Origin of the sequence: Brevundimonas naejangsanensis DSM 23858, from assembly GCF_000421705.1 — a bacterium.
Lineage (GTDB): Bacteria > Pseudomonadota > Alphaproteobacteria > Caulobacterales > Caulobacteraceae > Brevundimonas > Brevundimonas naejangsanensis.
Map to the genome: position 1 here is coordinate 229,591 of NZ_ATXN01000004.1, position 89,895 is coordinate 319,485.

The window sequence follows — 89,895 nt, forward strand, 5'->3', positions numbered from 1 at the left end:
AACCGCATTCCGGCCAAGGATCAGGTGCGCTCCAACCTGCGCGTCGGCGGCACGGCGGCGCCGGTCGAACTGACGCCGCGCGACCTGGAGATCTGCGCCGCCATCGGCCCCTATCTGAAGGAGCGGGGTCTGATCTTCGTCGGCATCGACGTGATCGGCGACTATCTGACCGAGATCAACGTGACCTCGCCCACCGGCGCCCAGCAACTGCTCAACTTCGCCGGGATCGACGCCACCGAGCGGATGTGGGCGGTTATCGAGCAGAGGAAGGCGGCGGCCGCCTGACGCTGCTGAGCCTTAGGGGAGGAGAGCCTATGACCGCACTCATCAAGACTGTCGGCTTCGCCGCCTTGGCGCTGGTGATCGCCGGCCCGGCGACGGCGCAGGAAATCGCCGCGCCGAAACGTCCGTCGCTGGAGGTGCTGGAGCGGATCATCGAGACCCGCACGCCGCAGACGCGGGTCGAAACGCCCGATCACGACCGCATCACCGCACGGCGCATCGACATCGTCGACGCCGACGGGACCATCCGCATGACCCTGTCGGGGGCGACCCCGCCGCCGATCATCGACGGCGTCCAGTACAAGCGCGCCTTCAACGTCGCTGGTCTGATCCTTTACGACGACAAGGGCAGCGAGCGCGGCGGCTTCGGCACCGCCGACATCGAGGGGGGCATGGCCGTTCTGGCGCTGGATCATCCGGCGATGGATGCGGTCGGCTGGCGGGTGTCGCCGGACGGCTCGATCAGCTTCGTCTTCAACCAGGCGCCGCCGCTGGTGCGCGAGCCAGGACTGGGCGGGGCGCTGGTTCCCGGCGTTGAGACGCCTACGCGGATGCGTCTGTCGCTGGCCGCCGACGGCGCGCCGGCGGTGGAGCTGTCGGACCGGAACGATCAGCCGCGCCTGCGCCTGACGGTGACCGAAGAAGGCTTCGGCGCCATCCAGTTCCTGAACGCCCAGGGCCAGGTCATCCATACACTGGCGCCCGAGGCCGACCTGCAATCCTGATCGAACGACGCTCTTGCAGTCTGCATGAGTTCGTGATTTGTTCTCTTTGCTGAGGGAGAGAACACGATGGTCGCGCGGGTGGTGACGGTGGCGTTCGACGGCGTCGAGGCGCGCCGGGTCGATGTCGAGGTGCAGCAGGTCGGCTCGCCCGCCGGGGCTTTCGCCATCGTCGGCCTGCCGGATAAGGCGGTGGCCGAAAGCCGCGAACGGGTGCGCGGCGCCTTCGCCGGCATCGGCCTGGCTCTGCCCGCCAAGAAGGTGATCGCCAATCTGGCTCCTGCCGACCTGCCCAAGGAGGGCAGCCATTTCGACCTGCCCATCGCCCTAGCCGTGCTGGCTTCGATGGGGGTGATCGGGCCGGACGCGCTGGACGGCTGGGCGGCAGTCGGAGAATTAGGTCTGGACGGTCGGATCGCAGGCGTCGGCGGAACCCTGCCCGCCGCGATGGCGGTGAACGGCATGGGGCTGGGTCTGATCTGTCCCGAGGCGAACGGGCCGGAGGCGGCCTGGGCGGGGGATGTGCGGCTGCTGGCGCCGCGGTCCCTCATCGGCCTGATCAATCATTTTCGCGGGACTCAGGTGCTGCGCCCGCCCCAGCCGGGGCCTGTGGTGGAGGGGGGCGTCGTGCCCGACCTGCGCGAGGTCAAGGGACAGGAGGGCGCCAAGCGGGCGCTGGAGATCGCCGCCGCCGGGGGGCACAATCTGCTGTTCGTGGGTCCGCCGGGTTCGGGCAAGTCGATGATGGCGGCGCGCCTGCCGGGCCTGTTGCCGCCGCTGACGCCGCTGGAGCGGCTGGAGACCTCGATGGTCTGGTCGGTGGCGGGGCTGATAGAGCGCGGCGCCCTGACGCGCGAGCGGCCGTTCCGAGCGCCGCATCATTCGGCGTCGATGGCCGCCCTGACGGGGGGCGGCCATAAGGCCAAGCCGGGCGAGGCGTCGCTGGCGCACAATGGCGTCCTGTTCCTTGACGAACTGCCGGAATATTCGGCCCAGGCGCTCGACAGCCTGCGTCAACCGCTGGAGACCGGCGAGATCGTGGTGGCGCGGGCCAACGCCCATGTGCGCTATCCGGCGCGCTTCCAGCTGGTGGCGGCGATGAACCCTTGCCGCTGCGGCGTGGGCGGACCGGGCAGAGGCGCCTGCGGCAAGGCTCCGCGCTGTCAAAGGGACTATCAGAACCGCATCTCCGGACCGATGTTCGACCGCATCGACCTGACGGTCGAGACGCCGCCGGTCACGGCCGCCGATATGATCCTGCCGCCTCCGGCCGAGGGTACGGCCGAAGCCGCCGCCCGGGTCTTCGCCGCCATGCAGATGCAGGAGGCCCGCCAGGCCGAGGTCGGGCTGACGGGGATGCAAGCGCTCAACGCCCGGGCGTCGGGCGAGGCTCTGGAGCGTTTCGCTGCGCCGGATCAGGCCGGTCGCGCCCTGCTGATGAAGGCGGGGGAGGCTGGCGGGTTGACGGCGCGAGGCTGGACCCGCACCCTGCGTCTGGCCCGCACCATCGCCGATCTGGACGGCGTGGACGGGGTGCTGCGCCGCCATGTGGCCGAGGCCCTGATGTACCGACGCAGCACCGTCGGCGCTCATGAGGATTTCGACCGTCAGGTCAGCCGACGCGGCTTGTTTCCCGTGAAGGAAGGCGCAGACGGGCCGAGGCCGTTCGTGTTGAATTAACCCCAGGAGGCCTAGCGTGGCCTTATGGGACAGACCCGCCGCAAACCGTCGCAGAACGCGCTTCTTCCCGCCATGTCCGGCGGACCCGAACCGTCATCCGGGGCGCCTGCCGACGGCGCTTCGCCCGAGCAGCAGTTCCTGCGGCTGATGAGCCATGAGATGCGCACGCCCCTGAACGGGGTGATCGGCATGCTGGGTCTGTTGTCGCGCACGCGTCTGGATGGGGCGCAGCGCGCCTATGCCGAGGCGGCGCAGAAGTCGGCCGAACATCTGTTGGGCCTTGTCAACGACCTGTTGGATTACGCCCGGCTTGAGGCCGAAGCGCTGGAGTTCGATCCGGCGCCCGTCGATCTGGAAGGCCTGGTTCGGGGCGTGGCCGAACTGCTCAGCCCGCGCGCACACGACAAGGGGCTGGAGATCGTCTGGTCGGTGGCCGCCGATGCTGCCGACATCGTCGCCGACGAGGGGCGCCTGCGCCAGATCCTGTTCAACCTGGCTGGAAACGCCGTGAAGTTCACCGACCGGGGCGGGGTGCGCCTGGCGGTCGAGGCGGTAGGGGAACAGCGGGACGGCGCGCCTGTGCGTCTGGCCTTCATCGTCGACGACACCGGGCCGGGCGTGCCCGAAGCGGCGCGCAGCCGCATCTTCGATGAGTTCGGCCACGCCGACGCCTCCGACGCCGCGCGCTTCGACGGCGCCGGTCTGGGCCTGGCGGTGGTGCGGCGCCTGGCCCGCGCCATGGAAGGAACCGTCGTCGTCGAAGATCGGCCTGAAGGGTCCGGCGCCCGTTTTCGCTTTGAGGCCGCCTTCCCCATCGCGCCCGACGCCCCGGCGCGCGCTCGTCCGCTGGATCGGCTGGCGGTGGCCATCCGCACGCCGGATCCCTTCGTGCGCCGCGCCGCAGCCGATCAGATCGAGGCGTCCGGCGGTCGGGTGGCGCGTCAGGCCGCGGTGACTCTGGTCGATCATGCGGGCGCCGACGACGGCGCGCTGGCGACCAGATCTGCTCAGGGCCAGTCCATCATCCTGCTGCGTCCGAGCGAGCGCGATCTGATCAGCCGTTATCGCACGGCGGGTTTCTGCGGCTATCTGATCAAGCCGTTGCGCCGGACTTCTCTCGCCGAGCAGGTGCTGGGAGCGCTTGCGCCGCGTCGGGGCGTCACGGCTCCGCCCGTTCGATCCGGCGATGACGACCGCGTGGCCCATGTCGCTTTCAAGGGGGTGCGGGTCCTGCTGGTCGAGGACAATCCGGTGGGCGCCCTGTTGGCCAAGATCCTGTTGCGCCGCGAGGGTTGCGTGGTCCAGACGGCCGCCGACGGCCAGGAAGCGCTGGAGGCGATGAAGGCGGCGCGCTTCGACCTGGTCTTCATGGACATGCGGATGCCGCGTCTGGATGGGCCTGGCGCTGCGCGCGTTCTACGCGCGCGAGGGGATCAGACGCCGATCATCGCCCTGACCGCCAACGCCTTCGCCGAAGATCGCGTCGCCTGCCTGGCGGCGGGCATGGACGACCACCTGTCCAAGCCGCTGGAGGCGGACGCCCTGCGTGTCGCTCTGGCCCGCTGGACGAACGCCGCCAACCGCGCCAAGGTCGCGGCTTTCCGATCTGCCAGTAGTCCGTCGTCCGTATCGCCCGGCGGCGCCCGCCGGAGCCACGCATGACCGATACCAAGACGCCCGCTGCTCCTTCCCGACGTTTCGGGGGGCTGGCTGTCTATGGCGAGCGGCGGCCGATGGCGATGCTGCTGCTGGGGTTCGCGGCGGGACTGCCGAACCTGCTGATCTATGACACCCTGTCGGCCTGGCTGCGCGACGCGGGCGTGACGCTGGAGATGATCGGCTTCTTCGCCCTTGCCACCCTGACCTATGCCTTGAAATTCGTCTGGGCGCCGCTGCTGGATCGCACCAATATTCCCGGCCTGACGCGCTGGCTGGGGCATCGGCGGTCCTGGATGCTGGCGACGCAGGTGGTGATCATCGCCGGTCTGTGGCTGATCTCCGGCTCCAATCCGCAGACGTCCTTGGGCGCCGTAGCGGCCTTTGCTGTCATGGTGGGCTTCTTTGGCGCGACCCAGGACATCGCCATCGACGCCTGGCGTATCGAGGCGGTGGATGACAGCCGTCAGGGCGCAATGGCGGCCGCCTATCAGCTGGGCTATCGCGTGGCCCAGATCGTCGCCGGCTTCGTGCCCCTGGCCCTGGCGCAGTTCTACAACTGGAACCTGTCCTACGCGATCATGGCCGCCCTGATGGGGGTGGGGGTGATGGGCGTCCTGCTGGCCCCGCGCGAGAAGCAACACGTCGTGCGCGCCATTCCCGTGTCCGATATCCCCTCGCGCCCTGTGGCGGAGAAGATTGAATGGGTGCTGCGTATCGGCCTGATCTTCGTCGCCGCGGTGCTGATCGGCACGGGCCTGACCGACAAGATCGACGCCTTCGCCTGGGCCTTCGGCGCGGTCCTGCCCGAAGCCGCGCTTGGCGCCTTGAGCGCAGGTTTGGCCGAAAGCGGGGGAGGCGGCGTATTGATCCAGTTCGCATGGATCGTGCTGGGCTTCGGCCTGCTGTTCTTCGCCTGCGCCCCGGTGCCGGGATGGCGTAGTCGTCCAGGCGCCTATCTGGCGGGGTCGTTCGGCGCGCCGCTGAAGGATTTCTTCGTCCGGTTCGGCAAGCTGGCCGGGCCGATCCTGGCGCTGATCTGCCTCTATCGCCTGGCGGACTTCGTGCTGAATATCATGAACCCCTTCTACATCGACCTGGGGTTCAGCCTGATCGAGATCGGCGAAGTGCGGAAACTGTTCGGCGTCGTCGCAATGTCGCTGGGTGTCTTCATCGGCGGCTGGTCCGTCGCTCGTTTCGGCTTGATCCGGACCATGGTGGTCGGCGCCTTCATGAGCCCGGTGTCGAATCTGGTCTTTGCCTGGCTGGCGACCCAGGGGCATGACCTGACCGCCCTGTTCGTCTCTATCGGCGTGGACAATCTAGCCACCGGCTACGCCGGGACGGCGCTGATCGCCTACATGTCCAGCCTCACGTCGATCGGCTTCACCGCGACCCAGTACGCCCTGTTCAGCTCGCTGTACGCACTGCCGGGCAAGCTGATCGCGTCCCAATCCGGCAAGATCGTCGAGGCCTCGGCGCGGGCGGCTGACGCCGGGGGGCCGCTGGGGGCGCTGAAGGGTCTGTTTCACGCCCTGCCGCCGGAATCCCTCGTCGCAGGCGCGGCCAAGAGCGGAGTGTCCCCGGCTGGCCTGGGGGCAGGCTATGTCACCTTCTTCCTGTATTCGACGGTCATCGGCGTGTTCGCCATCGTGCTGGCCTTCTACGTCGCGCCCCGCCATGCGCGCCTGATCGCTGAGCAGAAGAAGGCGGCGTCGCAAGACGAGCCTTCAGGCGCCTAACGCAAAGAGGCGGCCCGAAGGCCGCCTCTGAATGACGTCGCGATGGCGAGGGGTCAGTCCTCGATTTCCACCCCTTCGGCGTAGGCGGCGAAGGTGGCGGCGGTCATGATCTCGCCGACCGAGGCGCCCAGGGGCACGATCTGCACCGACTTCTCCAGACCGACCAGCAGCGGGCCGATCACCGTGGCGCCCCCCAGCGCCTGAACCAGGCGGGTCGAGATGGCGGCCGAGTGGATGGCCGGCATGACCAGGACGTTGGCGTCGCCGGTCAGGCGCATGAAGGGATAGTTGGCCCGCGCCTCGGAGTTCAGCGCCAGGGCCGGCGGCATTTCGCCTTCATATTCGAAATCGACATCCATGCCGTCCAGGATGCGGATGGCCTCGCGCACCTTCTCGCCGCGGTTGCCCGGCGGATCGCCGAAGGTGGAGTAGCTGAGGAAGGCGACGCGCGGCTTGCGGCCGAGGGTCTTGACCGTGGCGGCGGCCTTGACCGCGATCTCGGCCAGTTCGGCCGCGTCAGGCAGTTCGTGGATCGAGGTGTCGGCCACGAACAGGGTGCGCCCCTTGGCCAAAAGGATCGACAGGCCGATCATCCGGTCCTTGACGTCCAGGACGCGGCGGACCTCCTTCAGGGCCATGTTGAAGTTGCGGGTCACGCCGGTGACCATGCAGTCCGCCTCGCCGCGCGCGACCATGGCGGCGGCGAAGTAGTTGCGGTCCTGATTGATCATGCGCTGAACGTCGCGACGCAGATAGCCGCGACGTTGCAGGCGCGCGTAGAGCCAGTCGACGTAGTCGGTGTTCCGCTCGGAAATCCGGGCGTTCATGATCTGAATGCCCAGCTCATCGAAGCTCAGACCGGCCTCGGCGGCGTTCTGACGGATCAGCTCTTCGCGGCCGACCAGGATGGGCGTGCCCAGTTCGGCCTGTTTGAAGGCCCAGGCGGCGCGGATGACCGACTGCTCCTCGCCCTCGGCGAAGACGACGCGCTGCTTCGGACCCGAGCGCACGCTGGCCTGGATCTTCTGCATCAGGGCGGCGGACGGATCGACGCGCTGGCGCAGGCTGATGCGATAGGCGTCCATGTCCTTGATCGGCTTGCGCGCCACGCCGGAGTCCATCGCCGTCTGGGCGATGAAGGGCGGGATGTACCAGATCAGGCGCGGATCGAACGGCGTCGGGATGATGTATTCCGGGCCGAACTTCAGCTTGCGGCCGCGATAGGCGGCGGCGACCTCGTCCGGCACGTCCTCGCGCGCCAGCGCCGCCAGGGCGTGAGCGCAGGCGATCTTCATCTCGTGGTTGATCTGGCGCGCACGCACGTCCAGCGCGCCCCGGAACAGATAGGGGAAGGCCAGGACGTTGTTGATCTGGTTGACGTAGTCCGAACGGCCCGTCGCCATGATGGCGTCCGAACGCACGGATTTGACGTCTTCGGGCGTGATTTCAGGGTCCGGATTGGCCATGGCGAAGATGATCGGATTGGGCGCCATGGAGGCGACCATCTCCTTGGTGATCGCGCCCTTGGCCGACAGGCCCAGCACGACGTCGGCGCCGACCATGGCGTCGGCCAGGGTGCGGTGCGGGGTGTCGGTGGCGTGCGCCGCCTGCCATTGGGAGACGTTGTCGCGGCCCTTGTAGATGACGCCCTGACGGTCGCAGATGGTGGTGTTCTCGGCCTTTACGCCGGCGGCCTTCATCAGGGCGATCGACGACAGGCCCGCGGCCCCGGCGCCGGACAGGACGACCTTGATGTCCTCCAGCTTCTTGCCGACGATGTGGCAGGCGTTGATCAGGCCGGCGGTCGAGATGATGGCGGTGCCGTGCTGGTCGTCGTGGAAGACGGGAATGTCCAGCAGGTCCTGCAGCTGGGCTTCGATCTCGAAGCATTCGGGGGACTTGATGTCCTCCAGATTGATGCCGCCCCAGGTGTCGCCGATGTTCTTGACCACGGTGACGAACTCGTCCGGGTCGGTGGTCTTCACCTCGACGTCGAAGCTGTCGACATCAGCGAAGCGTTTGAACAGGACCGACTTGCCTTCCATCACCGGCTTGGAGGCCATATGGCCCAGATTGCCCAGGCCCAGGATGGCGGTGCCGTTCGAGATGACGGCGACCAGATTGCCCTTGGCGGTGTAGTCGTAAGCCTTGTCCGCATCCTCGGCGATGGCCAGGACCGGCACGGCGACGCCCGGCGAATAGGCCAGCGACAGGTCGCGCTGGGTCGCCATCGGCTTGGTCGGGGCCATGGAGATCTTGCCCGGGATCGGATCGCTGTGGAACTCCAGAGCGTCGTCGTCAGAGAAGGTCTGTTTGTCGGTCAATTCGGGCATTTCTATCTCGGGAAGGGCAGGCGCATTTCGTTCCTAGAACCTGGAACCTTCGCCGACAACCGTTGACGCTGGGTCAGGCGGCCCTGGTCAGGCCGCCGGGAAGGTTCCCGTGCCTTCGATCTGCACCGGGCCGGTCATGAAGACGTGGTTCGTCGCCTCGTCCCAGGCGATGGTCAGTTCGCCGCCATCGACCGTCACAGCGGCCTTTCGCCCGGTCAGGCCGCGACGCGCGGCCGCCACCAGGGCGGCGCAGGCGCCGGTGCCGCATGCCAGGGTCAGGCCCGCCCCGCGCTCCCAGACCCGCAACCGAATGTGATCGGGCGACAGGACATGGGCGAAGCCGACATTGACCCCTTCGGGGAACAGCGGGTGGTGCTCGACCAGCGAGCCGGAGCCGCGCACGAAGGCGTCGTCCTGGCGATCGGTGAAGAAGACGACGTGGGGATTGCCCATCGAAACGGCGCCGGGCGTGTGCAGCACGGGTGCGTCGATCGGTCCGACCTGAAGCTCGATCCCGCGCGTGTCCATCTCTTCGGACAGGGGCACCTGATCCCAATCCAGACGGGGGGCGCCCATATCCACCGCGACTTCGTGAATGGCCGCGCTCGTCGACCCTGCGGGATCTCCCGATCCGACGCGGCCTGATAGGGGAGAAGCGCGGCGCGCGGTGGTCGGCCCGCTGAGGGTGTCGATCAACACCTCTTCCTTGTCGGTCGCCTCCAGCATCAGCCAGCCGACGCAGCGCAGGGCGTTGCCGCAGGTTTCGACCATCGAGCCGTCGGCGTTCCACACCCGCATGAAGGCGTCGGCCGTCTCGGACGGTTCGATGCCGATCAGCTGGTCGAAGCCGCCCAGGCCCGCCGCGGGGTCGGCCAGGGCGCGCACCTGATCCGCTGTCGGGTGGAAGGGTTGCTCGAAGGCCTGAACGACAATGAAGGCGTTTCCGGCGCCGTTCATGCGGATGTAGGGGCGGGCGGGTTCACTCATGATGCCCTTCATATAGGATTTTGCGCCGGTTCATGTATCGCTGACGGCGATGACTTCCGATCAGAGCCAAACCGCCAGACCCGACGGCCTGAGGCTGAGGGCGCGCCTGCGTTACCTCTATCACGGCGCCCAGCCGGCGGCGGTGAAGTTCCGCCTGATGGTCATTCTGGTCGATCTGATCATCATCGGCTTCTTTCTGGCCGCGCCGATCCTGAAGGAGGCGGGCTGGGTCTTCTATGTCGCCGACTATTTCATCGCCGCCATCCTGGGACTGGACCTGGCGGCGCGCGCCTATGCCTATTCCGATATCCGCGACTGGCTGAAGAAGCCGATCGTCTGGGTCGATCTGTTCGTGCTGGCGACCCTGCTGTTTCCGGCCTGGCTCGCCAACTTCGGCTTCCTGCGCCTGCTGCGGTTCTGGAGTCTGCTGAACAGCGACCTGTTCTGGCGCACCATCGGCCGCCGGTTCGACGACACCCGCGTCGAGGAAATCACCCGCGCCCTGGCCGCCCTGATCACCTTCGTCTTTGTCGTGACCGGCTTCGTCTACGCCTATTTCCGGGGCAAGGCCGAGCACATCAACGGCTATCTGGACGCGCTTTATTTCACCGTCGCCACCCTGACGACGACGGGGTTCGGCGACATCACCCTGCCGGGCAACTGGGGCCGGGTGATCTCCATCGTCGTCATGCTGGTAGGCATCACCCTGTTCATCCGCCTGGCCCAGACCCTGCTGCGGCCGCACAAGGTGAAGTTTCCCTGTCCGACCTGCGGCCTGCAGAAGCATGATCCGGACGCCGTCCACTGCAAGGCCTGCGGTCAGATCCTGTGCATCCCGGACGACGGCGACTGAGTTCGGCCCTGCGGCCAAAGATTACGGGTCGATAGGACGACTGACGCTTGCTCCCCGTCGCCGCCGTCGCCAAGGTGCCGGTCGAAACATTCGTCCGTTGGGGGACACCCATGATCATCCGCACCCTGGCGTCCGTCGCCGTCCTTTCCCTTGCTGCCGGAGCCGCACCCGTCGCCATGGCCCAAGCTTCCGTTTCCACCAGCGTCGCCTCTGCCGCGCCGGGCTTCGCGACCAGCGACGCGACCGATCCCTATCTGTGGCTGGAGGAGGTCGAGGGCGAGCGCGCCATGGACTGGGTCAAGGCGCATAATGAAACCTCGCTGGGCGTGCTGCAGGGCGACCCGCGCTATGAAGCGCTGCATCAGCAGGCGCTGGAGCTGGTGCAGTCGCGCGACCGCATCCCTTCGCCCGGCTTCACCCACGATGGCCACATCGACAACTTCTGGCAGGACGCCGAGCATGTGCGCGGCGTCTGGCGCCGCACGACGCTGGACAGCTATCGCTCCGATACGCCGCAGTGGGAGACCATCCTGGACTTCGACGCCCTGTCGGCGGCCGAGGGCGCCAACTGGGTCTATAAGGGCGCGACCTGCTTGGCCCCCGAGGAACGCTACTGCCTGATAAACCTGTCCAACGGCGGCAAGGATGCGGTGACCCTGCGCGAGTTCGACAGCGTGACCCGCACCTTCGTCGCTCCAGGCGAGGGGGGCGGCTTCAGCCTGCCGGAATCCAAGGGCGGCGCCAGCTGGATCGACAAGGACACCCTGCTGATCGCGCGCGACTTCGGCGAAGGCTCGCTGACGGACTCGGGCTATCCGCGCACCGTGCGGCTGCTGAAGCGCGGCCAGACGATCGACCAGGCGGTCGAGGTCTTCGCCGGTCAGAAGACCGACGTCTCGGTGTCCGGCTACACCCTGCGCGACGCCGACGGCGTGGTGCAGGCGGTGCTGCTGAACCGGGGGATCAACTTCTATGAGAGCGAGACCTGGCGCCTGAACGCCGACGGCTCGACCACCAAGCTGGAGCTGCCGCTCAAGTCCAACATCAACGCCCTGGTCGCAGGCCAGTTGGTGGTGACGACGGACCAGGACTGGACCGCGCCGTCGGGCCAGCAGTTCAAGACCGGCGACGTCATCGCCTGGGACCTGCAGGCGTGGCTGGCCGATCCGAAGGCGCCCGCCCGTCTGGTCATCCGCCCCGGCGAGCGCGAGGCGGTCGAGGGGATCAACGCCACCCGCAACAAGCTGGTCGTGGCCCTTTATGAAAACGTGCGCGGCTCGGTCTATGTCTACGATCCGGCCGACTGGAGCCGCACCCGTCTGGACCTGCCGCAGAACGTCTCGGTCGGGGTCGGCTCGGCTTCGGAGCAGGACGACAAGATCTTCGTCAGCGTCACCGGCTATCTGAACCCGTCCAGCCTCTATCTGGCCGATGCGGCGACCGGGGCCGTCGATCTGACCAAGGCCCTGCCGGACAAGTTCGACGCCAGCGGCATGCGCGTGGATCAGTTCGAGGCCCGTTCGACCGACGGGACGATGATCCCCTATTTCGTTGTCCATAAGGACGCGATGGCGATGGACGGGTCGAACCCGACGCTGCTGTACGGCTATGGCGGTTTCCAGTCGTCGCTGCTGCCCGGCTATTCGCCGACGGTGGGCAAGCTGTGGCTGGAGCGGGGCGGCGTCTACGTCATCGCCAATACGCGCGGCGGCGGCGAGTTCGGTCCCAAATGGCACCAGGCGGCCCAGCAGGAAAATCGCCAGCGCGCGCATGAGGACTTCCAGGCGGTGGCCCAGGACCTGATCACGCGCGGGATCACCAGCCAGCCGCACCTGGGCGTGATGGGCGGCTCGCAGGGCGGGCTGTTCATGGGCGCCATGCTGACCCAGCGCCCGGACCTGATCAACGCGGCGGTCATCCAGGTGCCGCTGTTCGACATGCTGCGTTTCCACAAGCTGCTGGCGGGCGCCTCCTGGATCGGCGAATACGGCGACCCGGACATCCCGGAACAGCGCGCCTGGATCGAACAATATTCGCCGTATCAGAAGCTGGCGGCGGGTCAGCCCTATCCGGAAGTCTTCATCCACACCTCGACCAAGGACGACCGCGTCCATCCCGGCCACGCCCGCAAGGCGGCGGCGCGGATGGAAGCGCTGGGCTATCCGGTGCTCTTCTATGAAAACACCGACGGCGGCCACGCGGCGGGCGCCAATCTGCGCGAGACGGCCCGCCGCATCGCGTTGGAATACACCTACCTGACCCGCAGGCTGATGGATCAGCCGGCGCAGCGGTAAAACCATGCCCGCTCATTCCCGCGGAGGCAGGGACCCAGGTTTGAGCCTCGCGCTCGACCTGGGGCTGTGAGCGGAAATTTTGAAGGCGGCTCTTGGGGCCAAAGCACTGGGTCCCCGCCTCCGCGGGGATGAACGGAGAAGAGATTGTGAAAACCCTGTTCCTGTCAGCTGCCCTGCCCGTGATGATGCTGGCCGCGGCGCCCGCGCTGGCGAACGGCGCGCCCGCTGACCCCACGGCCGCCTCGGCCATGACCCCGCCGCCGCACTTCCCGCGCGACCTGTCGCCCGAGGGGGTCAAGGCCGCTGACGACCACCTGGCGCTGGAAGAGGTGGACGGCGCCGAGGCCCGCGCCTTTGTCGCCGCCTCCAATGAAAAGGCCCTGGCCGCCCTGACCGGCGACCGCCGCTATGAGCCGTTCCGCCAGCAGGCCGAAGCCATCCTGACGGCCACCGACCGCATCCCCGGCGTCAGCTTCCTGGGCGAAGGGCTCGGCAACTTCTGGCAGGACGCCGCCAATCCCAAGGGCGTCTGGCGCCGCACGACGCTGGACTCCTATCGCACCGCCCAGCCGCAGTGGGAGACCCTGCTGGACATCGACGCCCTGGCCAAGGCGGAAGGCAAGGACTGGGTGTTCAAGGGCGCCAACTGCCTGGCGCCGGACGAGACCCGCTGCCTGGTCAATCTGTCGAACGGGGGCATGGACGCCGTGACGGTGCGCGAGTTCGACCTGACGACCAAGACCTTCGTGGACGGCGGCTTCGTCATCCCCGAAGGCAAGCACCGCATCAGCTGGCTGGACCGCGACACCCTGCTGATCGCCACCGACTTCGGCCCCGGCAGCCTGACGGAGTCGGGCTATCCCTTCATCATCAAGTCGCTGAAGCGCGGCCATCCGCTGGAACACGCGACCGAGGTCTATCGCGGCCAGCAGGGGGACGGCGGATACGGCGTCTCGCCGATGGTGTTCCGCGACAAGGCGGGAGCGGTCGAAGCCGTGCTGTTCAGCCGCCCGCTGGACACCTTCCGCTCAGAGATCTGGGCGCTGGGGCCCGACGGCAAGCCGTATCAACTGGCCCTGCCCGAGCGCGTGGGCGTAGAGGGCGTGCTGGGCGGCCAGTTGATCTTCTCGCCCGAACAGGCGTGGAGCTTCGACGGTCAGGACTATGCCGCCGGTTCGCTGGTCGCCCTGCCGATGGGCGTGCTGGGCGACGTGCGTCAGAGTATCCGCATCGACGCGAAGATGGCGACTATCTTCGCCCCCGGCCCGCGCCAGTCGCTGCAGAGCGTTCGGGTTTTCCCGGACAGCATCGTCGCTGTGATCGCCGACAACGTCGTCGGTACGTTGAAGCGGTTTACGCGAACCGCCGACGGTTGGACCGCGACTGACATCGCCGTTCCGGCCAACAGCGCCGTGGGTCTGGGCGACAGCTCCAAGGCCAAGGGGCAGGTCTTCGTCTCGACGCAGGGCTTCCTGACCCCGCCGACCCTCAGCCTGGCGGACGTCTCGACCGGCGCCCCGACCGAGCTCAAGTCGGCGCCGGCCAAGTTCGACGCCTCAACCCATGTGGTCGAGCAGTTCGAGGCGACCTCGACCGATGGGACCAGGATTCCCTATTTCGTCACCCGGCCGAAGAACCTGGCGATGGACGGAACCGGCCCGACCATCCTGTTCGGTTACGGCGGCTTCCAGGCCAGCTTCCCGCCCGCCTACAAGCCCGAGATGGGCAAGCTGTGGCTGGAGAACGGCGGCGTCTTCGTTCAGGCCAACATCCGCGGCGGCGGCGAGTTCGGCCCACAATGGCACCAGGCGGCCCTGCGCGAAAACCGTCAGCGCGCCTTTGACGACTTCGCCGCCGTGGCCCGCGATCTGGAGCAGCGCCGCATCACCAGCCCGCGCCACCTGGGCATCTATGGGCGGTCCAACGGCGGGGTGCTGACCAGCGTGTCCATCACCCAGCACCCGGAGCTGTTCAATGCGGCGGTGATCGAAAGCCCGCTGATCGACATGCTGCGCTATCAGGAGCTGCCGGCGGGCGCGTCGTGGATGGGCGAGTACGGCGATCCGCGCATTCCGGGCGACGCCGAATTCATCGCCCGCTATTCGGCCTATCAGCAGTTGCGGCCCGAGGTGAAATACCCGCGCGTCTACATCACGACCAACACGCGCGACGACCGGGTCCACCCCGGCCATGCCCGCAAGTTCGCGGCGCGTCTGGGCGATCAGGGCCACGACCACCTCTATTTCGAGGATACGGCGGGCGGACACTCCAACGACGCCGATCCGGTCGCCAACGCTCGCCGCTGGGCGCGCCACTATGTCTACCTAGCCCAACAACTGATGGATTAAAGGGCTTTTTAGTGCGCTAACGGCCTTCGGCCTGCTTGAGCGCGAAGGCGGGTCGAAGGCGTGTGACGCCGCTCACGCATTTATGAGCGACGCCTTTGCGGCGAAGGGATAGGATCGCCGCCATGATGGCACGGGGCCTGTTCAGATACGGGATAGCGGCGACGGCGATCGCGGGCGCAGGCCTGCTGGCCGTCGCCGCCGCGCCGTCGCGTGAGCGTGCCGCCACGGTCCAGCCGGTGGTGGTCGAACTGTTCACCGCCCAGGGCTGCTCGGGCTGTCCCGACGCCAACCGCACGGTCGAGACCGTGGCGACTGAGCCGGGTGTGATCGTCCTGACCTACGGCGTCGACTATTGGGACTATCTGGGCTGGCCCGACACCTTCGCCCGGCCCGAGTTCGCCGAGCGCCAGCGCGCCTATCGCCAAGCTTTGAGGCTGCGGAACGTCTCGACGCCGCAGGTGGTGATCGACGGGCGCCGTCATGTCTCGGGCGCCCGTTCGCCTGAGCTGAAGGCCGCCGTCGAGGCCGAGGCGCGGGGTCGCGGCTGGCCGCCCGAGATCGAGTTCCGCGAGACCGGCGACCGCGTCGGCGTCGGCTCGGGCCGGGCGCCGCAGGGCGGGGCGGAGGTCGTCGCCGTGGTCTATCGGCCCGGTCAGCAGACGGTCGAGGTCAAGGGCGGCGACAACCGGGGCCGCGCGGTGACCCACGTCAATGTCGTGCGCGAGGTGCGGCGGCTGGGCGACTGGAATGGACGACCGGTGTTGTTTCCCCTGCCTGTCGAGGCGGGCGCCGATGAAGGCGTGGTGATCCTGCTTCAGGCCAAGGACGACCGCAGCATCCTGTCATCGGCCGCGCGGCCGGAACCGGGGCGCGATTGAACCGCTGACGGAAAAGGTCTAAAGGCCCGCGGCTCTTGATGGGCACGCCTCCTCGCGCGACCCGGAGAACATTGCATGGTCGGGGACACGCCCCGCGGCGACGCCGCGCCAACCGCCAACGCCTCTTCCGCCGCTAACGCCCAGCCTCCCGCCTCGGGGGGCTCGCCGGGGACTGGCGGCAAGACCGGCCGCCGCGCCCTGATCCTGGGCGCCATCGGCGTGGTTTTCGGCGACATCGGCACCAGCCCCATCTACGCCCTGCGCGAGGCCATCGGCCACGCCCAGAAGGGCGTCGAAGGCGACCTGGCCGTCATCGGCGTGGTGTCGCTGGCCTTCTGGGCGCTGATGGTGGTGGTGACGTTCAAATACGTCATGTTCCTGATGCGGGCCGACAACAAGGGAGAGGGCGGCACCCTGTCGCTGATGGCCCTGGCCCAGCACGCCATCGGTCGACGCAGCGCCTGGCTGTTCATTCTGGGGGTCTGCGGCGCAGCCCTGTTCTACAGCGACGGCGTCATCACCCCGGCCATTTCCGTCCTGTCGGCCATCGAGGGTCTGCAGGAGGCGCCGGGCCTGAACGGCCGCCTCGATCCCTTCATCGTGCCGTTGGCGGCGAGCATACTGATCGCGCTGTTCATGGTCCAGTCGCGCGGCACGGCCGGACTGGCCAAATTCTTTGGCCCCATCACGCTTGTCTGGTTCCTGTCGCTGGGCGTGATGGGCGTGGCGCACATCTTCGACGACCTGTCGATCCTGAAGGCCCTGTCGCCCTATTACGGGATCAAGCTGCTGATCGCCGACGGCTTCCTGGGCTTCGTCATCCTGGGCAGCGTCTTTCTGGCCGTCACCGGAGCCGAGGCGCTGTATGCGGACATGGGCCATTTCGGCAAGTCGCCAATCCGTCGGGGCTGGCTGTTCATCGTCCTGCCCTGCCTGACGCTGAACTATCTGGGGCAGGGCGCCTTCCTGCTGTCGCACCCCGGCGCGGCCAACAATCCCTTCTGGAACATGGTGCCGCAGCTGGTCTACTGGCCCATGCTGCTGCTGGCGACGGCGGCCACGGTGATCGCCAGCCAGGCGGTCATCACCGGCGCCTTCTCGGTGACGCAGCAGGCGGTCCAGCTGGGCCTGCTGCCGCGACTGGACATCCGCAACACCTCCGAGACGCAGGCGGGCCAGATCTATGTGCCTGCGATCAACAGCCTGTTGATGGTCGGGGTGCTGTTCGTGCTTGTGACCTTCCAGTCGTCGCACAATCTGACGGCGGCCTATGGGGTGGCGGTGACCGGGACCATGATGGTCAACACCCTGATGTCCTTCACCGTCGTGCGCCACAAATGGAAGTGGCCGATGTGGGCGGTGCTGCTGACCCTGGTGCCGTTCGGATTCATCGACGCGGTCTTCCTGACCTCCAACCTGCTCAAGATCCCGGCAGGGGCGTGGATGCCGCTGGTGCTGGGCGGCGGTCTGGTCATGCTGATGTGGACCTGGGTGCGCGGCACCCAGATCCTGACCGACAAGACGCGCAAGGACAGCCTGCCGCTGACCGATCTGATCGAGATGTTGCGCGCCCGTCCGCCGCACCGCGCGCCGGGCACGGCCATCTTCCTGACCTCGGACGCCGATGTCGCGCCGGTGGCCCTGATGCACAACCTCAAGCATAACAAGGTGCTGCACGAGAAGAACATCATCCTGACGGTGCATACGTCCGACCGGCCGCGCGTGCCGGACCTGCAAAGGGTGGCGGTCGAGCCGATCAGCGATGATTTCAAGCGCCTTACCTTGACCTTCGGCTATATGGAGACGCCGAACGTGCCGCGCGCGCTTGGCCTGTGTCGCAAGCAGGGGCTGAAGTTCGACATCATGTCGACCAGCTTCTTCCTGGGGCGCCGCTCCGTCGTTCCCACCGCCCGGCAGGGCATGCCTCTTTGGCAGGACAAGCTGTTTATCTTCCTGATGCGTAACGCCGCCAATCCGACCGACTTCTTCCGCATTCCGCCCGGCCGCGTGGTCGAGCTTGGCACCCAGGTGTCGGTGTGAGCGGGGGGACGCCTAAGGGCAAAAGCTCCGCCGCGCGCGGTCGCCGCATCGCCGAAAAGGCGCGCGGTCCGCGTCGTGAACCCGCGCCGCGTCCGGTCGCTGACGACCCCCACGCCGACATCGGCGTCGAAGCGCGGCTGGTCGCCGGCCTGCTGCTGAACGCGGCGCTGGAGAAGCGCACCGGTCTGGACGAGGCACTGTCGCAGTCGCCCGCGCGCGATCTTCCGCCGCAGGATCGGGCCTTCGCCCGCGCCGTGGCGATGGCGGCCCTGCGCCGTCTGGGCGAGATCGACCAGATCCTTGAGCGTCGCCTGCAGAAGGCGCCGCCGCTGGCGGTTATGACCATATTGCGCATCGCCCTGGCCCAGACCCTGGTGCTGGAGACGCCCGCCTTCGCCGCGGTGTCGACGGCGGTGAAGCTGGCCGAGCGCGACCCCAAGACGCGGCCCTACAAGAATCTGGTCAACGCCGTGCTGCGCGGCGTCGGCCGCGACGGTCCCGGCCTGACGACGGCGGAAGCCAACCTGCCCGACTGGCTGGCCCAGCGCTGGAAAGCCACCTATGGCGAGGCGGCCCTGATCGGTCTGGCCCTGGCGACGCGCGAGGAACCCGCCACCGACCTCACGGCCAAACCGGGCGTCGATCCCGCCGAATTGGCGGCCTCAGTCGACGGCGAGGCCTTGCCCGGCGGCACGGTCCGCACCGGCAAGCGCGGCGATGTCGCCTCATGGCCCGGCTTTGAGGCCGGCGACTGGTGGGTGCAGGACGCGGCAGCCGCCGTGCCCGCCCGCCTGCTGGCGGTCAAGGCGGGCGAGACGGCGCTGGACCTGTGCGCCGCGCCGGGCGGCAAGACGCTGCAGCTGGCCGCCGCCGGGGCCGAGGTGACAGCCCTGGACCGGTCCGAGGCGCGCCTGAAACGCCTGCGCCAGAACTTCGAGCGCATGAACCTCACGGCCGAGGTGGTCGCCGTCCCGGCCGAGGACTGGGACGACGACCGCACCTTCGACGCTGTCCTGCTGGACGCGCCGTGCACGGCGACCGGCACCTATCGCCGCAACCCCGAGGTGCTGCGCGCCACCCGCCCCGCCGATGTGGCCAAGCTGGCCGACGTGCAGCACCGCCTGCTGGACGCCGCCGCCGAGAAGGTGAAGCCGGGCGGCCGTCTGGTCTATTGCGTCTGTTCGCTGGAGCGCGAAGAGGGCGAGACGCAGGTGATCGCCTTCCTGCGTCGCAACCCGGCCTTCCGCACCGTCGCCGCCGTTCCTGCCGAGGTCGGCGCCCCGGACGAGGCCCTGACCCCGGAAGGCTGGCTGCGCCTGCTGCCCTCGCAATGGGCGGAGAAAGGCGGTCTGGACGGCTTCTTCGCGGCCAGGCTGGAGCGGATCGCCTAACTGAGCTGAAGGCCGAACCAGCCGTCGCGGCCGGAGACCGTCATCGGCAGGCCGAACAGGTCGGTCAGGGCGGCGTCGGTCAGCATGTCGCGCTTGGCGCCGTCGCGGGCGACGCGGCCGTCCTTCATCATGATGACGCGGCCGATCTCGGGCAGGATCTCCTCGATGTGGTGGGTCACCAGGATCAGGGTGGCGCCGCTCTGCGCCAGCGGCCTGAGGCTGTCGAGGAACAGGCGGCGCGTCGCCGGGTCCAGCCCGCCGCATGGCTCGTCCAGCAGGATGGCGTCGGGCTGATGAGCCAGTGCGCGGGCGATCAGCACCCGCCGCGCCTCGCCGGAGGACAGGGTGGCCATTGAACGGCCGATCAGATGCTCGACCCCCATGCGGTGCAGGGCCTCGGCGGCGGCGTCGCGCATGGCGGGCGTGATCGTTTCGCGCCGCCAGACCCCGCGCGAGGCGAAGAAGCCTGAGACGACCGCGTCCATCACCTCCAGCGCGTCCTCGCCGGTCAGGTCCGACTGGGCGGCGGGCGAGACGAAGCCGAGACGGCGGCGCAGGGAGAAGACGTCCCACGGACTCTGGCCGAACACCTCGACCCGCGCGCCGTGCACGGGATAGAGCTGGTGCAGGATCAGCTTGACCAGCGTCGACTTGCCCGAGCCGTTGCGCCCCAGGATCGCCGTGTGGTCGCCCGCCGCAATGGTCAGGCTGACATCATCCAGAATGCGTCGCTCGCCGCGCACCACGCTGGCGTTTTCGATGCGCAGCAGCGGCTCAGTCATCATCGTCTTCGATGGCGTGGATCTGATCGTCGTCCAGGCCCAGGTGGTGGCCGATCTCGTGGATCAGGACATGGGCGATGATCTCGGACAGGCCGACGTCGCCGCGCTCGCACCATTCATCGAGGATCGGGCGGCGATACAGGAAGACGCGCGAAGGCTCCGGCGCCGGACCCATGGCGTCTCGCTCGCCGATGTGGACGCCGGAATACAGGCCGGTCAGCTCGAACGGATCCTCGATCTCAAGGTCGCGCAGGATTTCTTCGTCGGCGAAGTCGTCGATGCGGATGACGACGTCCCCGGCCGCCTGACGGAACAGATCGGGCAGGGCGGCGAAGGCCTCTTCGGCCAGGCGGGCGAAGTCGTCGAGGGAGGGGGCGGTCTGATAGGTCCAGGTCTGGCTCATGGCTAAGGATATCGCCCGGCGCGGCCGGTCCCGCAATCGGCGGCGACGCCGCATCGCAAATCGCGCAATCAGGTTATGGTAAACGCGAATCGGTCGGCGCGCTGACGCTCGGCGGCCGCCGCAGCGACGCATCATCCGGGGACCTATGGCCGAGGCCGACATCGCTTATGCAGCCACCGCAGGGGCGGCCGGTCTGGCGCTGGCGATCAGCGCCTGGACCTGGCGGCTACGCGCGCGGCTGGGTGCGCGCGAGGTCGAGATCGAGCGCTGGCTGGGCGGCGCCCAGGCCTCGGCGGCGGCCAGCGAAGGCGCCCTGACGGCGTTCGACGACGTGCGGGTGGCCCTGAGCCCGCAGGGCGAGGCGCAGTCGGCGTTCGGCTCGGCCGAGGCCCTGTCGGCGCTGGCGCCCGGGCTCGAGGGGCTGGCGGCGGCGCAAGGCGTGGTCGCGGTGCTGACCGGTCTGCACACCGGACGCATGGAGGCGCTGGTTCAGGCCGGGGAGGCCTTCGAGACCCTGATGGAGACGCCGCAGGGCGCCTGGGCGGTCGAGGGACGGCCGCATGGGGGATCGGCCTGGCTGCGGCTGTCGCGTCTGGCCGGGGTGGGCGGCGAGGGCGGACTGGACGGCGGCGCGGGCGCGGGGGTTCTGGCGGAACAGTCTCCGGCGCCGACCTGGGTCGTGGACGGGGCCGGGCGGCTGGTCTGGGCCAACAGCGCCTGGCTGGTCGAGACGGGGGCCGAGACCCTGGCCGAGGCGCGCGAGCGGGGGCTCAGTTTCGATCGCGGCGCCGACGGGGTGGTGGCGGAGACGCTGCGCCTGAACGCGCGCCAGGACGGCTTCCGCTGGACCACGGCGGGCGGACGGCGCCGGGCGTGGAAGATCCTGGCCGAACCGCTGGCGGGCGGACGCGGCGCCGTGATCGCCTTCGCCATCGAGATGACCGAGGCCGAGGAGACGCGCGACACCCTGCGCCGTCACGTCGAGGCCCATGACGAGACGCTGAATCACCTGGCCGACGCCGTCGCCATCTTCGGCCCGTCCAAGCGGCTGGCCTTCCACAACACCGCCTTCCAGTCGCTGTTCGGGGTCGATCCGGCGTGGCTGGACGAACGGCCGACCCACGCTGAACTTCTGGACCGGCTGCGCCAGAAACGACTGCTGCCCGAGGTTGTCGACTACGCCCGCTGGAAGGCGGATGAACTGGATTTCTACGGCGCCGCCCAGGCCTCGCCGGACGACAGCTGGTCCCTGCCCGACGGGCGGACGCTGCGGGTGGTGCGCCAGCCGCACCCGCTAGGCGGCATCCTGCTGATCTTTTCGGACATCACCGGCGAACTGCAGCTGCGCAGCCGCTACAACGCCCAGATCCAGGTCCAGCGCGCGACGCTGGACAAGCTGAACGACGCCGTGGCCGTGTTCGGCTCGGACGGGCGGCTGCGGCTGCACAACGAAGCGTTTGAGACCTTCTGGGGCGTGGCGGGCGAACGGCTGAACGAGGCGGGCGACTTCGACGCCGTGGCCGCCCTGTGCCGCCCGGTCCTGCCCGACGCAGCCCTGTGGCTGGGGCTGAAGGCGCGGGTGGCCGACCCTGACCCGGAAAGCCGGGTGCCGATCGCCGGCGAGGGGCGCACCGAGGACGGCCGCAGCGCCGCCTGGCAGACCCGTCCCCTGCCGGACGGGGCCACCCTGGTCGCCTTCTCGGACGTGACGGCCCGCCGCGGGCTGGAGCAGGCGCTGGCCGCCAAGGAAGCCGCTTTGGCCGAGAGCCAGGCGCTGAAGCGAGAGTTCGTGGGCAGCGTCTCCTATGAGCTGCGCACCCCGCTGACGACCATCGTCGGCTATTCCGAACTGCTGGAGGCGATGGGCGACCTGCCCGAGCGCAGCCGCCAGCACGCCGGGGCCATCCGCGTAGCGGCCAGCCATCTGGCCCGCTCCATCGACGACGTGCTGGATATGGCCCAGATCGACGCGGGCGAGATGGAGCTGACGCTGGGCGATGTGCGCGTCTGCGACCTGCTGGACGAGGCGGCCGAGCGGATCAGGCCCAAGGTGGAGGGCCGCGGGGCGACGCTGAATCTGGCCTGTCCGGCAGGGCTGCAGCCGATCCGCGCCGACGCCCGCCGCATCGCCCAAGCGGTCGATCACCTGCTGGAGCACGCCTGCCGGGCGGTGTCCGAAGGCGGCGCCGTCAGCCTGAGCGCCGAGGCCGGGCCGAATGAAATCCGCATCCGCGTCGAGGACACCGGCCGGGGCATCCCCTATCACCTGCAGGCCCACGTCTTCGACCGCTTCGTGCGGCGCGAGCGCGGCGGGCCGGGCGTGGCCCTGGCTCTGGTGAAAGCCTTGATCGAACTGCACGGCGGCTGGGCCGAGGTCCAGTCCGAACCGGGCAAGGGCGCGGCCTTCATCCTGCACCTGCCGATCGAGGCCGAGGCGCCGACGGCCCCGCCCGAGCTGCTGCTGGGCTGATATGGCGCTCCAGCCGTGCTAGAGGGCGTGTCCAAGCCTTCCAGGACGCTTTCATGGCCGATACGCCCCGCCCCCTGCTCAAGACCGCCATCATCTATGATTTCGACGGGACGCTGGCCCGGGGAAACATGCAGGAGGTCAGCTTCATCCCCTCGATCGGAATGACGCCGGCCCAGTTCTGGAACGAAACCGTCCGTCCCCGGACCATCGCCGCCGATGGCGACGGCATCCTGATGTATATGCAGATGATGCTGCTGGCCGCGCGCGAGCAGGGCACGCCGGTGACGCGCCAGACGCTGCGCGACCACGGCCGCGACGTGGCCCTGTTCGAGGGCCTGCGCGACGGCAGCTGGTTCGACCGCATGAACGATTTCGGCGCCCAATATGGTCTGGAGATCGAGCACTACATCATCTCGGCGGGCCTGACCGAGATGATCGAGGGCTGTCCCATCGCCGAGGCCTTCACCCACGTCTTCGCTTCGAAATACGCCTATGACGCGGACGACGTGGCGGTGTGGCCCGCCGTTGGCGTCAACTACACCACCAAGACCCAGTATCTGTTCCGCATCAACAAGGGGGTGCACAACCACTGGGAGGACGAGCGCATCAACCGCTTCATCCCGGATGAGGAGCGGCCCATCCCGTTCGACCGGATGATCTTCCTGGGCGACGGCGACACCGATGTGCCGACCATGAAGATGATGCACACCAAGGGCGGCTTCTCCATCGCCGTCTACGACCCCGACAGCACCCCGCGCGACCACGACAAGATCCATCGTCTGATCTCGGAGGATCGGGTCAACTTCGTCGCGGCGGGCGACTATCGCGAAGGCTCGCCGGTCGACCTGATCGTCAAGGGCCTGATCGGCCGCATGGCGGTCAACTACGGCCGCATGCCGGCGGACTGAGGCGCCGGTCGGCGTCCAACTGAACCACCCGATCGGCGCGCACCCCGCCGGTCAGCATGTGGCGGGTGATGCGTTCGAAATGCTGGATGAAGACGGCCAGTTCGGCGCGTCTGGCGGAGGGCAGGTCGGCCGGGGGCAGACCCATCAGACCCGCCTCCTGTTCGCAGCGCCAGTCCAGCACCGCGTCGAACGACGGCGCCTTCAGGAACAGCACGGCGTCGTAGCGGGCGAAGGTTTCGGCGTAGGGGCCGGTCAGGGCGGCGTTGACGTCGCGCCGCCATGTCCCGTCGCCATCGCGTTCGATTTCCAGAGCGTTGATCGGCAGGCCCAGCTCCGCCTCTGTCTGCGGCGTTGCGCCCAGACACCAGCCGTCGATCAGCACAGCCGACGGGCGGCCCGCAAACACAGGCCACGATGCTTCCGGCGCCCGGTCGTCCGTCAGCTTGTCGAAGGCGGGCAGGGGCGTGCGGCTGTCAGGCCCGGTGGCGCGCAGGGCGGCGACCGTGGCTTCCAGCAGGGCCAGATCGTGCGTTCCTGGCGGGCCGCGCACGGCGAACAGGGGATGGACCTCGCGAGCGAGGGTCTGGCGTTCCGTTTTCGTCAGATAGACGTCGTCCAGCGACAGATGCGCTGCGCCGAAGCGTTCCGCCGCAGCGCGCGACAGTGTCGTCTTGCCGGAGCCTTGCGCCCCGGCGATCCCGATGAGGGGGATGTGGTCCGGCCGCGCATGGGCCGCGACCAGAGACCCGACCGCGTCCAGCAGCCGGGCGTCGATCATCTCAGTGCTGGCTTTGCGGCAGGCGGACGATCAGGCCGTCCAGATCGTCGGTGACGCGGATTTGGCAGGACAGGCGGCTGTTCGGTTCCACGTTCTCGGCGAAGTCCAGCATGGATTCCTCCATGGCCGAGGGACGGCCCGTCTCGGCGGCGAAATCCGGATCGACATAGACGTGGCAGGTGGCGCAGGCGCAGGCGCCGCCGCAGTCGGCGTCGATGCCCGGCACATTGTTGCGGATCGCGCCTTCCATGACGGACAGGCCCTTCTTGACCTCGACCGTATGCTCGGTCCCGTCGTGTTCAATGTAGGTGATCTTGGGCATGGAAGCGGTCTTAACCCTGCAAATGGGCTTGGCAAGCCTCGGGACGAGGCGGTCAGCAAAAACCCCCGGCGTCAGCGGCGCCGGGGGCTTTCAGTTGCGGCCTGATCGGCTGGGTCAGGCGGCGGTCTTCTTGCGCGACGGCGAGACCATCAGCTTCTTGGTCTCGGCGATCGCCTTGGCCGGGTTCAGCCCCTTGGGGCAGACCTGGGCGCAGTTCATGATCGTGTGGCAGCGATACAGCTTGAAGGGGTCCTCGAGGTCGTCGAGACGCTTCTGGGTGGCGTCGTCGCGGCTGTCGGCGATCCAGCGATAGGACTGCAGCAGGGCCGCCGGGCCGAGGTATTCTTCCTGGTTCCACCAGTAGCTCGGGCACGAGGTCGAGCAGCAGGCGCACAGGATGCACTCGTACAGGCCGTCCAGCTTTTCGCGGTCTTCCGGCGACTGCAGGCGCTCCTTCTCCGGGTCCGGCAGGTCGGACTGGAGGTAGGGCTGGATGGAGTCGTACTGGGCGTAGAACAGCGACAGGTCCGTCACCAGATCCTTCACCACCGGCTGGTGGGGCAGGGGGGCGATGGTGATGTTGTGCGACGAGCACTCGGCCCAGCCCTTGGTGCAGGCCAGGGCGTTGCGGCCGTCGACGTTCATCGAGCACGAGCCGCAGATGCCTTCACGGCACGAACGGCGGAACGACAGGGTGGGGTCGATCTCGTTCTTGATGTGGATCAGGGCGTCCAGAAGCATCGGGCCGTGATCGTCGGCTGAGACCTCATAGACGTCCCAGCGCGGATCGGCGTCCGTTTCCGGGTCGTAGCGATAGACCTTGTAGGTCTTGACGTTCTTCGCGCCGGCCGGAGCCTTGTGCACCTTGCCGGTCGTGGGCTTGGAGCCCCGCGGGAGGTTGAGCTGAACCATCTGCAATCCTCCTTAGTACACCCGAGCCCGGGGCTCGATGTAGGAGACCTCGTCGGTCATCGTGTATTTGTGCACCGGGCGGTAGTCGATCTGGACGCCTTCGCCCGGACGCTTCCACGCCAGGGTGTGCTTCATCCAGTTCTCGTCGTCGCGGTCGGGGAAGTCCTCGCGGGCGTGGGCGCCGCGCGATTCCGTGCGGTTCAGCGCGCCTTCGATGGTCACCAGGGCCTGCGAGATCAGGTTGTCGTATTCCAGCGTCTCGACCAGGTCGGTATTCCAGATCAGACCGCGATCCGTGGTCTTGATGTCGGCGCCGGCGGCCTCGATCGAACGCAGCTTGGCCACGCCTTCTTCAAGGGTCTTGCCGGTGCGGAACACGGCTGCGTCGGCCTGCATGGCGCGCTGCATGTCCAGACGCAGGTGCGACGTCGGGGTCGAGCCCGAGGCGTTGCGGAAGCGGTCCAGGCGCGCGATGTGCTGGTCGGTCTGGGCCTTGGAGGCCGACGGCACGGCCGAGTTCTTGTCCACGACCTCGCCGCAGCGCAGGCCGACGGCGCGGCCGAACACCACCAGGTCGGTCAGGGAGTTGGAGCCCAGACGGTTGGCTCCGTGCACCGAGACGCAGCCCGCCTCGCCCACGGCCATCAGGCCCGGCACCACGCTGTCGGGGTTTCCGTCGCGCAGCGTCAGCACCTCGCCGTGATAGTTCGTCGGGATGCCGCCCATGTTGTAGTGGACGGTCGGAATGACCGGGATCGGCTCCTTGGTCACATCCACGCCGGCGAAGATCTTGGCCGATTCCGAGATGCCCGGCAGGCGCGCGTGCAGCACGGCCGGATCAAGGTGATCCAGGTGCAGGAAGATGTGGTCCTTGTTCGGGCCCACGCCGCGGCCTTCGCGGATTTCGATGGTCATGGAGCGGCTGACCATGTCGCGCGGGGCCAGATCCTTCACGGTCGGCGCATAGCGCTCCATGAAGCGTTCGCCCTCCGAGTTGGTCAGATAGCCGCCTTCACCGCGTGCGCCCTCGGTGATCAGGCAGCCGGCGCCGTAGATGCCGGTCGGGTGGAACTGCACGAACTCCATGTCCTGCAGCGGCAGGCCGGCGCGCAGCACCATGGCGTTGCCGTCGCCGGTGCAGGTGTGGGCCGAGGTGGCCGAGAAATAGGCGCGGCCGTAACCGCCGGTGGCCAGCACCACCATCTTGGCGCGGAACTGGTGCAGTTGGCCGGTGTCGAGCTGAAGCGCGGTGACGCCCGTGCAGGCGCCGTCCTGCATGATCAGGTCGAGCGCGAAATATTCGACGAAGAACTTCACCTCGCGACGGACCGACTGGCCGTACAGGGTGTGCAGGATGGCGTGACCGGTGCGGTCGGCGGCGGCGCAGGTGCGCTGCACCGGGCCTTCGCCGAAATTGCGGGTCATGCCGCCGAAGGCGCGCTGGTAGATCTTGCCTTCGTCGGTGCGGCTGAAGGGCACGCCCCAGTGCTCCAGCTCATAGACGGCTTGGGGCGCGTTGCGGACCAGATATTCGATGGCGTCCTGGTCGCCCAGCCAGTCCGACCCCTTGACGGTGTCGTACATGTGCCACTGCCAGGAGTCCTCGCCCATGTTGCCGAGCGAGGCGGAGATGCCGCCCTGGGCCGCTACGGTGTGTGAGCGGGTCGGGAAGACCTTGGTGACGCAGGCGACCTTCAGGCCCTGCTGGGCGGCGCCGAGGGCGGCGCGCAGGCCCGAACCGCCGGCGCCGACGACGACGACGTCGTATTCGTGATCGATAAGCTCGTATGCAGCCATGGCGGGATCAGACTCCGGCCGGCAGCGGGGCCGAACCCAGCGCCAGACGTACGATGAAGAAGACGCTGGCGGCCGCCAGCACGAGGAAGACCAGGTTCGACACCAGGACCAGGCCGGAACGGGACGAGGCGGGGACGTAGTCCTCGATGATCACCTTCCAGGCCAGGCTGGCGAACAGGCAGAAGACCACCGCCGTCACGGCCAGAAGGCCGGCGTTCAGCGTGCTGCCGAACCAGGCAATGACCGCGCCGTAGTCGGCGCCGGCCAGGGTGAAGCCGGTCGACAGGACCCACAGGCCCAGCGGCATCAGGGCCAGCAGCGCCAGCTTTTCGAGTTTCCACTCCCCGGCGCCGTGACGCTCGGAAATTTTCACATTGTTCTTGAACTTGGGCGCGGCGCTCACAGCGAAACCTTTCCAGCAGCGAACAGCACGACCCAGAACAGGACGGCCAGGACGATCGGGCCCCAGACGGCGATCTGGGCCATCAGGTTGGCGGACTTCAGGTCCAGCCCCTTGCCGGCGTCGTTGATCAGGTGGCGCGCGCCGTTCAACAGGAAGGAGAACAGCACCCAGGTCAGGCCGAACCAGATGAACAGGCCGAACGGCGAGCCCGAGAAGGCGGCGACCGAGGCGAAGGCGTCCGGACCGCAGGCGACGATCGCGACCCAGCCCAGCAGCAGGACGGCGCCCACGCTGGCCGCGCCGATGGTGACGCGGAACAGGATCGACGCGACCATGGTCATGTGCCAGCGCCAGATATCGGTGAAGGGCGACATCGGTGCGACGTGCCCGTTGGGATGACGGACGTAGCGGCCCGTCCGGTCGCCAGTTTCGCCCGCAGCCGGGGGAGTGTTCGACATGCGAATGATTCTCAAAAAACCCGAGGAATTTCAGGGCCGGATTGCAGTGCAACAGGCTTTAGTGACGCAGACGGGGGGGTGTCAACGAAGCGGGCCGATTCCCGTCAAGTTCTACCTGCGAACGCCAATCAAAAGGCTGCGATATGCGACAGCGCCGTTTGGCGCGTCGCCATCGTGCACGGAACCGCCCCCGGCCGCCCCCAGATCGGGTCAGGCCACAGCGGATCGTCGCGCCGACGCCCGACCACATGAATGTGAAGCTGGGCGGTGACATTGCCCAGAGCGGCGACGTTCAGCTTGTCCGCCGGTTGATCGCGCAGAGCGCCCAGTTCGCGCACCAAGGCCCCGGCCCGCACGATTTCTTCGGTGAGCAGGGCGCGCTGGGCGGGCGACAGGTCCTCCAGTTCCACCGCCCCGGCCACGCGGGGCAGCAGGATCAGCCAAGGGAAACGGGCGTCGTCCTGAAAGCGGATCTGGCACAGGGGCCAGTCGGCGGCGAAGACGGAGGCCGCCTCAAAAGCGGGATCGGCGCGGAAGTCAGCCTGTAGGTCCGGGTGCGAGGTCATGGCGAACCGTGACAGCCGCCAGCGGGGGGCGCAACGACGAAAGCCGTATCGCGGAACGCTTGCCGCGACCCGCCGACAGGTCTAGACCGCCGTTCCAGCGACTACCGTTTCGCACACGCAATATCGACTGGAGAGACCTGAATGGCTCGCGCGAAGATCGCCCTTATCGGCGCCGGAATGATCGGCGGAACCCTAGCCCACGTGGCCGCGCGCGAAGCGCTGGGCGACGTCATCCTGTTCGACATCGCCGAAGGCACCCCCCAGGGCAAGGCTCTGGACATCGCCGAAGCCTCGGCCGTCTTCGGTCAGGACGTGGCCCTGAAGGGCGCCAACGACTACGCCGACATCGCGGGCGCCGACGTCTGCATCGTCACCGCCGGCGTGCCGCGCAAGCCGGGCATGAGCCGCGACGACCTGATCGGCATCAACCTGAAAGTCATGAAGGCCGTCGGCGAAGGCATCAAGGCCCACGCCCCGAACGCCTTCGTCATCTGCATCACCAACCCGCTCGACGCCATGGTCTGGGCCCTGCAGAAATTCTCGGGTCTGCCCAAGGAGAAGGTCATCGGCATGGCCGGCGTGCTGGACTCGGCGCGCTTCGCCTACTTCCTGGCTGAAAAGACCGGCGTGTCGGTGCAGGACATCCACGCCTGGACCCTGGGCGGTCACGGCGACGACATGGTGCCGATGGTGCGCCACTCGACGGTCGGCGGCCTGCCGCTGCCGGACGCGGTCGCTGCAGGCTTCCTGTCGCAGGCCGACCTGGACGCCATCGTCGAGCGCACCCGCAAGGGCGGCGGCGAAATCGTGGCCCTGCTGAAGACCGGCTCGGCCTTCTACGCCCCGGCTGAATCGGCCATCGCCATGGCCAAGTCCTACCTGCTGGACCAGAAGCGCGTCCTGCCGTGCGCCGTGTGGCTGTCGGGCGAATACGGCCTGTCGGACCTCTACGTCGGCGTCCCGGCCCTGATCGGCGCGAACGGCGTCGAGAAGGTCATCGAGTTCACCACCAACGACGACGAAAAGGCGATGTTCGCCAAGTCGGTCGCCTCGGTCCAGGGCCTGATCCAGGCCTGTAAGGATATTGAGCCTTCCTTGGCTTGAGGCCAGCGGGCGCTATCGCGCGGCTCGCGGAGCGGCGCTGCTTGAGCGCTTAGTCGTCTAAAATTGGAAAGGGCCGCATCTTCGTGTGCGGCCCTTTTTCGTGCGTCATCTTGAACCCGCTCATCCCGGCGGACGCCGGGACCCAGTGCTTTGGCCGCCAGTGCGCGCTTAGGCGCTCTGAAATGCGGTGCGCGAGGTTCGGACTGGATCCCGGCGTCCGCCGGGATGAGCGGAAAGGAGTTTACGCCGCCTCGGCTACCTCGCGCTGCTCCAGCCAGTCCTCGCTCTGCATCTCGTTGAAGCGCGACACCGTCCGCTCGAACTCGAAGGCGCCGACGCCCTCGGTGTAGAGGGCCTCCGGCGCGGCCTGGGCCAAGACGACCAGACGGGTCTTGGCCTCATAGAGGGCGTCCACCAGCGTCACCAGGCGGCGCGCCTCGTGGTGATTGGCCGGGCTGAGCAGCGGCACATCGGCCAGGAACAGGGTGTGGAAGCGCCGGGCGATGGCCAGATAGTCCTGCGGTCCCAGCGGGCGGCCGCACAGTTCGTCAAAGGTCGCGCGCGCCATGCCGCCGACCGTGCGCTCCAGCTTCACCTCGCGGCCCAGCACGGGCAGGACGATGGGGCTTTCCGGCTCGCCGCCCTTCAGGTCGGCCCACAGGGTCTCGAATCCCTGCCGCGCCTCGGCGTCCAGCGGCGAGAACCACACCTTGGCCCCGCTCATGCGGTCCAGACGGAAGTCGCGGGCGCCCGACGTTTCGACCACGTCGCAGCGTTGGCGCAGAATATCGATGAAGGGCAGGAAGAGCTGGCGGTTGATGCCGTTCTTGTAGAGGTCCTCGGGCGCGCGGTTCGAGGTGACGGCCAGCACCACCTTCTTCTCGAACAGGGCTTCGAACAGGCGGCCCAGGATCATGGCGTCGGCGATGTCGGTGACCTGAAGCTCATCGAAGCACAGCAGCCGCGCCTCCGAGGCGATCAGGGCGGCGATCGGCGGGATGGGGTCGTCGCCCTTGTGCGTGCCGAAGACCTCCTTGCGGCTGCGCGACGTGCCTTCGCGCCACTGTTTCACCAGATCGTGGATGCGCGCCATGAAGGCGTGGAAGTGGGCGCGGACCTTCTTCTGCTCGGGCGTTGAGGAATAGAACAGGTCCATCAGCATGGACTTGCCGCGTCCGGGCGGACCCCAGATGTAGATGCCGCGCACGACGGGCTGGGCGCCGAACAGGCCCTTTTTCGACAGATCGATCTCGAGTCGTTCAAGCGCGCCGATCAGGGCGGCCTGGGCCGGTTCGGGCGTGATCACGCCTTCTTCCACGCGGATGTCGTAGGCGTTGCGGATGCGGGAGGTCATGGCCAGCAGATAGCTCCCCGATGAGGCCGGGGGAAGGCGTTCGCGGATTCCGGCGCCGAATTGGAGGATTCTGGTTGCTTCGCGGCTGCGAAGGACCCAAATGCAGAAGCGTTTCTCCCAAACGCCCCCGAACAAAGGATGATTTCATCATGGGCTATCGCGTCGCCGTTGTAGGCGCCACAGGCAATGTCGGCCAGGAAATCCTGGCCATCCTCGAGGAAGTGAACTTCCCCGTCGAGAAAATGCACGCGATCGCCTCCCGAAAATCCAAAGGCGTCGAGGTCTCCTTCGGCGACCGCACCATCAAGTGCGAGGACATCGAGCAGTTCGACTTCTCGAGCGTCGACCTGGTGCTGATGAGCGCCGGCGGCGGGGTGTCGCGCGAATGGTCGGAAAAGATCGGCAAGGCCGGTCCCATCGTCATCGACAACTCCTCGGCCTTCCGCCAGGACCCGGACGTGCCCTTGATCGTGCCGGAAGTGAACCCGGACGACGCCAGGCTGGCGCGCAAGAAGAACATCGTCGCCAACCCCAACTGCTCGACCGCCCAACTGGTGGTGGCGTTGAAGCCGCTGCATGACGCGGCCAAGATCAAGCGCGTCGTCGTCTCGACCTATCAGTCCGTCTCGGGCGCCGGGAAGGAAGGCATGGACGAGCTGTGGAACCAGACCAAGGCCATCTACGGTCTGGGCGACGCCACGCCGAAGAAGTTCCCCAAGCAGATCGCCTTCAACGTCATCCCCTACATCGGCTCGTTCCGCGACGACGGCTATACCGACGAAGAGGCCAAGATGTGGGAGGAGACGCACAAGATGCTCGATCCCGCGATCAAGTTGACCGTAACCTGCGTACGCGTGCCTGTCTTCGTCGGCCACTCCGAAGCGGTGACGGTGGAATTCGACCGCCCGATCGCGCCGGACGAAGCTCGCGAAATCCTGCGCGAGGCGCCGGGCGTCCAGGTCATCGATAAGCAGGAACACGACGGCTACATCACCCCGGTCGACGCTGCGGGCGAGCACGCCGTCTATGTATCGCGTATCCGCAAGGACCCGACCGTCGAGCATGGCCTGAGCTTCTGGGTGGTGTCGGACAACCTGCGTAAGGGCGCGGCCCTGAACGCCGTGCAGATCGCCCAGCTGCTGGACGAGACCGGCGTGATCTCGCCCAAGAGCGGTTATCGTACTTTGACGGTCTAAGAAGAGGCCCCTGACGCCCCGCACGCGGTGCGGGGCTGCTTTAGGGGCTGTTGAGCACTCCATGATCCCGCCGCGTCGCCAGCGCGATGCGGCGGGGATCGAAAGGTTCCAGCGTGAGCGCGTCTCCTGCTCCATCCGCCGCCTCGGCGCCCGAAGCCCGCACCGCCCTGGCGGCGGGGATCATCTGCTATCTGATCTGGGGTTTCGTGCCTCTGGTCTTCCAGCAGATGGGCCAGCAGGGGGCGGACGCCTGGGAGATCATGGGGCACCGCGCGGTCTGGGGGCTGGTATGGGCGGCTCTTCTGGTGGTGCTGTCGCGTCAGTGGACGCAGGTCATGGCCGTTCTGCGCCAGCCCAAGGTGCTGGGCTGGCTGGCCCTTTCGGCCATCCTGATCGCCGGCAACTGGACCACCTATATCGTCGCCGTGAACGATGGGCGGACGCTGGACGCCTCGCTGGGCTATTATCTGAATCCACTGCTGAACATGGCGGCGGGCGCCTGGCTGTTCCGCGAGAAGATCGACTGGGCGGGCAAGATCGCCATGGCCCTGGCGGCTGTAGGCGTGCTGTTGCAGACCATCGCCCTGGGTCATGCTCCGTGGGTTTCGCTCATCCTGGCGCTGACGTTCGCGGCCTATGGCATCATCAGGAAGCGCGTTTCGGTCGACGCCCAGACGGGCCTGTTCCTGGAATGCCTGCTGCTGGCCCTGCCGGGGCTGATCTGGCTGATCCATATCGAAACCAGCGGCGCAGGCCACTTCACCCAGTCGGGCGCTTCGGTCTTCTGGCTCCTGTTCGCCGGACCGGCGACGGTCATTCCTCTGGCCCTGTTCGCCTGGGCCGCGCGGCGGATGCCCCTGTCCAGCATGGGCTTCCTGCAGTTTCTGGCGCCGACCATCGTCTTCATCATCGGCGCGCTTCAGGGCGAGGCCCTGGGGCCGCTGCGCATTGCCTCTTTCGTTTTCATCTGGATCGCCGTGGCCGTCTTCGCGGTCGGCGCCGTGCTGAAGGTGCGCCGCGCCTCCGCCACGGCCGAGACCATCGTCGCGCCTGAACCGGGCCTGCTGGACGACCCGGCCGAGGACCGGATGGACGCCATCGGCGAGAATCCGCCTGCTGCGCGTTGAGGTCGGGCGCCGTCCCGTCCTAAAGAAGGGGTGATGATGATCCCCTCCCGCCTGCTCTCCGCCCTCGCCGCGTCCATCCTGCTCGCCGGGGGGACCTCGGCCTGCGCCCACGGCGCGCTTGAGGGAGGCGGTCAGAACGACGACGTCATCCGCACGGCCCGCGTGGGGGTCAGCCGTGAGGCGGCGCCGTCCATCGCGCCCGGCGCCCCGGCGGCCGTCGCCGCGCCGCCGACCACGGCCGAGACCTTCGACGCCGTCAGCGACGCCCTGGACGCCGCCGCCGCCGCCTGGACCTCGGGCCAGGTGGATGCGGTCATGGCCACCTATGTCCACGACGAGCCGCTGCTGGTTTTCCTGGGCGACACGCCGCTGAAGGGGCCTGACAGCGTGCGCGCGGCCCTGGACGCCCGTGCGGCCGAGCCCGGCGGGCTGGGCGCCCTGTCCTATGAGTGGTTCGAGACCCTGCAGTTCGACGTCAATACGGCGGTGGTCTCTGGCCGGGCGGTGATGACGCGGGGCGGCAAGACTCATCGCGGCCTGTTCACCCGCATCCTGCGCCGCACCGCCGACGGCTGGCTGATCGTCCACGACCAGCTGGCCTGGGGGCCGGAGGCCTAAAGCGCCCCGTAAAGAGCGTCGATCAGCCTCAGCGCGCGCGGATCGCCGATCAGATGCGGCGACTGGCGCGTCATGACATAGGCGGCCGAGACGCCCGCCGCCTGATCTGCAAACGCCATCGAGCCGCCCCAGCCGCAATGGCCGACCGCTTCGGGGTTGGGGCCGAAGATGTTCAGGCCCTGATTGCGGGTGAAGCCCGCCGCCCAGCTCATGTCGAAGGGCAGCACCTTGTCGGGCCCGTGGATGCGCTCGCGCGTGGCCTGGGCCAGCGTTTCCTCTGACAGCACAGCCAGATGATCCAGAGCGCCGCCGGTGGCGACGACGGACATCATGCGCGCCAGATCCCTGGCGGTGGCGTGCAGGTTGGCCGACGGAATCTCCGCCATGCGCCACTCGGTCGAGCCGCGTCCGCCGGGCGCCGAGCCGCGATCCAGGAAGGCGGCTTTCTTGATCGCGTCGATGGGGCCGAGGTCCGGCGCGGCGGCGGGCTTGCGAAGTTGCGCGACGCGGCCGTGCTCGGCCTCGGGCAGGCCGATCCACAGGTCCAGATCGAACGGCTGGGCGAAGTCTTCGCGCAGGGCCGTGCCCATCGTCCGCCCGTCGACGATGCGGAACAGTTCGCCCGCCAGATAGCCGATGGTGATCGGGTGATAGCCGGACGCCGTGCCGGGCGCCCACATCGGCGTCTGGGCCGCCAGCTTGTCCAGCACGGCCTGGCGGTCGAACCAGATGGCCGGCTCGGCCCCGCCATCGAAGCCCGGAAGGCCGGACTGGTGGCTCATCAGCTGGCCGACGGTCAGCTGGTCCTTGCCCGCCGCGCCGAAGGCGGGCCAGTGGTCGGCGACCCGGTCCTCATAGGACAGCAGCCCCTTGTCCACGCAGCGCGCGATCATCAGGGCCATCACCGCCTTGCCGGTCGAGAAGACGGGGACCAGCGTGTCCTCGGCGAAGGGTTTGGTCCCCGCCAGATCGGCTGACCCGGCCCACAGGTCCACGACCGCCTCGCCGTCGATGGTCACGCTGAAGCGCGCGGCCAGTTCGTTCAGCCCTTCGGGCGCGTCGGTGAAGTTGGCGGCGAAGGCGTCCTTCACCGCATTGAAACGCGGCGGGCAGACGCCGTGGAGGTCGGGGAGGCTGGTCATGGGGTCCATCAGACTCTCCTACACCGTCATCCCGGCCGAAGCGAAGCGGAGAGCCGGGACCGACAGGGGCGTCGATCTTTCGCTGTCTGAGATTCCGGCGGTCCCGGATAGCGGCTGGGCCGCTTCCGGGATGACGGAGGCGTTATTTCCGCGTCGACGCTGATGCGTTGCGGGCGCCCTCGAACTCGTCGCCCGGCTTCCACGCGGGCCAGTCGCGCGAATTGGCCAGGTCGCGGCCGACTTCATACAGCAGCTGCACATCGGCGGCGGCGGCGTCCATCTTCCACTCCGGCGTCCATTCGTCCGTCGGCTGATGATAGCGGTTGGCGACGTAGTCGCGGCTCGCTTCATTATGCCCGGTGAAGCCGGCGGCGGCGAACAGGGCGGGCACGCCCTTGCGCGCCAGGGGGAAGTGGTCCGAGCGGTAGAAGGCGCCCGCGTGCGGCGCCGGGTCGGGGATCAGGCGGCGACCCTCGCGCGCGGCCAGAACCGCCAGCCGGTCGTCCAGATCATTCTTGCCCGCGCCGATGACGACGATGTTCGGGTCGATCTCGGTGCCCGGCAGCAGGCTGTCCATATTGATGTTGGCCACCGTCGTCTCCAGCGGCCAGACCGGGTTGGCGGCATAGTATTCAGCGCCCAGCAGGCCGGTCTCCTCGGCGGCCCAGCTGACGAAGACGGTCGAGCGTTCGGGACGCGGCCCCTCGGCGAACAGGCGGGCGATTTCCATGACGCCCGCGACGCCGGTCGCATTGTCGACGGCGCCGTTATAGATGTCGTCGCCGTTCTTGGGCGTGGCGCGGCCGTAGGCGTCCCAGTGGGCGCCGAACATGACCGTCTCGTCCGGGTATTTCGTTCCGGGGAGACGACCGATGACGTTGCGCGTCTCGACCCGGTCGGCCTTCTGGCCGAAATCGATGGACATGGTCACGCCGTCCAGCGCCACGGGCTGGAAGCCGGGCGTGCGCGCCTGATCCTTCAGGGCGGCGAAGTCCAGCCCGGCGTCCCGGAACAGCTGTTCAGCGATCGCGCCCTGAATCCAGCCCTGCGCCGCCACACGCTCCTTGTCCGGGTCGGCGCGGACGATATCGAACTTGGGCGCGGTCGAGGAATTCTCCAGCGTCGACCACGGATAGCCCGCGCCCGGCGTGTCGTGGATGACCAGAACGCCCGCCGCCCCATGCTCGGCTGCGACCTGGAACTTATAGGTCCAGCGGCCATAGAAGGTCATGGCCTGACCGTCGAACCTGCCGTTGACCGGATGGCCTTCGGGCGCGCCGAAGTCGGGATCGTTGACCAGCACCAGCATGATCTTGCCGGTCAGATCGAAGCCCTTGTAGTCGTCCCAGCCGCGTTCGGGCGCGTCCACGCCATAGCCGACGAAGACCAGAGGCGCATCGGTCAGGCTGATGCGCTCCACCGGCCGGTCGGACGAGACGATGACGTCCTTGGCCCGTTGCAGTTCGGTTGTGCGGCCGTTGGCCGAGACGCTGATGGCGGCGGGGCCGTCCTGACTGGTGCGACTGACCTGGGCGACCTGCACCCACGATCCGTTCGGGCCGCCGGGTTCGAGACCCAGCGCCTGAAACTGCTGCGACAGCCAGGCGATGGTGCGGTCTTCGCCGGGCGTGACCGGGGCGCGGCCCTCGAATTCATCGGACGCCAGAACGCGCGTCGCTTCATTCAGTCGGGCGGGGTCCACGCGGCCGGCCTGCGCTAGGGCTGAGGTCGAACACATCAGGACAGCGATCATGCCGACGGCGGCGGAACGGGGCAGGGACATGGGCAGGCTCGACATCTGAAATGTTTGCGCCACGCTGCCCCCTAAGGCCGTCGCTGTCGACCCCGAAAGACCTCAGCGCCCGTCCAGCCAGGCGCGCACGCCCTCCGCTGCGACAACGCCCGAGGCGAACGAGGCCTGGAGCAGATAGCCGCCGGTCGGCGCCTCCCAGTCCAGCATCTCGCCCGCCGCAAAGACGCCGGGCCGCGCCTTCAGCATCAGCCGTTCGTCCACGGCGTCCAGCGCGACGCCCCCGGCCGAGGAGATGGCGCGGCTCAGGCCCTGAACGTCGGTCAGGGTCAGGGCGAGGCCCTTGATCCGCGCGGCCAGTTGGGCCGGGTCTGCGGACAAGGGGCCGCCCTCGCGCAGCAGGGCGACGGCCGTTGAGTCCAGCCGCGCGGCCTTGCGCAGCCAGTTCGACAGGCTGTCCTTGCCGCGCGGTTTCGACAGGCGCTGGGTCAGAGCCTCGATGTCCAGATCGGGCCGCAGGTCGAGCGTCAGCATGGTCGATCCGTCGCGCTCCACCGCTTCGCGCAGCCCGGCGGACAGGGCGTAGACGCCGCCGCCCTCGATTCCATAGGCGGCGATCATGGCCTCGCCGCGCACGGTGCGGTCGCCGTGCGTCAGGGCGATCCCTTTCAGCGGCGTTCCGGCGAAGCGCTCGCGGAACAGCGGCGACCAACTGACATCAAAGCCGACATTGGCGGGCCGGAAATCTGCCACCTCGGCGCCCGCGCCCTCCAGCGCCGGAACCCAGGCGGCGTCCGACCCCAGCTTGGCCCAGCTGGCGCCGCCGAGCGCGAGGATCACGGCGTCCGGCCGCTCGATGCGTTCGCCCTCGGGCGTGTCGAAGGTCAGGGCTTCGCCCTGCCAGCCGGTCCAGCGCGAGCGGGTGCGGATCTCGACGCCCAGCTCCTCCAGCCGCGCCAGCCACGCCCGCAGCAGGGGCGAGGTCTTCATCGCCTTCGGGAACACCCGGCCGGACGACCCGACGAAGGTCGGTTGGCCCAGCCCCTCGACCCACTCGATCAGATCGGCGGGCGAAAGGGCGTCCAGCCAGTCCCTGATGCGCCCCTGCGCGGCGGCGTCATATCGGTTCAGGAACGGCGCCGGCGGCTCCGAATGCGTCAGGTTCAGCCCGCCGCGTCCAGCCATCAGGAATTTGCGCGCGACCGAGGGCATCCGCTCGTGCAACACGACGCGCAGGCCCGCCTGGGCCAGACGTTCGGCGGCCATCAGCCCGGCGGGACCGGCGCCGATCACGGCGACTGTGGAAGGGGAGGGCGTCATCGCCGCCTTCCTAGCGGGAATGGGCGCCGGGGCCTATGTTGATGGTCATGAGCGTCGCCTTTACCCGAGAAGAAGATCTGGAAGCCACGGCGGCGGACCTGCCGGACCGGCCGATCTCGCCCCATCCGAACCTCGTCACGCCGCAGGGGCTGGCCCAGATCGAGGCCGAACTGGCGGCCGCACGGGCGGCCTATACGGCGGCTCAGGCGGCGGGGTCCATCGAGGCCGACCGCACCGCCATGGCGCGGGCGACGCGCGACCTGCGTTACTGGTCGGCGCGGCGTAGCACGGCCCAGATGGTCGAGGCGCCGCCGGACGGCAAGGTGCGCTTCGGCGACACGGTGACGATTGAGCGCGAGGACGGCCGCACCCAGACCTGGCGCATCGTCGGCGAGGACGAGGCCGATCCGACTAAAGGCAGCGTCAGCCACGTCTCGCCCCTGGCCCGCGCCCTGCTGGGCAGGCGCGAGGGGGATGAGGCGACGGTCGCGGGCCAGTCGGTCGAGATCGTCGCCATCCAGGAAGGCTGAGGCTGAAGGCGGCTTCAGTAGCCGCCCGTGCCCTTCTCCTTGGGCACAGGCTGGAAGTCGCGCACGAACCGCTCCAGCAGGCGCACGCTGTAGCCCGCCGACCCGGCCGGTTTCACGTCATTGGCGCCGCCGAAGGCCATGTTGGCGATGTCCAGATGCGCCCAAGGCGTCTCGGGCCGCGCGAAATAGCCGATGAAGTGGGCGCCGGTGCCCGCGCCCGCCCCGCCGTCGCCCGAGTTCTTGATGTCGGCGATGGTTGAGGAGGTGGCCCGCACATAGGAGGGGTGCAGCGGTAGCTGCCACAGGGTCTCGCCGGTGGCGTCGCCCGCCGTCTTCAGCTGAGCGGCCAGGGCGTCGTGACGGCTGAACAGGCCCGCATAGTCGCCGCCCAGGGCCCCGCCGACCGAGCCGGTCAGGGTGGCCACATCGACGATGGCGGCCGGGTTCATCGTCGTGTCGGCCCAGACCACGGCGTCGGCCAGCACCAGACGACCCTCGGCGTCGGTCGAGACGATCTCGATGGTCTTGCCGTTCATGGCGGTCAGCACATCGGCGGGGCGGATGGCGTTCCCGCCCGGCATGTTTTCCGACAGGGCGGCGACGGCGACCACGTCCACCGGCGCACCGCCCTTGGCCAGGGCCAGGACGGCGCCGACGACGCTGGCGGCGCCGGACATGTCCATCTTCATATTGCCCATGTTCGAGCCGGGCTTCAGCGAAATGCCGCCGGAATCGAAGGTGATGCCCTTGCCCAGCAGGGCCACCGGCCCCGCCGAGGGCGCGCCCTGACCGCGATAATGCACGGCCAGCATACGCGGCGGACGGGCCGATCCCTGACCCGAGCCGAGGATGGCGCCCATGCCCAGCCGTTCCATCGCCGGCACGTCCAGCACGGTGATCTCGACCCCCGGCACGCCGGCGAAGGCGGCGCGGGCGCGCTCGACGAAGGTCTCCGGATAGATGACGTTGGCCGGTTCATTGGACACGTCGCGGGTCCAGGCCATCGCCTCGACCAGGGCCGCGCCGCGACGATAGTGCGCCTGAGCGCTCGCGGCGTCGTCGGCCACGACGGTCAGGGCGCCCGGCGCCGCACGGTCGCGGCCGGTGGTGACATAGAGGTCCGAGCGGTAGTGGCCGATGCCCAGCCCCGTCGCCAGTTCCGAAGCCATGTCGGCGGACAGGCCGGACGTCAGGGCCGTCAGGGCGCCCGGCTGGCTGTTCAGGGCGCGGCCGGCGACGATGCCGGCGGTCTGGATGTCGGCGGCCTTGGGCGCCTCGCCCAGACCCACGATCAGGATGCGGTCCCAGCCGCCGACGCCGTGCAGGTTCAGGGTCTGGCGCGGCTTATAGTCGAAACGGGCGGCGGTGACGGCCGAGGCGATCGCCTGACGCGTGGCGGCGTCCAGCGAGGCGCCGCGCGTGTCGAGCTCAGCCTCCGACCCCAGCGGCAGGACCAGAGAGCCGGACGGCGCAGCAGCGGCGGCGAAGGTCACGGCGCGGGCCTGGGCCGGGGCGGCGCGGGCGGGCCAATCCGAACGCTCAGCCGCGGGCGCGGCGCGGCGGCCTTGCGCCTCGGCCGGAACGGCGACGGTCAGACCGGCGGCTGCGATCAACGCGGCTGCGGCGAAGGACGGAATACGGGTGGTGCGGCGCATCGATCAGGGCCCCCTCTGCGACGATGAAGGCGCCTTTATGGGCGGGGGTCCTGCGCCGGGGCAACTGCTCCGCTGACGGAAGGCCGCCGGGCGCGACGCCTTGTCGCGCCCGGCGCAGCAATGGCCGTCAGCAGGCCGCCCGACGCGGGGGCGTCGGGCAGGGTCGGGCCCTGATGTGGACATCGCCTGGCTTGGCGGTCGCCGGGGGAGGCGAAAGGGGGCGTGCGCTGAACAGGGCGCCGACCCAGCCCCACGCGGGTTCCTTATGAGTGCGGTGAATGTCTTCCATGTCCATCCTCCTTTCTGAGAGCCTGAAGATGGGCCATGTTGGTCGCCGTCACAAACGAGATGACGGCGCTTTGGTATAAGGCTGGCTTATGGTTGATCTTCTTGCGCGGATCCCGGTGGACGCCTTGCGGGTGTTTGAAGCCGCGGCGCGCCTGCTCAGCTTCACCCGCGCCGCCGAAGCTCTGGGCATGACGCAGGCGGCGGTCAGCTGGCGCATCCGCGACCTGGAGGAAAAGCTTGAGCGTCCTCTTTTCACACGTGGAGCGCGGCAGGTGAGTCTTACCCCCGAGGGGGAGCGTCTGGCGACAGCGGCGACCGAGGCCATGACCCTGCTGCGACGAGCAGTGGCCGAGGTGGTCGAGGCGGATCAGGGCGTCTTGGCCGTCACCACGCTGCAGACACTGGCGACCCAATGGCTGGCGACGCGGCTTGGGGCGTTTCAATTGGCTAACCCCGATCTGGCGGTGCGCGTGGACACCAGTTCGCTCCTGTCCAGCCTGGGGGCGGATGGGCTGGATGTCGCCCTGCGCTTCGGTTCAGGCGACTGGCCTGGACTGGAGAGCCGGTTCCTGATGCCCGCCGTCTTCACCCCCCTTTGCACCCCGGCGATGCGCGACCGTCTGGATCTGAAGACGCCCGCCGACCTGAAGCGGGCGCATTTGATCGGCGAGCCGGGCGAGTGGCGGGCCTGGTTCGCTGCCGCCGGCGTGGCGCCCGCCGACGCCGCCCCGCTGCCGCGTCTGACGGCCGACAATCAGGCGATGGAGGTGGCGGCGGCTCTGGGCGATCAGGGCGTGGCCCTGGGCTCGCCCATTCTCTACGGCCGAGAGATCGAGCGGGGCCTGCTGGTTCGGCCGTTCGAGGCGACGGTCGCCCTGGCCGAGGGCTATTGGCTCTGCTACCCGCCCGGCCGCCGTCTGACCTCCAAGATCGCCCGCTTTAGGGACTGGGTGCTGGACACGGCGCGGACCGACCCGGCGGTGGTCGAGGGCGCGCGGCTGGCGGGACGTGAGGTGGGGGAGGCTGGAGACTAGAGCGCGGGTTCTCCCTCCCCTTCATGGCGAGGGTGGTCGACGCGAAGCGGAGACCGGGTGGGGAGGGCCGGGTGATCCTGGCCTCGGCGCTTGCATCGCCTTGCCGCCCCCGCCCGGCTTCGGCCTGTCGGCCTCAGCCACCCTCCCCATGAAGGGGAGGGAGAAGCCGTGCGCAAAAAGAAAGGGCGGGACCTTTCGATCCCGCCCTTCCGTAGTCTGAGCTTTGAGAAGCCGGACTTTTTTAGAAGTCCATGCCGCCCATACCGCCCATGCCGCCCATGTCGGGGGCGCCGCCGGCCGAAGCCTTCTTCGGCGCGTCGGCGATGGCGGCTTCGGTCGTGATCATGATGCCCGCGACCGAGCCGGCCGAGGCCAGAGCCGAGCGGACGACCTTGGCCGGGTCGATGACGCCCATTTCCACCAGGTCGCCGTACTCTTCGGTCTGGGCGTTGAAGCCGAACTCGGCCTTGTCCGATTCCAGCACCTTGCCGACCACGATCGAGCCTTCGACGCCCGAGTTTTCCGAGATCTGACGGATCGGAGCCTGCAGGGCGCGGCGGACGATGTTGACGCCGGCGGTCTGGTCGGCGTTGTCGACCTTCAGCGCGGCCAGCACCTTGGAGGCCTTCAGCAGGGCCACGCCGCCGCCCGGGACGATGCCTTCATCGGCAGCGGCGCGGGTCGCGTTCAGGGCGTCGTCGACGCGGTCCTTCTTTTCCTTCACTTCGACTTCGGTCGAGCCGCCGACGCGCAGGACGGCGACGCCGCCGGCCAGCTTGGCCAGACGCTCTTGCAGCTTTTCCTTGTCGTAGTCGGAGGTGGTGTCTTCGATCTGACGCTTGATCTGACCGACGCGGGCCTCGATGCCGTCCTTCTCGCCCGAACCTTCGACGATGGTGGTGTCGTCCTTGGTGATCTGGACCTTCTTGGCCTTGCCCAGCATGTCGAGCGTGACCGTTTCCAACTTGATGCCGAGGTCTTCAGAGATGACCTGGCCGCCGGTCAGGATGGCGATGTCTTCCAGCATGGCCTTGCGGCGGTCGCCGAAGCCCGGAGCCTTGACGGCGGCGACGCGCAGGCCGCCGCGCAGCTTGTTGACCACCAGGGTGGCCAGGGCTTCGCCTTCGATGTCCTCGGCGATGATCAGCAGGGGACGGCCCGACTGAACCACGGCTTCCAGCACCGGCAGCATCGGCTGCAGCGAGGTCAGCTTCTTCTCGTGGAGCAGGATGAGCGGCTCTTCGAGGGAGACCTCCATCTTGTCCGGGTTGGTGATGAAGTAGGGCGACAGGTAGCCGCGGTCGAACTGCATGCCCTCGACGATGTCGACGGTGGTTTCGGCGGTCTTGGCTTCTTCGACGGTGATGACGCCTTCGTTGCCGACCTTGGCCATGGCCTGGGCGATCAGGTCGCCGATTTCAGCGTCGCCGTTGGCCGAGATGGTGCCGACCTGGGCGATTTCCGAGTTGTTCGAGACCGGCTTGGAGTTCGACTTGACCTCTTCCAGCACCGCTTCGACAGCCTTGTCGATGCCGCGCTTCAGGTCCATCGGGTTCATGCCGGCGGCCACCGCCTTCAGGCCTTCCTGGACGATGGCCTGGGCCAGGACGGTGGCGGTGGTGGTGCCGTCGCCCGCCTTGTCGTTCGCCTTGGAGGCGACTTCGCGGATCATCTGGGCGCCCATGTTCTCGAAGGCGTCTTCCAGCTCGATTTCCTTGGCCACCGAGACGCCGTCCTTGGTCGAGCGCGGGGCGCCGAAGGACTTCTGGATCACGACGTTGCGGCCCTTCGGCCCCAGGGTCACCTTGACAGCGTCAGCCAGGACGTTGACGCCCTTCAGCATCTTGTCGCGGGCGTCGGTGTTGAATTTTACGATTTTAGCGGCCATGTGGGCTGCTCCTATCTAGATGTTTTTACGAGAGAAACCGGAAACCCAGGACGTGTCTTACGACAGCACGCCCAGGACGTCGGTTTCCTTCATGATGATCAGGTCTTCGCCGTCGATCTTCACTTCGCTGCCCGACCACTTGCCGAACAGGACGCGGTCGCCGGCCTTCAGCTCCAGGGCGACGAACTTGCCGTCTTCGTCACGGACGCCGGGGCCCACGGCGACGACTTCGCCTTCCTGGGGCTTTTCCTTGGCCGTGTCGGGGATGATGATCCCGCCCTTGGTCTTGGATTCTTCTTCAACGCGCTTGACCAGCACGCGGTCGCCGAGCGGACGAAACGCCATCTGAGTAACTCCTGTCAGGATGTTGGTTCCAGCCCTCGGAGCCCACGACTTTGGCAGTCGCCCTCCCCGAGTGCTAACGACCGGGGAGTTAGGCAGGGGGGCGGGGGGCGTCAAGGGCGGGGCGGCGCGAAATTAGGCGCCTGGATGAAGCGAAAATGAACAGGCGCCCCCGGGGTCGTTCAGACAGGCTTCGCTAAAAGGGGGACAACGGATCAACCGGCTTTCGAAAGGAGCCCGCCATGAAGACCCTGTTCAAGATCGGCGCCGGCGCTATCGCCCCTGCTCTGGTTGTGACGATGCTGGCCACGACTCCGGCCGCCGCCCAGAATTATCGCGACCGCGATCGCGACAACACCGGCCGTGACGCCGTGCTGGGCGCGGTGGTCGGCGGCGTCGCCGGGGCCCTGATCGGCCAGGGCGATGGACGCTATGTCGCGGGGGGCGCCCTGGCGGGTGCGGCCCTGGGCGCGGCCTCGTCCTCGAACAACGACAGCTGCGGCTATTATCGCGGCGGCCGCTGCTACCGGAACCAGGGCCACTGGGAGCGCGAGCACGGCATCAACAGCCGCGACGGCTATTACAACGGCCGCTATGAGCGCAATGACGGTCGCTACTATCGCGATGGTCGTTACTGGAAGAACCAGGGCGAGTGGCGCAGCTATCAGAACCGCCGCGCCCGCGACTACCGCTATGACCGCCGCTGGTAAGCGGCCGGTGACATAAGGAAAGGCCCGGTTTTGCGACCGGGCCTTTTTCGTGTGCGCGCTCAGGCGGATAGGCCTCTGCGGGCCTTGCCGATCAGGCCCAGGTGGGTGACGCCGAAGTCCAGCGGGGACTTCAATCCGTAGCCCAGCGCCCGGTCGAACCCGATATGGGCCAGCCAGATCAGGGCGAGCGCGACAGCCAGCGACTGATCCGCGACCAGGCCCGCGCCCGCAAGCAGCAGCGGCCCGATCAGGCTGTGCGCCAGATTATAGGTCAGGGCGCCGAGGCGCGGTCCGGCCAGATAGCCGGCGAAAGACAGATCGGGCGCCAGAAACAGAACGGCGAACAGGCCCCACCCCTGACCGAACCGGGCATAGGCGAAGGCGGCGATAGCCAGCAGGGCCAGCCCCTCCAGCCTTTGCCAGCCTGATGCGACGACCGTCACGCCGTCAGCCGGCGCAGCAGGTCAGCCGTCGACGAGTCCAGATCGGGCGAGGGCGCGCCGCTGGCGGCGTCTTTGAGCAGCGCCTTGGCCAGAACCTTGCCCAGTTCCACGCCCCACTGGTCGAAGCTGTTGATGTCCCAGATCACGCCCTCGACGAAGGTCTTGTGCTCATAGAGGGCGATCAGGGCGCCCAGGGTCTGCGGCGTCAGCCGCTTCATCAGAACGGTCGTCGACGGACGGTTGCCGGGGAAGGCCTTGTGCGGGGCCAGTCGATCCGCCTCGGCTTCCGACGCGCCCGAAGCGATCAGTTCAGCATGGGCCTGAGCCTCGCTCTTGCCCTGCATCAGGGCCTGGGCCTGAGCCAGGGCGTTGGCCCATAGATAGGTCGAGGGCGTCTCATCGTAGGTGCGGCCGACGACGATGAATTCGACCGGGACGACCTGAGGTCCCTGATGCAGTTGCTGGAAGAAGGCGTGCTGGCCGTTGGCGCCCGGCTCGCCGAACACCACCGGGCAGGTCTGGCGGCCGACCGGCGAGCCGTCGCGGCGCACCTGCTTGCCGTTCGATTCCATTTCCAGCTGCTGAAGGAAGGCGGGCAGGCGGCGCAGGGCATGGGCGTAGGGCGCCACGCTGCGCGCTCCGCGATGCAGGCCGTCGACATTGTAGATCTCGGCCAGGGCCAGCAACACCGGCGCGTTCCTCGCAAGCGGCGCTTCGAGGAAATGGCGGTCCATGTCGGCGGCGCCGTCCAGAAACGCCTGAAACGCCTCCCACCCCAGGGCGATGACGCAGGACAGGCTGACCGCAGACCACAGGGAATAGCGCCCGCCGACCCAGTCCCGGAAGGCGAAGGTGCGGCCGCAGCCGAAGGCCTGCGCCTTTTCCGGCGCAGCGGTGACGCCGACGAAGTGCCGCTCCAGCCCGTCGGCGGGCAGGGCGGCGGCCAGCCAGGCCTTGGCGGCTTCGGCGTTCAGCAGGGTCTCCTGGGTGGTGAAGCTCTTGGAGACGACGATGGCCAGCGTCGTTTCCGGATCCAGCCCGGCCAGGGCCTCGGCCATGTCGCGCGGGTCGATGTTGGCGACGAAGCGCAGGTCGATGTCCGGGTCCAGCGGGCGCAGGGCGTCCCAGATCAGACGCGGACCCAGGTCCGAGCCGCCGATGCCGATATGGAGCACCGTGCTGAAACGGCGCCCCGTGGCGCCTGTCTCATTTCCGCACCGCAAAGCTTCGGCATAGGCCTTCATTTCGGCGCGCACGGCCTCGACCTCGGCCGACACCGGCTCGCCCAGCGCATGGAATGACGCGCCGTCCGGCGCGCGCAGGGCCGGATGCAGCACCGCCCGCCCTTCGGTCAGATTGACGGCCTCGCCCGCGAACAGGGCGGCGCGGCGCCCCTCGATGTCGCACGCCCGCGCCAGGGACAGGGCGGCCTCGAACCCGGCCTGAGACCAGCTCTGCTTGGACAGGTCCAGGTGCAGGCCTGCGGCGTCCAGCGTCAGCCGCGACAGTCGGTCAGGGTCGGCGGCGAACTGATCCTGGATGCGGGACTGCGCGTCCCGACGGGCGGCGGCCTCCAGTTCAGTCCAGGCGACATGCGGCATCTTGGTCTCCCATAGGGGGCCGTGTTCGGAAGCGATCCGCGATCTGGCCCGGGGTTTGCAGGCTCTGGTTTACGGCTCAGGCCGAGAAGAGTTCAATCCAAGACTGGGTCAAGCGGGATTTCCAGCCGGAAGCCGATTGTCCCCCGGTCCTTTGTGAAAGGCACGCCATGTCCTGCGGAATAGCCCTCGCCGTCGCCCTGATGCTCGTCGACCCCGCCGTCGCCGAAGCCGCCGCCCTGCCGCCCGTAGCCCCCTCGGCCCCGGTGTCGGTGGCGCAGGAGCCCCTGTTCGCTGATCTGGTCGCCCGCTCGGGCGCGCTGAAGTCGATCGTCGACGGCTGGATGGCCTCGGGCGAGGCGGACAACTCCGGCTTCTTCACCGGCGCGGCCTGGGCGGCGTTCAAGGGGCAGGCGACGGAACTGGCCCAGCGCGACATGCAGGGTCATCTGATCCTCAAGGAACGCGGCACGGACAACGACCTGAAATGCATCCTGCGCGGCATCTCAGAAGACATTCCGCTGAAGGTCGCCGCGCTGGAGAGCGCCGCCGACGCTTCGGCCCGCAAGCTGGCGCTGGACGAGCTGTCCTACCTGCTGAACGACAACGTCGAGGTCATCACCTCGCCGCCACAGCCCGAGGCGTAGCCTCTGGCTATGGCTTAATTCTTGGGCCTATCGCGCTTCGCGCTACTTGAGGCCCGAGGTGGCCTACCTCGCCTGGAGGAAGGCCGGTGTCCTCGTGAGAAAGGCCGTTCTCAGCCTTCGACTGTCTCCGGGTATTTGATGGCGCAGCCGTAAGGCGCGGCGTAGGCGGTCTGGACCGGGCGTCCAGCCTTGGCGTCGGCCAGGCCGGCGCGGACGAAGTTGTTGGCGCCGTTCAGGTCCTCGACCTTGTTGGTCGGCCGGTCGTCGATGCCGCCGACGTAGATCAGCCGGCCTTCCGGGTCGATGATGCGCATGTCGGGCGTGGTCTTGGCGTCATAGCGCTTGCCGACCTCGCCGGTCGGATCGAGCAACAGATGGGTGAAGGCGGCCTTGTGCTTGGCCTTCCAGGCTTGCGCCTCCTCGCCCTCGACGAAGCCCTGCGTGCCCGGCGCCGAGGAGATGATGGTCAGCCAGACCACCCCGTCGGCCGTCGCCTCGCGCTGCAGGGCCTGCATGGCGCCGGTGTAGTGCTTCTTCACGAAGGGGCAGCCTTCGTTGGTCCACTCCAGCACGACCGTCTTGCCGTGGAAGTCGGCCAGCGACCGCTGTTGCCCCTCGGCGTCGACCAGGGTGAAGGCGGGGGCCAGTTCGCCAGGGCCGGGCGCCTCAGTCGTTTCGGGCGCGGCGGCGCTCTCCGTGCGCTCCAGCGATGCAGCGGGCTGCTGCTGGCAGGCGGCGAGCAGCAGAAGCGAGGCGGAAGCGGCGGTCAGCAGGCGGAACATGGCGGTCTCCCCAGAGATGAAATCAGTCGATGGCGTCCTTCAGCGCGTCGATGACGACGCCTTCGGTCAGAAGTTGCGGCAGGATGCGCGGCTCGGACCGGCCCGGCGCATAGACCAGATACAGCGGCACGCCCGAACGGCCGTGGCGCTGCAGTTCGGCGGTGATGGCGTCGTCGCGCCGCGTCCAGTCGCCGACCAGATAGAGGGCGTTGGCCTGTTCCAGCGCCTGTGCCGTGCGGGCCGAGGACAGGGCCGTGTTTTCGTTGACCTTACAGGTCACGCACCAGTCGGCGGTGAAGTTGACCAGAACCGGCCGCCCTTCAGCGAGGGCGGCCTGAACCGCCTGCTCGGACCAGGGCTGAGACGATAGACGGGAAGAGGGGGCGCCGCTCTCAGACGACGCGGCGGGGGCCTTGCCCGCCAGCACGCCCAGGCCCAGGGCCGCGATCAGGGCCAGCAGGGCGCCGATAGCGGCCGTTCGGGCCTTGCCCGATGCGGCCTGCGCCCGACCATAGAGCCACAGCGCCAGCGCCAGCATCAGGCCCGCGCCGAAAAGCAGGGCGAGCGCGTCGGCGGTCTGGCGGCCATAGACCCAGGCCAGCCACAGGGCGGCGCCGTACATGGGGAAGGCCAGCAGGTTGCGCAGGGTCTCCATCCACGGCCCCGGCTTCGGCAGGCGGGCCAGCAGGCGCGGATTGAGGCTGATCAGCACATAGGGCAGGGCCAGCCCCAGCCCCAGCATCAGGAAGACCGCCAGCGCCATCGGCCAGGGCATGAACAGGGCCGCGCCCAGAGCGAAGGCCATGAAGGGAGCGGTGCAGGGGGCGGCCACGACCACGGCCAGCACGCCGGTGAAGAAGGCGCCCGCGACGCCGGGCAGGCGCGACAGCGGGCCGTGCCCCGCGCCCTGCAAACCGGCGCCGATGTGGAAGACGCCCGACAGGTTCAGCGCCACCGCCAGCATCAGCAGGGCCAGCGCGGCCACCACGCCCGGCGACTGCAGCTGAAAGCCCCAGCCCAGCGCCTGACCGCCAGCCCGCAGGGCCAGCAGGGCGCCCGCCAGCACCAGGAAGGTCGCCAGCACCCCGGCCAGGAAGGCCAGGCCGTCACGGCGCGCCTCGGCCGGGTTATGGGCGGCGCGGCTGAGCGAGGCCGCCTTCATCGCCAGTATGGGGAAGACGCAGGGCATCAGGTTCAGGATCAGCCCGCCCAGCAGGGCGAAGACGGCCGCCTTGATGAAGTCGGGCAGGGCGGTGGCGGCGGCGGCTGTCTGCGCGCCCTCGCCGTCGCCGATCGCGCCGTCGCCAGCGACGTCCGGCAGGGCGGCGCCCGGCTCGGCCGTGATCTCCCAGGCGCCCAGATCGGTGGACAGGACGCCGCTGATCGGCCCCTTCAACCCATTGGATGTCAGGCCGCGCCCGGCGGCGACCGTCACGGTCAGGCCCTGCGGCCCGCGCTCGCCTGACTGGGCGGCGGCGTGGTCGATCACCCCGCCCTCGAAGGGATGGAAATAGGCCCATCGGGGCGCGGCGCCCGCCAGCGGGCCGCCGGCAGCCGTCAGGACCAGACGGCCGTCGGTCAGGGCGACGCGGGCCTCGATCCCAGCGGGACGCGGAGCGGCGGCGACGACGTCCTGGATCGCCTGGCCGAAGCGCGGGTCCAGCGGCGCCGCGCCCTCGCGCACCGGCAGGTCCAGCGCCAAATCGAGGTCTTCGGGCACGCACATCTCGTCGCTGCAGACGTAGAAGTGGGCGGTGACGCGTAAGGGAAGGCTCCGACCCGGCGCCGCGTCCGCCGGAATCTCGATCGGGACGGGCAGGAAGACGACGCCGGAATAGCCGTAGTTCATCAGGCTCTGCAGCCGCTGACGCTCGGGCAGCGGCCACAGGATGTCGCCTGGCGCGACGCCCGCAGGCAGGGACCAGGTCAGGGTCGTCGGTCCGCCGGAATCGCCCTGATTGCGCCAATAGGTGTGCCAGCCGGGCTTGATCTGCTGGCGGATGGCGACAACGGCGGTCGAGCCGGGGACAGCCCAGGCGCTCATGGGGACCAGTTCCGCCTCGATCCGTTCGGTGCGCTGCGGGCCCGGCGCAGCGGAAGCCCTGGCGACCGGCCCGGCCCCGGCCGCCAGGGCGTCGCGCAAGGCGGCCTCGGACGCTGGGACGCTCGCCGCCGCCGGAAGGGCGAGGGCGAGCCAGGTCAGGAGCAGAAACAGGATGCGCAAGGGCGATGCCGGAAACAGGATCAGAGGAAAGGCGCGAGCTTAGACCCTCTAGCCTCGCCTAGCCACGGCCCGCGACGGCGGGCCGCAGCGGACTGCTCGGGCCTCAGCGCGGGGCGACGACCTCGATCAGCACCTCGGTGCGGCGGCGCAAGGGGTCGTTGACCCCGCCCACGACCGCGCCGTCGGCTCCGGCCCCCTCGATATCGAAGGCGGGGGCGGGCAGGCCGGCGCCGGCCAGCGCCTCGGCGACGGCGCGGGCGCGTCGTTCGGAAATGCTCTGGTTGGCGGCCGCTGTGCCGCTGCGGGCGTCGGCCAGGCCTGTCACCTTGACGTGCTTGATCTGGCAGCCCTGAAGCTGGGTCGCCGTCATGCCGATGGCCATGCGGGCGGCGTCGGTCAGGGTGGCGCGATCGGGGACGAAATAGACTTCGAACCGCTTGTCGGCGCAGGCGGACGGGTCGCTGACCAGATCGCTGCGCTGTTTATAGCCGCTGTTGGCGGCGCAACCGGCGGCGGTCAGGCCGAGGGCCATCATAACGACTGCGGAAACACGCTTCATGTCAGCCCCCTCGCGCTCGCTGTGCGGCGTGCGCTGCCTTCAGCAAAAAAGGGCGACCCGCGCCATGCGGATCGCCCTTTCAAGACTGTCCCGAAAACGCTTCGGGCGCCAGAGGCTATACGCCGGTATCAGTAGCGGCGCTGACCATTTTCCCAGTAACACTCGGTCTGGCGGTTGTCGTAGCAGTAGTAGTAGCGGCCCTGATTGTCGCGGTAGCGCTGCTGGTTGTTGCGGTCCTGATTGGAGCCGCGGATGGCGCCCGCCGCGCCGCCCGCCAGGGCGCCGATGGCTGCGCCGGTCGCTGCGTTGCCGCTGCCGACGTTGTTGCCGATGATGGCGCCGGCCACGGCGCCCAGTCCGGCCCCGACAGCGCCCTGGCGCACGGTGTTGTTCGGTCCGGCGCCGCCGCCGTAGTACGGATCGCTGGCGCAGGCGGTCACCAGAAGTCCGGCGCCGGCAATGGCGATGATCGCCTTGTTCATGGTTCTGTCCTTCATCCCTTAGGGGCACCCCTGAAGCTTCGATAACGCGGGGCGAACAAGGCGGTTCCGAGGCCGAACGCTATAAGCTTTACTTTAAATCGCGGTGTAGGGCCGCAGAAGGGGAACCGCCCCTGTGCGCAGGCGTTCGCCGCCCATGAACACTGACGCTCAGAACGACGCCCCGCCAGCGCCGAACGCTGTTGAAGCCGCACCGCCGTCGTCGGCCGATTCAGGAGAAGGGCGGCGGCCTCTGACCGAGGAGGCTCGGCTGGAGCGGATCATCATCCTGGTCAATCCGCTGTCGGGCGGGGTTGGAGGACAGGCGGCCGAGGAAGCCGCCGCCATCCTGGCCGAGTATCCGCTGGAGGCCGAGGTGGTCGTGCTGGAAGGCGCGCGCATTCCCGATCAGATCGGCGAGGCGCTGGAAGCCCGGCCCGACGTATTGTTCATCCTGGCGGGCGATGGGACGGCCCGGTCGGTCGCCGCCCGCGCTGGCGAGGACGGCCCCCTGATCGCGCCCCTGCCGGGCGGCACGATGAACATGCTGCCCAAGGCCCTTTACGGCACCGGAGACTGGAAGAAGGCCCTGCGGCTGGCGCTGGAGGAAGGCGCGCCCCTGCCCGTGGCCGGGGGCGAGGTCGAGGGAGAGGCCTTCTATTGCGCCGCCATCCTGGGCTCGCCCGCCCTGTGGGCCCCGGCGCGTGAAGCCATTCGCGAGGGCAAGCTGAAGATGGCCTGGACCTATGGCAGGCGCGCGCTGAAGAAGGCGTTTTCCGGCCGGGTCCGCTATGCGCTGGACGGCGGCGGGCGCGAAAAGGCGGAGGCCCTGGTGCTGATCAGTCCGCTGATCTCCAAGGCGATGCAGAAGAATGACGGGCTGGAGGCGGCGGCCATGAATACGGGGGACGCGGCCCAGGCCTTCCGCCTTGCCGCTCATGCCCTGTTCGACGACTGGCGTCATGATCCCAACGTCACCACGCGCAGCGCGCGCCGTATTGTGGTCGAGGCGCGCTCGCGCGTTCCGGCGGTGATTGACGGGGAGCCGATGCTGTTGGGTCGCGAGGCGGCGGTGCGCTTCCTGCCGCGCGCCTTCATGGCCCTGGCGCCGAAGCCTGCGGCGGGCGAGGCCAGTCTCTAGTGGGGGTCGTCCTCCAGTTTTCCGACGTCCATTTCGGTTGCGAGCACAAGGGGGCCGTGGCCGCCGCCGCAGACTACGCCCACGCTGCAGCGCCGGACCTGACCCTGATCACCGGCGACATCACGCAAAAGGGCTATCCGGCGGAGTTCGCCGCAGCCGGAGAATGGATCCGGGCGCTGCCTGAACCGGTTTTCGTCACTGTCGGCAATCATGACGTGCCCTATTGGGATGTGATGGCGCGGCTGTTCTGGCCCTGGCGCGCGTTTGAACGGGCGACCGGCCATCCCGCGCATGACCACGAGTTCCGATCGGATCAGTTGATGGTGCGCGGCGTCACGACTGCGCGAGGCTGGCAGGCCCGGCTCAACTGGTCCAAAGGGGTGATCGACCTGGATCAGACGCGCCGGGCGGCGGACGCCCTGCGCCAGGCGCCGAGCGGGGCCTTGCGGGTGCTGGCCTGTCACCACCCTCTCATCGAGATGATCGGCGCCCCCATGACCGGCGAGGTCAAGCGCGGCGAGCGGGCGGCGCGCATCTTCGCCGAGGCCGGGGTCGATCTGATTGTGACCGGCCACGTCCATGTCCCCTTCGCCCTGCCGGTCGGCGTCGGCGACAACTGCTCCTATGCCGTCGGCTGCGGGACGCTGTCGCATCGCGAGCGCGGGGCGCCGCCCAGTTTCAACCGGATCGAGTGGGACGCCGAAGCCGTGACGGTCTCGGCCGTGGCCTGGGACGGGCGCCAGTTCGCCGATCATCAGACCTGGCGCCTGCCGCGTCGCCGCGCCTGAAGCTCCAGCCATGAAAAAAGGGCCGCGACGCCAAGGTCGCAGCCCTCGTTTTCCATGAAACGGCCAGCGCTAGATGCGCGGTCCGCCTCGTCCTCTCAGGCCGCCTACCAGCAGTGAGACGACGAACAGGATCACCGCAATGATGGCGATGAATTTGGCGATCTCGAACGACATGCCCGAGATGCCGCCGAAGCCGAGTACGGCTGCGACCAAGGCGATGATAAAGAAAATAATGGCCCAGCGAAGCATAGGCGAAACCCTCCGTAAGGTGTTGACGGGAGCGAGCTTTCGACCCCTCCCGTCGTCAGCGCCGCTTACCTGAAACAACGCGTCGGAGGCTTGGCTGTTCCTTTATCGCCGACGACGAACCCTGCTTTTTTCGGTGAAGGCCGCCGCCACCATCGTCGCCAGGGCGGGATTGCGCAGGAAGATGAAACCGCCAGCCAGGGCTGCAACGGCGCCCAGGACCGGGCGTTGCTGGAACAGATGCAGGGCGCGGGCGCCCAACCCCTCCGGCTCCTCGTCTTCTTCATCATCGCCGTCGCCGCGCGCGCGGCGCACGAACACCAGGGCGACGATCGCCGCGATCAGGGCGAACAGGAGCGCCGTCAGGGCGGCCGCGATCACGGGGATCACGACCAGCAGCAGCAGATAATAGACCGTGGCCCCCAGGGCGATCATGGCCACGAAGGCCGCGCCAGCGGCGACGAAGGTCGCCACGGCGCGGTTGATGAGCCCCCGGCCGATCATCAGCGCCGACGCCCGGCCAGCAGCAGACCCAGCACGACGCCGACGCCCAGCGCGATGGCGGTCGACTGGATCGGACGCTCCTGCACCCGTTCGACGACATAGCGTTGCGCTTCGTCGAACTTCTCGGCGGCGTCGTCGTAATATTCACGACCGCGCACCTTGGCGTCGTCGTAGTAGCCGCGCGCCTTTTCGCGCAGTTCCTCGCCCTGCTCACGCAGGCGGGCTTCGGCCTCGGAGGCCTTTTCCTTCAGACGCTGGGTTTCCTCACGGGCGCCGGCCTTGAGGTCCTCCTTCAGGGTCTTGAGGTCGTTCTTGATATCTTCACGAGCCTTGGACGTGGCCATGATGCGCGCTCCGCTCCTTGTGTAAGCTTGACGATTAAATAGAGAAGCCCTGCTCGAAACGCCACACCGACGATCAAGGTTCCTGCAGTGCGGCGCGGCTTCCCATCTGGCGCGCAGCGAAGCGCGCTTCTAGAACAGGCGTCATGACCCAATGGCTGTTCCCGCCCGCCCCGACGCCTTCTCTGCCGATTGACGGCGATGCGCGCCGCCTGCCCGTGCGGCGCATCCTGTGCGTGGGCCAGAACTACGCCGCCCATGCCCGCGAGATGGGCGCCGATCCCGACAAGCCGGCGCCTTTCTTCTTCGCCAAGCCGGGCGACGCCCTGGTCGCAGACGGCGCGGATCCGGCCTATCCCTCAGCGACGCAGAACCTGCATTACGAGGTCGAACTGGTCGTCGCGCTGGGCCCGGACGCCCGGCCGATCGGCTGGGCCGTCGGCGTCGATCTGACGCGGCGCGATCTTCAGGCGGAAGCGAAAGCCAAGGGCCGGCCGTGGGAGGCGGGCAAGGCGTTCGACCAATCCGCGCCGTGCGGCGCGCTCAGCCTGACGCCGCCCGCGCCGGATGCGGTCATTGAGCTGAAGGTCAACGGCGCGGTGCATCAGTCCAGCCGCCTGTCCGACATGATCTGGGACGTCGACGGCGTCCTGTCCAAGGCGTCCGAACTGTGGGCGCTCCAGCCCGGCGATCTGATCTTCACCGGCACGCCGGCGGGCGTCGGCCCCCTGAACCCCGGCGATCGGGTCGAGGCGGTCATCGCGGGCCTGCCGCCGCTCAGCTTCACGGTGCAATCATGATCCTGCACGGCTACTGGCGTTCAGGGACCAGCTATCGCACCCGCATCGCCCTCAATCTGAAGGGCCTGGAGTATCAGCAGGCGCCGCTGGACCTGCGCACGGGGGCGCAGAAGTCCGACGCCTACCTCAGGCTCAATCCGCAAGGGCTGGTTCCTGCGCTGGAGACAGACGAGGGCCTGGTTCTGACCCAGAGCCCGGCCATTCTGGAGTGGCTGGAGGAAACCCATTCCGAACCGCCCCTGCTGCCGCGCGACGCGGCGGGCCGGGCGCAGGTGCGGGCGATGGCGGCGGTGATCGGCTGCGACATCCATCCGCTCAATAATCTGCGGGTTCTGAAGGCGGTGCGAGGCCTGATCTCCGATGGAATGGGCGCCGATCAGGCGGGCGTGGACGCCTGGGCCGGGCGCTGGATCATCGAGGGCTTCACGGCGCTGGAGGCGCTGGTCGCGCGCCACGGCGACGGCTGGTGCTTCGGTGCGGCGCCGACGCTGGCCGACTGCTATCTGATTCCCCAGCTCTATTCGGCGCGGCGGTTCAACGTCGATCTGGCGGCCTTCCCGCGCCTGCTGGAGATCGAGGCGCGGGCCGAGGCCCACCCGGCCTTCATCGCCGCCCAGCCGGAAAACCAGCCGGACGCGGATTAAGCCTCTTCGTTCACCAACGACCTTGATTTCGGTCAATCTCCCTTAAGCTTTGGGACGGATGATCGGGGTCGTGAGATTCGCTGTTCCGCCCTCTCCAGCCGACAAACTCGCCATCGCCCTGGTGGTCGAGCCTGATCGGTCCCGCCCGCTGCCGCCCGGCCAGCGCGAGGAGGCGACGCGCCACCTGCTGCAGACCGCGGGCGACGCCGGGGTCGGCCTGGTCGCCACCCGTCCCGAGGGCGACGTCGAACGGATGCTGGGCCAGGCCTGGCCCTTCCCTTCGCCTTTTCGCGTCACCGCGCGCACCGTGCCCCTGGCCGACGGTCTGGACCGGGTTGAGGCCCGCGCCCGCCGCTCGCTGGAACGGATGGGCCTGCCGCGCGGCGACGCTGTTCTGGTGCAGAGCGCCGCTGATCTGGCGGGCGCCGAGGGCCGCGCCCTGTGGGACCGGCTGCAGGCGCTGAAGGATCGCGGGATTTTCCGCAAGGTCGGCTTCATCGCCACGGTCGAGGACGGTCCCGCCCTGCTGGCTCGCCGGTTCCAGCCGGACGTGGTGCAATTGACCTGCAACATCCTGGACCAGCGCGCGGCGCGCTCCGGCGCCATCGCCGATCTGGCCAGCCAAGGGATTGAGGTGCATCTGGCCTCGGTCTTTGCGCAAGGACTGCTGTTCGCCAACCGCGAGAGCCTGCCGCCCGAACTGGCGGCTCACGGCATGGCGCTGTCCCGTACGCGCCGCCGTCTGGCCGAGGCGCGGGTCGATCCGATGCAGGCGGCCCTGGCCTATGCCCTGACCCTGCCGGGCGTGGCCTCGGTCATCGCCAGCGTGGCTTCCTCGGCCGAACTGCGCGCCATCATCGCCGCCTCCCACGCGCCGCGTCCTGACATCGACTGGGACGCCCTGGCGCTGGACGAGACGCCCGCTGCCCTGGCCTCGCGCCCGCGTCTGCGGCTGGTGAGCGCCGCCTGATCCACAAAGCTGTCCACAGGTCGCCTCTCGCCTGTGCATGAGGGACGCCGCCCGCGCTTGAGGCCGTCGCCCCGATCCGCCACCCTGCGGACCAGATGAACGCGCCGCTTTCCCATCCGCCCCAGACCTTGGCCAAAACCGACCTCAAGCCGGACGCCAAGCCCGACGCTGGCACCACGCCGGTCATGGCCCAGTATCTGTCGGTCAAGGCCGGCCAGCCGGACGCCATGCTGTTCTTCCGCATGGGCGACTTCTACGAGCTGTTCTTCGAGGACGCGCAGAAGGCGGCTGCGGCGCTGGGCATCGCCCTGACCAAACGCGGCAAGCATCAGGGCGAGGACATTCCCATGGCCGGGGTGCCGGTCCATGCCATGGACGGCTATCTGGCGCGACTGATCCGTCAGGGCTTCAAGGTCGCCGTCTGCGAACAGCTGGAAGACCCGGCCGAGGCCAAGAAGCGCGGCTCCAAGGCCGTGGTCCACCGCGACATCGTGCGGGTGGTGACGCCCGGCACCCTGACCGAGGATGCGCTGCTGGACGCGCGCGGCGCCAACCGTCTGGCGGCCGTGGCGATCCGTAAAGGAAGGGCCGCCGTGGCGGTGGTCGAGCTGTCGGCGGGCGTGGTGGATTCGGTCGCCTGCGACCTGTCGGATCTGGGCGCGGCGCTGGCGGCGTTCCGCCCGTCAGAGGTGCTGGTTCCCGACCGCCTGTTCTCGGACGAGACGATGAAGGGCGCGCTGGACGGCTCGGGCGGGGTGGTTCAGGCCATGCCTCAGGCTCTGGCCGAGCCGGTCGGAGCGAAGGATAGGGTGCAGCGGCTTTACGGCGTCTCGGCGTTGGACGGTTTCGGCGCCTTTGAAGAGGCCGAGATTTCGGCTCTGGGCCTGATCGCCGCCTATCTGGAGACGACGCAGGCGGGCAGGATTCCCGCCCTGACCCCGCCGCGCCGGTCGGGCGAGAGCGGCTTTCTGGCCATCGATCCCGCGACTCGTCTCAGCCTCGAGATCGACCGCACCCAACGTGGAGAACGCGACGGCTCCCTGCTTCACGCCATCGACCGCACCGTGACCTCGGGGGGGGCGCGGGCGCTGGCTGAGCGCGTCTCGCGACCCCTGCGCGATCCGGCGGCGATCAACGCCGGGCTGGACGCGGTGGAATGGTTGCTTGAGCGACGCGATCTGCGACGCGACCTGCGCGACGCCTTGCGCGCCTCGGCTGATGTGGCGCGGGCGACCTCGCGTCTGGCGCTGGGGCGCGGCGGGCCGCGCGATCTGGCGGCGATCCGTTCGGGGTTGAAGACGGCGCAGGGTCTCAGCGCCCTGTTCGCCGCCTCGGCCAATGATCCGCTGGCCGGGCCGCCCGCGCGGGTGACGGCCTGTCTGGACCAACTGGCGCTTGAGGGCGACCTGTCGCACCTGCTGGCCGAACTGACCGATGGCCTGATGGACGAGCCGCCGCATCTGGCGCGCGACGGCGGCTATGTGAACCCCGGCCACCGGCCCGAACTGGACGCCGCCCGCACCCTGCGCGACGACAGCCGCAAGATCATCGCTGAACTGGAAGCCAAGGCGGTCGCCGACAGCGGCGTCGCCTTCAAGGTCCGCCACAACGCCGTCCTCGGCTACTTCCTTGAAGCCAGCGCCAAGGCGGCCGAACCCCTGTTGCGCGCGGGACCGGACAGCCCCTTCATCCACCGCCAGACCCTGGCCAATCAGGTGCGCTTCACCACCGTCGAACTGTCTGAGCTGGACGCGAAAATCAGCCAGGCCGGGCACCGCGCCCTGGCCATCGAGGCCGAGACCTTCGAGGGCTGGCGCCGCGAGGTGGCGCGTCTGGCCGGGCCGTTGCAGGGCGTGGCCGAGGCGCTGGCCGAACTGGACGCGCACGCCGCCTTGGCCGAATGGGCCGAAGAGGTCGGGGCCGTGCGCCCCAGCGTCGACGACAGCCTTTGTTTCGCCGTCGAGGCGGGCCGCCACCCGGTGGTCGAGGCGGCGGTGAAGGCGCAGGGCCTGCCCTATACCCCCAACAACTGCCGACTGGCGGGCGACGGCGTCGGGGCCTCGCGCCTGTCCATCGTCACCGGCCCGAACATGGCGGGTAAGTCGACCTTCCTGCGCCAGAACGCGCTTCTGGTGGTGCTGGCGCAGGCCGGCGCCTTCGTGCCGGCGCGGTCGATGAAGCTGGGCGTGGTCGACCGTCTGTTCAGTCGCGTCGGCGCCGGAGACGATCTGGCGCGCGGCCGCTCCACCTTCATGATGGAGATGGTCGAGACGGCCGCCATCCTGACGCAGGCGACCGGGCGCAGCTTCGTCGTGCTGGACGAGATCGGGCGCGGCACCGCCACCTATGACGGCCTCGCCATCGCCTGGGCCACGGCCGAGGCCCTGCACGAGACCAACCGCGCGCGGACCCTGTTCGCCACCCACTATCATGAGCTGGCCCAGCTCGAGGAACGGCTGGACCACGTCTGCAACCTGTCGATGAAGGCGCGCGAGTGGAACGGCGAACTGGTCTTCCTGCATGAGGCGGCGCCCGGCGCGGCGGACCGCTCCTACGGCGTGCAGGTGGCGCGTCTGGCCGGGGTGCCGACCGCCGTTGTCGGCCGCGCCCGCGAGGTGCTGGAGCGGCTGGAGAATGAAAAGGCGGCGACCGCCCGTCTGGACGACCTGCCGCTGTTCGCCGCCGCCGCCGAACCGCCCCCGGCGCCGATGAAGTCCATGCTGGACGAGGCCGTCGCCGCCATCGACCCCGACGACCTGACCCCGCGCGAGGCGCTGGAGGCGCTGTATCGGCTGAAGGGGATGGCGAAGAGCTGAAGACGCCGGGATGAGCGGGAAGAAAAGGGCGTGCTATGGTCGTCGCCGTGATCTCACCGCCTCCGCTCCCGTCCGCCATTCTTGACGCCGCCTCGGCGCCGGACCCGCGCGCCGCCGTCACCGCCGCCTTGCGCGAAAGCTTCAACGCTGACCGCGCCCGAGCCGCCCGCCGGGCCGAGAGCGCCACCGACGGCGCAGAGGCCGCACGCCTGTACGCCGAGGCGGCTGACGCCCTGCTGTCGACCCTATGGCGCTTCGCGACCGAACAGGTCCATCCGGCCCCGGAAGAGCGACTTAGTCTGCTGGCGGTCGGCGGTTATGGGCGCGGGGTGCTGGCGCCGTTTTCGGACCTCGACCTGTTGTTCCTGCGGCCGGGGCAGGCGATCAGCCCGCGTGCGCAGGCGGTGGTGGAGTTCGTCCACTACGTCCTGTGGGATCTGGGGCTGAAGGTCGGGTCGGCCTTCCGCTCCATCGGCGAGACTCTGGCGCTGGCGCGCGACGACATGACGGTGCGCACCACCCTGCTGGAAGCGAGGGTGCTGACGGGGGACGTCGGGCTCGGCGAAAGCCTGCTGAAGCGTTTCCGCAGCGCCGTCGCTCGCGCCGATCCGCGCCCCTTCATCGCCGCCAAGATGGCTGAGCGCGACGTGCGCCTGCAGAAGACAGGCGCCGTCCGCTATCGCGTCGAGCCGAACGTCAAGGACGGCAAGGGCGGGCTGCGCGACCTCAACACCCTGTTCTGGATCGCCCGCTCGCTGGCCCCGGACAGCGAGCGGGGACAGGCGGCGCTGGAGGGCCTGTTGACCGCACGCGAGCTGCGCAGCTTCCGCGAGGCCATCGGCTTCCTGTGGCGGGTGCGCGTCCTGCTGCATCTGGTCGCCGGGCGGGCCGAGGAGAAGCTGACCTTCGATTTCCAGCCCGAGATCGCCCGGCGCATGGGCTGGCGCGGGCGTGGCGACGAACTGGCGGTCGAGCGTTTCATGCGCCGCTATTTCCAGGTCGCGCGCGAGGTCGGCGCCCTGACCCGCGCCGTCTCGGCCCAGCTGGAGGCGCGCCAGCAGAAGAAGGCCGAAGGGCTGGCGCGCGGCCTGTCGCGGCTGATCCGCCGCCGACGCATCAAGCTGGCCTTCGATGGGCTGGCGGTGGAGGAGGGGCGGCTGACCGTCACCGGGGCCAACGTTTTCGCGCGCGATCCGGTGCGTCTGCTGCTGCTCTTCGTCGAAGCGGATCGGCTGGATCTGGACCTGCACCCTGACGCCTTCGCCGCCGTGATCCGCTCCCTGACGCTGGTGACGCCCGCTCTGCGGCGCGACCCCCGCGGGGCCGATGCCTTCCTGAAGGTGTTGGCGCACGGGCAGCGGCCCTATCGCGTCCTGTCGATCATGAACGAGACGGGGCTGTTGGGCCGCTTCCTGCCCGAATGGGGGCGGATCGTCGGCCAGACCCAGTTCAACATGTACCACGCCTATACGGTGGACGAGCACACGCTGCAGGCGGTGGGGATCATCAACGATATCGCGCGCGGCAAGCTGAAGGCGGACCATCCGGCCTCGACCGCCATCGTGCCGCGCATCGCCGATATCGAGGCCCTGATGCTGGCCATGCTGTTGCACGACGTGGGCAAGGGCGGCGACCGGGGACAGCTGGAGGACGGCGCCATCGCCGCGCGCCGGGCGTGCGAGCGGCTGGGCGTCGATCCGCGCCGGATCGAGTTGGTCGTCTGGCTGGTGCGCCACCACCTGCTGATGAGCGACTACGCCCAGAAGCGCGACGTGTCCGACCCCTCGACCGTGCGCGCCTTCGCCGAGGCGGTCGGCGACCCGGAACGTCTGCGGATGCTGATGGTGCTGACCGTGGCCGACATCCGCGCCGTGGGGCCGGGCGTTTGGAACGGCTGGAAGGGGCAGTTGATGCGCGCCCTGTTCGAGGCGACCGAGGCCTTGTTCCGGGGCGACGCCGTGACGCGCGAAGATCCTCTGGCCGACCACCCGGCCCTGGTCGAGCGCGCGCGGCGCGAGGGGGCGGCGGTCGAGGCCCTGGCCGCCGAGGGGCCGCTGGAATCGACGGCCCGCGTGGCCGTGGCGGCGCGCGACCGGTCGGGTCTGTTCGCCGATCTGGCCGCGACCCTGTCGCTGGCGGGCGCAGACGTGGTGGGCGCGCGGCTGGCCACGGCCGACGACGGCATGGCGCTGGACGTGTTCGAGATTCAGGACGGGGCGGGCGAACCTTACGGTGGGCGCGAGCCGCGACGGCTGGCCATTCTGGTCAAGGCGATGGAGCGGGCGGTTCTGAAGGGCGCGCGGACCTCGGCCATGCAGGCGCCGCGCGTCAGCGCCCGCCGCGCCGTCTTTGATGTGCGGCCGGTGGTGCGGATCGACGCCGATACCGGGACCAGCGCCGTGGTGATCGAGGTCTCGGGCGCCGACCGGCCCGGTCTGCTGGCCGATCTGGCGCGGACCATTTCGACGCACGGTTATTCGACCCGCTCGGCGCACGTCGCCAGCTTCGGCGAGCGGGCGGTGGACGGCTTCTACATCACCGACGTGGACGGCCGGAAGCCCAAGAGCAAGGCGAAGCTGGAGGCGCTGAAGGCGGATTTGCTGGAGGTGCTGGATCGCGCGCCTCAAGGCCCTGCCGGGCGCAGCATCACCCCCGTGCGCGCCAGCGTGCGCGACGTTTCGGATCTGGAAGGCACGCTGGGCCGCTCGCCCGTATCCAGCGGCCCGCAGGCGCGCTAAGGCGTTTCGGGACCGAGCGCAGGAACAGCCGTGAACGACAAGACCGATCCCATCGAACCGGCCGCGCCGATCTCAGCAGCGAACGCCACGGTCGAGCCGGTGGTCCAGCCGCCCGCTTCCGCCGCGACGGCCAAGCCCACGGCCGGCGGGGTGGCGCGCTCCTCGGCCATTTTCAGCGCCATGACCCTTCTCAGCCGTCTGGCCGGGTTTGCGCGCGATCTGGTCATCACGGCGGCGCTGGGCGCCTCGGCGGGACCGGCGGCCGACGCCTATTACACGGCGCTGAACTTCCCCAATCTGTTCCGGCGCATCTTCGCCGAAGGGGCCTTCGCCGCCGCCTTCGTGCCCGCCTACGCCAAGACGCTGAAGAGCGAAGGCGAGGCGGCGGCGGACAGGGTGGCGACCGACGCCCTGGCCGCCGTGGCCGCCGTCACCGTGGCCCTGACCCTTGTCGCCCAGCTGGCCATGCCGTGGCTGATGACGGTCATCAACATCGGCTTCCTGGACGATCCGGCGCGGTTCAAGCTGGCGGTGATCCTGACCCAGATCACCATGCCCTATCTGCCCTGTATGGCGATCGCCGCCCTGCTCAGCGGGGTGCTGAACGCACGGGGACGCTTCATCGTCTCGGGCGCCTATCCGATCCTGCTGAACCTGATCATGCTGGCCGCCGTCATCCCGGTGAAGGGCGACCAGATCCAGGCCGCCTACGCCGCCTCATGGGCGGTGCTGGTCGCAGGGATAGCCCAGGCGGGCCTGTGCTGGTGGGCGGCGCGCCGGGCAGGGGCGAACATCCGCCTCAGCCTGCCGAAGATGACCCCGGCGGTGAAGGCCATCATCATCACCGCCATCCCGGCCGCTATCGGCAACAGCGCGACCCAGATCAACGTCTTCATCTCCGGCAACCTGTCCAGCTTCGTGAACGGCGGGCGCACCTGGCTGGCGACGGCGGACCGGCTGTATCAGCTGCCGCTGGGTCTGGTCGGGGTGGCGATCGGCATCGCCCTTCTGCCCAAGCTGTCAGCGGCGGTGGCGTCTCAGGATCACGGCCAGCAGCAGGCGTCGATGGACGAGGCGCTGATCCTGTCCATGGCACTGACCCTGCCGGCGGCGGCGGCCCTGATGGCCATGCCCTACTTCCTGATCGACGCCCTGTTCACGCGCGGCGCCTTCCTGCAGGTGGACGCCGTCAACACGGCTCATGCCCTGCTGCATTTCGGCTGGGGCGTGCCCGCCTTCGTCCTGATCCGCATCCTGGCCCCGGCCTTCTTCGCGCGCGGCGATACGCGACGACCGATGGTCTTCGCCCTGATCTCGGTGGCGGTGAACGCCGTGCTGGCCATCGGCCTGTTCAACCTTGGCATGGGGGTGTCCGGCATTGCGGCGGCGGTCAGCGCATCGGCCTGGACCAATGTCCTGCTTCTGGGCGCGACCCTGTGGCGGCGCGAGCACTACCGACCCAGCCCGCGCGCCATCTGGCGTCTGGGTCGCATCGCCCTGTCCAGCGCGGGTCTGGCGGCGGTGGTTGGCGCGGCGTCGTGGGCGCGGCCCATGCTGCAGGCGCCGGTCGCGGACCTGCTGGCGATGGCGGGTTCGAGCCACGGCGCCAAGGAGATCACCCTGCTGCTGGTCGTGGCGGCGGGCGGTCTGGCCTATGTCGCGCTCGCCTTCCTGACCCGCGCCGTGACTGTGGCCGAGGTCAAGGGCCTGGTTCGACGCTCGGCCCGGTCATAGGTCTAGCAGAACCTCCAGCGCCTTCTTGAACTCCACCAGCCCCTGTTTGGCGCCGAGCGCCGCCGTAAGGGACTCCAGCGGACCGTCGATGGCCGCCAGCGTCGCGCGCAGGGCGCGGCGATAGAGGGACCAGCCTCGGCTCATGCCCGGATTCCGGCTAGGCTGGGCGGCGACGACCAGGCGATAGGCCGCCAGGATCGCCAGCATCTTGAAGCGCAGCGCCTCGCCCTGAAGGCGGTGCTCGACCATGGCGGGGGCCGAGAAGTCCGCGTCGCCGACCATGGCGATCAGGGCGTCGACATCCTCCAGCGCCAAAAGTCTGGCCGCGAGGAAAGCGTCATCCAGCACCGGGTCGGCGGGGTCGCCGCCGCTGGTCAGAATCAGCGTCTCCCTGAACTCGGCGATCATGTCGATCAGGTGACGCAGCAGCGCCAGCATCCGCGTCAGCGCCTGGCGAGAGTCGAAGCTCTCGGGCGGGGCGACTTCGAACTCGTCCATGTCCTTCCCTCCATGACGATGGAAGAGGAGGCTAACATCGTTCCGCGATCGCGGCGACGCGCGAACCGCCGCAGGAGTGTTGCCCTTCGCGGCCCGAACCGATAAGCGCGAGGGCATGGCGCTTTCGGGACGATTTCTCGCTCACGGACGATGGCGCGGCTGATCCGCCGCCCCGGGCTTCCGCACGCCCGCCTTTCGCACGCGAAACCGTGCGCCGACATTCGCCTTTCGACTTCCGAGATTCGCTATCATGACTGACCAGACCCCGGCCCAATACACCGGCCCGCGCCGCATCCTGTCCGGCATCCAGGCCTCGGGCGCCCTGCACCTGGGCAACTATCTGGGCGCGCTGAAGCGCTTCACTGAGCTTCAGGAGACGGGCGCGCCCCTGTTCGTCTTCGTCGCCGACATGCACGCCATCACCGTGTGGCAGGAGCCCGAGAAGCTGGCCGCCCAGACGCGCGAGATCGCGGCGGCCTATCTGGCCTCGGGCCTGGACCCGGCCAAGGCCGTCATCTTTCCGCAATCGGCGGTGCCCGCCCACGCCGAGCTGGCCTGGATCTTCAACTGCGTCGGCCGTCTCGGCTGGCTCGACCGGATGACCCAGTTCAAGGAGAAGTCGGGCAAGCACAAGGAACGCTCCAGCGTCGGCCTCTACACCTATCCGGTGCTGCAGGCGGCGGACATCCTGCTCTACAAGGCGACCGAGGTGCCGGTCGGCGAGGACCAGAAACAGCATCTGGAGCTGACCCGCGACATCGCTCAGAAGTTCAACAACGACTTCGGGACGCCCGGCTATTTCCCCCTGCCCGAGCCGCTGATCCAGGGGCCGGCGACGCGGGTGATGTCCCTGCGCGACGGCGCGGCCAAAATGTCCAAGTCCGACCCGTCGGACCTGTCGCGCATCAATCTGACCGACGACGCGGACGCCATCGCCAACAAGATCCGCAAGGCCAAGACCGACATGGAGCCCCTGCCGGAAACGCTTGAGGGTCTGGAAGGTCGGCCCGAGGCCAAGAACCTGGTCGCCATCTACGCCGCCCTGGCCGACACCACGCGCGAGGCCGTTCTGGCCGAGTTCGCGGGGCAGGGCTTCGGCGCCTTCAAGCCCAAGCTGGCCGAACTGGCCGTGTCGTCCATGGCCAATGTCACGGCCGAGATGCGCCGCCTGATGAACGACCCGGCCGAGATCGACCGCGCCCTGGCCGCCGGCGCCGAAAAGGCGCGCGAGATCGCCGAACCGACCATCGCCGAGGTCAAGAAGATCGTCGGCTTCTGGCAGGGCTGATCGGGAAGAAGCGGCGATGACCCATCCGCTCGACCGGCCGGTCTGGAGCGCCCTGACGTCTGCGCGTCAGGCGCCGCTGGCCGTGGGCGCAGGCGGGGCGCTGCGCCTGGCGCCGGGCTATGGCGTCTTTGCAGCGGCGGTTGATCCGTCGCCGCAAAGCCTGGCGGCCCTTTCCGCGTTGGAGCAACCAGAGGGGATGCTGGCCACGGTCGAGGCGGCGCGGACGCCTGTCCCGCCCGGCCTGACGGTGCTGAAGGAGGCGGTGTTGTCGCAGATGGTGCTGGTTGATCTGGCGCCAGCCAAGCCGCGTGATATCGCCATCGAACCGCTGGGTGAGGCCGACGCCGCCGCCATGCTGGCGCTGGCGACCCTGACCGAGCCGGGGCCTTTCTTCGAGCGGACGCACCGGCTGGGCGACTTCTTTGGGGTCAAGCAGGACGGTCGGCTGCTGGCGATGGCGGGCGAGCGGCTGAAGCCCGACGGCTTCACCGAGGTGTCCGGCGTCTGCGCCCACCCCGACGCGCGCGGCCGCGGTTACGCCGGGGCCCTGATGCGGGCGGTGATCGAGCGTATCCTGGCGCGCGGCGAAACGGCCTTCCTGCACTCCTATGCGGACAACGCCGGGGCCATCACCCTGTACCATTCGCTGGGCTTCACCATTCGTGCGTCGATGCAGATGCGGATGTTGACCAGAGGCGATCTGACCCAAGGCGATCTGGCGCAAGCTGAACCGGGCGCCTAGCTTAGCTTCGACCTTCAGTCTTGGAGCCCGTCATGAGCCAGCATGTCGCCGTCGTCGAATGGAACCGGGGCGATCAGCCCTTCAGCGACAACAAATACGGCCGCGGCCATGACTGGCGCTTTGACGGCGGCGCGGTGGTGCGGGGATCGTCTGCGCCTTCGCCCATGATCCCGCCGCCCCTGTCGGAAGAGGCGGGGTGGACCCGGAAGAGGCGCTGGTCGCCGCCCTGTCCAGCTGCCACATGCTGTTCTTCCTGGCCTACGCCCGTAAGGACGGCTTTGTGGTCGATTCCTATCGCGATGAGGCGGAAGGAACGCTGGGCAAGGACGAGCGCGGCAAGATGTCGATCACGGACATCGTCCTGCGCCCCGTCGTCGCGTGGTCGGGCGACAAGCGGCCGGACGCGGCGGCCATCGCCGACCTGCACCATCGCGCCCACGAGATCTGCTACATCGCCAATTCGATCCGCGCCGAGGTGAGGATCGAGCCGCGTTGACGCGGCGGGCTTCAGTCAGACTTCAGAGATTCATCAGGCTTCTGGCGTCGCTTCCGTCTGCGCGGTTTCATTCAGGAAGGCCGTGAAGCGGCGCAGGGCCTCTTCGGCCAGTTCGGGATGATGGCGCATCGGCCCGTTGTTGGTCGGTTCGTCAAAGGCGTGGGTGCCGTCGACGACCCAGCTTTCCACCTCGGCCCCGCCCGCGCGGATCATGGCGTTGACGCGCTCGGCGTTGCGCACCGTGGTCAGGTGGTCGCGCCCGGCCGTCAGGGCGAAAACGCGCGGATGCAGTCGCCACGGCTTCATCCGGTTGAACGCCCAGGCGCCGATATAGCTATAGGCCAGCCACACCGCCTTCACGCCCGACAGATCGACGACGCCGGGATCGACTACACCCATGCGGCGGGGCGCGGGCGTTTCGCTCATCATCTCCATGATCGACCAGCCGCCGTGGCTCCATCCGGCCAGGACGAGCTGCGAGGCGTCCACGTCCGATCTCTGTGAAATCCCGTGGATGGCCGCCAGCACATCGCCCGCCCGCTCATAGCCCCGAAGCGCCAGGCCGGTGCAGACGGCGGTCAGGGTGAAGGCCCGGCTCCAGCCGCGTGGAGCGTAGGAATCGACGATGACCGCCCGCCATCCCGTCGCCTTCGCCGCCTCGGCGTACCGCGGCAGGTGGGCGCGAAGACCGCCGCAGCCGTGGAACAGCAGGACGGTCGGACGCGGCCGGTCGTCGTCTGGCCCGACGACCTGGATATGGGGCTCAAGCTTGGCCCAGCGGGCGGCGATGGTGTCCATACCCGCAACTTAGGGCGTCGTTTTTTTCTGGAAAGGGGTCTTGCGCTTCCCTCATTCAGATATATCTGTTTGCAAGTTCGATATATCTAAGTGAGAGAGAATATTAGATGAGAGGATCCAAGGGGATCGGAAAGCGCGGCCACGGCATGGGTCATGGCATGGGTCATGGCATGGGTCAGGGCGGCGGTCGCGGATTTGAGCGCGGCTGGGGCTTTGGCGGCGGTCATGGCCGCACGATGCGTCCGGAAGGCCGACGCATGGGCGAAGGTCGGATGCGCGGCGAGGGCCACGGTCGTCGTGGCGGCGGCCGGATGTTCGAGCACGGCGCCCTGCGCTGGGTGCTGTTGTCGCTGATCGCCGACAAGCCCAGTCACGGCTATGAGCTGATCAAGGCCATCGAGGCGCGCATGGGCGGCGCCTATACGCCCAGCCCCGGCGTCATCTACCCCAGCCTGACGCTGTTGGAAGACATGGGCGCTCTGAGCGCCGTCGCCGAGGGCGGTAAGAAACGCTACGCCATCACCGATGAAGGCCGCCGCCTGCTGGTCGAGAACGCCGAGGCCCTGGCGCATGCCGAGCGCAAGATGAAGGTTCTGCGCGGCCGCGCCGACCGTCCGGCCCGGATCGCCCAGGCCATAGAGGCCTTCCGCGCGGCGACCCACGACCGCCTGACCCAGGAGCCGCCGCTCAGCGAGGCCCAGGTCGAGGCCATCGCCGATCTGATCGAAGCCTCAGCCGAAAAGGTGAGACAGGCATGAGCAACGCTCTGTTGAGACAACCGCGCCGCGTGCGGCATGAGCTGAAATTCCGCCGCGCCCGCGTTGAGGCGGTGGAGCAGCTGACCCCGGTGCTGAAGCGGATCGTGCTGACGGGCGAGGAGCTGGAAGGCTTCTTCAGCCCCGGCTTCGACGACCATGTGAAGGTCTTCCCGGCGCCGCGCGGCGAGGCGCTGGTGCTGCCGACGCTGGGGCCGGACGGGCCGGTGTTCCCGGAGCCCCGGCCCGTGGCGCGCGACTACACGCCGCGCGCCTTCGATGCGGCCAACCGGCGGCTGACGATCGACTTCGCGGTCGGTCACGGCGGTCCGGCCACGGCCTGGGCCGAGGATGCGCGACCGGGGGATGAACTGGGCCTGGGCGGGCCGCGCGGCTCCTTCCTGATCCCGACCAGCTTCGCCGAACACCTGCTGGTCGGCGACGAGGCGGCGATCCCCGCCATCGCGCGCCGTCTGGAGGAGCTGCCCGCGACCGCGCGCGCCATCGCCTGCATCGAGGTGAACGACGCAGGCGGAGAGCTGGATATGTCCAGTCCGGCGAACGTCGAGATCGTTTGGGTGCATCGCAACGGCGGCCCGCGCGGCCGCGCCGAGGCCCTGACGGCGGCGGCGATGGCGGCGGCGAAACGGATCGACCCGGCCGACGCCTATGTCTGGGTGGCCTGCGAATCCTCAGTTGCGCGGTCGATGCGCGCGGCCCTGCTGTCGGCCCGGCCGTTCAACCCGAAATGGATGAAGGTCGCCGGCTACTGGCGTCTGGGCCGCGCCGGGTCGCACGAGGTCATTGAGGATTGATGTTTAATCTCCCGCTCATCCCGGCGGACGCCGGGATCCAGCAAGAGCGCCGGTCTCACGCTTTGCTCATGGGAGCGGCGGTTGAAGCCAAAGCACTGGGTCCCGGCGTCCGCCGGGATGAGAGGGGGTGAATGGGCGGCGCTCAAACCGGCCATGAAGAAGGGCGCTGCCGATGATCGGCAGCGCCCTTTTCCTTGCGCTCAAGCAGCGAGCCGCCGCGCGGCTTGCGTTAGCGTCCAAAAAAACAGCTCAAGCAGCAGGCGGCCGCGCCGCCTGCGGTAGCGGTCTATCAGTGCCTGAAGACGCGAACGCCGGTGAAGGCCATGGCGATGCCGCGTTCGTCGGCGGCGGCGATGACTTCCTCGTCACGGATCGAGCCGCCCGGCTGAATCACCGCCGTGGCCCCGGCGGCGACGGCTTCCAGCAGGCCGTCGGCGAAGGGGAAGAAGGCTTCGGACGCGCAGGCTGAGCCTTCGGCCAGCGAATGGGCCAGACCCTTGGCTTCGCCCGCTTCCTTGGCGCGGATGGCGGCGATGCGGGCGCTGTCGCGGCGATTCATCTGGCCGGCGCCGATGCCCGCCGTCTGGCCGTCCTTGGCGTAGACGATGGCGTTGGACTTGACGTGCTTGGCCACGGTGAAGGCGAACAGCATGTCCTGGATCTCGGTCGGCGTCGGCTGACGGCGCGTGACGATTTTCAGGTCGGACGGCTTGATCAGGCTGCGGTCGCGCGACTGGACCAGGAAGCCGCCGGCCACCGAGCGGAAGACCTCGCCCGTGCCGTGCGGGTCGGGCAGGCCGTCGGTGATAAGCAGGCGCAGGTTCTTCTTGGCGGCGAAGACGGCCTTGGCCTCTTCGTCGGCGCCGGGAGCGATGACGACCTCGGTGAAGATGCCGGTGATGGCGCGGGCGTCCTCAGCCGTAAGCGGGCGGTTGACGGCGATGACGCCGCCGAAGGCCGACACCGCGTCGCATTCCAGCGCGCGGGCGTAGGCTTCCGACAGGTCCTTGCCGACGGCCACGCCGCAGGGGTTGGCGTGCTTGACGATGACGCAGGCCGGGGCCTCGAACTCGGCCACCAGTTCATAGGCGGCGTCGGCGTCGGCGATGTTGTTGTAGCCCAGCTCCTTGCCCTGGATCTGGGTCGCATAGGCCACGCCCGGACGCTTCTCGCCGGTGCGGTAAAAGGCGCCGGTCTGGTGCGGGTTCTCGCCATAGCGCAGGGTCTGGGCCAGCGAGCCGGCGATCGACTTGCGCGCCGGGGCGGCGTCTTCCAACTGAGCGGCGAACCAGCCGGACACGGCGGCGTCATAGGCGGCGGTGCGCGCAAAGGCGCGGGCGGCCAGTTGCTTGCGCAGGGCCAGCGAGGTCGAGCCGTCGGCCTTCAGGGCCTCGACGATCAGGCCGATGCTTTCCGCGTCGACGGCGACGGCGACGTGGCCGTGGTTCTTGCTGCCCGAGCGGATCATGGCCGGGCCGCCGATGTCGATGTTCTCGATGGCCGCTTCAAAGCCGCCGCCGTCCTCGACCGTCTTCTCGAACGGATAGAGGTCGATCCAGACGATATCGATCGGACCGATGTTATGGGTGGTCATGGCCTCGGCGTGGGCCGGGGCGTTGCGCACGCCCAGCAGGCCGCCGTGCACGACCGGGTGCAGGGTCTTGACCCGGCCGTCCATCATTTCCGGGAAGCCGGTCAGATCGGCCACGTCCTTGACCGGCAGGCCGAAGCCCGCGATCGCCGCCTTGGTGCCGCCGGTCGAGACCAGTTCGACGCCCAGCCCCGCCAGGGTGCGCGCGGCGTCCTCAAGCCCCGCCTTGTCCGACAGGGAGATCAGGGCGCGGACGGGTTTGATCGCGTCCGGGGCGGGCGGAAAGTCGGGAGCGGCGGGCATGGGCGGCGTCCGTTTACGGCTGGGGCGGGGAGATGGCGGGGCCTCTAGCACCAACGGGACGCGGCGTCAGCCCTTAGTCCGGATCGCCGCTCGCGCCTGCCGGGCTCAGCTTCCAGCGAACCTTGGTTTCGGCGTCGGTACGGGCTGAGCCGCGGACGACGATCTGGAGGCTGCGACGGGTCAGGCCTTCGTCGATGTGGACGGCGGGTTCGATGGCCACGTCGGGGCCGTCGCTGCGGAACCACCAGCCGCGACCGGACGGGCCGCGCAGCAGGATGGAGCGGCGGTCGCGGGCCAGCGAGGCCTGCACCCCCGGCTCGAGCTGGAAGCGCAGGGCGTAGGGGGCGGCGATGGCGCGCGTCGCTTCCGGGCGGCCTTCGGGCGGATGCAGCCGCTCCTCGGCGCGCAACTCGTCCAGACGCTGGTCGATATAGAGGCGACGCTGGTGCATCAGACCATGCAGCGGCATCCAGCCGTCGTGCTCGACCTCCAGCCAGACGGCGCCGTCGCCTTCCTGATGCTGGCGCGTGACGTGCAGGGCGGGGCCGACGAGGCGCGGGCCCAGCAGTTCGCCCTTCCAGCCGGACAGGGGTTCGCCCAGCGGCTGTTCGCCCAGCGTCAGGGTCGAGGCGCCGGGCGTCAGGCGCAGGGCCTGGCGGTCCAGGGCGCGCGGCGTCCATCCGGCCGAGGTGAACAGGCGGTCGCGGCCGCAGACGACCTCCAGCGCGGCGGGCTGGCCGCAGGCGGCGGCCGACCAGGCGTTGCGGGCGGGCGCCTCGACATCGACCATGACGGTCAGCAGGGGGCTGGAGACGCGCAGCAGGCCGCCGACGGCGCCGCTGGGCGGGGCGGCGGGGGCGTCGTCATGGGCGCGCGCGGCGGCGATGCGCTCGGGCGTCGAGGGGCCGCCGCCCTGAAACACGGCCAGCTTCCGGTCGGGCAGGGTCTGGATGCGCAGGGCCAGGGTCAGGCGCGATATGGATTCGGCGACGGCCTCGGGCGTGACTTCGGACAGCTGGGCCAGGGCGTCGTCCAGCGTCAGCAGGTCCAGCAGCAGCTCCAGCCCCATTTCCGGCGCGCGAGAGGCGTGGCCGCCGTCGGGCGCGACCGTGGCGCTCAGGGCGGCGGGCAGGCGTTTCAGCGCCCGGTTGCGGATGGCGGCGCCGGTCTTGCCGGTCAGGGCGCAGCCGGCGACGGCGGCGGCGGTCAGGCGCTCGGCCCGGCCCATGATCCCGCCGGGCGGGCGCAGCAGCTGGCGCGCCTGATGGGCCAGGATATCGGTCAGCTGAAGGCGTTCGACCTCGGTCGCCGCGCCCGCCAGCCGCCGTCCGGCGCAGGCCAGGTGATAGACGCGGCGGGCCAGAATGTCCGGATCCCAGGAGAAGGGCGACCAGCGGCTGAAGACCTCATTCCAGGCCAGCGTCAGAGCCAGAACTTCGCGCACGCCGCGATCGCCCTGAGCCATCATGGCGGGCAGCCAGTTGAAGCTGTGAAGCTCGACCGCAAAGGCGCGGCTCGGCGTGGGACTGTTCCACAGCTCGGTCGGGGTTCCGGCGTCCAGGCTCAGGCCCGCCAGCGTCAGCTTGCCCGACAGCAGGGGGCGCGGCGCCTCCTCGGGCAGGGGGCGGAAGTCGCGCGGGCTGACGGCGAAGCCCTCGGCGGTCGGACCGCCCAGCGTCAGGCCATAGCCGGGCAGGCCGTACAGTTCGATCCACGCCTGGCGCGCAACCAGTCCCTTGGCGACCGAGGCCCACAGGCGCGGATCCGGCCGCGCGCCCGAGGCGGCGCGCACGGGGGTCCGCATGGGGGCGCCCTTCAGGCCGGGGATGTGCCCCTCGGCCAGGGGGACGTCGCTGTCGCGCGGGGCGAAGGGGCCGAGAGGGCTCACGCGGCGGCGGCCTTCAGGGCCTGGATGTTGGCGGCATAGGCGTCCGGCCCGCCCTTGAAGACGAAGGAGCCGGCGACCAGAGCATCGGCTCCGGCGGAGACGCAGGCCCCGGCGTTGGCGGCGACCACGCCGCCGTCGACCTGAAGGTGCGCCTTCGATCCCACGCGGTCGAGGATGGCGCGGGCGCGCTCGATCTTTTTCAGCGAGGTCTCGATGAATTTCTGACCGCCGAAGCCGGGATTCACCGACATGATCAGCACCAAGTCGACCAGTTCGACCGCCTCTTCCAGCACGCTGAGCGGCGTAGCCGGATTGAAGACGAGGCCCGCCTTGGCCCCCAGCTGGCGGATCTGGCCGAGCGTGCGGTGGACGTGGGGGCCGCTTTCGGGATGGACGCTCATGATGTCGGCGCCCGCCGCGCGATAGGCCTCCAGCCAGTTGTCGACCGGGGCGACCATCAGGTGCACGTCGAACGGCAGGGTCGTGTGCGGGCGCAGGGCCTTCACCACATCCGGGCCGATGGTCAGGTTGGGCACGAAATGGCCGTCCATGACATCGACGTGAATCCAGTCGGCGCCCGCCGCTTCAAGCGCGCGGATTTCCTCGCCCAGCCTGGAGAAGTCGCTGGCCAGGATGGAGGGGCAGATCAGCGGGGCGGTCGCGGTCGTCTGGGTCATGGCCTTGCGACTTACGTGGGTGCGAGGCGAGGGGCAAGCCGGGCCGCTGAGGCAAGCCCGCGCGTTCCGCATTGTTTCGAGCGCGCGGCGGCGTTTCGCGGCGACTGGGCGGAAAGGTCACACTCCGCCATCGGCTGGCCTCGGGAGAAGGCGGGCGGTTGACCCTGGTTTGCGAACGCGTCAAGACGCCTGCGCCGTCCAGATGCCTGTCGTGGGGCGGCGTCTTTTTTGGAAACCCTCAGATGAACCCCGAAGACCGAAGTCTGTCTTCAACTTCTTCGACGCTCTGAGGACGCTTTCGCTTCCGCGCGAGCGCCCTCGCGAAAGGAAGCAACCATGCTGAACGCCTATGACTGGCGCGCCGATCGGCTCGTGCGCCTTGATACGGCCGTGGATCACGGCCCTGCCTGCTGGATCGATCTCGTCTCTCCGACCGCCGAGGAGGCGGCTGCGCTGGAGGTCATGACCGGCATCGACATCCCCAGCCGAGATGAGATGGACGACGTCGAACCGTCCGCCCGCCTGTATGCCGAAGACGGCGGCGTCTTCATGATCGGCTCTGTCGCCACCGATCTGGAGACCCACGATCCGATCAAGACGCCGGTGACCTTCATCCTGAAGGGTGGGCGGCTGGTGACGGTCAGCTACGGCCAGCCGCGCTCCTTCCAGACCTTCATCGCCCACGCCACCCACAAACCTGGCGAAAAGCTGGCGGGCGGCGAGGCCGTCATGATGGGGCTGATCGAGGCCGTCATCGACCGTTACGCCGACGCGCTGGAGACCAAGGGACTGGAGCTGGACGCCATCTCGCGGATGATCTTCCGCAAGCGCGACCCCAAGGCGATGGAGAGCCACAACCTTCAGGCGGTGATCCGGGACATCGGCCGGGCGGGCGACTTCCTGGCCCTGATCCGCGAAAGCCTGTCCAGTCTGCAGCGGCTGCTGGCCTATCATGCGGCCGTGTCAGGCGCGCGGGCGGCCAACAAGGCCGACCGCGAGGCGCGTCAGACCGTGCGCCTGTTGCAACGGGACGCGATGGCGCTGAGCGAGCTCAGCGTCTCCATGTCGTCCAAGGTGACGTTCCTGATGGATGCGACTCTGGGGCTGATCAATCTGGAGCAGAACCAGATCATCAAGATTTTCTCGGTCGCGGCCGTAGCGCTGCTGCCGCCGACGCTGATCGCCTCGATCTACGGCATGAACTTCGACGTCATGCCGGAACTGCACTGGCGGTACGGCTATCCGGCGGCGGTCGGAGCGATGATCCTGTCGGCGGCCCTGCCTTATTTCGTCTTCCGCAAGAAACGCTGGCTCTAATCGTCCTGAGCCGGGCCGCAGACGGCGCGGAAACCGGCGGCGGCGAAGCGCACCATGTAGTCGCATGCGCTGTCCAGATCGCCTGACCGGCACAGCCCGCCGGACAGGCGGTCCAGCCGCCCCGTTTCCCCCAGCGTCAGGGTCAGGGCGCCCGACAGGTTATGATAGGCCCAATAGAGGTCCGCCTCGTCCGCCTCGGGCAGGATGCGCTTGACCAGTTCAAGCAGGCGCCGGATCGCCGGGTCGAAATAGCGGGCCATCGTCTCGCCGCCGAAGGCGGGGTTGGCGTTGGTCTGGGCCACCAGAGCGGCGTAGTGCTTCCAACCCGGCCCGCCTTTCAATGACCACTGGAACGGCGGGCGCAGGAAGGCTTCCAGCAGGCCTTCCAGCGTCATGGCGTCGCCTGCGGCCTCGGCGTAGCGGTCGACGGCGGCGACGCGCTCGCTGTTCCACACCTCGGCGCGGCGGTTGAAGACGGAGTCGAACAGCTCCTTCTTGGCTCCGAAATAATAGTGGACCAGCGCCGTATCCACGCCCGCCTCGCGCGCCACCTCGCGGATGGTGACGCCATAGAAGCCGTGTTTGGAAAACAGGTCCTCGGCCGCGTTCATGATGGCGTCCCGGGTCTCACCGGCGGCGGCGGCCTTGGACTTCTTGGGACGCCCGCGCCGCGTCGGGGCGGCGGGCTGGGCGGGAATCTGGGGCGGCGGCAGGTCGCTCTTCGTCATGGCGGGAAGCTAGTCGCGCTTCGGGGGTTAGTGCAACGGCGCCACAGGGCGGCCTTTCTGCGGCCTGAGGCAGGCCTCGTCGTTTGACAGGAGGCGGAAACCCGGTCACCTATGCTGAAAATCATTGAACGCTGAATAAAAAAGCGTCGATCGGGCCGGAAACAAGATTGGGATGCACATGAACAGACTCGTGAAGACCGCCCTGCTGGCGGGCGCCGCCTTCGGCGCAATGGCCTCTGCGGCCCAGGCTCAAGACACGACGGCGCCGGAAGGCGCGTCTCAGGTCGAAGACATCATCGTCACCGCCCGCCGTACCGAAGAGTCGGCGCAGAAGACGCCTCTGGCGCTGACCGCGTTCAGCGGCGAGACGCTGGAGCGCACGGGCGCCCAGCAGGTGACGGACCTGCAAGGCGCGGTGCCGAACCTGAACCTGGTTCAGGGGCGCGGCTCGTCGAACTCGACCAACATCTACATCCGCGGGGTGGGTCAGCCGGACGCCCTGCAGACCTTCGACCCGGCCGTCGGCGTCTATGTCGACGATGTCTATTATTCGCGTATCCGCGGCACCCAGTTCGACCTGCTGGATCTGGAGCGTGTCGAAATTCTGCGCGGTCCTCAGGGCACCCTTTACGGCAAGAACACCATCGGCGGCGCCATGAAGCTGGTGTCGCGCCGCCCAGACCAGGAGTTCCGCGCGCGCGCCTCAGCCGCCTATGGCGATTATGATCTGGTTGAAGTCCAAGGCTCCGTCTCCGGGCCGGTGACCGACACTCTGGCTCTGGGCCTGTCGGCTCTGCATTCGGAACGCGGCGGCTATGTCACCGATCCGGCCACCGGCGCTGAATACAACGACAAGAACTCGACCGCCGTGCGCGCCAGCCTGGCCTGGGACCCGGCTTCGAACTTCCGCATCGACCTGAACGCTGACTACGCCAAGGACGACGCGGGCATGACGGTTGGTCAGGCCCAGAATGATCTGACGGACCTGCTGAAGACCACCGTCCTGCGTCCCGTGCCGAATCCGGTTCCGAAGTATGATTTCAAGACCCGCACGACGACGGGCCTGCCGAACGAGACGCGGCTGGAAAGCTGGGGCACGGCTCTGCGCGCGACCTGGGACCTGTCCGACGTCCTGTCGCTGAAGTCGATCACCTCCTATCGCGCGATGACGACGGACGACTACATCGACTTCGATGCGACCGAGCTGGAGATCGCCGACGCCCTGGTGGCCGTGGATCAGAACCAGTTCAGCCAGGAGCTGCAGCTGACCTACACCGGCGACCGCCTGAACGCGGTGGCGGGCCTGTACTACCTCAAGGAAGACGTCGACTCCCATCAGGAGAGCTACAATGACGCCCTGCTGGGGCCGGCGTTCGGCAACTCGGGCTTTCTGCGCACCATCGACGATACGCTGGAGACGACCTCCAAGGCCGTCTACGGAAACGTCAGCTATGACGTGACCGACAGGCTGCGCCTGTCAGCGGGCGTCCGCTACACTGAGGAAGAGAAGGACTACTGGCGCACGACCTCGACCTTCTACAGCCTGCTGCCGGCGTTCAACGCGACCTATGTCTTCACGCCGGACGTGGGCAAGTACGACGACACGTCGATCATGCTGTCGGCTGACTATCAGCTGTCCGACGACGCCATGGTCTATGCGCGTTATTCGCAGGGCTTCAAGTCGGGCGGCTTCAACGGCCGCGCCAACTCGCCGACCGAGGCGACCGAGTATCAGCCGGAAACGGCCGACTCCTTCGAAGTCGGCGCCAAGACCTCCTTCTGGGACCGTCGCGCCCGCCTGAACCTGGCGGCCTTCATGACCAAGTATGAAGACTTCCAGGCGCGCGTCGCCGGCCTCGACACCGATCCGGTCACGGGCCTGCCGGCGCCGGTCCTGTCGGTGCTGAACGCTGGTCAGCTGGACATCTTCGGCTTCGAGCTGGAAGGCGTTCTGGTTCCGATCCGCGGCCTGACGTTGGACGCTCAGGTCGGCTTCCTTGAAGCCGACTACAAGGAGTTCAAGGACGACCGCTTCGCCAACTTCGGCGGCAGCCGCGCCTTCCAGGACCCGGCCTTCTCGCCCAAGTGGACCCTGCGGGTCGGCGGCCAGTATGAGTGGTTCCTGTCGGGCGGCTCGTCCGTGACGGTCGGCGGCGCGGCCAAGTTCCGCTCCAAGATGGCTCTGGCGGTGGACAACACCTACGAGAACACGGCCACCGAAATCCCCGGCATGTATCAGGACGACTACTGGCTGTATGACGCTCGCGTCGTCTGGTCGGACGCGTCGGACCGCTACACGGTCGGTCTGTACGGCCAGAACCTGTCGGACGAAGTCTACAAGACCGACGCCCAGGAATTCTCGTCCATCGGCAACATCCGCACCGCCTATTACGGCGCGCCGCGGACCTGGATGATCAAGGTCTCGGCCAAGTATTGATGCTGCGGTCCTGAACGTAGCGCACTGGGCGGCGGTTCGTTGGAGCCGCCGCCTTTCTTTTTTGTGGCGTGGGTCGGCCAGGCCGCTACCGTCGCCTTGAGAGTCACTGTCGGGAAATGTCCATGAGCCAGACCGAAGCCGCAAATACGCCGGAGCCCGTCGTCTCGTCGCGCTATCGCTATTATGTTCTGGCGATCCTGGTCTTCGTCTACATGCTGAACTTTGTGGACCGGCAGATCATCGGCATCCTCGCCTCGCCGCTGAAGGAGCATTTCCAGTTGTCCGACAGCCAGTTCGGCCTGTTGGGCGGCATCGCCTTCGCTTCGGTCTATTCCACCCTGGCCATTCCGCTGGCATGGCTGGCGGACCGGGCCAGTCGGGTGTGGATCATGACCGGAGCCCTGACCGTCTGGTCGGGCTTCACAGCCCTGTGCGGGGTCGCCGGCTCGTTCGGCCAACTGTTCCTGTTCCGCATGGGCGTCGGCGTCGGCGAGGCCGGCGGCGTGGCGCCCGCCTATTCCCTGATCGCCGACTATTTCCCGCCGAACCAGCGCGCCCGCGCCCTGGCCGCCTTCGCCTTCGGCATTCCGCTGGGCACGGCGGGCGGCACCCTGGTCGGGGGGTTGCTGGCGGCCCAGTATGGCTGGCGCACCGCCTTCATCGTCGTGGGGCTGATCGGCGTGCTGGTCGCGCCCCTGCTGCGATTGACGGTGCGTGATCCCAGGCGCGGCGGCTCCGACCTAGCGGCCAAGGCGGCCATTGCGCCTGCCGAAGCGGCCCCTCCGGCGCCGACGGCGGGCGAGGCGGACGTCGACCTGGGCCGCAGGGTCGCCTTGATCTGCTTTGGCGTCGGCGGCCTGCTGGCCGGTCTGGGCGTCCTGTCGCTGCTCGGCGCCGGGGTCTCCAATCCCCTGGTCCCGTTCTTCGGCGCGGGTCTGTTTACGGTGATCGGGGTGTCCCTGTTCATCGCCCGGGCCACCGGCACGGTGATCATGCGCAAGAAGAGTTTCTGGCTGCTGTCCCTGGGAGCCGCCGCATCGTCGGTGTGCGGTTACGGCGTAGCGGGCTGGCTGCCGCTCTTCTTCATGCGCAGCTTCAACCTGACCCTGTCGCAGGTCAGCTGGTACTATGCCGGCATCGCCCTGATCGGCGGACTTCTGGGCATATGGCTGGGCGGGTCGCTGGCGGACAGGATGGCGCGTCGGTCCAAGGGCGCCTATCCGCTGGTGCCCGCGGTGGCCTTTATCATCTCGGCGCCCTGCTTCATCCTGGCGATGAACTCGCCGTGGCTGATCAGTCTGATACCGGGCGGGGGCAGCCATGCGATGGCGTTGGTGCTGGCCTTCCTGATCTTCCTGATCCCGACGGGGCTGAACCTGGCCTGGCTGGGGCCGGTGACGGCGGCGGTGCAGCATCTGGCCCCGGCGCCCATGCGTTCGACCGCTTCGGCCATCTTCCTGCTCATCAACAACCTGCTGGGACTGGCTGTAGGCTTCTACTATTTCGGCTGGATGAGCGACCTGCTGCGCCCGACCTTCGGCGACGAGAGCCTGCGCTGGGCCATCTATACGGGCATGGGCTTCTACCTGCTGTCGTCGGTCCTGCTGTTCGGCGCCTCGCGGACGCTGAAGAAGGACTGGGTGGACTGAGCCGTCGGGCCGGGCGATCCCGGACCGCCGCATAAGAAAATCCTCATGAGGCCATAACCAGACAGACGGTTGCGCAGGCGAAGGCGCGACGCCTATAAGCGCGGCCAAAGTTTCCACAAACCTCCCTAAACGGCGCGGATCAGACATGAACATTCACGAGTATCAGGCCAAGCAGGTCCTCAAGGGCTACGGCGCCCCGGTTGCGGACGGCGTCGCCATCACCTCGGCCGATCAGGCCGAAGCCGCCGCCAAGCAACTGCCTGGCCCGCTCTATGTCGTGAAGTCGCAGATCCACGCCGGCGGCCGCGGCAAGGGCAAGTTCAAGGAACTGGGCGCCGACGCCAAGGGCGGCGTGCGTCTGGCCTTCTCGATCGAGGAAGCCGTCGCCCACGCCAAGGAAATGCTGGGCAACACCCTGGTCACCGCCCAGACGGGCGAGGCCGGCAAGCAGGTCAACCGCCTGTACATCGAAGACGGCGCCGACATCGCCCGTGAGCTGTACTGCTCGCTACTGGTCGACCGTTCGGTCGGTCAGACCGCCTTCGTCGTCTCGACCGAAGGCGGCATGGACATCGAGGAAGTGGCCCACGCCACGCCTGAGAAGATCCACACCATCGCCATCAACCCGGAAGCCGGCGTGACCGCCGAGAACGTCGCCGCGATCAACGCCGCGCTGGAGCTGACGGGCGACGCCGCCGAAGACGGCAAGTCGCTGTTCCCGATCCTGTACAAGGCCTTCGTCGAGAAGGACATGGACATGCTCGAGATCAACCCGCTGATCGTCATGGAGAACGGCCGCCTGCGCGTTCTGGACGCCAAGGTTTCGTTCGACGGCAACGCCCTGTACCGCCACGAAGACATCCGCGCCCTGCGCGACGAGACCGAAGAAGACGCCAAGGAGATCGAGGCCTCCAAGTGGGACCTCGCCTATGTCGCCCTGGACGGCAACATCGGCTGCATGGTCAACGGCGCCGGTCTGGCCATGGCGACGATGGACATCATCAAGCTGTACGGCAAGGAACCCGCCAACTTCTGCGACGTCGGCGGCGGCGCCTCGAAGGAAAAGGTCGCAGCGGCCTTCAAGATCATCACCGCCGACCCCAAGGTCGAAGGCATCCTGGTCAACATCTTCGGCGGCATCATGAAGTGCGACGTCATCGCTGAAGGCGTCGTCGCCGCAGTGAAGGAAGTGGGCCTGAAGGTGCCGCTGGTCGTGCGTCTGGAAGGCACGAACGTCGAGCTGGGCAAGAAAATCCTGAACGAGTCGGGTCTGGCCATTACGGCCGCCGATGACCTGGACGACGCCGCCCAGAAGATCGTCGCGGCGATCGCCTAAGGCTCGACGACCGCCTCGCAGACACACAGATTTCAGAGCACAGACACATGTCCATCCTCGTTAACAAGAACACCAAGATCCTGGTCCAGGGCCTGACCGGCAAGACCGGCAGCTTCCACACCGAACAGGCCCTGGCCTACTACGGCACGCAAATGGTCGGCGGCATCCATCCGGCCAAGGGCGGCCAGACCTGGACCGGTTCGCACGGCGAAAGCCTGCCGATCTTCGCCTCGGTCGCCGAAGGCAAGGAGCGCACCGGCGCCGACGCCTCGGTGATCTACGTCCCGCCGGCAGGCGCGGCCGACGCCATCATCGAAGCCATCGAGGCGGAGATCCCCTTCATCACCTGCATCACCGAGGGCATCCCGGTGCAGGACATGGTCCGCGTCAAGGCGCGCCTGGACCGCTCCAACTCGCGCCTGCTGGGCCCGAACTGCCCCGGCGTCCTGACCCCGGAAGAGTGCAAGATCGGCATCATGCCGGGCTCGATCTTCAAGAAGGGCAACGTCGGCATCGTCTCGCGCTCGGGCACCCTGACCTATGAAGCCGTGTTCCAGACCACGAACGAAGGCCTGGGCCAGACCACGGCCGTCGGCATCGGCGGCGACCCGGTCAAGGGCACCGAGTTCATCGACGTGCTGGAGATGTTCCTGGCCGACGACGCCACCGAGTCCATCATCATGATCGGCGAAATCGGCGGCGCGGCCGAAGAGGACGCCGCCCAGTTCCTGATCGACGAAGCCAAGAAGGGCCGCAAGAAGCCGATGGCCGGCTTCATCGCGGGCCGTACGGCGCCGAAGGGCCGCACCATGGGCCACGCCGGCGCCGTCGTTTCGGGCGGCAAGGGCGATGCGGAATCCAAGATCGCTGCGATGGAGGCCGCGGGCATCCGCGTCTCGCCGTCGCCGGCGCGTCTGGGCACCACTCTGGTGGAAGTGCTGAAGGGTTAAACCCTTCAGCGGCGCACGCTGCGCGTGCGGGCGCTATCGCTCGCCGCGCGGCGGCTCGCTGCTTCAGCGCCTTTTGAGAGGCGCGGCGCTAACGCTCGCGACGCGGTCGCTCGCTGCTTGAGCGCCGGATTCACGCAAGGGTGGGTTCGGCGCAGGCGGGGGCGGATTGGACTAAAGTCTAGTCGATCCGCGTTCCGGGGACGTTTTTCGCGCCATGTGACCTTTTGTAACGCCTCCGGAATCGTCCGGAGGCGTTTTTTCTTGCGGAATCGACCAAATTCCACCCGCTCCGCCTCCCTTCGGTCATGACCAGTAAGGAAACAGGGCCTATATGAACGGCGCTGCTCTCCGCGCGGCTGTGCGCGGGCGGTTGTAAAGGGACGATTGAAAGAAAAATGGCGGACGATGCGGGTCGGCTGAACCAGGTCTTTGCCGAGACCTCCTTCCTCTATGGCGCGAACGCGGCCTTCATTGAGGACCTGCACGAAAAATGGGCCTCGGACCCCGGCTCAGTGTCGGGGGAATGGCGCGCCTTCTTCGATCAGCTGAAGGACAACGCCGACCTGGTGAAGCAGTCGGCCGCCGCCGGCTCCTGGGGCCGTTCGGGCGCGACCGAGCCGACTGAGGAAACCGCCGTGTTCGACGGCCGCTGGCCCGCGCCCAAGGTTGATCCCAAGGCCGCCGGCAAGTCCGGCGCGCGCCCGGCTCCGGCTGCAGCTGGCGCCGGTGTTTCGGCCGCCGATGTGCGCGCGGCCGCCCACGACTCCATCCGCGCCCTGATGCTGATCCGCTCTTATCGCGTGAACGGCCACCTGCAGGCGAACCTGGACCCGCTGGGCATTGAGCCGCCGGTTCAGAACCCGGAGCTGACGCCCGAATTCTACGGCTTCACCGAAGCCGACATGGACCGTCCGATCTTCCTCGACGGCGTGCTGGGTCTGGAGACCGGTTCGCTGCGCCAGGTGATCGAGCTGCTGCGCCGCACCTATTGCGGCAGCATCGGCGTGCAGTTCATGCACATCGCCGAGCCGGAAGAAAAAGCCTGGCTGCAACAGCGCATCGAGGGCCCGGACAAGTTCGCCCAGAACGCCTTCACCAAGGAAGGCAAGCTGGCCATCTTCAAGAAGCTGGCCGAGGCCGAAGGCTTCGAGCGCTTCCTGCACAAGCGCTTCCCCGGCACCAAGCGCTTCGGTCTGGACGGCGGCGAGGCCATGGTCCCGGCGCTGGAGCAGGTGATCAAGCGCGGCGGCGCCCTGGGCGTTGACGAAATCGTGCTGGGCATGGCGCACCGCGGCCGTCTGAACGTGCTCGCGGCCGTCATGGGCAAGCCCTACAAGGCCATCTTCCACGAGTTCCAAGGCGGCTCGTCCGTCCCGTCGGACATCGAGGGTTCGGGCGACGTCAAATACCACATGGGCGCCTCGTCGGACCGTGAGTTCGACGGCCACAGCGTCCACCTGTCGCTGACGGCCAACCCTTCGCACCTTGAGATCGTCAACCCGGTCGTCCTGGGCAAGTCGCGCGCCAAGCAGGCCTTCGACATCCGCGAGGCCGAGGTCAACCTCGGCAAGCCGGACACCGAATGGGTGCTGGACCGCTCCAAGGTCGCGCCTCTGCTGATCCACGGCGACGCCGCCTTCGCCGGGCAGGGCGTGGTGGCCGAATGCTTCGCCCTGATGGGGCTGAAGGGTTATCGCACCGGCGGCACCCTGCACTTCGTCATCAACAACCAGATCGGCTTTACGACGGCGCCGCGCAATTCGCGCTCGTCGCCCTATCCGTCGGATGTGGCCCTGATGGTTCAGGCGCCGATCTTCCACGTGAACGGCGACGATCCCGAAGCGGTCGTCTTCGCCGCCAAGGTGGCCACCGAATACCGCCAGAAGTTCCACAAGGACGTGGTGGTGGACATGTTCTGCTACCGTCGCTTCGGCCACAACGAAGGCGACGACCCGACCTTCACCCAGCCGCTGATGTACGCCAAGATCAAGAACCAGCCCTCGACGCTGGAGATCTACGCCAAGCGCCTGATCGCTGAAGGCGTCGTCACCCAGGCCGAGGTGGACGCCGAGATCGCCCGCTTCGAAGCCTACCTCGACGCTGAGTTCGAGGCCGGCAAGACCTTCGAAGCCAAGAAGGCCGACTGGCTGGACGGCGTCTGGAAGGGCCTGGGCGCCGAGAAGGTCGACGATGCGGCGCAACGCGGCGACACCGCCGTCTCGGCCGACAAGCTGAAGGACTTCGGTCACCGCCTGACGACGATCCCGAACAGCGTCGACGTGCACAAGACGCTGAAGCGCGTCATCGACGCCCGCCGCGATGCGGTGTCGAGCGGCCAGAACATCGACTGGGCCACGGCCGAGAGCCTGGCCTTCGCCAGCCTGCTGGACGAGGGCTACAATGTCCGCCTGTCCGGTCAGGATTCGGTGCGCGGCACCTTCTCGCAGCGTCACTCGGGCATCACCGACCAGACGACGGAAGTCCGCTACTTCCCGCTGAACAACCTGCGCGACGGCCAGGCCCACTTCGAGGTTATCGACTCGGCCCTTTCCGAAGAGGCGGTGCTAGGCTTCGAGTACGGCTATTCGCTGGCCGATCCGAACACCCTGACCATGTGGGAGGGCCAGTTCGGCGACTTCGTGAACGGCGCCCAGGTGGTGATCGACCAGTTCATCTCATCGGGCGAGCGCAAGTGGCTGCGCATGAGCGGCCTCGTGATGCTTCTGCCGCACGGCTATGAAGGCCAGGGCCCCGAGCACTCCTCGGCGCGTCTTGAGCGCTTCCTGCAGCAGTGCGCCGAGAACAATATGCAGGTCGCCAACTGCACGACGCCGGCCAACTACTTCCACATCCTGCGTCGCCAGCTGCACCGCTCGTACCGCAAGCCGCTGATCCTGATGACGCCCAAGTCTCTGCTGCGTCACAAGAAGGCGGTCTCGACCCTGGCCGACATGGCCGAGGGCAGCTCCTTCCACCGCGTGCTGCGCGACGACGCTCAGCTGCGTCCGGATGTAGCGGGCGTGACGCTCAAGGCCGACAAGGACATCCGCAAGGTCATCGTCTGCTCGGGCAAGGTCTATTACGACCTGCTGGACGCGCGCGAGAAGGCTGGCGTCAACGACATCTACATCCTGCGTCTGGAACAGTTCTATCCGTGGCCGATCAAGTCGATCTCGGCGGAACTGGCGCGCTTCCCCAACGCCGATCTGGTGTGGTGTCAGGAAGAGCCGAAGAACATGGGCGGCTGGACCTTCGTCGATCCGTGGATCGAGCTGACGCTCGAAAAGCTGGACGTGAAGGCCAAGCGCGCGCGCTACGTCGGTCGTCCGGCTTCGGCCTCGACCGCTGCGGGCCTGATGAGCCGCCATCTGAAGGAACTCGAGACCTTCCTCGCCGAGGCCATGGCCTGACCGCCGCGCCTGACCTAAAAGACAAGCAAAGTTCAGACACGAAAAGACACTGAAGATGGCCGATATCCTGACCCCCGCCCTCGGTGAATCCGTCGCCGAAGCCTCCATCGCCAAGTGGACCAAGAAGGTCGGCGACGCCGTGAAGAAAGACGAAGTCCTGGTCGAGCTGGAAACCGACAAGGTCTCGCTCGAAGTCGTGGCGCCCGCCGACGGCGTGCTGTCGGCGATCAACGCCAATGACGGCGACACGGTCGTTCCCGGCACTGTGTTGGGCTCGGTGACCGAAGGCGGCGCCGCCGCGGCTTCGGCGCCTGCCGCCGCCCCTGCTGCTGCTCCGGCCGCTGCTCCGGCCGCTTCGGGCGGCGCTGCGGTCGACATCGCCGTGCCGACGATGGGCGAAAGCGTCGCCGAAGGCTCGATCGGAACCTGGCTGAAGAAGTCGGGCGACACGGTCGCCAAGGACGAGCTGCTGGTCGAGATCGAGACCGACAAGGTGGCCGTGGAAGTCTCGGCCCCGGCCGCCGGCGTCCTGACCATCACGGCTGCTGACGGCGCCACCGTGACCCCCGGTCAGGTGATCGGTTCGGTCGCCGCCTCGGGAGCCGCTGCTGCGGCTGCTCCGGCTGCGGCTGCTGCTCCGGCCAACACGGGTTCAGCGCAGGCTCCCGCCTCGGCTCACCTGTCGCCCGCCGTTCAGCGCGTCGTGTCCGAGAACAATCTGAACCCGGCCTCGCTGTCGGCTTCGGGTCCGAAGGGCAACATCACCAAGGCCGACGCCATCGCCGCCATCGGCGCCGCCGCTCCGGCTGCGCCCAAGGCTGCTGCGCCTGCCGCTCCCCGCGCCGACCAGCCGCGCGAAGAGCGGGTGAAGATGACGCGCCTGCGTCAGACCATCGCCCGTCGCCTGAAGGAATCCCAGAACACGGCCGCCCAGCTGACCACCTTCAACGAGGTGGACATGACCAACGTCATGGCCCTGCGCGCCCAGTACAAGGAAGTCTTCGAGAAGCGCCACGGCGTGAAGCTGGGCTTCATGTCCTTCTTCACCAAGGCGGTGGTTCAGGCCCTGCATGAAATCCCGGCCGTCAACGCCGAGATCGACGGCACGGACATCATCTACAAGAACCACTACGACATCGGCATCGCCGTCGGCACCGACAAGGGTCTGGTGGTTCCGGTGCTGCGCGACGCGGATGCACTGTCGCTGGCGGGCATTGAGAAGGGCATCGCCGCCCTGGGCAAGGCCGCCCGTGACGGCGCCCTGACGATGGACCAGATGCAGGGCGGCACCTTCACCATCACCAACGGCGGCACCTATGGCTCGCTGATGTCGACGCCGATCCTGAACACGCCGCAATCGGGCATCCTTGGCATGCACAACATCGTGCAACGTCCGATGGCCGTGAACGGCGAGGTCAAGATCCGTCCGATGATGTATCTGGCCCTTAGCTACGATCACCGCATCGTCGACGGCAAGGAAGCCGTGACCTTCTTGGTCCGCATCAAGGAACTGCTGGAAGACCCGGCGCGCGCCCTGCTGGACCTGTAAGGTCCGCGCGACGCGAACGACTGACGACGGCGGGGTCTTGGGGCCCCGCCGTTTTCAATTGGGCGGCGGATGATAAGGTGACGGCATGAGCCTGGTCGAGATCGCCCGCTATCAAGACGTCTATGAGGCCGATCTGGCGGCCGCCTTCCTGTCGTCGCACGACATCGAGGTGTCCGTGACCGAGCGGTTCCAGACGACAGTCGATCCCCTGATGCAGCGCGCGTTGGGCATTCGTCTCATGGGGCGGGCGGATCAGGCCGAGCAGGCGCGCGACCTGCTGAAACGCGCGCGGGCCGGAGAGTTCGCCACGGACGAGGGCGATGACCTGAACGCGCCCGATTCAACGGTTCGTGCAGCGTCGCGCGGGCTCGCCCTGCTGGCGTTCGCGTCTGGCGCGGGCTTTGTCGGCACCAGCCTGCCGCGCCGGTTCAGCGCCTTTCAGTGGACTGGGCTGGCGATCCTGGCGGCGGTGCTTTTGCTGAGCCTGGCCTTATGGTCAGTGGGCGTGCTGAACGGCGCCTAGAGGCCGACGTCCCAGACGCCGGCGTCGCGCATCCGGCATTCGCGGGCTTCGGCGGCGCGGCCGCCCATGTCATGGGCCATGCTGCGAATGGCGTCGGACACCGTCGTCTTGTGACGGCCCGGCACGACGGCGTGGATGAATGCGCAGCCCGCCAGACGCATCAGCTTGAAGCCGAAGCGCGACGAGGCGGCCATATGCTCGAAATAGGTCTCGTTGACCTCACGCGGGTGATCGCGGAACAGACGATTGAAAGCGTTCGACATGCAGCCAGCCTAGCGTGTTCGCGCCGGTCCCTCTACCCGGCCGCCGCATTCTGGCCTAAACCCGCGCCAGGAATAGAGGGCGCTTCGTCACGTCGCTTCAACCCCGCGTGAGGCGGGCGCGGACGAATCTTCCTTTTCAGGCTCAAGAGGACGACACATGGCCGACGGCAAGACCCCTTCCGCACAGAAATCTTCGGGCCAGACGTTCCGCTGGGATGATCCGTTCGACCTGACGGGGCGGCTGACGGACGAGGAGCGGATGGTTCAGGACGCGGCGCGGTCCTATGCGCGCGAGGCCCTGCTGCCGCGCGTGGTCGCCGCCTTCCGCGACGAGGTCTTCGATCGCGCCATCATGACGGAGATGGGCGAGATGGGCTTCCTCGGCGCCATGCTGCCGGAACAGTACGGCGGTTCCGAAGCGTCGCACGTCGCCTATGGCCTGATCGCGCGCGAGGTCGAGGCGATCGACAGCGGCTATCGCTCGGCCATGAGCGTGCAGTCGTCGCTGGCCATGTACCCGATCTACGCCTTCGGCTCCGAAGAGCAGAAGATGAAGTTCCTGCCCAAGATGGCGGCGGGCGAACTGGTCGGCTGTTTCGGCCTGACCGAGGCCGACGGCGGGTCCGACCCGGCGTCGATGAAGACCACGGCGGTGGCGGTCGACGGCGGCTATCGCCTGAACGGCGGCAAATACTGGATCACCAACTCGCCCATCAGCGACCTGGCCATCGTCTGGGCCAAGCTGGACGGGACCATCCGGGGCTTCATCGTCGAGCGCGATTTCGACGGCTTCACCACGGGCAAGATCGGCGACAAGCTGTCGCTTCGCGCCTCGATCACCGGCGACATCGGCCTGAACGACGTCTTCGTGCCGGAAGCCAACATCCTGCCGGGCGTGCAGGGTCTGCGCGGGCCGTTCTCCTGCCTGAACAAGGCGCGTTTCGGCATCGCCTGGGGGGCGATGGGCGCGGCGGAATTCTGCTTCCACGCCAGCCGCGACTATGTGGCCGAGCGCACCCTGTTCGGCCGCCCGCTGTCGGCGCGCCAGCTGGTGCAGAAGAAGCTGGCCGACATGCAGACCGAGATCTTCCTCGGCTTCGAGGGCGCCTATGCCCTGGGCCGCCTGCTGGACACAGGGGCCTGGGTTCCCGAGGCCATCAGCCTGATGAAGCGCAACAACTGCGGCAAGGCCCTGGCTGTCGCGCGCGAGGCCCGAGACATGCACGGCGGGGCCGGGATCACCGGCGAACTGCACGTCATGCGCCACGCCATGAACCTGGAAACCGTCAACACCTATGAAGGCGCCCACGACGTCCACGCCCTCATCCTGGGCCGCGCCATCACCGGCGAAGCCGCCTTCTGATC

At 68.3% G+C, this 89,895-nt stretch carries 77 protein-coding genes (1 of these 77 only partly in view); 43 read left to right on the forward strand and 34 right to left on the reverse strand.

The features are described from left to right. From gshB to H556_RS0110695, 5 genes are all read left to right on the forward strand, one after another. Positions 1-285: the 3' portion of a glutathione synthase gene (gene gshB, locus H556_RS0110675; protein WP_024354414.1), read on the forward strand. It extends 666 nt beyond the left edge of the window; 285 of the gene's 951 nt are visible here — the last part of the coding sequence; its start codon lies off the left edge, out of view; it ends in the stop codon at positions 283-285. 29 nt (positions 286-314) lie between these two features. After that, positions 315-1,007: a hypothetical protein gene (locus H556_RS0110680; RefSeq protein ID WP_024354415.1), complete on the forward strand. Its 693-nt coding sequence runs from the start codon at positions 315-317 to the stop codon at positions 1,005-1,007. Between the two features lie 66 nt (positions 1,008-1,073). Further along, positions 1,074-2,684, forward strand: a complete 1,611-nt coding sequence (locus H556_RS0110685; protein WP_024354416.1) for a YifB family Mg chelatase-like AAA ATPase — start codon at positions 1,074-1,076, stop codon at positions 2,682-2,684. A 72-nt stretch (positions 2,685-2,756) separates the two neighbouring features. Continuing rightward, complete coding sequence (locus H556_RS0110690; RefSeq protein WP_024354417.1) at positions 2,757-4,346, forward strand: response regulator; 1,590 nt, start codon at positions 2,757-2,759, stop codon at positions 4,344-4,346. Continuing rightward, positions 4,343-6,082, forward strand: a complete 1,740-nt coding sequence (locus H556_RS0110695) for an AmpG family muropeptide MFS transporter (protein ID WP_024354418.1) — start codon at positions 4,343-4,345, stop codon at positions 6,080-6,082. Before H556_RS0110690 ends, H556_RS0110695 begins: the two co-directional genes overlap by 4 nt. A 53-nt stretch (positions 6,083-6,135) precedes the next feature. Here H556_RS0110695 and H556_RS0110700 read toward each other — a convergent pair whose 3' ends face one another. Then, a complete protein-coding gene (locus H556_RS0110700) occupies positions 6,136-8,415 on the reverse strand; it encodes an NADP-dependent malic enzyme (RefSeq protein WP_024354419.1) in 2,280 nt (759 codons plus the stop codon). A gap of 87 nt (positions 8,416-8,502) precedes the next feature. After that, on the reverse strand, positions 8,503-9,402 hold the full coding sequence (gene dapF, locus H556_RS0110705) for a diaminopimelate epimerase (protein WP_024354420.1): 900 nt from the start codon (positions 9,400-9,402) through the stop codon (positions 8,503-8,505). A gap of 49 nt (positions 9,403-9,451) precedes the next feature. On the opposite strand from dapF, the gene H556_RS0110710 reads away from it, so the two are divergent. The 6 genes from H556_RS0110710 to H556_RS0110735 all read left to right on the forward strand — a co-directional run bounded on the left by H556_RS0110710 (position 9,452) and on the right by H556_RS0110735 (position 19,206). Continuing rightward, entirely contained in the window at positions 9,452-10,255 is an 804-nt protein-coding gene (locus tag H556_RS0110710; protein WP_024354421.1) for a potassium channel family protein, read from the forward strand. A gap of 110 nt (positions 10,256-10,365) precedes the next feature. Then, a complete protein-coding gene (locus H556_RS0110715) occupies positions 10,366-12,549 on the forward strand; it encodes a prolyl oligopeptidase family serine peptidase (RefSeq protein WP_024354422.1) in 2,184 nt (727 codons plus the stop codon). A gap of 128 nt (positions 12,550-12,677) precedes the next feature. Then, positions 12,678-14,897: a prolyl oligopeptidase family serine peptidase gene (locus H556_RS0110720; RefSeq protein ID WP_051130262.1), complete on the forward strand. Its 2,220-nt coding sequence runs from the start codon at positions 12,678-12,680 to the stop codon at positions 14,895-14,897. A 122-nt stretch (positions 14,898-15,019) separates the two neighbouring features. After that, positions 15,020-15,775: a DUF1223 domain-containing protein gene (locus tag H556_RS0110725; protein ID WP_024354424.1), complete on the forward strand. Its 756-nt coding sequence runs from the start codon at positions 15,020-15,022 to the stop codon at positions 15,773-15,775. A gap of 75 nt (positions 15,776-15,850) precedes the next feature. Next, positions 15,851-17,815 carry a potassium transporter Kup gene (locus H556_RS0110730; protein ID WP_024354425.1) on the forward strand — a complete coding sequence of 655 codons (1,965 nt, stop codon included), beginning with the start codon at positions 15,851-15,853 and terminating at the stop codon, positions 17,813-17,815. Further along, complete coding sequence (locus H556_RS0110735; RefSeq protein ID WP_024354426.1) at positions 17,812-19,206, forward strand: RsmB/NOP family class I SAM-dependent RNA methyltransferase; 1,395 nt, start codon at positions 17,812-17,814, stop codon at positions 19,204-19,206. The genes H556_RS0110730 and H556_RS0110735 overlap by 4 nt, the downstream gene beginning before the upstream one ends. Here H556_RS0110735 and H556_RS0110740 read toward each other — a convergent pair. Next, complete coding sequence (locus H556_RS0110740) at positions 19,203-19,991, reverse strand: ABC transporter ATP-binding protein (protein WP_245559466.1); 789 nt, start codon at positions 19,989-19,991, stop codon at positions 19,203-19,205. The genes H556_RS0110735 and H556_RS0110740 overlap by 4 nt on opposite strands. Then, positions 19,981-20,391 carry a metallopeptidase family protein gene (locus tag H556_RS0110745; RefSeq protein WP_024354428.1) on the reverse strand — a complete coding sequence of 137 codons (411 nt, stop codon included), beginning with the start codon at positions 20,389-20,391 and terminating at the stop codon, positions 19,981-19,983. Before H556_RS0110745 ends, H556_RS0110740 begins: the two co-directional genes overlap by 11 nt. A 145-nt stretch (positions 20,392-20,536) precedes the next feature. Between H556_RS0110745 and H556_RS0110750 the strand changes: the two genes are divergently transcribed. Both H556_RS0110750 and H556_RS0110755 read left to right on the forward strand, forming a co-directional pair. Beyond that, on the forward strand, positions 20,537-22,861 hold the full coding sequence (locus H556_RS0110750; RefSeq protein ID WP_024354429.1) for a PAS domain-containing sensor histidine kinase: 2,325 nt from the start codon (positions 20,537-20,539) through the stop codon (positions 22,859-22,861). 53 nt (positions 22,862-22,914) lie between these two features. Continuing rightward, complete coding sequence (locus H556_RS0110755; protein ID WP_024354430.1) at positions 22,915-23,769, forward strand: HAD family hydrolase; 855 nt, start codon at positions 22,915-22,917, stop codon at positions 23,767-23,769. Here H556_RS0110755 and H556_RS0110760 read toward each other — a convergent pair. The 7 genes from H556_RS0110760 to H556_RS0110790 all read right to left on the reverse strand — a co-directional run bounded on the left by H556_RS0110760 (position 23,741) and on the right by H556_RS0110790 (position 29,005). Further along, positions 23,741-24,547 carry a kinase gene (locus H556_RS0110760; protein WP_024354431.1) on the reverse strand — a complete coding sequence of 269 codons (807 nt, stop codon included), beginning with the start codon at positions 24,545-24,547 and terminating at the stop codon, positions 23,741-23,743. The two genes, H556_RS0110755 and H556_RS0110760, sit on opposite strands and share 29 nt — an antisense overlap. A gap of 1 nt (position 24,548) precedes the next feature. After that, on the reverse strand, positions 24,549-24,869 hold the full coding sequence (locus tag H556_RS0110765) for a 2Fe-2S iron-sulfur cluster-binding protein (protein ID WP_024354432.1): 321 nt from the start codon (positions 24,867-24,869) through the stop codon (positions 24,549-24,551). Between the two features lie 114 nt (positions 24,870-24,983). Then, positions 24,984-25,781, reverse strand: coding sequence for a succinate dehydrogenase iron-sulfur subunit (locus tag H556_RS0110770; protein ID WP_024354433.1), 798 nt, complete (start codon positions 25,779-25,781; stop codon positions 24,984-24,986). Positions 25,782-25,793: 12 nt separating this feature from the next. Next, positions 25,794-27,578 (reverse strand): succinate dehydrogenase flavoprotein subunit, encoded by a 1,785-nt coding sequence (gene sdhA / locus H556_RS0110775; RefSeq protein WP_024354434.1) that lies wholly within the window; start codon positions 27,576-27,578, stop codon positions 25,794-25,796. A 7-nt stretch (positions 27,579-27,585) separates the two neighbouring features. After that, positions 27,586-27,981 (reverse strand): succinate dehydrogenase, hydrophobic membrane anchor protein, encoded by a 396-nt coding sequence (locus tag H556_RS0110780; protein WP_024354435.1) that lies wholly within the window; start codon positions 27,979-27,981, stop codon positions 27,586-27,588. Next, positions 27,978-28,439 (reverse strand): succinate dehydrogenase, cytochrome b556 subunit, encoded by a 462-nt coding sequence (sdhC, locus tag H556_RS0110785; RefSeq protein WP_245559467.1) that lies wholly within the window; start codon positions 28,437-28,439, stop codon positions 27,978-27,980. Before sdhC ends, H556_RS0110780 begins: the two co-directional genes overlap by 4 nt. A 128-nt stretch (positions 28,440-28,567) precedes the next feature. Then, a complete protein-coding gene (locus tag H556_RS0110790) occupies positions 28,568-29,005 on the reverse strand; it encodes an HIT domain-containing protein (RefSeq protein WP_024354437.1) in 438 nt (145 codons plus the stop codon). A 141-nt stretch (positions 29,006-29,146) separates the two neighbouring features. On the opposite strand from H556_RS0110790, the gene mdh reads away from it, so the two are divergent. Further along, a complete protein-coding gene (mdh, locus tag H556_RS0110795; protein ID WP_024354438.1) occupies positions 29,147-30,109 on the forward strand; it encodes a malate dehydrogenase in 963 nt (320 codons plus the stop codon). 241 nt (positions 30,110-30,350) lie between these two features. On the opposite strand, the gene zapE is transcribed toward mdh, so the two are convergent. Then, complete coding sequence (zapE, locus tag H556_RS0110800) at positions 30,351-31,463, reverse strand: cell division protein ZapE (protein WP_024354439.1); 1,113 nt, start codon at positions 31,461-31,463, stop codon at positions 30,351-30,353. 149 nt (positions 31,464-31,612) lie between these two features. Here zapE and H556_RS0110805 point away from each other — a divergent pair, with 149 nt between their 5' ends. The 3 genes from H556_RS0110805 (at position 31,613) to H556_RS15710 (ending at position 34,404) form a co-directional block, all read left to right on the forward strand. Further along, a complete protein-coding gene (locus H556_RS0110805; RefSeq protein WP_024354440.1) occupies positions 31,613-32,659 on the forward strand; it encodes an aspartate-semialdehyde dehydrogenase in 1,047 nt (348 codons plus the stop codon). A gap of 113 nt (positions 32,660-32,772) precedes the next feature. Further along, the gene (rarD, locus tag H556_RS0110810) at positions 32,773-33,786 is read left to right on the forward strand and encodes an EamA family transporter RarD (RefSeq protein WP_024354441.1); all 1,014 of its coding nucleotides are present in this window, start codon (positions 32,773-32,775) and stop codon (positions 33,784-33,786) included. 33 nt (positions 33,787-33,819) lie between these two features. Then, positions 33,820-34,404: a YybH family protein gene (locus H556_RS15710; protein ID WP_024354442.1), complete on the forward strand. Its 585-nt coding sequence runs from the start codon at positions 33,820-33,822 to the stop codon at positions 34,402-34,404. On the opposite strand, the gene H556_RS0110820 is transcribed toward H556_RS15710, so the two are convergent. The 3 genes from H556_RS0110820 to H556_RS0110830 all read right to left on the reverse strand — a co-directional run bounded on the left by H556_RS0110820 (position 34,401) and on the right by H556_RS0110830 (position 38,616). Further along, positions 34,401-35,546 carry a serine hydrolase domain-containing protein gene (locus H556_RS0110820; RefSeq protein ID WP_024354443.1) on the reverse strand — a complete coding sequence of 382 codons (1,146 nt, stop codon included), beginning with the start codon at positions 35,544-35,546 and terminating at the stop codon, positions 34,401-34,403. The genes H556_RS15710 and H556_RS0110820 overlap by 4 nt on opposite strands. Before the next feature lie 142 nt (positions 35,547-35,688). Next, positions 35,689-37,329 (reverse strand): M28 family metallopeptidase, encoded by a 1,641-nt coding sequence (locus H556_RS0110825; RefSeq protein ID WP_024354444.1) that lies wholly within the window; start codon positions 37,327-37,329, stop codon positions 35,689-35,691. Between the two features lie 72 nt (positions 37,330-37,401). Continuing rightward, positions 37,402-38,616, reverse strand: coding sequence for a BaiN/RdsA family NAD(P)/FAD-dependent oxidoreductase (locus tag H556_RS0110830; RefSeq protein ID WP_024354445.1), 1,215 nt, complete (start codon positions 38,614-38,616; stop codon positions 37,402-37,404). Between the two features lie 47 nt (positions 38,617-38,663). On the opposite strand from H556_RS0110830, the gene greA reads away from it, so the two are divergent. Then, positions 38,664-39,146, forward strand: a complete 483-nt coding sequence (gene greA, locus H556_RS0110835) for a transcription elongation factor GreA (protein WP_024354446.1) — start codon at positions 38,664-38,666, stop codon at positions 39,144-39,146. Between the two features lie 14 nt (positions 39,147-39,160). Here the strand turns inward: greA and H556_RS0110840 are convergent, their stop codons facing one another. Continuing rightward, the gene (locus tag H556_RS0110840; protein ID WP_024354447.1) at positions 39,161-40,801 is read right to left on the reverse strand and encodes a leucyl aminopeptidase family protein; all 1,641 of its coding nucleotides are present in this window, start codon (positions 40,799-40,801) and stop codon (positions 39,161-39,163) included. A gap of 377 nt (positions 40,802-41,178) precedes the next feature. Here H556_RS0110840 and H556_RS0110845 point away from each other — a divergent pair, with 377 nt between their 5' ends. After that, positions 41,179-42,123 carry a LysR substrate-binding domain-containing protein gene (locus H556_RS0110845; RefSeq protein ID WP_024354448.1) on the forward strand — a complete coding sequence of 315 codons (945 nt, stop codon included), beginning with the start codon at positions 41,179-41,181 and terminating at the stop codon, positions 42,121-42,123. Positions 42,124-42,364: 241 nt separating this feature from the next. Here the strand turns inward: H556_RS0110845 and groL are convergent, their stop codons facing one another. Together groL and groES are read right to left on the reverse strand one after the other, a co-directional pair. After that, positions 42,365-44,011 carry a chaperonin GroEL gene (gene groL / locus H556_RS0110850; protein ID WP_024354449.1) on the reverse strand — a complete coding sequence of 549 codons (1,647 nt, stop codon included), beginning with the start codon at positions 44,009-44,011 and terminating at the stop codon, positions 42,365-42,367. 57 nt (positions 44,012-44,068) lie between these two features. Further along, entirely contained in the window at positions 44,069-44,356 is a 288-nt protein-coding gene (groES, locus tag H556_RS0110855) for a co-chaperone GroES (RefSeq protein ID WP_024354450.1), read from the reverse strand. A gap of 239 nt (positions 44,357-44,595) precedes the next feature. Here groES and H556_RS0110860 point away from each other — a divergent pair, with 239 nt between their 5' ends. Beyond that, on the forward strand, positions 44,596-45,063 hold the full coding sequence (locus H556_RS0110860) for a hypothetical protein (RefSeq protein ID WP_024354451.1): 468 nt from the start codon (positions 44,596-44,598) through the stop codon (positions 45,061-45,063). 59 nt (positions 45,064-45,122) lie between these two features. Here H556_RS0110860 and H556_RS0110865 read toward each other — a convergent pair whose 3' ends face one another. Next, the gene (locus tag H556_RS0110865; protein WP_024354452.1) at positions 45,123-45,506 is read right to left on the reverse strand and encodes a DUF4260 domain-containing protein; all 384 of its coding nucleotides are present in this window, start codon (positions 45,504-45,506) and stop codon (positions 45,123-45,125) included. After that, the gene (gene pgi, locus H556_RS0110870; protein WP_024354453.1) at positions 45,503-47,107 is read right to left on the reverse strand and encodes a glucose-6-phosphate isomerase; all 1,605 of its coding nucleotides are present in this window, start codon (positions 47,105-47,107) and stop codon (positions 45,503-45,505) included. The genes H556_RS0110865 and pgi overlap by 4 nt, the downstream gene beginning before the upstream one ends. Before the next feature lie 167 nt (positions 47,108-47,274). Here pgi and H556_RS0110875 point away from each other — a divergent pair, with 167 nt between their 5' ends. Beyond that, positions 47,275-47,751, forward strand: a complete 477-nt coding sequence (locus H556_RS0110875; protein ID WP_024354454.1) for a hypothetical protein — start codon at positions 47,275-47,277, stop codon at positions 47,749-47,751. 110 nt (positions 47,752-47,861) lie between these two features. Here H556_RS0110875 and H556_RS0110880 read toward each other — a convergent pair whose 3' ends face one another. From H556_RS0110880 to H556_RS0110895, 4 genes are all read right to left on the reverse strand, one after another. Next, positions 47,862-48,533: a thioredoxin family protein gene (locus tag H556_RS0110880; RefSeq protein WP_024354455.1), complete on the reverse strand. Its 672-nt coding sequence runs from the start codon at positions 48,531-48,533 to the stop codon at positions 47,862-47,864. Between the two features lie 22 nt (positions 48,534-48,555). Further along, entirely contained in the window at positions 48,556-50,757 is a 2,202-nt protein-coding gene (locus tag H556_RS0110885; RefSeq protein WP_024354456.1) for a protein-disulfide reductase DsbD family protein, read from the reverse strand. Positions 50,758-50,860: 103 nt separating this feature from the next. Next, the gene (locus tag H556_RS0110890) at positions 50,861-51,316 is read right to left on the reverse strand and encodes an OmpA family protein (RefSeq protein ID WP_035302946.1); all 456 of its coding nucleotides are present in this window, start codon (positions 51,314-51,316) and stop codon (positions 50,861-50,863) included. A 128-nt stretch (positions 51,317-51,444) separates the two neighbouring features. Then, positions 51,445-51,798 carry a YMGG-like glycine zipper-containing protein gene (locus H556_RS0110895; RefSeq protein WP_024354458.1) on the reverse strand — a complete coding sequence of 118 codons (354 nt, stop codon included), beginning with the start codon at positions 51,796-51,798 and terminating at the stop codon, positions 51,445-51,447. 154 nt (positions 51,799-51,952) lie between these two features. Between H556_RS0110895 and H556_RS0110900 the strand changes: the two genes are divergently transcribed. Together H556_RS0110900 and H556_RS0110905 are read left to right on the forward strand one after the other, a co-directional pair. Beyond that, positions 51,953-52,936: a diacylglycerol/lipid kinase family protein gene (locus H556_RS0110900; protein WP_029673538.1), complete on the forward strand. Its 984-nt coding sequence runs from the start codon at positions 51,953-51,955 to the stop codon at positions 52,934-52,936. Further along, positions 52,936-53,724, forward strand: coding sequence for a metallophosphoesterase family protein (locus H556_RS0110905; RefSeq protein WP_024354460.1), 789 nt, complete (start codon positions 52,936-52,938; stop codon positions 53,722-53,724). Before H556_RS0110900 ends, H556_RS0110905 begins: the two co-directional genes overlap by 1 nt. Positions 53,725-53,793: 69 nt before the next feature. Here H556_RS0110905 and H556_RS0110910 read toward each other — a convergent pair whose 3' ends face one another. From H556_RS0110910 to H556_RS0110920, 3 genes are all read right to left on the reverse strand, one after another. Then, entirely contained in the window at positions 53,794-53,973 is a 180-nt protein-coding gene (locus H556_RS0110910; protein WP_003166483.1) for a DUF1328 domain-containing protein, read from the reverse strand. Positions 53,974-54,075: 102 nt separating this feature from the next. Then, a complete protein-coding gene (locus tag H556_RS0110915; protein WP_024354461.1) occupies positions 54,076-54,474 on the reverse strand; it encodes a hypothetical protein in 399 nt (132 codons plus the stop codon). After that, positions 54,474-54,818, reverse strand: a complete 345-nt coding sequence (locus H556_RS0110920) for a glycine zipper domain-containing protein (protein ID WP_003167924.1) — start codon at positions 54,816-54,818, stop codon at positions 54,474-54,476. Before H556_RS0110920 ends, H556_RS0110915 begins: the two co-directional genes overlap by 1 nt. 143 nt (positions 54,819-54,961) lie before the next feature. Between H556_RS0110920 and H556_RS0110925 the strand changes: the two genes are divergently transcribed. The 6 genes from H556_RS0110925 to murJ all read left to right on the forward strand — a co-directional run bounded on the left by H556_RS0110925 (position 54,962) and on the right by murJ (position 64,517). Further along, on the forward strand, positions 54,962-55,615 hold the full coding sequence (locus tag H556_RS0110925; protein ID WP_024354462.1) for a fumarylacetoacetate hydrolase family protein: 654 nt from the start codon (positions 54,962-54,964) through the stop codon (positions 55,613-55,615). After that, positions 55,612-56,259 (forward strand): maleylacetoacetate isomerase, encoded by a 648-nt coding sequence (gene maiA / locus H556_RS0110930; protein WP_024354463.1) that lies wholly within the window; start codon positions 55,612-55,614, stop codon positions 56,257-56,259. The genes H556_RS0110925 and maiA overlap by 4 nt, the downstream gene beginning before the upstream one ends. Before the next feature lie 70 nt (positions 56,260-56,329). After that, complete coding sequence (locus tag H556_RS0110935; protein WP_245559468.1) at positions 56,330-57,229, forward strand: aldo/keto reductase; 900 nt, start codon at positions 56,330-56,332, stop codon at positions 57,227-57,229. Positions 57,230-57,324: 95 nt separating this feature from the next. Next, positions 57,325-60,045, forward strand: coding sequence for a DNA mismatch repair protein MutS (mutS, locus tag H556_RS0110940; protein WP_024354465.1), 2,721 nt, complete (start codon positions 57,325-57,327; stop codon positions 60,043-60,045). A 35-nt stretch (positions 60,046-60,080) separates the two neighbouring features. Beyond that, positions 60,081-62,783 (forward strand): [protein-PII] uridylyltransferase, encoded by a 2,703-nt coding sequence (gene glnD, locus H556_RS0110945; RefSeq protein ID WP_051130263.1) that lies wholly within the window; start codon positions 60,081-60,083, stop codon positions 62,781-62,783. A gap of 30 nt (positions 62,784-62,813) precedes the next feature. Next, positions 62,814-64,517: a murein biosynthesis integral membrane protein MurJ gene (gene murJ, locus H556_RS0110950; RefSeq protein WP_024354467.1), complete on the forward strand. Its 1,704-nt coding sequence runs from the start codon at positions 62,814-62,816 to the stop codon at positions 64,515-64,517. On the opposite strand, the gene H556_RS0110955 is transcribed toward murJ, so the two are convergent. Beyond that, positions 64,512-65,015: a hypothetical protein gene (locus H556_RS0110955; RefSeq protein WP_024354468.1), complete on the reverse strand. Its 504-nt coding sequence runs from the start codon at positions 65,013-65,015 to the stop codon at positions 64,512-64,514. The genes murJ and H556_RS0110955 overlap by 6 nt on opposite strands. Before the next feature lie 250 nt (positions 65,016-65,265). Between H556_RS0110955 and trpS the strand changes: the two genes are divergently transcribed. The 3 genes from trpS to H556_RS16700 all read left to right on the forward strand — a co-directional run bounded on the left by trpS (position 65,266) and on the right by H556_RS16700 (position 67,541). Continuing rightward, on the forward strand, positions 65,266-66,303 hold the full coding sequence (trpS, locus tag H556_RS0110960; protein WP_024354469.1) for a tryptophan--tRNA ligase: 1,038 nt from the start codon (positions 65,266-65,268) through the stop codon (positions 66,301-66,303). Between the two features lie 16 nt (positions 66,304-66,319). Continuing rightward, positions 66,320-67,045: a GNAT family N-acetyltransferase gene (locus H556_RS0110965; RefSeq protein WP_024354470.1), complete on the forward strand. Its 726-nt coding sequence runs from the start codon at positions 66,320-66,322 to the stop codon at positions 67,043-67,045. Positions 67,046-67,241: 196 nt separating this feature from the next. Beyond that, positions 67,242-67,541 carry an OsmC family protein gene (locus H556_RS16700; protein ID WP_245559469.1) on the forward strand — a complete coding sequence of 100 codons (300 nt, stop codon included), beginning with the start codon at positions 67,242-67,244 and terminating at the stop codon, positions 67,539-67,541. 33 nt (positions 67,542-67,574) lie between these two features. On the opposite strand, the gene H556_RS0110975 is transcribed toward H556_RS16700, so the two are convergent. Continuing rightward, positions 67,575-68,339 (reverse strand): dienelactone hydrolase family protein, encoded by a 765-nt coding sequence (locus H556_RS0110975; protein WP_024354471.1) that lies wholly within the window; start codon positions 68,337-68,339, stop codon positions 67,575-67,577. Positions 68,340-68,446: 107 nt separating this feature from the next. On the opposite strand from H556_RS0110975, the gene H556_RS15720 reads away from it, so the two are divergent. Further along, entirely contained in the window at positions 68,447-69,097 is a 651-nt protein-coding gene (locus tag H556_RS15720; protein WP_029673541.1) for a PadR family transcriptional regulator, read from the forward strand. After that, the gene (locus H556_RS0110985) at positions 69,094-69,909 is read left to right on the forward strand and encodes a siderophore-interacting protein (RefSeq protein WP_024354473.1); all 816 of its coding nucleotides are present in this window, start codon (positions 69,094-69,096) and stop codon (positions 69,907-69,909) included. The genes H556_RS15720 and H556_RS0110985 overlap by 4 nt, the downstream gene beginning before the upstream one ends. A 289-nt stretch (positions 69,910-70,198) precedes the next feature. On the opposite strand, the gene purH is transcribed toward H556_RS0110985, so the two are convergent. The 3 genes from purH to rpe all read right to left on the reverse strand — a co-directional run bounded on the left by purH (position 70,199) and on the right by rpe (position 74,368). Further along, entirely contained in the window at positions 70,199-71,803 is a 1,605-nt protein-coding gene (gene purH, locus H556_RS0110995; protein WP_024354474.1) for a bifunctional phosphoribosylaminoimidazolecarboxamide formyltransferase/IMP cyclohydrolase, read from the reverse strand. Between the two features lie 73 nt (positions 71,804-71,876). Continuing rightward, a complete protein-coding gene (locus H556_RS0111000) occupies positions 71,877-73,691 on the reverse strand; it encodes a heparinase II/III family protein (RefSeq protein WP_024354475.1) in 1,815 nt (604 codons plus the stop codon). Continuing rightward, the gene (gene rpe, locus H556_RS0111005; protein WP_024354476.1) at positions 73,688-74,368 is read right to left on the reverse strand and encodes a ribulose-phosphate 3-epimerase; all 681 of its coding nucleotides are present in this window, start codon (positions 74,366-74,368) and stop codon (positions 73,688-73,690) included. Before rpe ends, H556_RS0111000 begins: the two co-directional genes overlap by 4 nt. A gap of 336 nt (positions 74,369-74,704) precedes the next feature. Here rpe and H556_RS0111010 point away from each other — a divergent pair, with 336 nt between their 5' ends. Further along, positions 74,705-75,685, forward strand: a complete 981-nt coding sequence (locus tag H556_RS0111010) for a magnesium transporter CorA family protein (protein ID WP_024354477.1) — start codon at positions 74,705-74,707, stop codon at positions 75,683-75,685. On the opposite strand, the gene H556_RS0111015 is transcribed toward H556_RS0111010, so the two are convergent. Next, the gene (locus H556_RS0111015; protein ID WP_024354478.1) at positions 75,682-76,413 is read right to left on the reverse strand and encodes a TetR/AcrR family transcriptional regulator; all 732 of its coding nucleotides are present in this window, start codon (positions 76,411-76,413) and stop codon (positions 75,682-75,684) included. The genes H556_RS0111010 and H556_RS0111015 overlap by 4 nt on opposite strands. A 178-nt stretch (positions 76,414-76,591) precedes the next feature. Here H556_RS0111015 and H556_RS0111020 point away from each other — a divergent pair, with 178 nt between their 5' ends. The 7 genes from H556_RS0111020 to H556_RS0111050 all read left to right on the forward strand — a co-directional run bounded on the left by H556_RS0111020 (position 76,592) and on the right by H556_RS0111050 (position 88,267). Further along, positions 76,592-78,850, forward strand: a complete 2,259-nt coding sequence (locus tag H556_RS0111020; RefSeq protein WP_024354479.1) for a TonB-dependent receptor — start codon at positions 76,592-76,594, stop codon at positions 78,848-78,850. 122 nt (positions 78,851-78,972) lie between these two features. Further along, positions 78,973-80,499, forward strand: a complete 1,527-nt coding sequence (locus tag H556_RS0111025) for a spinster family MFS transporter (RefSeq protein WP_024354480.1) — start codon at positions 78,973-78,975, stop codon at positions 80,497-80,499. Between the two features lie 145 nt (positions 80,500-80,644). Then, on the forward strand, positions 80,645-81,835 hold the full coding sequence (sucC, locus tag H556_RS0111030; protein WP_024354481.1) for an ADP-forming succinate--CoA ligase subunit beta: 1,191 nt from the start codon (positions 80,645-80,647) through the stop codon (positions 81,833-81,835). A gap of 47 nt (positions 81,836-81,882) precedes the next feature. Next, the gene (sucD, locus tag H556_RS0111035; RefSeq protein WP_024354482.1) at positions 81,883-82,785 is read left to right on the forward strand and encodes a succinate--CoA ligase subunit alpha; all 903 of its coding nucleotides are present in this window, start codon (positions 81,883-81,885) and stop codon (positions 82,783-82,785) included. Positions 82,786-83,180: 395 nt separating this feature from the next. After that, positions 83,181-86,195, forward strand: a complete 3,015-nt coding sequence (locus tag H556_RS0111040) for a 2-oxoglutarate dehydrogenase E1 component (protein WP_024354483.1) — start codon at positions 83,181-83,183, stop codon at positions 86,193-86,195. Positions 86,196-86,250: 55 nt separating this feature from the next. Next, positions 86,251-87,744 carry a 2-oxoglutarate dehydrogenase complex dihydrolipoyllysine-residue succinyltransferase gene (odhB, locus tag H556_RS0111045; protein ID WP_024354484.1) on the forward strand — a complete coding sequence of 498 codons (1,494 nt, stop codon included), beginning with the start codon at positions 86,251-86,253 and terminating at the stop codon, positions 87,742-87,744. An 85-nt stretch (positions 87,745-87,829) separates the two neighbouring features. Further along, positions 87,830-88,267, forward strand: a complete 438-nt coding sequence (locus tag H556_RS0111050) for a putative signal transducing protein (RefSeq protein ID WP_024354485.1) — start codon at positions 87,830-87,832, stop codon at positions 88,265-88,267. Here H556_RS0111050 and H556_RS0111055 read toward each other — a convergent pair. Beyond that, entirely contained in the window at positions 88,264-88,530 is a 267-nt protein-coding gene (locus H556_RS0111055; protein WP_024354486.1) for a DUF6356 family protein, read from the reverse strand. The genes H556_RS0111050 and H556_RS0111055 overlap by 4 nt on opposite strands. Before the next feature lie 157 nt (positions 88,531-88,687). Between H556_RS0111055 and H556_RS0111060 the strand changes: the two genes are divergently transcribed. Further along, on the forward strand, positions 88,688-89,893 hold the full coding sequence (locus tag H556_RS0111060) for an acyl-CoA dehydrogenase (RefSeq protein ID WP_024354487.1): 1,206 nt from the start codon (positions 88,688-88,690) through the stop codon (positions 89,891-89,893). Positions 89,894-89,895: the final 2 nt, after the last annotated feature.

Bases quoted from the DNA above. Each gene is read 5' to 3' on its own strand.
- H556_RS0110700 (WP_024354419.1), bottom strand. From the start codon at position 8,415: ATGCCCGAATTGACCGACAAACAGACCTTCTCTGACGACGACGCTCTG.
- H556_RS0110925 (WP_024354462.1), top strand. From the start codon at position 54,962: ATGACCCAATGGCTGTTCCCGCCCGCCCCGACGCCTTCTCTGCCGATT.
- H556_RS0111010 (WP_024354477.1), top strand. From the start codon at position 74,705: ATGCTGAACGCCTATGACTGGCGCGCCGATCGGCTCGTGCGCCTTGAT.
- H556_RS0110900 (WP_029673538.1), top strand. From the start codon at position 51,953: ATGAACACTGACGCTCAGAACGACGCCCCGCCAGCGCCGAACGCTGTT.
- H556_RS0111060 (WP_024354487.1), top strand. From the start codon at position 88,688: ATGGCCGACGGCAAGACCCCTTCCGCACAGAAATCTTCGGGCCAGACG.
- H556_RS0110760 (WP_024354431.1), bottom strand. From the start codon at position 24,547: ATGATCGACGCCCGGCTGCTGGACGCGGTCGGGTCTCTGGTCGCGGCC.
- sucC (WP_024354481.1), top strand. From the start codon at position 80,645: ATGAACATTCACGAGTATCAGGCCAAGCAGGTCCTCAAGGGCTACGGC.
- H556_RS0110915 (WP_024354461.1), bottom strand. From the start codon at position 54,474: ATGATCGGCCGGGGGCTCATCAACCGCGCCGTGGCGACCTTCGTCGCC.
- H556_RS0110890 (WP_035302946.1), bottom strand. From the start codon at position 51,316: ATGAAGCGTGTTTCCGCAGTCGTTATGATGGCCCTCGGCCTGACCGCC.
- zapE (WP_024354439.1), bottom strand. From the start codon at position 31,463: ATGACCTCCCGCATCCGCAACGCCTACGACATCCGCGTGGAAGAAGGC.
- H556_RS0110955 (WP_024354468.1), bottom strand. From the start codon at position 65,015: ATGGACGAGTTCGAAGTCGCCCCGCCCGAGAGCTTCGACTCTCGCCAG.
- H556_RS0111025 (WP_024354480.1), top strand. From the start codon at position 78,973: ATGAGCCAGACCGAAGCCGCAAATACGCCGGAGCCCGTCGTCTCGTCG.
- groL (WP_024354449.1), bottom strand. From the start codon at position 44,011: ATGGCCGCTAAAATCGTAAAATTCAACACCGACGCCCGCGACAAGATG.
- H556_RS15720 (WP_029673541.1), top strand. From the start codon at position 68,447: ATGAGAGGATCCAAGGGGATCGGAAAGCGCGGCCACGGCATGGGTCAT.
- trpS (WP_024354469.1), top strand. From the start codon at position 65,266: ATGACTGACCAGACCCCGGCCCAATACACCGGCCCGCGCCGCATCCTG.
- H556_RS0110860 (WP_024354451.1), top strand. From the start codon at position 44,596: ATGAAGACCCTGTTCAAGATCGGCGCCGGCGCTATCGCCCCTGCTCTG.
- H556_RS0110755 (WP_024354430.1), top strand. From the start codon at position 22,915: ATGGCCGATACGCCCCGCCCCCTGCTCAAGACCGCCATCATCTATGAT.
- glnD (WP_051130263.1), top strand. From the start codon at position 60,081: ATGGTCGTCGCCGTGATCTCACCGCCTCCGCTCCCGTCCGCCATTCTT.
- mdh (WP_024354438.1), top strand. From the start codon at position 29,147: ATGGCTCGCGCGAAGATCGCCCTTATCGGCGCCGGAATGATCGGCGGA.
- H556_RS0110830 (WP_024354445.1), bottom strand. From the start codon at position 38,616: ATGACGCCCTCCCCTTCCACAGTCGCCGTGATCGGCGCCGGTCCCGCC.
- H556_RS0110770 (WP_024354433.1), bottom strand. From the start codon at position 25,781: ATGGTTCAGCTCAACCTCCCGCGGGGCTCCAAGCCCACGACCGGCAAG.
- H556_RS0110715 (WP_024354422.1), top strand. From the start codon at position 10,366: ATGATCATCCGCACCCTGGCGTCCGTCGCCGTCCTTTCCCTTGCTGCC.
- sucD (WP_024354482.1), top strand. From the start codon at position 81,883: ATGTCCATCCTCGTTAACAAGAACACCAAGATCCTGGTCCAGGGCCTG.
- H556_RS0110975 (WP_024354471.1), bottom strand. From the start codon at position 68,339: ATGGACACCATCGCCGCCCGCTGGGCCAAGCTTGAGCCCCATATCCAG.
- H556_RS0110750 (WP_024354429.1), top strand. From the start codon at position 20,537: ATGGCCGAGGCCGACATCGCTTATGCAGCCACCGCAGGGGCGGCCGGT.
- purH (WP_024354474.1), bottom strand. From the start codon at position 71,803: ATGCCCGCCGCTCCCGACTTTCCGCCCGCCCCGGACGCGATCAAACCC.
- H556_RS0110880 (WP_024354455.1), bottom strand. From the start codon at position 48,533: ATGTTCCGCCTGCTGACCGCCGCTTCCGCCTCGCTTCTGCTGCTCGCC.
- H556_RS0110695 (WP_024354418.1), top strand. From the start codon at position 4,343: ATGACCGATACCAAGACGCCCGCTGCTCCTTCCCGACGTTTCGGGGGG.
- H556_RS0110985 (WP_024354473.1), top strand. From the start codon at position 69,094: ATGAGCAACGCTCTGTTGAGACAACCGCGCCGCGTGCGGCATGAGCTG.
- H556_RS0110875 (WP_024354454.1), top strand. From the start codon at position 47,275: ATGTCCTGCGGAATAGCCCTCGCCGTCGCCCTGATGCTCGTCGACCCC.
- H556_RS0110825 (WP_024354444.1), bottom strand. From the start codon at position 37,329: ATGTCCCTGCCCCGTTCCGCCGCCGTCGGCATGATCGCTGTCCTGATG.
- H556_RS0110805 (WP_024354440.1), top strand. From the start codon at position 31,613: ATGGGCTATCGCGTCGCCGTTGTAGGCGCCACAGGCAATGTCGGCCAG.
- H556_RS0110765 (WP_024354432.1), bottom strand. From the start codon at position 24,869: ATGCCCAAGATCACCTACATTGAACACGACGGGACCGAGCATACGGTC.
- pgi (WP_024354453.1), bottom strand. From the start codon at position 47,107: ATGCCGCATGTCGCCTGGACTGAACTGGAGGCCGCCGCCCGTCGGGAC.
- H556_RS0110685 (WP_024354416.1), top strand. From the start codon at position 1,074: ATGGTCGCGCGGGTGGTGACGGTGGCGTTCGACGGCGTCGAGGCGCGC.
- H556_RS0110790 (WP_024354437.1), bottom strand. From the start codon at position 29,005: ATGACCTCGCACCCGGACCTACAGGCTGACTTCCGCGCCGATCCCGCT.
- sdhC (WP_245559467.1), bottom strand. From the start codon at position 28,439: ATGTCGAACACTCCCCCGGCTGCGGGCGAAACTGGCGACCGGACGGGC.
- greA (WP_024354446.1), top strand. From the start codon at position 38,664: ATGAGCGTCGCCTTTACCCGAGAAGAAGATCTGGAAGCCACGGCGGCG.
- H556_RS0110845 (WP_024354448.1), top strand. From the start codon at position 41,179: ATGGTTGATCTTCTTGCGCGGATCCCGGTGGACGCCTTGCGGGTGTTT.
- odhB (WP_024354484.1), top strand. From the start codon at position 86,251: ATGGCCGATATCCTGACCCCCGCCCTCGGTGAATCCGTCGCCGAAGCC.
- H556_RS0110965 (WP_024354470.1), top strand. From the start codon at position 66,320: ATGACCCATCCGCTCGACCGGCCGGTCTGGAGCGCCCTGACGTCTGCG.
- H556_RS0111020 (WP_024354479.1), top strand. From the start codon at position 76,592: ATGAACAGACTCGTGAAGACCGCCCTGCTGGCGGGCGCCGCCTTCGGC.
- H556_RS0110910 (WP_003166483.1), bottom strand. From the start codon at position 53,973: ATGCTTCGCTGGGCCATTATTTTCTTTATCATCGCCTTGGTCGCAGCC.
- H556_RS0110710 (WP_024354421.1), top strand. From the start codon at position 9,452: ATGACTTCCGATCAGAGCCAAACCGCCAGACCCGACGGCCTGAGGCTG.
- rpe (WP_024354476.1), bottom strand. From the start codon at position 74,368: ATGACCCAGACGACCGCGACCGCCCCGCTGATCTGCCCCTCCATCCTG.
- maiA (WP_024354463.1), top strand. From the start codon at position 55,612: ATGATCCTGCACGGCTACTGGCGTTCAGGGACCAGCTATCGCACCCGC.
- H556_RS0110720 (WP_051130262.1), top strand. From the start codon at position 12,678: ATGAACGGAGAAGAGATTGTGAAAACCCTGTTCCTGTCAGCTGCCCTG.
- H556_RS0110725 (WP_024354424.1), top strand. From the start codon at position 15,020: ATGATGGCACGGGGCCTGTTCAGATACGGGATAGCGGCGACGGCGATC.
- H556_RS0110895 (WP_024354458.1), bottom strand. From the start codon at position 51,798: ATGAACAAGGCGATCATCGCCATTGCCGGCGCCGGACTTCTGGTGACC.
- H556_RS0111050 (WP_024354485.1), top strand. From the start codon at position 87,830: ATGAGCCTGGTCGAGATCGCCCGCTATCAAGACGTCTATGAGGCCGAT.
- mutS (WP_024354465.1), top strand. From the start codon at position 57,325: ATGAACGCGCCGCTTTCCCATCCGCCCCAGACCTTGGCCAAAACCGAC.
- groES (WP_024354450.1), bottom strand. From the start codon at position 44,356: ATGGCGTTTCGTCCGCTCGGCGACCGCGTGCTGGTCAAGCGCGTTGAA.
- H556_RS0110820 (WP_024354443.1), bottom strand. From the start codon at position 35,546: ATGACCAGCCTCCCCGACCTCCACGGCGTCTGCCCGCCGCGTTTCAAT.
- H556_RS0110680 (WP_024354415.1), top strand. From the start codon at position 315: ATGACCGCACTCATCAAGACTGTCGGCTTCGCCGCCTTGGCGCTGGTG.
- H556_RS0110840 (WP_024354447.1), bottom strand. From the start codon at position 40,801: ATGCGCCGCACCACCCGTATTCCGTCCTTCGCCGCAGCCGCGTTGATC.
- H556_RS0110740 (WP_245559466.1), bottom strand. From the start codon at position 19,991: ATGATGACTGAGCCGCTGCTGCGCATCGAAAACGCCAGCGTGGTGCGC.
- dapF (WP_024354420.1), bottom strand. From the start codon at position 9,402: ATGAGTGAACCCGCCCGCCCCTACATCCGCATGAACGGCGCCGGAAAC.
- H556_RS15710 (WP_024354442.1), top strand. From the start codon at position 33,820: ATGATGATCCCCTCCCGCCTGCTCTCCGCCCTCGCCGCGTCCATCCTG.
- H556_RS0110920 (WP_003167924.1), bottom strand. From the start codon at position 54,818: ATGGCCACGTCCAAGGCTCGTGAAGATATCAAGAACGACCTCAAGACC.
- H556_RS0110745 (WP_024354428.1), bottom strand. From the start codon at position 20,391: ATGAGCCAGACCTGGACCTATCAGACCGCCCCCTCCCTCGACGACTTC.
- H556_RS0110690 (WP_024354417.1), top strand. From the start codon at position 2,757: ATGTCCGGCGGACCCGAACCGTCATCCGGGGCGCCTGCCGACGGCGCT.
- H556_RS0111015 (WP_024354478.1), bottom strand. From the start codon at position 76,413: ATGACGAAGAGCGACCTGCCGCCGCCCCAGATTCCCGCCCAGCCCGCC.
- H556_RS0111040 (WP_024354483.1), top strand. From the start codon at position 83,181: ATGGCGGACGATGCGGGTCGGCTGAACCAGGTCTTTGCCGAGACCTCC.
- sdhA (WP_024354434.1), bottom strand. From the start codon at position 27,578: ATGGCTGCATACGAGCTTATCGATCACGAATACGACGTCGTCGTCGTC.
- H556_RS0110730 (WP_024354425.1), top strand. From the start codon at position 15,851: ATGGTCGGGGACACGCCCCGCGGCGACGCCGCGCCAACCGCCAACGCC.
- H556_RS0111055 (WP_024354486.1), bottom strand. From the start codon at position 88,530: ATGTCGAACGCTTTCAATCGTCTGTTCCGCGATCACCCGCGTGAGGTC.